General features: G+C 69.6%; 123 protein-coding genes and 2 tRNA genes (2 of these 125 cut by a window edge). 48 read left to right on the top strand and 77 right to left on the bottom strand.

Annotated features, from left to right (window positions below; all coding sequences use genetic code 11):
- Window positions 1-303, bottom strand: the start of a protein-coding gene (locus tag IE173_RS01460) for a DUF58 domain-containing protein (RefSeq protein WP_191281607.1). It extends 1,011 nt beyond the left edge of the window; the window shows 303 of its 1,314 coding nt (coding positions 1-303); its start codon is at window positions 301-303; its stop codon lies off the left edge, out of view.
- A gap of 25 nt (window positions 304-328) precedes the next feature.
- Window positions 329-1,378 (bottom strand): AAA family ATPase, encoded by a 1,050-nt coding sequence (locus IE173_RS01455; RefSeq protein ID WP_191281606.1) that lies wholly within the window; start codon window positions 1,376-1,378, stop codon window positions 329-331.
- A 52-nt stretch (window positions 1,379-1,430) separates the two neighbouring features.
- Here IE173_RS01455 and IE173_RS01450 point away from each other — a divergent pair, with 52 nt between their 5' ends.
- Window positions 1,431-1,823 (top strand): iron chaperone, encoded by a 393-nt coding sequence (locus IE173_RS01450; protein ID WP_191281605.1) that lies wholly within the window; start codon window positions 1,431-1,433, stop codon window positions 1,821-1,823.
- Between the two features lie 88 nt (window positions 1,824-1,911).
- Here the strand turns inward: IE173_RS01450 and IE173_RS15435 are convergent, their stop codons facing one another.
- Both IE173_RS15435 and IE173_RS15430 read right to left on the bottom strand, forming a co-directional pair.
- The gene (locus tag IE173_RS15435; protein ID WP_229841910.1) at window positions 1,912-2,661 is read right to left on the bottom strand and encodes a coenzyme F420-0:L-glutamate ligase; all 750 of its coding nucleotides are present in this window, start codon (window positions 2,659-2,661) and stop codon (window positions 1,912-1,914) included.
- Window positions 2,661-3,674, bottom strand: a complete 1,014-nt coding sequence (locus IE173_RS15430) for a TIGR03557 family F420-dependent LLM class oxidoreductase (RefSeq protein WP_229841805.1) — start codon at window positions 3,672-3,674, stop codon at window positions 2,661-2,663. Before IE173_RS15430 ends, IE173_RS15435 begins: the two co-directional genes overlap by 1 nt.
- Before the next feature lie 50 nt (window positions 3,675-3,724).
- Between IE173_RS15430 and IE173_RS01440 the strand changes: the two genes are divergently transcribed.
- Both IE173_RS01440 and IE173_RS01435 read left to right on the top strand, forming a co-directional pair.
- Window positions 3,725-4,165: a DUF6855 family protein gene (locus IE173_RS01440; protein ID WP_191281604.1), complete on the top strand. Its 441-nt coding sequence runs from the start codon at window positions 3,725-3,727 to the stop codon at window positions 4,163-4,165.
- A gap of 54 nt (window positions 4,166-4,219) precedes the next feature.
- Window positions 4,220-4,606 carry a VOC family protein gene (locus IE173_RS01435; RefSeq protein ID WP_191281603.1) on the top strand — a complete coding sequence of 129 codons (387 nt, stop codon included), beginning with the start codon at window positions 4,220-4,222 and terminating at the stop codon, window positions 4,604-4,606.
- Here the strand turns inward: IE173_RS01435 and IE173_RS01430 are convergent.
- Both IE173_RS01430 and IE173_RS01425 read right to left on the bottom strand, forming a co-directional pair.
- The gene (locus IE173_RS01430) at window positions 4,603-5,259 is read right to left on the bottom strand and encodes a 4a-hydroxytetrahydrobiopterin dehydratase (RefSeq protein ID WP_191281602.1); all 657 of its coding nucleotides are present in this window, start codon (window positions 5,257-5,259) and stop codon (window positions 4,603-4,605) included. The genes IE173_RS01435 and IE173_RS01430 overlap by 4 nt on opposite strands.
- A 9-nt stretch (window positions 5,260-5,268) precedes the next feature.
- Window positions 5,269-5,670, bottom strand: coding sequence for a winged helix-turn-helix transcriptional regulator (locus IE173_RS01425; RefSeq protein ID WP_191281601.1), 402 nt, complete (start codon window positions 5,668-5,670; stop codon window positions 5,269-5,271).
- 141 nt (window positions 5,671-5,811) lie between these two features.
- Here IE173_RS01425 and IE173_RS01420 point away from each other — a divergent pair, with 141 nt between their 5' ends.
- Together IE173_RS01420 and IE173_RS01415 are read left to right on the top strand one after the other, a co-directional pair.
- Window positions 5,812-6,174: a DoxX family protein gene (locus IE173_RS01420; protein WP_191281600.1), complete on the top strand. Its 363-nt coding sequence runs from the start codon at window positions 5,812-5,814 to the stop codon at window positions 6,172-6,174.
- A 128-nt stretch (window positions 6,175-6,302) separates the two neighbouring features.
- The gene (locus IE173_RS01415) at window positions 6,303-6,719 is read left to right on the top strand and encodes a DUF1761 domain-containing protein (RefSeq protein ID WP_191281599.1); all 417 of its coding nucleotides are present in this window, start codon (window positions 6,303-6,305) and stop codon (window positions 6,717-6,719) included.
- Between the two features lie 18 nt (window positions 6,720-6,737).
- Here the strand turns inward: IE173_RS01415 and IE173_RS01410 are convergent, their stop codons facing one another.
- Genes IE173_RS01410 through fgd form a run of 3 tightly spaced genes read right to left on the bottom strand, consistent with a single transcriptional unit; the run spans window position 6,738 to window position 9,025 of the window.
- Complete coding sequence (locus tag IE173_RS01410) at window positions 6,738-7,340, bottom strand: TetR/AcrR family transcriptional regulator (protein ID WP_191281598.1); 603 nt, start codon at window positions 7,338-7,340, stop codon at window positions 6,738-6,740.
- Window positions 7,330-7,965 carry a class I SAM-dependent methyltransferase gene (locus tag IE173_RS01405; protein WP_191281597.1) on the bottom strand — a complete coding sequence of 212 codons (636 nt, stop codon included), beginning with the start codon at window positions 7,963-7,965 and terminating at the stop codon, window positions 7,330-7,332. Before IE173_RS01405 ends, IE173_RS01410 begins: the two co-directional genes overlap by 11 nt.
- A gap of 31 nt (window positions 7,966-7,996) precedes the next feature.
- On the bottom strand, window positions 7,997-9,025 hold the full coding sequence (gene fgd / locus IE173_RS01400; protein ID WP_191281596.1) for a glucose-6-phosphate dehydrogenase (coenzyme-F420): 1,029 nt from the start codon (window positions 9,023-9,025) through the stop codon (window positions 7,997-7,999).
- Between the two features lie 111 nt (window positions 9,026-9,136).
- On the opposite strand from fgd, the gene IE173_RS01395 reads away from it, so the two are divergent.
- Entirely contained in the window at window positions 9,137-10,456 is a 1,320-nt protein-coding gene (locus IE173_RS01395; protein ID WP_191281595.1) for an HNH endonuclease signature motif containing protein, read from the top strand.
- Between the two features lie 95 nt (window positions 10,457-10,551).
- Window positions 10,552-10,920 carry a hypothetical protein gene (locus IE173_RS01390; RefSeq protein ID WP_191281594.1) on the top strand — a complete coding sequence of 123 codons (369 nt, stop codon included), beginning with the start codon at window positions 10,552-10,554 and terminating at the stop codon, window positions 10,918-10,920.
- Between the two features lie 45 nt (window positions 10,921-10,965).
- Here IE173_RS01390 and coaD read toward each other — a convergent pair whose 3' ends face one another.
- The 3 genes from coaD to IE173_RS01375 all read right to left on the bottom strand — a co-directional run bounded on the left by coaD (window position 10,966) and on the right by IE173_RS01375 (window position 14,726).
- Entirely contained in the window at window positions 10,966-11,451 is a 486-nt protein-coding gene (gene coaD / locus IE173_RS01385; protein WP_191281593.1) for a pantetheine-phosphate adenylyltransferase, read from the bottom strand.
- A gap of 73 nt (window positions 11,452-11,524) precedes the next feature.
- Window positions 11,525-13,678: an ATP-dependent DNA helicase RecG gene (locus tag IE173_RS01380; RefSeq protein WP_191281592.1), complete on the bottom strand. Its 2,154-nt coding sequence runs from the start codon at window positions 13,676-13,678 to the stop codon at window positions 11,525-11,527.
- Window positions 13,679-13,691: 13 nt separating this feature from the next.
- Entirely contained in the window at window positions 13,692-14,726 is a 1,035-nt protein-coding gene (locus IE173_RS01375) for a magnesium and cobalt transport protein CorA (protein ID WP_229841804.1), read from the bottom strand.
- An 86-nt stretch (window positions 14,727-14,812) separates the two neighbouring features.
- Here IE173_RS01375 and rsmD point away from each other — a divergent pair, with 86 nt between their 5' ends.
- Both rsmD and IE173_RS01365 read left to right on the top strand, forming a co-directional pair.
- Window positions 14,813-15,382 (top strand): 16S rRNA (guanine(966)-N(2))-methyltransferase RsmD, encoded by a 570-nt coding sequence (gene rsmD / locus IE173_RS01370; RefSeq protein WP_191281591.1) that lies wholly within the window; start codon window positions 14,813-14,815, stop codon window positions 15,380-15,382.
- Between the two features lie 33 nt (window positions 15,383-15,415).
- Window positions 15,416-16,258, top strand: coding sequence for an intradiol ring-cleavage dioxygenase (locus tag IE173_RS01365; protein WP_191281590.1), 843 nt, complete (start codon window positions 15,416-15,418; stop codon window positions 16,256-16,258).
- A 1-nt stretch (window position 16,259) separates the two neighbouring features.
- Here IE173_RS01365 and thiL read toward each other — a convergent pair whose 3' ends face one another.
- Entirely contained in the window at window positions 16,260-17,234 is a 975-nt protein-coding gene (gene thiL / locus IE173_RS01360) for a thiamine-phosphate kinase (protein ID WP_191281589.1), read from the bottom strand.
- A 23-nt stretch (window positions 17,235-17,257) separates the two neighbouring features.
- On the opposite strand from thiL, the gene IE173_RS01355 reads away from it, so the two are divergent.
- On the top strand, window positions 17,258-17,752 hold the full coding sequence (locus IE173_RS01355) for a DUF3515 family protein (RefSeq protein WP_191281588.1): 495 nt from the start codon (window positions 17,258-17,260) through the stop codon (window positions 17,750-17,752).
- Window positions 17,753-17,762: 10 nt separating this feature from the next.
- Here IE173_RS01355 and IE173_RS01350 read toward each other — a convergent pair whose 3' ends face one another.
- Window positions 17,763-18,854, bottom strand: coding sequence for a D-alanine--D-alanine ligase family protein (locus IE173_RS01350; RefSeq protein WP_191281587.1), 1,092 nt, complete (start codon window positions 18,852-18,854; stop codon window positions 17,763-17,765).
- Window positions 18,855-18,856: 2 nt separating this feature from the next.
- Complete coding sequence (locus IE173_RS01345; RefSeq protein ID WP_191281586.1) at window positions 18,857-19,888, bottom strand: NAD(P)H-dependent glycerol-3-phosphate dehydrogenase; 1,032 nt, start codon at window positions 19,886-19,888, stop codon at window positions 18,857-18,859.
- Between the two features lie 50 nt (window positions 19,889-19,938).
- On the opposite strand from IE173_RS01345, the gene IE173_RS01340 reads away from it, so the two are divergent.
- Together IE173_RS01340 and IE173_RS01335 are read left to right on the top strand one after the other, a co-directional pair.
- On the top strand, window positions 19,939-20,751 hold the full coding sequence (locus tag IE173_RS01340) for an EI24 domain-containing protein (protein ID WP_191281585.1): 813 nt from the start codon (window positions 19,939-19,941) through the stop codon (window positions 20,749-20,751).
- Entirely contained in the window at window positions 20,748-21,059 is a 312-nt protein-coding gene (locus IE173_RS01335) for a hypothetical protein (RefSeq protein ID WP_191281584.1), read from the top strand. Before IE173_RS01340 ends, IE173_RS01335 begins: the two co-directional genes overlap by 4 nt.
- A 12-nt stretch (window positions 21,060-21,071) precedes the next feature.
- Here the strand turns inward: IE173_RS01335 and IE173_RS01330 are convergent, their stop codons facing one another.
- The 6 genes from IE173_RS01330 to IE173_RS01305 form a co-directional block, all read right to left on the bottom strand.
- Window positions 21,072-21,815, bottom strand: a complete 744-nt coding sequence (locus IE173_RS01330; RefSeq protein ID WP_229841803.1) for a lysophospholipid acyltransferase family protein — start codon at window positions 21,813-21,815, stop codon at window positions 21,072-21,074.
- A gap of 10 nt (window positions 21,816-21,825) precedes the next feature.
- Window positions 21,826-23,148: a UDP-N-acetylglucosamine 1-carboxyvinyltransferase gene (murA, locus tag IE173_RS01325; protein WP_191282417.1), complete on the bottom strand. Its 1,323-nt coding sequence runs from the start codon at window positions 23,146-23,148 to the stop codon at window positions 21,826-21,828.
- A gap of 124 nt (window positions 23,149-23,272) precedes the next feature.
- The gene (gene leuD / locus IE173_RS01320) at window positions 23,273-23,869 is read right to left on the bottom strand and encodes a 3-isopropylmalate dehydratase small subunit (RefSeq protein ID WP_191281583.1); all 597 of its coding nucleotides are present in this window, start codon (window positions 23,867-23,869) and stop codon (window positions 23,273-23,275) included.
- Entirely contained in the window at window positions 23,869-25,320 is a 1,452-nt protein-coding gene (gene leuC / locus IE173_RS01315; protein ID WP_191281582.1) for a 3-isopropylmalate dehydratase large subunit, read from the bottom strand. The genes leuD and leuC overlap by 1 nt, the downstream gene beginning before the upstream one ends.
- Window positions 25,321-25,488: 168 nt before the next feature.
- The gene (locus IE173_RS01310; protein WP_191281581.1) at window positions 25,489-26,220 is read right to left on the bottom strand and encodes a hypothetical protein; all 732 of its coding nucleotides are present in this window, start codon (window positions 26,218-26,220) and stop codon (window positions 25,489-25,491) included.
- A gap of 96 nt (window positions 26,221-26,316) precedes the next feature.
- On the bottom strand, window positions 26,317-27,345 hold the full coding sequence (locus tag IE173_RS01305; protein WP_191281580.1) for a TerC family protein: 1,029 nt from the start codon (window positions 27,343-27,345) through the stop codon (window positions 26,317-26,319).
- A gap of 178 nt (window positions 27,346-27,523) precedes the next feature.
- Between IE173_RS01305 and IE173_RS01300 the strand changes: the two genes are divergently transcribed.
- Complete coding sequence (locus tag IE173_RS01300) at window positions 27,524-27,841, top strand: 2TM domain-containing protein (protein ID WP_191281579.1); 318 nt, start codon at window positions 27,524-27,526, stop codon at window positions 27,839-27,841.
- Window positions 27,842-27,868: 27 nt separating this feature from the next.
- Here IE173_RS01300 and IE173_RS01295 read toward each other — a convergent pair whose 3' ends face one another.
- Window positions 27,869-28,516 (bottom strand): SOS response-associated peptidase, encoded by a 648-nt coding sequence (locus tag IE173_RS01295; protein WP_191281578.1) that lies wholly within the window; start codon window positions 28,514-28,516, stop codon window positions 27,869-27,871.
- Window positions 28,517-28,599: 83 nt separating this feature from the next.
- On the opposite strand from IE173_RS01295, the gene IE173_RS01290 reads away from it, so the two are divergent.
- Window positions 28,600-29,244, top strand: coding sequence for a hypothetical protein (locus tag IE173_RS01290; RefSeq protein WP_191281577.1), 645 nt, complete (start codon window positions 28,600-28,602; stop codon window positions 29,242-29,244).
- A gap of 38 nt (window positions 29,245-29,282) precedes the next feature.
- On the opposite strand, the gene IE173_RS01285 is transcribed toward IE173_RS01290, so the two are convergent.
- From IE173_RS01285 to IE173_RS01275, 3 genes are all read right to left on the bottom strand, one after another.
- Window positions 29,283-29,358: transfer RNA gene (locus IE173_RS01285), tRNA-Glu, on the bottom strand.
- A 54-nt stretch (window positions 29,359-29,412) separates the two neighbouring features.
- Window positions 29,413-30,351 (bottom strand): diacylglycerol/lipid kinase family protein, encoded by a 939-nt coding sequence (locus IE173_RS01280; RefSeq protein ID WP_191281576.1) that lies wholly within the window; start codon window positions 30,349-30,351, stop codon window positions 29,413-29,415.
- A 21-nt stretch (window positions 30,352-30,372) separates the two neighbouring features.
- Window positions 30,373-32,145: a heavy metal translocating P-type ATPase gene (locus IE173_RS01275; RefSeq protein WP_191281575.1), complete on the bottom strand. Its 1,773-nt coding sequence runs from the start codon at window positions 32,143-32,145 to the stop codon at window positions 30,373-30,375.
- Between the two features lie 55 nt (window positions 32,146-32,200).
- On the opposite strand from IE173_RS01275, the gene IE173_RS01270 reads away from it, so the two are divergent.
- Window positions 32,201-32,833 (top strand): MBL fold metallo-hydrolase, encoded by a 633-nt coding sequence (locus IE173_RS01270; RefSeq protein ID WP_191281574.1) that lies wholly within the window; start codon window positions 32,201-32,203, stop codon window positions 32,831-32,833.
- On the opposite strand, the gene IE173_RS01265 is transcribed toward IE173_RS01270, so the two are convergent.
- Window positions 32,830-33,654 carry a sulfite exporter TauE/SafE family protein gene (locus tag IE173_RS01265; protein ID WP_191281573.1) on the bottom strand — a complete coding sequence of 275 codons (825 nt, stop codon included), beginning with the start codon at window positions 33,652-33,654 and terminating at the stop codon, window positions 32,830-32,832. The two genes, IE173_RS01270 and IE173_RS01265, sit on opposite strands and share 4 nt — an antisense overlap.
- Before the next feature lie 47 nt (window positions 33,655-33,701).
- On the opposite strand from IE173_RS01265, the gene IE173_RS01260 reads away from it, so the two are divergent.
- The 4 genes from IE173_RS01260 (at window position 33,702) to pntB (ending at window position 38,213) form a co-directional block, all read left to right on the top strand.
- Window positions 33,702-34,634, top strand: a complete 933-nt coding sequence (locus tag IE173_RS01260) for a cytochrome b/b6 domain-containing protein (protein WP_229841802.1) — start codon at window positions 33,702-33,704, stop codon at window positions 34,632-34,634.
- Complete coding sequence (locus IE173_RS01255; RefSeq protein ID WP_191281572.1) at window positions 34,631-35,098, top strand: heme-degrading domain-containing protein; 468 nt, start codon at window positions 34,631-34,633, stop codon at window positions 35,096-35,098. Before IE173_RS01260 ends, IE173_RS01255 begins: the two co-directional genes overlap by 4 nt.
- A 155-nt stretch (window positions 35,099-35,253) precedes the next feature.
- A complete protein-coding gene (locus IE173_RS01250) occupies window positions 35,254-36,795 on the top strand; it encodes a Re/Si-specific NAD(P)(+) transhydrogenase subunit alpha (protein ID WP_191281571.1) in 1,542 nt (513 codons plus the stop codon).
- Window positions 36,792-38,213: a Re/Si-specific NAD(P)(+) transhydrogenase subunit beta gene (gene pntB / locus IE173_RS01245; RefSeq protein ID WP_229841801.1), complete on the top strand. Its 1,422-nt coding sequence runs from the start codon at window positions 36,792-36,794 to the stop codon at window positions 38,211-38,213. Before IE173_RS01250 ends, pntB begins: the two co-directional genes overlap by 4 nt.
- 69 nt (window positions 38,214-38,282) lie before the next feature.
- Here the strand turns inward: pntB and IE173_RS01240 are convergent, their stop codons facing one another.
- The 3 genes from IE173_RS01240 to IE173_RS01230 form a co-directional block, all read right to left on the bottom strand.
- Window positions 38,283-38,795: a hypothetical protein gene (locus IE173_RS01240; protein ID WP_191281570.1), complete on the bottom strand. Its 513-nt coding sequence runs from the start codon at window positions 38,793-38,795 to the stop codon at window positions 38,283-38,285.
- A 112-nt stretch (window positions 38,796-38,907) separates the two neighbouring features.
- A complete protein-coding gene (locus IE173_RS01235; protein WP_191281569.1) occupies window positions 38,908-40,494 on the bottom strand; it encodes a sigma-70 family RNA polymerase sigma factor in 1,587 nt (528 codons plus the stop codon).
- Between the two features lie 170 nt (window positions 40,495-40,664).
- Window positions 40,665-41,861, bottom strand: a complete 1,197-nt coding sequence (locus tag IE173_RS01230) for a RimK family alpha-L-glutamate ligase (protein WP_191281568.1) — start codon at window positions 41,859-41,861, stop codon at window positions 40,665-40,667.
- A 32-nt stretch (window positions 41,862-41,893) separates the two neighbouring features.
- Between IE173_RS01230 and IE173_RS01225 the strand changes: the two genes are divergently transcribed.
- Both IE173_RS01225 and IE173_RS01220 read left to right on the top strand, forming a co-directional pair.
- On the top strand, window positions 41,894-42,379 hold the full coding sequence (locus tag IE173_RS01225) for an ATP-dependent zinc protease family protein (RefSeq protein WP_191281567.1): 486 nt from the start codon (window positions 41,894-41,896) through the stop codon (window positions 42,377-42,379).
- A gap of 4 nt (window positions 42,380-42,383) precedes the next feature.
- Complete coding sequence (locus IE173_RS01220) at window positions 42,384-43,277, top strand: rhomboid family intramembrane serine protease (RefSeq protein WP_229841800.1); 894 nt, start codon at window positions 42,384-42,386, stop codon at window positions 43,275-43,277.
- Between the two features lie 26 nt (window positions 43,278-43,303).
- Here the strand turns inward: IE173_RS01220 and IE173_RS01215 are convergent, their stop codons facing one another.
- Window positions 43,304-44,038, bottom strand: coding sequence for a hemerythrin domain-containing protein (locus IE173_RS01215; protein ID WP_191281565.1), 735 nt, complete (start codon window positions 44,036-44,038; stop codon window positions 43,304-43,306).
- A 140-nt stretch (window positions 44,039-44,178) separates the two neighbouring features.
- Here IE173_RS01215 and IE173_RS01210 point away from each other — a divergent pair, with 140 nt between their 5' ends.
- Entirely contained in the window at window positions 44,179-44,685 is a 507-nt protein-coding gene (locus IE173_RS01210) for an SRPBCC family protein (protein WP_191281564.1), read from the top strand.
- Here the strand turns inward: IE173_RS01210 and IE173_RS01205 are convergent.
- From IE173_RS01205 to IE173_RS01190, 4 genes are all read right to left on the bottom strand, one after another.
- Window positions 44,671-45,402 (bottom strand): hypothetical protein, encoded by a 732-nt coding sequence (locus IE173_RS01205; protein WP_191281563.1) that lies wholly within the window; start codon window positions 45,400-45,402, stop codon window positions 44,671-44,673. The two genes, IE173_RS01210 and IE173_RS01205, sit on opposite strands and share 15 nt — an antisense overlap.
- Window positions 45,403-45,413: 11 nt before the next feature.
- Window positions 45,414-45,986, bottom strand: coding sequence for an RNA polymerase sigma factor (locus tag IE173_RS01200; protein WP_191281562.1), 573 nt, complete (start codon window positions 45,984-45,986; stop codon window positions 45,414-45,416).
- A gap of 208 nt (window positions 45,987-46,194) precedes the next feature.
- Window positions 46,195-46,707: a hypothetical protein gene (locus IE173_RS01195; protein WP_191281561.1), complete on the bottom strand. Its 513-nt coding sequence runs from the start codon at window positions 46,705-46,707 to the stop codon at window positions 46,195-46,197.
- Window positions 46,708-46,912: 205 nt separating this feature from the next.
- On the bottom strand, window positions 46,913-47,530 hold the full coding sequence (locus IE173_RS01190; RefSeq protein WP_191281560.1) for an NADPH-dependent FMN reductase: 618 nt from the start codon (window positions 47,528-47,530) through the stop codon (window positions 46,913-46,915).
- A gap of 136 nt (window positions 47,531-47,666) precedes the next feature.
- Between IE173_RS01190 and IE173_RS01185 the strand changes: the two genes are divergently transcribed.
- Genes IE173_RS01185 through IE173_RS15425 form a run of 4 tightly spaced genes read left to right on the top strand, consistent with a single transcriptional unit; the run spans window position 47,667 to window position 51,152 of the window.
- Window positions 47,667-48,605, top strand: coding sequence for a sugar ABC transporter substrate-binding protein (locus IE173_RS01185; protein ID WP_191281559.1), 939 nt, complete (start codon window positions 47,667-47,669; stop codon window positions 48,603-48,605).
- 10 nt (window positions 48,606-48,615) lie between these two features.
- Window positions 48,616-49,653, top strand: coding sequence for an ABC transporter permease (locus tag IE173_RS01180; RefSeq protein ID WP_191281558.1), 1,038 nt, complete (start codon window positions 48,616-48,618; stop codon window positions 49,651-49,653).
- Window positions 49,650-50,456 (top strand): ATP-binding cassette domain-containing protein, encoded by an 807-nt coding sequence (locus tag IE173_RS01175; RefSeq protein ID WP_229841799.1) that lies wholly within the window; start codon window positions 49,650-49,652, stop codon window positions 50,454-50,456. Before IE173_RS01180 ends, IE173_RS01175 begins: the two co-directional genes overlap by 4 nt.
- Window positions 50,457-51,152 carry a TetR/AcrR family transcriptional regulator gene (locus IE173_RS15425; protein ID WP_229841798.1) on the top strand — a complete coding sequence of 232 codons (696 nt, stop codon included), beginning with the start codon at window positions 50,457-50,459 and terminating at the stop codon, window positions 51,150-51,152.
- Between the two features lie 7 nt (window positions 51,153-51,159).
- On the opposite strand, the gene IE173_RS01165 is transcribed toward IE173_RS15425, so the two are convergent.
- The 18 genes from IE173_RS01165 to arfA form a co-directional block, all read right to left on the bottom strand.
- Window positions 51,160-52,380: a flavin reductase gene (locus IE173_RS01165; RefSeq protein WP_191281557.1), complete on the bottom strand. Its 1,221-nt coding sequence runs from the start codon at window positions 52,378-52,380 to the stop codon at window positions 51,160-51,162.
- Between the two features lie 13 nt (window positions 52,381-52,393).
- On the bottom strand, window positions 52,394-52,918 hold the full coding sequence (locus tag IE173_RS01160; protein ID WP_229841797.1) for a flavin reductase family protein: 525 nt from the start codon (window positions 52,916-52,918) through the stop codon (window positions 52,394-52,396).
- A 108-nt stretch (window positions 52,919-53,026) separates the two neighbouring features.
- The gene (locus IE173_RS01155) at window positions 53,027-54,556 is read right to left on the bottom strand and encodes an MFS transporter (protein WP_191281556.1); all 1,530 of its coding nucleotides are present in this window, start codon (window positions 54,554-54,556) and stop codon (window positions 53,027-53,029) included.
- An 86-nt stretch (window positions 54,557-54,642) separates the two neighbouring features.
- A complete protein-coding gene (locus IE173_RS01150) occupies window positions 54,643-56,001 on the bottom strand; it encodes an acyl-CoA dehydrogenase family protein (protein WP_229841796.1) in 1,359 nt (452 codons plus the stop codon).
- A gap of 35 nt (window positions 56,002-56,036) precedes the next feature.
- Window positions 56,037-56,657, bottom strand: a complete 621-nt coding sequence (locus IE173_RS01145; RefSeq protein WP_229841795.1) for an NADPH-dependent FMN reductase — start codon at window positions 56,655-56,657, stop codon at window positions 56,037-56,039.
- A complete protein-coding gene (locus tag IE173_RS01140; protein ID WP_191281555.1) occupies window positions 56,644-57,174 on the bottom strand; it encodes a nuclear transport factor 2 family protein in 531 nt (176 codons plus the stop codon). The genes IE173_RS01145 and IE173_RS01140 overlap by 14 nt, the downstream gene beginning before the upstream one ends.
- Window positions 57,171-58,502: an acyl-CoA dehydrogenase family protein gene (locus IE173_RS01135; protein ID WP_191281554.1), complete on the bottom strand. Its 1,332-nt coding sequence runs from the start codon at window positions 58,500-58,502 to the stop codon at window positions 57,171-57,173. The genes IE173_RS01140 and IE173_RS01135 overlap by 4 nt, the downstream gene beginning before the upstream one ends.
- A 99-nt stretch (window positions 58,503-58,601) precedes the next feature.
- Window positions 58,602-59,216, bottom strand: coding sequence for a TetR/AcrR family transcriptional regulator (locus IE173_RS01130; RefSeq protein ID WP_191281553.1), 615 nt, complete (start codon window positions 59,214-59,216; stop codon window positions 58,602-58,604).
- Between the two features lie 44 nt (window positions 59,217-59,260).
- A complete protein-coding gene (locus IE173_RS01125; RefSeq protein WP_191281552.1) occupies window positions 59,261-59,965 on the bottom strand; it encodes a TetR/AcrR family transcriptional regulator in 705 nt (234 codons plus the stop codon).
- A gap of 170 nt (window positions 59,966-60,135) precedes the next feature.
- Window positions 60,136-61,563: a DUF5605 domain-containing protein gene (locus IE173_RS01120; protein ID WP_229841794.1), complete on the bottom strand. Its 1,428-nt coding sequence runs from the start codon at window positions 61,561-61,563 to the stop codon at window positions 60,136-60,138.
- 41 nt (window positions 61,564-61,604) lie between these two features.
- Window positions 61,605-62,378, bottom strand: a complete 774-nt coding sequence (gene tatC, locus IE173_RS01115) for a twin-arginine translocase subunit TatC (RefSeq protein ID WP_191281551.1) — start codon at window positions 62,376-62,378, stop codon at window positions 61,605-61,607.
- A 3-nt stretch (window positions 62,379-62,381) separates the two neighbouring features.
- Entirely contained in the window at window positions 62,382-62,594 is a 213-nt protein-coding gene (gene tatA / locus IE173_RS01110; protein WP_191281550.1) for a twin-arginine translocase TatA/TatE family subunit, read from the bottom strand.
- A 12-nt stretch (window positions 62,595-62,606) separates the two neighbouring features.
- Entirely contained in the window at window positions 62,607-62,996 is a 390-nt protein-coding gene (locus IE173_RS01105) for a Sec-independent protein translocase family protein (protein ID WP_191281549.1), read from the bottom strand.
- Entirely contained in the window at window positions 62,993-64,825 is a 1,833-nt protein-coding gene (locus IE173_RS01100) for a beta-L-arabinofuranosidase domain-containing protein (protein ID WP_191281548.1), read from the bottom strand. Before IE173_RS01100 ends, IE173_RS01105 begins: the two co-directional genes overlap by 4 nt.
- The gene (locus IE173_RS01095) at window positions 64,822-65,730 is read right to left on the bottom strand and encodes a sugar ABC transporter permease (RefSeq protein WP_191281547.1); all 909 of its coding nucleotides are present in this window, start codon (window positions 65,728-65,730) and stop codon (window positions 64,822-64,824) included. The genes IE173_RS01100 and IE173_RS01095 overlap by 4 nt, the downstream gene beginning before the upstream one ends.
- Before the next feature lie 3 nt (window positions 65,731-65,733).
- On the bottom strand, window positions 65,734-67,482 hold the full coding sequence (locus tag IE173_RS01090; RefSeq protein ID WP_191281546.1) for an ABC transporter permease subunit: 1,749 nt from the start codon (window positions 67,480-67,482) through the stop codon (window positions 65,734-65,736).
- 28 nt (window positions 67,483-67,510) lie between these two features.
- Window positions 67,511-68,749 carry a sugar ABC transporter substrate-binding protein gene (locus IE173_RS01085; protein WP_191281545.1) on the bottom strand — a complete coding sequence of 413 codons (1,239 nt, stop codon included), beginning with the start codon at window positions 68,747-68,749 and terminating at the stop codon, window positions 67,511-67,513.
- A gap of 49 nt (window positions 68,750-68,798) precedes the next feature.
- Entirely contained in the window at window positions 68,799-70,325 is a 1,527-nt protein-coding gene (gene arfA, locus IE173_RS01080) for an arabinosylfuranosidase ArfA (protein ID WP_191281544.1), read from the bottom strand.
- 196 nt (window positions 70,326-70,521) lie between these two features.
- On the opposite strand from arfA, the gene IE173_RS01075 reads away from it, so the two are divergent.
- From IE173_RS01075 to IE173_RS01065, 3 genes are read left to right on the top strand one after another with little or no spacing between them, the layout of a single operon-like run.
- Window positions 70,522-71,565 carry a LacI family DNA-binding transcriptional regulator gene (locus tag IE173_RS01075; protein ID WP_191281543.1) on the top strand — a complete coding sequence of 348 codons (1,044 nt, stop codon included), beginning with the start codon at window positions 70,522-70,524 and terminating at the stop codon, window positions 71,563-71,565.
- Window positions 71,562-72,266, top strand: a complete 705-nt coding sequence (locus IE173_RS01070) for a ThuA domain-containing protein (RefSeq protein WP_191281542.1) — start codon at window positions 71,562-71,564, stop codon at window positions 72,264-72,266. The genes IE173_RS01075 and IE173_RS01070 overlap by 4 nt, the downstream gene beginning before the upstream one ends.
- Window positions 72,239-73,327: a Gfo/Idh/MocA family protein gene (locus IE173_RS01065; RefSeq protein WP_191281541.1), complete on the top strand. Its 1,089-nt coding sequence runs from the start codon at window positions 72,239-72,241 to the stop codon at window positions 73,325-73,327. The genes IE173_RS01070 and IE173_RS01065 overlap by 28 nt, the downstream gene beginning before the upstream one ends.
- A gap of 296 nt (window positions 73,328-73,623) precedes the next feature.
- On the opposite strand, the gene IE173_RS01060 is transcribed toward IE173_RS01065, so the two are convergent.
- The 12 genes from IE173_RS01060 to IE173_RS01005 form a co-directional block, all read right to left on the bottom strand.
- Window positions 73,624-74,253 carry an Ltp family lipoprotein gene (locus IE173_RS01060; RefSeq protein ID WP_229841793.1) on the bottom strand — a complete coding sequence of 210 codons (630 nt, stop codon included), beginning with the start codon at window positions 74,251-74,253 and terminating at the stop codon, window positions 73,624-73,626.
- A 122-nt stretch (window positions 74,254-74,375) separates the two neighbouring features.
- A complete protein-coding gene (locus IE173_RS01055) occupies window positions 74,376-74,687 on the bottom strand; it encodes a hypothetical protein (RefSeq protein ID WP_191282528.1) in 312 nt (103 codons plus the stop codon).
- Window positions 74,688-74,966, bottom strand: coding sequence for an AbrB/MazE/SpoVT family DNA-binding domain-containing protein (locus tag IE173_RS01050; protein WP_229841792.1), 279 nt, complete (start codon window positions 74,964-74,966; stop codon window positions 74,688-74,690).
- 197 nt (window positions 74,967-75,163) lie between these two features.
- Window positions 75,164-75,235: transfer RNA gene (locus tag IE173_RS01045), tRNA-Gln, on the bottom strand.
- 81 nt (window positions 75,236-75,316) lie between these two features.
- Entirely contained in the window at window positions 75,317-75,715 is a 399-nt protein-coding gene (locus tag IE173_RS01040; RefSeq protein ID WP_191281538.1) for a DUF1761 domain-containing protein, read from the bottom strand.
- A 23-nt stretch (window positions 75,716-75,738) separates the two neighbouring features.
- Complete coding sequence (locus tag IE173_RS01035; protein ID WP_308433063.1) at window positions 75,739-76,605, bottom strand: helix-turn-helix domain-containing protein; 867 nt, start codon at window positions 76,603-76,605, stop codon at window positions 75,739-75,741.
- A gap of 3 nt (window positions 76,606-76,608) precedes the next feature.
- Window positions 76,609-76,827 (bottom strand): DUF167 domain-containing protein, encoded by a 219-nt coding sequence (locus IE173_RS01030; RefSeq protein WP_373298440.1) that lies wholly within the window; start codon window positions 76,825-76,827, stop codon window positions 76,609-76,611.
- Window positions 76,828-76,847: 20 nt separating this feature from the next.
- Window positions 76,848-78,344: a glutamate--tRNA ligase gene (gltX, locus tag IE173_RS01025; RefSeq protein WP_191281535.1), complete on the bottom strand. Its 1,497-nt coding sequence runs from the start codon at window positions 78,342-78,344 to the stop codon at window positions 76,848-76,850.
- Between the two features lie 28 nt (window positions 78,345-78,372).
- Complete coding sequence (locus IE173_RS01020) at window positions 78,373-78,753, bottom strand: type II toxin-antitoxin system VapC family toxin (RefSeq protein WP_191281534.1); 381 nt, start codon at window positions 78,751-78,753, stop codon at window positions 78,373-78,375.
- Window positions 78,750-78,980: a type II toxin-antitoxin system Phd/YefM family antitoxin gene (locus IE173_RS01015; RefSeq protein WP_191281533.1), complete on the bottom strand. Its 231-nt coding sequence runs from the start codon at window positions 78,978-78,980 to the stop codon at window positions 78,750-78,752. The genes IE173_RS01020 and IE173_RS01015 overlap by 4 nt, the downstream gene beginning before the upstream one ends.
- A gap of 23 nt (window positions 78,981-79,003) precedes the next feature.
- The gene (locus IE173_RS01010; RefSeq protein ID WP_191281532.1) at window positions 79,004-80,251 is read right to left on the bottom strand and encodes an MFS transporter; all 1,248 of its coding nucleotides are present in this window, start codon (window positions 80,249-80,251) and stop codon (window positions 79,004-79,006) included.
- An 11-nt stretch (window positions 80,252-80,262) separates the two neighbouring features.
- Window positions 80,263-81,045: a fumarylacetoacetate hydrolase family protein gene (locus IE173_RS01005; RefSeq protein ID WP_191281531.1), complete on the bottom strand. Its 783-nt coding sequence runs from the start codon at window positions 81,043-81,045 to the stop codon at window positions 80,263-80,265.
- 57 nt (window positions 81,046-81,102) lie between these two features.
- Between IE173_RS01005 and IE173_RS01000 the strand changes: the two genes are divergently transcribed.
- Window positions 81,103-81,732, top strand: a complete 630-nt coding sequence (locus IE173_RS01000) for an alpha/beta fold hydrolase (protein WP_229841791.1) — start codon at window positions 81,103-81,105, stop codon at window positions 81,730-81,732.
- A gap of 19 nt (window positions 81,733-81,751) precedes the next feature.
- Here the strand turns inward: IE173_RS01000 and IE173_RS00995 are convergent, their stop codons facing one another.
- The gene (locus tag IE173_RS00995; protein ID WP_191281529.1) at window positions 81,752-82,234 is read right to left on the bottom strand and encodes a MarR family winged helix-turn-helix transcriptional regulator; all 483 of its coding nucleotides are present in this window, start codon (window positions 82,232-82,234) and stop codon (window positions 81,752-81,754) included.
- A 166-nt stretch (window positions 82,235-82,400) separates the two neighbouring features.
- Between IE173_RS00995 and IE173_RS00990 the strand changes: the two genes are divergently transcribed.
- Together IE173_RS00990 and IE173_RS00985 are read left to right on the top strand one after the other, a co-directional pair.
- A complete protein-coding gene (locus IE173_RS00990) occupies window positions 82,401-83,009 on the top strand; it encodes a M73 family metallopeptidase (RefSeq protein ID WP_191281528.1) in 609 nt (202 codons plus the stop codon).
- Window positions 83,010-83,153: 144 nt separating this feature from the next.
- Window positions 83,154-84,494: a LamG-like jellyroll fold domain-containing protein gene (locus IE173_RS00985; RefSeq protein WP_191281527.1), complete on the top strand. Its 1,341-nt coding sequence runs from the start codon at window positions 83,154-83,156 to the stop codon at window positions 84,492-84,494.
- Between the two features lie 16 nt (window positions 84,495-84,510).
- Here the strand turns inward: IE173_RS00985 and IE173_RS00980 are convergent, their stop codons facing one another.
- The 5 genes from IE173_RS00980 to IE173_RS00960 all read right to left on the bottom strand — a co-directional run bounded on the left by IE173_RS00980 (window position 84,511) and on the right by IE173_RS00960 (window position 89,217).
- Window positions 84,511-85,623 carry a branched-chain amino acid aminotransferase gene (locus IE173_RS00980; protein WP_191281526.1) on the bottom strand — a complete coding sequence of 371 codons (1,113 nt, stop codon included), beginning with the start codon at window positions 85,621-85,623 and terminating at the stop codon, window positions 84,511-84,513.
- A 22-nt stretch (window positions 85,624-85,645) separates the two neighbouring features.
- Window positions 85,646-86,698 carry a 3-isopropylmalate dehydrogenase gene (locus IE173_RS00975; protein WP_191281525.1) on the bottom strand — a complete coding sequence of 351 codons (1,053 nt, stop codon included), beginning with the start codon at window positions 86,696-86,698 and terminating at the stop codon, window positions 85,646-85,648.
- Between the two features lie 41 nt (window positions 86,699-86,739).
- Window positions 86,740-88,335: a phosphoglycerate dehydrogenase gene (serA, locus tag IE173_RS00970; RefSeq protein WP_191281524.1), complete on the bottom strand. Its 1,596-nt coding sequence runs from the start codon at window positions 88,333-88,335 to the stop codon at window positions 86,740-86,742.
- Window positions 88,336-88,450: 115 nt separating this feature from the next.
- Window positions 88,451-88,756: a hypothetical protein gene (locus tag IE173_RS00965; RefSeq protein ID WP_191281523.1), complete on the bottom strand. Its 306-nt coding sequence runs from the start codon at window positions 88,754-88,756 to the stop codon at window positions 88,451-88,453.
- Window positions 88,753-89,217 (bottom strand): hypothetical protein, encoded by a 465-nt coding sequence (locus IE173_RS00960; RefSeq protein ID WP_191281522.1) that lies wholly within the window; start codon window positions 89,215-89,217, stop codon window positions 88,753-88,755. Before IE173_RS00960 ends, IE173_RS00965 begins: the two co-directional genes overlap by 4 nt.
- 46 nt (window positions 89,218-89,263) lie before the next feature.
- On the opposite strand from IE173_RS00960, the gene IE173_RS00955 reads away from it, so the two are divergent.
- Entirely contained in the window at window positions 89,264-90,085 is an 822-nt protein-coding gene (locus IE173_RS00955; protein WP_191281521.1) for an FAD binding domain-containing protein, read from the top strand.
- Entirely contained in the window at window positions 90,082-92,661 is a 2,580-nt protein-coding gene (locus IE173_RS00950) for a molybdopterin-dependent oxidoreductase (RefSeq protein ID WP_191281520.1), read from the top strand. Before IE173_RS00955 ends, IE173_RS00950 begins: the two co-directional genes overlap by 4 nt.
- Before the next feature lie 96 nt (window positions 92,662-92,757).
- Here the strand turns inward: IE173_RS00950 and IE173_RS00945 are convergent, their stop codons facing one another.
- Complete coding sequence (locus IE173_RS00945) at window positions 92,758-93,684, bottom strand: XdhC family protein (protein ID WP_191281519.1); 927 nt, start codon at window positions 93,682-93,684, stop codon at window positions 92,758-92,760.
- A 192-nt stretch (window positions 93,685-93,876) separates the two neighbouring features.
- Here IE173_RS00945 and IE173_RS00940 point away from each other — a divergent pair, with 192 nt between their 5' ends.
- On the top strand, window positions 93,877-95,127 hold the full coding sequence (locus tag IE173_RS00940) for an amidohydrolase family protein (RefSeq protein WP_191281518.1): 1,251 nt from the start codon (window positions 93,877-93,879) through the stop codon (window positions 95,125-95,127).
- On the opposite strand, the gene IE173_RS00935 is transcribed toward IE173_RS00940, so the two are convergent.
- Both IE173_RS00935 and IE173_RS00930 read right to left on the bottom strand, forming a co-directional pair.
- The gene (locus IE173_RS00935) at window positions 95,124-96,080 is read right to left on the bottom strand and encodes a PDR/VanB family oxidoreductase (RefSeq protein ID WP_191281517.1); all 957 of its coding nucleotides are present in this window, start codon (window positions 96,078-96,080) and stop codon (window positions 95,124-95,126) included. The two genes, IE173_RS00940 and IE173_RS00935, sit on opposite strands and share 4 nt — an antisense overlap.
- 40 nt (window positions 96,081-96,120) lie before the next feature.
- On the bottom strand, window positions 96,121-96,711 hold the full coding sequence (locus IE173_RS00930; RefSeq protein ID WP_229841790.1) for a helix-turn-helix domain-containing protein: 591 nt from the start codon (window positions 96,709-96,711) through the stop codon (window positions 96,121-96,123).
- Between the two features lie 274 nt (window positions 96,712-96,985).
- Here IE173_RS00930 and IE173_RS00925 point away from each other — a divergent pair, with 274 nt between their 5' ends.
- The 12 genes from IE173_RS00925 (at window position 96,986) to IE173_RS00870 (ending at window position 108,281) form a co-directional block, all read left to right on the top strand.
- Window positions 96,986-98,161, top strand: a complete 1,176-nt coding sequence (locus IE173_RS00925) for an amidohydrolase family protein (protein WP_229841789.1) — start codon at window positions 96,986-96,988, stop codon at window positions 98,159-98,161.
- Window positions 98,158-98,916: an ABC transporter ATP-binding protein gene (locus IE173_RS00920; protein ID WP_191281515.1), complete on the top strand. Its 759-nt coding sequence runs from the start codon at window positions 98,158-98,160 to the stop codon at window positions 98,914-98,916. The genes IE173_RS00925 and IE173_RS00920 overlap by 4 nt, the downstream gene beginning before the upstream one ends.
- Complete coding sequence (locus tag IE173_RS00915) at window positions 98,916-99,764, top strand: ABC transporter permease (protein ID WP_191281514.1); 849 nt, start codon at window positions 98,916-98,918, stop codon at window positions 99,762-99,764. The genes IE173_RS00920 and IE173_RS00915 overlap by 1 nt, the downstream gene beginning before the upstream one ends.
- A gap of 83 nt (window positions 99,765-99,847) precedes the next feature.
- Entirely contained in the window at window positions 99,848-101,017 is a 1,170-nt protein-coding gene (locus tag IE173_RS00910; RefSeq protein WP_191281513.1) for a substrate-binding domain-containing protein, read from the top strand.
- Window positions 101,018-101,072: 55 nt separating this feature from the next.
- The gene (locus IE173_RS00905; protein ID WP_229841788.1) at window positions 101,073-101,819 is read left to right on the top strand and encodes an SDR family NAD(P)-dependent oxidoreductase; all 747 of its coding nucleotides are present in this window, start codon (window positions 101,073-101,075) and stop codon (window positions 101,817-101,819) included.
- A complete protein-coding gene (locus IE173_RS00900; protein WP_191281511.1) occupies window positions 101,816-103,144 on the top strand; it encodes an FAD-binding oxidoreductase in 1,329 nt (442 codons plus the stop codon). Before IE173_RS00905 ends, IE173_RS00900 begins: the two co-directional genes overlap by 4 nt.
- A complete protein-coding gene (locus IE173_RS00895) occupies window positions 103,141-103,908 on the top strand; it encodes a creatininase family protein (protein WP_191281510.1) in 768 nt (255 codons plus the stop codon). Before IE173_RS00900 ends, IE173_RS00895 begins: the two co-directional genes overlap by 4 nt.
- On the top strand, window positions 103,905-104,507 hold the full coding sequence (locus tag IE173_RS00890) for a pyridoxine/pyridoxamine 5'-phosphate oxidase (RefSeq protein ID WP_191281509.1): 603 nt from the start codon (window positions 103,905-103,907) through the stop codon (window positions 104,505-104,507). Before IE173_RS00895 ends, IE173_RS00890 begins: the two co-directional genes overlap by 4 nt.
- A complete protein-coding gene (locus IE173_RS00885; protein WP_229841787.1) occupies window positions 104,497-105,546 on the top strand; it encodes a methylenetetrahydrofolate reductase C-terminal domain-containing protein in 1,050 nt (349 codons plus the stop codon). The genes IE173_RS00890 and IE173_RS00885 overlap by 11 nt, the downstream gene beginning before the upstream one ends.
- Window positions 105,543-106,877 carry an allantoinase AllB gene (gene allB / locus IE173_RS00880; RefSeq protein WP_191281508.1) on the top strand — a complete coding sequence of 445 codons (1,335 nt, stop codon included), beginning with the start codon at window positions 105,543-105,545 and terminating at the stop codon, window positions 106,875-106,877. The genes IE173_RS00885 and allB overlap by 4 nt, the downstream gene beginning before the upstream one ends.
- The gene (pucL, locus tag IE173_RS00875; RefSeq protein ID WP_191281507.1) at window positions 106,877-107,770 is read left to right on the top strand and encodes a factor-independent urate hydroxylase; all 894 of its coding nucleotides are present in this window, start codon (window positions 106,877-106,879) and stop codon (window positions 107,768-107,770) included. The genes allB and pucL overlap by 1 nt, the downstream gene beginning before the upstream one ends.
- A 13-nt stretch (window positions 107,771-107,783) precedes the next feature.
- Window positions 107,784-108,281: a nucleoside deaminase gene (locus IE173_RS00870; protein WP_191281506.1), complete on the top strand. Its 498-nt coding sequence runs from the start codon at window positions 107,784-107,786 to the stop codon at window positions 108,279-108,281.
- A 58-nt stretch (window positions 108,282-108,339) separates the two neighbouring features.
- Here IE173_RS00870 and uraH read toward each other — a convergent pair whose 3' ends face one another.
- Together uraH and uraD are read right to left on the bottom strand one after the other, a co-directional pair.
- Window positions 108,340-108,636, bottom strand: a complete 297-nt coding sequence (uraH, locus tag IE173_RS00865) for a hydroxyisourate hydrolase (protein ID WP_191281505.1) — start codon at window positions 108,634-108,636, stop codon at window positions 108,340-108,342.
- Window positions 108,633-109,124, bottom strand: a complete 492-nt coding sequence (uraD, locus tag IE173_RS00860; RefSeq protein WP_229841786.1) for a 2-oxo-4-hydroxy-4-carboxy-5-ureidoimidazoline decarboxylase — start codon at window positions 109,122-109,124, stop codon at window positions 108,633-108,635. Before uraD ends, uraH begins: the two co-directional genes overlap by 4 nt.
- Before the next feature lie 16 nt (window positions 109,125-109,140).
- Between uraD and IE173_RS00855 the strand changes: the two genes are divergently transcribed.
- Window positions 109,141-109,710: a nucleotidyltransferase family protein gene (locus tag IE173_RS00855; RefSeq protein ID WP_191281503.1), complete on the top strand. Its 570-nt coding sequence runs from the start codon at window positions 109,141-109,143 to the stop codon at window positions 109,708-109,710.
- Here the strand turns inward: IE173_RS00855 and IE173_RS00850 are convergent.
- Both IE173_RS00850 and IE173_RS00845 read right to left on the bottom strand, forming a co-directional pair.
- Window positions 109,644-111,044 (bottom strand): MFS transporter, encoded by a 1,401-nt coding sequence (locus IE173_RS00850; RefSeq protein WP_191281502.1) that lies wholly within the window; start codon window positions 111,042-111,044, stop codon window positions 109,644-109,646. The genes IE173_RS00855 and IE173_RS00850 overlap by 67 nt on opposite strands.
- 21 nt (window positions 111,045-111,065) lie before the next feature.
- On the bottom strand, window positions 111,066-111,212 hold the final stretch of the coding sequence (locus tag IE173_RS00845; protein WP_191281501.1) for an ATP-dependent helicase. 3,024 nt of this gene lie beyond the right edge of the window; 147 of the gene's 3,171 nt are visible here — the last part of the coding sequence; the start codon falls outside the window, past its right edge; its stop codon occupies window positions 111,066-111,068.

Genomic DNA, 111,212 nt, shown 5'->3' with positions numbered 1-111,212 from the left:
GACCCGCACCGTCACCTGCACGACGCCGCCGACCGCGACCACCGGCGGCGAGAACAGCCGCGACACCTCGAGCTTCGGGCGGCGCAGGCGCACGAAGGCGACCCCGACGAGCGGCAGCAGCAGGGCGAGGCACGCGGCGACGAAGTACTCGCGGCGGCCGGTGCCGTAGCCGACGAACACCGCGAGCACGCCGAGGGCGATCGAGGTGCCGGCCCGCCAGGTGAGCCGCAGCGAACGGGTGCGACGCAGCGCGCGGGTGCCTTCGCCGGCCACTCCGCCGGCGGTCGGCTTGCGTCGGGCCACGGGTCGCCTCGCCTCTTCTAACCCTCTAGACCGCGCCGGATGCGCCGAGCGGCACCGGCGTCGCCGCGACGATGCGCGACGTGATGTCGGCGAGCGCCTCCCCGCCGAGCGCCCCGCTCGCGCTCGACCGGCTCGGGATGAGGCGGTGGGCGAGCACGGGAACGGCGAGCGCGTCGATGTCGTCGGGAAGCACGAAGTCGCGGCCGTCGAGGGCGGCACGGGCCTTGCTCGCCCGCACGAGTTGCAGGGTCGCGCGCGGGCTCGCGCCGAGCCGCAGTTCGCGGTCGGTGCGGGTGGCCGCGGCGATCGCCACGGCGTACTGCTCCACGGCGGGGCTCACGAACACGGCACGCACGGTGTCGACCATCTTGCGCAGCCGGTCGAGGGTCACGACGGGCGCGAGCCGGTCGAGCGGGCTGCCCGTCTCACGGGTGCGCAGCATCGCCGCCTCCGCCGCCTGGTCGGGGTAACCCATCGAGATGCGCGCCATGAACCGGTCGCGCTGCGCCTCCGGGAGGGCATACGTGCCCTCCATCTCGATCGGGTTCTGCGTCGCGATGACGGTGAACGGCTCCGGGAGGGCGTAGGACGCGCCATCCACCGTCACCTGCCGCTCCTCCATGCTCTCCAGCAGCGCGCTCTGGGTCTTCGGGCTCGCCCGGTTGATCTCGTCGCCGATGACGATGTTGGCGAACACCGGGCCGGGCTTGAACTCGAACTCGCGCTCCGCCTGGTTGTAGATGCTCACGCCGGTGATGTCGGCCGGAAGCAGGTCGGGGGTGAACTGGATGCGGCTGACGCTGCAGTCGACGCTGCGGGCGAGCGCCCGGGCGAGCATCGTCTTGCCGACGCCCGGCACATCCTCCATCAGGAGGTGCCCTTCGGCGAGCAGCACCGTCACCGCGGTCTCGATCACCGAACGCTTGCCGTCGATCACGGTCTCGATCGCGGCGATCACCGCGCGGGCATCCAACAGGAACTCCGCCGTCGAAATGGGCGCGGTCGGCGCCTGCTCGCTGTTGGCGTGGGTCCCGGTCCCTGATCCGCCTGCGTTGGCTACCGAATAGTCACTCATCTTTGGGAGTCTGCCATTGCGCGAGCCCGGCGTCACCTGAGAATCTGCCGTCATGCCTGATTACACGGGAATCCCGTACACCGAATACATCCACTCGCTCGGCGAGGACGACGCCACGATCGTCGGCGGCTGGCGCCTGCGCGCGCAAGAACTCGTCTCGCCGGTCGACGAGGGCGTGAGCTACGGGATGCCGGCGCTGCGCTACCGCGGACGCCCGTTGGTCTCGGTGACGGCGACGAAGACCGGCTACGTCATCTACCCGTTCAGCGCCGACGTGGTGGCCTCGGTGCTTCCGACGCTCGACGGCTACGCCTCGACGAAGGGCGGCATCAAGTTCACCGCCGCGAAACCGCTGCCGGTCGCGGCGTTCGACCGCATCGTGACGGAGCGCAAGGCCGAGATCGACGCCGCACTCGGCTCGTCGGGCGGCGGTCGCGGCCGCTAGTCGCCCGCGCCAACCCGGGCGAAAGCGGACAACCCGGGCCGCCGCGCTCGCCCGACGACGCCGCGCACGCCCGGATACCGGTGGGCCGCTAGTCGCCCTGGTCGGCGGCCTGTAGCCCGGCGCGGTACCCCTCGTCCCAGGCTTCCGTCGACCCGACCCGGAACATGTCGGCATCCGCTTTGCGCACGAGCGGCTGCGCTCCGCCGGAGTCGATCTCGTCGGTGACGTAGTGCCCCAGGCCCCGCACGACAGCGACCGGGGTGCCGTTCGCCTTGCCCTTCACGAGGTCGGCGGCTGCGGCGATCTCGTCGCCGACCGCCGGCTGGGTGACGTGCAGTTCGTGTCCGGCCGCGTCGCGGGTGCCGCGCAGGTCGTCGAGCACGCGCATCCCGGCGGCGCCGAGTGCGACGTCCGTCTGCCCTTCCCGCCAGGGGCGACCGAAGGTGTCGGTGATCACGACGCCGAGGCGGATGCCGAATCGTTCCCGCAGGGCGAGGCACAGGTCGTAGGCCGACCGGTCGGGGTTCTCCGGCAACAGCAGCACGGTGCCGTCGGCGGTGTTGCTCGCGTCGACGCCGGCGGCTGCCATGATCTGGCCCCACGCGTTCTCGACGATGCGGGTGGTGCCGCGCGTCGCGACGACTCGCACCGTCTCGGCCGTGATCGCGGCTTCCCGGTCGGCGGCCTGCACGATGCGACCCTCGGCCTTGCTCACGATCTTCGACGTGATCGCGAGGATGTCGCCATCCTGAAGGTCGCCGACGGCGTCGCCGATGAGCGCCGCGAGGTCGTCACCGGGCTGGATCTCGGGCAGCCCCTCGACCGCCCACAGGGTCATCACCGCTTCAGCCCCGGCAGCACGTCGCGGCCGAACACCTCGAGGAACTCGCGCTGGTTGCGGCCGACGTTGTGCAGGTAGATGCGGTCGACGCCGAGGTCGAGGAAGCCTTGCAGATGCGCGCGATGCGTGTCTGGGTCGGACGAGATGTGCAGCCGCCCCTCGAAGTGCTCGGGGGTCACCATGCGCGCCATCTGCTCGATCTCGTAGGGCGAGCGGATGTCGGCCTTCGGGAAGCGCAGCCCGAGGTTCGGCCACTCCTCGAGTGCGTTGCTCAGCGCCTGCTCGTCGGTCGGCGCCCAGCTCACGTGCACCCGCATGATGCGCCGCCCGCCTTTGCGGCCGGCCTCTTTCGCGCCCTCGTCGAACCGCTGGAAGAGCGTGCTCAGCCGTTCGTGCGGGGCAGCCTCGGTGATGATCCCGTCGGCGACGCGGCCGGCGCGCTTGGCGGTGACCGGTCCGGATGCCGCCACGTAGATCGGGGGCATGGTCGTCGGGGCGGTCCACAGGCGGGTGCTTTCGAGCCGGTAGTAGCGGCCCTCGTGGCGCACGTCTTTGCCCGTGACACCGCTGGTGAACAGCTTGCGGATGATGTCGATCGCCTCGAACATCCGGTCGATGCGTTCCGGAGCGTCGGGCCAGTACTGCCCGACGACGTGCTCGTTGAGCGCCTCGCCGCTGCCGAGTCCCAGCCAGTGCCGCCCCGGGTACATCGCGGCGAGGGTCGCCGACGCCTGCGCGACGACCGCGGGGTGGAAGCGGAACGTCGGCGCGGTGACGCCCGTTCCGAGATCGCCGTCGATGGTCTGGCCGAGCGCACTCAGCACGTTCCACACGAACGAGGCCTGCCCCTGCCGTGGCGTCCACGGCTGGAAGTGGTCGGCCGCCATCACCCCGTCGAACCCGTTGGCCTCGGCGGCGGCCGCCAGCCCGAGCACCTCGGTGGGGTGGAACTGCTCGAGCATCGCGGCATACCCGATGGGGCTCCGAGACGGGGCGAGAACGCGTGCCATCCCCCCATCTTCGTGGTTGACCCGAGTCGCGTGCGACGAGAGGATGCAGCATGGCAGAGCAATGGTCGGGATCCGGCACCGCCGACGACCCCTGGCACCTGAAAACCCCACCGCTGTCTTCGGAGTACACGATCCACCGCGACGACTCCGTCGACCCGCCCCTGCTGATCTGTCAGGTGGGCGGCACGCGGCTCACCTACCTCGCCCGCGCGATCGACGACCTGCACGCGATGCTCGTCGCCCACGGCGACTGGATGCCGCTCGGCGGCGCCGACGAACAGAAGGATGCCGCCCCCGGCACCGTCGAAGCCTGGGGCCGCTCCCCCGACAACCCCGTCGGCGGCTGGTACGGCCAGAAGAAGGGACTGCGCGGTCGCTTCGGCGTCTACCTTCCGCCCCTGCTCGAAGCCCTCGGACTCGCGGAGCTCGAACACAACGCCCGCAACAACCGCATCCGCGCCGTTGCATCGTCGGGCGGGGGCGGCGTCTGAGCGAGCGCACCTCAGGCGCGTGTCGAGACCACACCCGCGGGTAACGTCGCGGGCATGACCACCATCTCCGCCATCACCCTGTTCGTCGACGACCTCGCCGCCGCGCGCGACTGGTACGCCCGCGCCTTCGGCCTCCCCGAGCACTATTCCGACGACGTGTCGGTGGTGTTCCTCTTCGAGGGCACGATGATCAACCTGCTACAGGTCTCGGAGGCGGCCGAGCTCATCGGCCCCGCTTCGGTGGGAAAGGCCGGCGCCGGCGCCGGCGCCCGCGCGCAGTACACGGTCACCGTCGCGGATGTCGACGCCTCCGTCGGCACTCTGCGCGCCAGCGGCATCGACGTGCTCAACGGTCCTCTCGACCGGCCGTGGGGTGTGCGCACCGCGGCGTTCGCCGATCCCGCTGGTCACGTCTGGGAGTTCGCGGCCCCGATCGGTTAGTCGTCGCCCCTACCGCGCCAGGTCGCGATGTCGACGACGTTGCCGTCGGCGTCGATGAGCGACCACCACGCCGGAGCGAACGTGTCGCCGAGCAGGCGACCGCCGGCATCCAGCACCGCCTGCACCCGTGCTTCCGCGATGTCGTGCGGCACCGAGACATCCACATGGATGCGGTTGTGCCCGTCGCGGTGGGGCTTGTCGTTGAACCAGAACAGCGGGCCGCGGCGCTTCGGGTCCTGCAACTCGTGCGGCAGCCGTTCCTTGTAGCCGAGCGCGGCCTTCCAGAACGGCTGCACCTTCTCGAACGAATCGGGGGCGTCGATCGCGAAGAACACCGTCTGCACCGCTGACGGGTCTGCGACGAGGTCGAGCTGACGGGCCGCAGCCTGAATGCGCTGGGCGAGCGCGACATCCATCTCGGTGAGCGAGTTGGTGGAGTGCGTGCGCGTGCGGATCGTCACGCTGCGGGCGCGCACGTCGACGTCGGGATGATGGTCCAGCTCGTCGGCGATCGACGCGATGAGCACGGCGAACCCCACGCCTTCCGAGAACGAGGTGACCCGGTAGACGGCTGAGGCGCCGCCGGAGACGACCCGCCAATCCTCGATGCCGTCGGAGTCGTGGAACTGCTTCGCGGTGATGGGATCGCGCATGCGGCCACGTTACGCGCGGGAACGGTCGAACGCGGCTCGGGAATCCTGGATCTCGGGGTAGTGCTCGACCGCCCAGTTGGCGAGCGCCATCGACGGTTCCAGCAGGGTGCGGCCGACGACGGTGAGGTCGTACTCGACGCGCGGTGGCACCTCGGCGTGGATCGTGCGGGTGACGAGCCCGTCGCGTTCGAGCTGTCGCAACGTGAGCGTCAGCATGCGCTGCGAGACCCCGGGGATGTGGCGCTGCAGCTCGCTGAACCGCAGTCTGGTGCCGGCCAGGGTGACGATCACCAGCAACGACCACTTGTCGCCGACGCGGTTGAGCACATCGCGGATCGCAGCGCCGTCAGCCTCATGGGTTTGGCAGGTTCCTTCGTAGACGCTGCGCGGCGTCGTGTCGGCGGTGGTCATGGTGTCACCCCTGTCTCCCAGGCACATGACTGTGCCTTTTGTACGGCTCTTCGTGATGACACATCATGTGGTCACGCACAAATCGTAACTCGCCCCATGTTCAGTAACGAACCCGGGGCCCGCACAGGGAGAACCACCGTCATGATCGTCGCATTCTGGATCATCACCGGCCTGATCGCGCTCGTCTTTCTCGGCTCCGGCGTGATGAAGATCACGCGACCCCGCGAGGCTCTCGCCACCATGGGACTGAAGTGGACCGAAGACTTCACCGACCTGCAGGTCAAACTCATCGGACTCGCCGAAGCGCTGGGCGCACTCGGCCTTGTACTTCCGGTGCTGTTGGGCATCCTGCCGATCCTGTCGCCGATCGCCGCCATCCTGCTCGCCGCGCTCATGCTCGGCGCCACCGTCGTGCATGTGCGTCGCACGGAGCCCCCGGTGACGCTCGTGCTCGTCGTGCTCAGCATCGCGAGCGCCGTACTCGGCTTCCTCGTCGTCGGGTAGCGCGAGCGGGGAGCCTGAAGCGCCCCCTCACCGCTCGCCGGATCGAGGAACGTGGCTGATGGATGTCGGAAGCTCCCCCTACCTTGCAAATACGGAACCGTTAGTTCCGTATAAACCCAAGGAGACCCATGTTCAACGTCCTCACCGAGATCAACTGGCTTGCCGTGCTCGCCGCCGTCGTCGCATCTGGCGTCATCGGCGGAGTCTGGTTCGGCGTCGTCGTCGCGAAGCCCTACCTCGTCGCCCTCGGGCGGCAGAATGAGCCCGCCGCGAAACCCGGCGCCCTCACCTACACCGGGCCGATGGTCGCCGGAGCCGTCATCATCGTCACGAGCGCCGTGCTGCTGCGGGCCCTCGGCGTCGAGACGCTGAGCGACGGCATCCTCTTCGGACTTCTCGTCGGCGTCGGCTACCTCGTGTCGATGACGTTCACGATCGCGATCAACCCGAACTTCCCGCGTCCGGTGTTCTACACGCTGCTGAACGCCCCGTCGTTCCTGCTGACGAGCGTCGTGACGAGCATCATCCTGACGCTCTGGCGCTGAGCTCTCGAAAAGCGCGGCTCAGTGCTGCTGCCGGCCGTCGACACCGAGGGCCGGCAGCAGCACCGTCTCGACGAGCATTCCGACATACGACGGCGGAATCGGCAACCGCTGAAAGCAGACCCGGTAGGTCACGAGCGTCGGGATGATCCCGGCCATCGTCTCGACGTCGGTCGTCGGCGCGATCTCCCCGCGAGCGACGGCGCGGCGGAGGATCGTGCGGTTCGCGTCGATCCACGGCGCGGTGATCGCCGCCGCGAGCCGCTCGTCGTCGGCGAGCATCGACGCGAGGCCGACCATCACGCGCAGCCTCCGCTCGTCGTCGACATCGTCCTGCAGCGCGAGGATCGCCCGGAGGTCTCCCCGGAGCGACCCGGTGTCGGGGAGCGCATCCGGGTCGATGGTCGCGCCATCGAGCCGCGCCACGGCGTCGAGCGCGAGCTCGGCTTTCGAGGGCCACCTGCGGTACATCGCCGCCTTGCCGACACCCGCCCGGGCCGCCACGGCATCCGTCGTCATCCCCGCGTAACCGGACTCCGCGAGTTCGGCGAGGGCGGCATCCAGGATCACGGCGTCGCGTTCCGGGTCGCGCTTGCGACCCCGCCGGGACGGCTCAGTGACCATGCGACGCCTTCACCGCGCGGATGCGTTCGATCGTGCCGGCCTTCAGCCGCTCGGTCTCCACGACATCCAGCGCCGCCGCGCGCACGACGGGCAGCTGCCTGCGGGTGAGGTGCTCACCCGAGGTGAGGATCGTGACGCGTTCGATGAGCCACTGCGCTGCCCAGACCGGCGGCCAGGAACTGCCGATGTGGTCGAGAAGGAGAAGAGTTCCGCCCGGCTTCAGCACCCGGGCCATCTCGCGCACGGCGGCGTCGGGCCGCGGAATCGAACACAGCCCGAGGGCGCACACCACCGTGTCGAAGGAGCCGTCGTCGTACGGCAGGTGTTCGACGTCGGCCACCTTGAAGGCGGGTTTGAGACCCAGCTCGGTCGCGCGGTGGCGGGCCCGGCGGAGCATCGCGGGGCTGAGGTCGACCCCCGTCAGCTCGACGTCGGAGGGATAGAACTCGAGGCTGCGGCCGGTTCCGATCGCGACCTCGAGGATGCGGCCGTGGGCGCGCTCGGCGATCCACTCGCGGCTGCCGGCGAGAAGCCCGCGCTCGAGCGGTGCCATCGCGCGGTCGTATCGGGCGGCGGCTTTCTGCCAGACGGTGCGCTGGCGTCGGGTCTGCTTGTCGGTGTCCATGAGTGTGTGGTTTCGACACGCCGCTTCGCGGCTACTCGACCACCGAGAGCTGGCGCAACCGGGGAGCGAGGTCGGACTCGAAGAGTTGCAGGAAGCGGCGCTGGTCGTGGCCCGGGGCGTGGAAGACGAGATGGGTGAAGCCGGCATCCACGTACTGCTTCACACCCTCCACCACGAGATCGGGGTCGCTGCCGACGATCCACCGTGAGGCGATCTGCTCGATCGGGAGGGCATCCGCCGCCTTCTCCATCTCGACGGGATCGGTGATGTCGTGCTTCTGCTCCTTGCTCAGGGCGAGCGGCGCCCAGAAGCGGGTGTTCTCGAGAGCTGCCACGGCATCCGTGTCGTAAGAGATCTTGATCTCGATCATCCGGTCGATCCCCGCGTAGTCGCGGCCCGCCTTCTCGGCGCCCTCCTTGACGGCGGGGATGAGTTCGTCGGTGTAGAGCGCCATGCCCTTGCCGGAGGTGCAGATGAAGCCGTCGCCGGCGCGGCCGGCGTAGCGCGCCACCAGCGGGCCGCCGGCGGCGATGTACACCGGGATCGGCAGCTCGGGGCGGTCATAGATGGATGCGTCGTGCGTGGAGTAGTACTCGCCCTCGAAGTTGACGCGGTCGCTGGTCCAGAGCCGGCGCATCAGGTCGACCGACTCGCGGAGGCGGGCGAAGCGCTCCTTGAACTCGGGCCAGACCTGCTCGCCGGCGCCCTGGAATCCGGTGGCGATCTCGTTGAGGGCTTCGCCGCTGCCGACACCCAGGAAGATGCGGTCGGGGTAGAGCACGCCCATCGTCGCGAAGGCCTGCGCCAGCACCGCCGGGTTGTAGCGGAACGTCGGCGTCATCACAGATGTGCCGATGCGGATCTTGCTCGTGCGCTCCCCTACCGCCGCCATCCACGTCAGCGAGAACGGCGCGTGCCCGCCCTCGTGCCGCCACGGCTGGAAGTGGTCGCTGACGGCGACGCTCTCCATGCCGTGCTGCTCCGCCGCGACCGCGATCTCGACCAGCTCGCGCGGGGTGAACTGCTCGGCGGACGCCTTGTATCCGAGGGTGAGTGCCATCTGTTCATTCTGGTGGTGTCGTGTGGAAAGTGCTTGCGGAGTGTACTGGTGTTCGATAGACTTCGTGTGGGCGCAGTACTTGTTTCGTATCTTTCTCTGATCGGATGACTTGTGCCTGCCGTTGCGACCGTGATCGAGCTCCCCGAGCTCTCCGGTCTACCGCGCGCGTCTGACGCCGAGCTGGAGCGACTGCTCGGCAAGGTGGCGGCGGCGAAGCGGCAGGTGGATGCCTGCGCCGCGGTCCTTGCCGGTGAGGTCGAGCGACGGTCGGATCGTGAACTCGGGTACTCGGGGTTGGCGCAACGCAGCGGGGATCGCACCGCCGACGGGTTCGTCGCACGCGTGACCGGGGCTTCGGGTGTCGAGGCGCGTCAGCTCGTCACTGTCGGCAAGCTGCTGGATGCCCCGTCACCCTGGTTCGCGGATGTCGCCGCCGCAGTCACCGCGGGAGACGTCTCGGTCGGTGCCGCAGCCGCGATCACGAGCGGACTCGGCACGCCGTCGGCGTCGGTGTCACCCGATGCGCTGCTCGATGCCGCACAACAACTCGTCACCGAGATGGCCGGGTTACCGCCGGAGAAGGTCGCGCGCCGCGCCCGCGAGGTACGTGACGAACTCGACGCCGCGGGTGTCGCCGACCGGGAGGCGCTGCTGCGGAGTAAGCGATTCCTGCGGCTCACCCCACAAGCCGACGGGATGACCCGAATCTTCGGGATGCTCGACCCCGTCCAGGCGGCACTCGTCACCGACGCGATCGATTGCGTCACCGCACCCCGCCGCGGCGGACCCCGCTTCGTCGACCCCGACGAACTCGCAAGAGTCGATGCGCTGGAGAAGGATCCCCGCACCACCGAACAGATCGCCGTCGACGCGCTCGTCGAGATGATCCGCATCGCCGGCGCCGCCGACCCCGACCGCGTCTTCGGGGTGCGTAAGCCCGCCGTACGAGTCCATGTCGACTCCGGCGACCTCGCATCCGGTGACGGCTACGCCACCATCGAAGGGCAAACCGCCACCATCTCCATCGCGACCGCCGAAGGGCTGGCGTGCGCCGACGGGTACCAGACCATCGTCTTCCACGCCGACGGCACCGTCGACGTCGGCCGCACCCAGAGGCTCTTCACCGAACGCCAACGAATCGCCCTCGCCGCAGTCTGGGGCGGCTGCGCCGTCGAAACCTGCGACCGACCACCCTCCTGGACCGAAGCCCACCACAGCGTTCCCTGGTCACACGGCGGCCGCACCGACATCGCCGACGGCATCCTCCTCTGTCGACACCACCACATGCTCCTCCACAACAACAACTGGCGAATCAACCGACCACCCGGCCGACGTCACACCGGGTGGAGCATGACCTCCCCCGACGGGCGAACACTCCGACTCGTCACCAAGAACGCCCTCCGTACGCGCCAACTCACGCGAACACCCTGAACCGCGAAGCACAGCAGAGCTCTGCCCGCAGGAGATCTCCGCGCGCGGGACCTTCGGCTCATCCCAGGCCTGAAGAAGGCACCTAGTGTCGGCACATGAACCGTCTCGCCGTGGGCCTCGCCGCCGTCGTCGTCGCCATGCTGACGCTCACCGGCTGCGCCCCGCCCATTCTCGATCCGGTTCCGGCACCGGTCACGGTCGAGCTGGATGAACTGGCCGGGCAGACGGTGGATGTTCCGCTCGACAGCCTCCTCAACATCAACGTCGACGGATTCGACGTCACCAGCGTCACGGCCGTCATCGACGACCCCGACATCGCGGAGTTCGTTCCGGGCTCCGACGACGGCAGCGCCCAGTTCAACCCGGGCGTGCGTCCACTCGCGGTCGGGCAGACCTCGGTGACCCTGACGCACGACGAGGACGCCTTCGACCCCGTGGAATTCGTGCTGAACGTCACGAGATAGCGGCACTCGGTGCCGCCGCTGACCTGAGCTCGGTCGACGAAGGCGTCAGTCGGCGGACTGCAGGAACGCCGACACGGCGCGTGGCACATACGGCGACACGTCACCGCCGAGCGACGCCACCTGCCGCACCAGCGAACTGGATACATGGGCGTGCGCCGGGTCGGGCAGCATGAAGATCGTCTCGACGCCCGCGAGGTTGCGGTTCACGATCGCCATCGGCGTCTCGTACGCCACATCCACCTGCGACCGGATGCCCTTGACGAGCACGCTCGCCCCGACATCCGTGCAGTAGTCGACGAGCAGACCGACGCTCCACGACGTCACCGTGATGTTGCCGGGCATCCCGGCCTCGACGATCGCCTCCTGGATGAGCGACACCCGCTGGGCGATCGGCAGCAGCGCCGTCTTGCCCGGGTTGTGCACGACCAGCACGTGCAGTTCATCGAAGAGTCCCGCGGCCCGCTCGATCACGTCGAGGTGCCCCAAGGTCACCGGATCGAACGACCCCGGTACGACAGCGATCCGGCTCACGTCGTCACTGTACCGGCTGGTACCCCGGGGTACGTGATCGTTTCGTTACGTGTCCCCGTGAGTGTGCCGTGGCTCAGCTCTTGCCCAGGAACGCCCGCTCGGTCTCGTCGAGCCGTCGCTCGATCGCCTCGCGCAGGGCGTCGTGCAACCGCAGCCCCGGGTCGCCCGCGAGGATGTCTTCGGCCACCGCCCGCGCATCCTCGATGAGTTTGCCGTCCCGCGACACCCGCAGCAGTTTCAGCGACGAGCGGCCCCCCGACTGCGACTCCCCCAGCACGTCGCCTTCGCGGCGCAACTCGAGGTCGGCCTGCGCCAATTCGAAGCCGTCGAGCGTCGCGGCGACCGCGTCGACCCGCTCCCGCGCGAGCGACCCCGGCTCGGCGTGCGTGACGAACAGGCAGAGCCCGGGCGCGCTGCCCCGGCCGACCCGGCCGCGCAACTGGTGCAACTGGGCGATGCCGAACCGGTCGGCGTCGAGCACGACCATCGTCGACGCGTTCGGCACGTCGACCCCGACCTCGATGACGGTCGTCGCGACGAGCACGTGGATGTCGCCGGCCGCGAACGCGCGCATCGTCGCGTCCTTCTCGTCGGCGCTCATGCGCCCGTGCAGCACCTCGATGCGGCGCTCTCGAAGCAGCGGATGCCGCCGCAGCTCATCGACGACGCTCAGCACCGCAGAGGGCGGCGGGGCGCCCTCCTCGACCTCGGCGGGCGGGTCGTCGGGGTCGTGCTCTTCGACGGTCTTGGCGTCGATCGCCGGGCAGACGACGAATCCCTGGTGGCCCTTGTCGAGCTCCTCGGAGAGCCGTTCCCACACCCGCGCGATCCAGCCGGGGTGCTCGGCGAGACCGACGACGTGCGAGGCGATCGGCGAGCGCCCCTTCGGCAGCTGGGTGATCGTCGAGACGTCGAGGTCACCGAACACCGTCATCGCGACCGTGCGGGGAATCGGCGTCGCGGTCAGAACGAGCACATGCGGGCTCTCCCCCTTGAGCCGCAGCGCCTCCCGCTGGTCGACCCCGAAGCGGTGCTGCTCGTCGACGACGACGAGCCCGAGGTCGGCGAACTGCACCTGCTCGCCGAGCAGCGCGTGGGTTCCGACGACGATCCCGGCACCGCCCGACGCGGCCGCGAGCAGCGCGCGTCGACGGTCGGCAGCCGGCAACTGGCCGGTGATGAGGGTGGGTCGCAGCCGCGCCGCGAGATCCGGGCCGAGCGTCTGCACGATCGAACGCAGGTGCTGACCGGCGAGCACCTCGGTCGGCGCGAGGAACGCCGACTGCCCGCCCGAGTCGGCGACCGCGAGCATCGCCTTCAGGGCGACCAGCGTCTTTCCCGAGCCGACCTCGCCCTGCACGAGACGATTCATCGGGATGCCCGAGGCCAGATCCGCCTCGATCGCCCTGCCGACCTCCACCTGGTCGTCGGTGAGTTCGAACGGCAGCCGCGCGGCGAACTCCGCGGACGCCTTTCCGGGGATGCGCGGGGTGGCCGCGCGCGCCCGATAGGCGGCTCGTTGCCGCAGCAGCGAGGTCTGCAGCACGAGCGCCTCGTGGAATCGCAGCGTGCTCTGCGCCTCCCGCCAATCCGCGTCGACCCGAGGGCGATGGATGAGCCGCAGCGCCTCGCGGAACTCGAGCAACCCACGCGCCTCGCGCACCTCGGCGGGCACCGGATCGTCGAGCGGCGGCAACGCATCCATCTGCTGCTGGATGACGTTACGGATCTTCGTGCCGTCGAGCGCCGACGTCGCCGCGTAGATGGGCATCGGCGCCTCGGCCCAGGCACGGGCCTCCTCGGAGTCGGCCTCGAGGTCGTCGGGGAAGGCCTCGTACACCGGGTGCGTCAACTGCCGGGTGTTGCGGTAGACCCCGACCTTGCCGGCGAAGATCGCCCGCATGCCGGGCTTGAGGCCGAACACCGACTTGCGGTTGAAGAAGGTGAGCTGCAGGTTGCCGGTTCCGTCGGTGATGATCACCTCGAACAGCTCGCCGTGGCGGTTGCGCATCGGCCGCGACTGGATGCTGCGCACCTCCGCCACGACCGCCACCGAGTCGCCGATGCGGAGGGCATCCAGCGGGGTGAGGTCGCCGCGCACCGCGTACCGGCGCGGGTAGTGCGCGAGCAGATCGCCCACGGTCTCGAACCCGAACGCCCGCGCGAACACCGGCGCCACGCGGGCGCCGAGCGCCGTCAGCAGGCGCGTGTCGAGGGGCGAAGGCACCCTTCGAGGCTAGCTACAACCAGCCCTTGCGCTTGAACACGATGTACAGCGAAAGGCTCGACACGGCCATCGCCAGCAGCGCGGCCGGGTACCCCCACCACTGCTGCAGCTCGGGCATGAAGGTGAAGTTCATCCCGTAGATCGAGCCGATCAGCGACGGGGCGAACAGGATGGCCGCCCAGCCCGAGATGCGGCGGGTCTGCTCGGCCTGCGCGTTGCTCGCCTCGGACAGGCGCTGCGCCTCGTCGTTCTGCCGCTGGCCGACGAGCGACGTGTTGACCGCGAGCACGTCGCGCAGCAACGCACGGAACTCGTCGACCTTCTCCGTCGCGTGCGTGACATGGTCGGCGATGTTGCGCAGAACGGGCTTCAGGTCTTCGTCGACGTGTCCGTCGGCGAAGCCCGCGTCGAACTGCTCGAGGATGGCGGTGAGCGGCACCACCGCCCGCTGGAACTCGATCACCTCGCGGTTCAGCTCGTAGATGCGCCGCGACACCATCGGGTCGCCGCTGAACACCTGGGTCTCGATCTCGTCGATGTCGTTCGCGAGCCCCGCGACGACGGGCTTGTAGCCGTCGACGACGGCGTCGATGATCGCGTAGAGCACCGCCTCGGTGCCGCCATGCAGCGCGTCGGGCGTCTCCTCCATGTGCCGGCGCACGATCGACAGGTCGGGACCTTCGCTGTGCCGCACCGTGATGACGAAGCGCGGCCCCGCGAAGACGTGCAGTTCGCCGAAGTCGACGTGTTCGACGTCGTCGTCGTAGTGCGCAGCCCGCAGCACGAGAAAGAGCGTGTCGCCGTAGCGTTCCAGTTTGGGGCGCTGGTGCGCGTGCACGGCATCCTCGACCGCCAGCTCGTGCAACCCGAACTCTTCGGCGAGTTCGGCCAGGAGGAAGCTCTCGGGACGGTAGAGCCCGATCCACGCGAGGGCCTCGGGATGCTTCCCCAGCAGTGCAAACGTCTCCGCGAGCGTCGCGGGCGTCGCGATGCGCTCGCCGTCGACGTAGACGGCGTTGTTGACCACCCCGGGTTCGCGCGTTGCCACGTGCCGATCGTAGAGCCGCAATCCGTGGCAGATGTGACGGATCGCGCGCCACGGGCACGCCGTTGCGACGGATTAGTGTGACGTGGGTGACACGGATCATCGCGGGCTTCGCCGGATCGCTGCGGCTCGCGGTTCCGCCGGTCGGCACGCGGCCGACGAGTGATCGCGTGCGGGAGGCGATCTTCTCGGCGCTCGACGCGCGCGGGGTGCTGCCCGGCGCGCGCGTACTCGACCTCTACGCGGGTTCCGGGGCACTCGGACTCGAAGGCGCATCCCGCGGTGCCGCCCACGTCACCCTCGTCGACAAGGCGACCGCGGCCCACCGCGTCACGAACGAGAACGCCGCCCGCGTCCGCAAAGCCGCCCCGCGCGGTGCCGCCCCCGAGATCGTCGTGTCGTCGCAACCGGTGCAATCGTTCCTCGGCGGCGCGGTGGGGGCGACCTGGGATGTCGTCTTCCTCGACCCGCCGTACGACCTCGGCGGGCTCGAACTCGTGCACAATCTCGAGGCTCTCGTGCCGCGGCTCTCCCCCGACGCCGTCGTCGTCGTCGAGCGTTCGGCTCGCGACCCCGAGCCTGCCTGGCCCGTCGGTCTCGACCTCGAGCGCCGCAAAGACTACGGCGAGACGGCCGTCTACTTCTTGAGCGCCGCATAGCCGAGGCACAGGAATCCTTGCTGGCATGAGCCCATGACGCGCTGGACCGATGCCCAAGGAAACGAGATCGACGAAGAGGATCGGGGTCTCGTCTATGACATGACGACCCTCGTCAACCGGAGGGCCGCGCTCGGCCTGTTCGGCGGGGTATCGGTGCTCACGCCGCTCGCCGCCTGCGGCGCGGCACCCAGCACCACCACGACGAGCCCCACCACCGAGACCAGTACGGATGCCGGCACCGGCGACAGCGCCCTCACCGAGGTGCCCGACGAGACCGGCGGCCCCTACCCCGGCGACGGGTCGAACGGCATCAATGTGCTCGACGATTCCGGCATCGTGCGCAGCGACATCCGCTCATCGTTCGGGGCGTCGACGGTCACCGCCGCCGGCGTGCCGCTCACGATCGTGCTGACCGTGCGGGATGCGGCGACCGGCGACGCCCTGAGCGGCGGTGCCGTCTACCTGTGGCACTGCGACCGCGACGGCGCCTACTCGCTGTACAGCGACGGGCTGGAAGACGTGAACTACCTCCGCGGGGTGCAGCAGATCGGGGCCGACGGGTCGGTGACGTTCACGTCGATCTTCCCGGGCTGCTATTCGGGCCGGTGGCCGCACATCCACTTCGAGGTCTACTCCGACGTCGAGACCGCAGTCGCGTCGGGCCCGATCGTCAAGACATCGCAGATCGCCCTGCCGAAGGAGGCCAGCGAAGCCGTCTACGCGACCACCGGATACGACTCCAGCGTGCGCAACCTCGCCCAGATCTCCCTCGCGAGCGACAACGTCTTCGGCGACGACGGGGGCATCCACCAGATCGCGACGATGACCGGCTCGGCGTCCGCCGGCTACACGGCGGCGCTCACCATCGGCGTCTGAGCTACCGCACGCCGTCGACGTAGGGGTCCCAGCCGCCGCGCGCGTCATACGGGATGCCGTCGACCGACAGCCCCTCCCCCTCGCGCACGTGCCCGATGACCCGGAACCCTCCGGGCAGCGGCACCTCGGGCGGGAACGTCGCGAGCAGCGCGTGCGCCTCGCCGCCGGTGAGGGATGTCGGCGATTCCAGCGCCGTCGAATCGATATCGAGCCGCACTCCCGACGCGGTCGCGATGCGCCGGGCGTCGATGGCGAGACCGTCGCTCACGTCGAGCATCGCCGTCGCCCCGCCGCGCGCCGCCGCGGGACCGTCGAGCAGCGGCGGGCGCGGCGCGAGTTGCGCGTCGAGCTCGGCGGCGAACTCGGCCCGCAGCGCGATCGCGCGGGCGGCATCCGCGGCCCCGCTGTCGTCGACGGCGCGCTCGAACAGCAGCTCGAGTCCGCGGGCGGCGAGGTCGAGGGCACCGGAGACCGCCAGCACGTCACCGGGCCGGGCGCCGGAACGCAGCACGGCATCCCGGCCCTCCAGGTCGCCGAACGCGGTCACCGCGATCGTGAACGTCGCCGACGACGACAGGTCGCCGCCCACCACCCCGCAGCCGGGAGCCAGCGCCTCGCACGCGTCGCGCAGCCCGTCGGCGATGCCCTCGAGCACGGCGATGTCGGTGTCGGCGGGGGCGGCGAGCGCGACGACGAGGGCCGTCGGCTGCGCCCCCATCGCGGCGATGTCGGCGAGGTTCGTCGCGGCGGCCTTCCAGCCGAGGTCGTGCGGGGTCGACCAGGCGAGCCGGAAGTCGGGCCCGTGGATCATCGTGTCGGTCGTCACCACGAAGCGCCCGTCGGGGGCACGCAGCACGGCGGCGTCGTCGCCCGGGCCGAGGATCGTCGCCCCCGACTCGGGCAGCCGCGGGAAGATGCGGGCGAGCACCGCGGCTTCTCCGAGCTCGCCCAGCGTCTGTGGGCCCAGCGTCGACATCCCGCCAGGCTAGCCTGGAACCGATGAGACCCCGCCGCTTCCTGCTCGCGCCGGCCGCGGCATCCGTCGCCCTTGCCGCCGTTCTGACCGGCTGCTCCCCGGTCGTGTCGATGAGCCCGGCGGCGGAGTTCTCGAACGACCCGGAGTGCGCCGACGCGATCGTGCGGATGCCGGACGCGATCAGCAGCTACGCGCTGCGGCAGACCGACGCCCAGGGCACCGCCGCGTGGGGCGACCCGACCGTGGTGCTGCTGTACTGCGGCGTGCCGGTTCCCGAGGTGTCGGAGCTGCCGTGCGTCGAGGTGCCCGCCGGTAGTGGCGTCTTCTGGCTGCGCGAAGAGGTCGACGCCGGCTACGCGTTCACGACCTACGGGCGCGACCCCGCGGTGCGCGTCGTCGTCGACCCCGACGCCGTCGGCCCCGGCGTGGTGCTGGATGACCTCGCGACCCCCGTCTCGTACACCTCCGAGAACGGCCGCGAGTGCGTCGATCTCGAAGACACGGTCACGGGTCGCTGACCCCGGGCGGTCACCTCGCGGTCTGCAGCCCTAAGGTGATGAGTTCGTCGATCAGCTCCGGGTAGGTGACGCCGGAGGCGAGCCAGCAGGCCGGGAACATCGAGATCGGCGTGAAACCGGGCATCGTGTTGATCTCGTTGAGCACGAACGTGTCGCCGGTGAAGAAGAAGTCGACCCGGGCGAGCCCGGCGCCGCCGATCGCGTCGAACGCCCGCGCGGCGATGCGCTGCATCTCGGCGAGCGCCGCGTCGCCGATGTCGGCCGGGCACACCAGTTCCACTCCCGGTGCGTCGTGGTACTTGGCGTCGAAGTCGTAGAACTCGCGGGTCGTCAGCACGATCTCGCCGGCGACGCTCACCCGGGGTGGCGCGTTGTCGCGGCCCTGCAACACGGCGCATTCGACCTCACGGCCGACGATCGCCTGCTCGATGAGCACCGTGTGGTCTTCGGCGAAGGCGGTGTCGAGGGCGGCATCCAGGTCGTCCCAGTTCTTCACCTTGGTGACGCCGACGCTCGAGCCGGCCCGTGCCGGTTTCACGAACACCGGCAACCCGAGGCCGGTGATGCGGCGGCGCCAGAGGTCGTCATCCTGTGCGAGGCGGGCCCGCGTCACGGTCACCCACGGGGCGACCTCGATGCCCGCGCCGGCGAGCACGGTCTTGGTGAAGTGCTTGTCCATGCCGAGCGCCGAGGCGAGCACGCCGTTGCCGACGTAGGGCAGCCCGACCAGCTCGAACATGCCCTGGATGGTGCCGTCTTCGCCGAACGGTCCGTGCAGGATCGGGAACGCGACATCCACCTCGCCCAGCGAGCGCGTCGTGCCGTCGGCATCCCGAACCGTGAATTCGCGGGTCGCCGCCGACTCGGGCAGGAACACTCGGGTGCCGTTCTCGCGCACGACGGGCAGCTCGTCGGCGAGGGTGAGGCCGGTCGCGTCGTCGGGCTGGAGGGTGAGGATGCCGTCCGGCGTGATCCCGACCGGGATGACCTCGTAGCGGCTGCGGTCGATCGCGCCGAGCACCCCGCCCGCCGTCGCGCACGAAATGCCGTGCTCACTCGAACGGCCGCCGAAGAACAGGGCGACACGGATCTTCTCGGCCACGCTTACTCTCCCTGCGGTTCAGTCGTGTCGGTGGTCAGGTGCGGGGCGAGGTCACGGGGAGCGAGGGTGCCGGCGAGCACCTCGGCGACCTGCATGACGATCGGCATCTCGACGCCTTTCGCGGCGGCGAGTTCGAGCACCGGGGCGACCGAGGCGAGCCCCTCCGCGGTCTGGTTCATCTGCGCGACGACCTCGTGATAGTCGTAACCCTGGCCGAGCAGGCGGCCCGCGGTGTTGTTGCGCGACAACGGCGACTCGCACGTCGCGATGAGGTCGCCGAGCCCGGCGAGCCCCGACATCGTCTCGGGCAGCGCCCCGTAGGCGACGGCGAAGTCGGTCATCTCGACCAGGCCGCGGGTGATGATCGACGCCTTCGTGTTCTCGCCGTAGCCGACGCCGTCGACGATGCCGATCGCGACGGCGATGAGGTTCTTGAGCACTCCGCCGAACTCGGTGCCGACGACATCCGTGTTGACGAAGCAGCGGAAGTAGCGGTTGCTCGCCGCGAGCGCGACATCGGATGCCGTGGCCAGGCTGGTCGACGACACGACGGCGGCGGTGGGCTGCTCCTTCGCGATCTCGAGCGCCAGGTTCGGCCCCGAGACGACGGCGATGCGATCGGAGTCGATGCCCAGCTCGGCGAGGATCACCTCGCTCATGCGGGCCAGCGTGCCGCGCTCGACGCCCTTCATGAGCGACACGACCGTCGCGGTCTCGGGGATGAGCTCCTTCACGATGCGCAGGTTCTCGCGCAGCGACTGTGACGGCACCGACAGGTAGACGTGCTCGGCACCCTCGAGCACCTCGGGCAGCCGGGGACTCGCCGCCACGTTGCGCGGCAGGTTGATGCCCGGCAGGTAGTCGGAGTTGCGGCGCGACTGGCTGATCTCGCGCGCCAGCTCCGGGCGACGCGCCCAGACGGCGACACTGCAGCCGGCATCCCCGAGGATCTTCGCGAAGGTCGTGCCCCACGACCCGGCGCCGAGAACGGCGACCCGCCGGCCGGTGTCGGGCAGCACGAGAGGCTGGGTCATCGTCACGGCCTCAGTCTTTCAGCTAACGCCGCCACAGCTAACCTGGGCGCATGACCGCGACCCCGCCCGCCCCGCCGCATCGGCGCCGCGGGCCGAATCCGATCACCGAGTTCTTCATCGGCGTCTCGACGCTGCTGCGCGGTTTCGGGTACTGGCGGCGTAAGCCGGGTGCGATGGCTCTCGGCCTCATCCCCGCGGCGATCGTGTTCGGGATCCTCGTCGTTCTCATCGTGCTGCTGGTGGTGAACCTCGACCCGGTGACGATCTTCCTCACCGGCTTCGCCGACACCTGGGACGAGGGCTGGCGCAACCTGCTGCGCATCGGGTTCGGGCTCGCGCTCATCGTGGGGCTCATCGTGCTCTACGCGTTCTCGTTCACCGCGCTCACCCTGCTCATCGGCGACTGGTTCTACGAGCGCATCTGGAAAGCCGTCGAGACCGACCTCGGCGAGTTCACCCCGGGTCCGGAGCCGGGTTTCTGGCGCTCCGCCGCGGATGGGGCGCGACTCGTCGTGCGGGCGATCCTCACCGGCCTGCTCATCGTGCTGCTCGGACTCGTGCCGCTCATCGGCACGGTGCTGGCGGTCGTCGTCGGCACGTTGCTCTCCGGTCGGCTCGTCGCCCTGGAACTCACCACGCGTCCGCTCGAAGCGCGGGGCATGACCCGCCAGCACCGCCGCGCCGCGCTGCGACCCCACCGAGCGCGGGTCCTGGGCTTCGGCGTCGCCGTGCACCTGAGCTTCCTCATCCCCGGCGGCGCGATCATCGTCATGCCCGCCGCCGTCGCCGGCGCCACGGTGCTCGCCAAGCACGTGCTCGGCGAACCGACCGCCCCGGCTTCCGCCACGGCGGGTCAGTCGTGATCCTCTTCCTCGTCGCGGCGGTGATCCTCTACCTCGTCGTGCCCGCGGGGCTCGTCATCGGCGCCGTCGCGGCCCTCGCCATCGGAATTCCGGCGGCCGTGATCGCGTTGGCCGCCGGCGGCCCGGGGGTCTACTACGGGGCGCGACAGACCGGCGCGGCACAGCGCATCCATCGGCTGTCCGGCTGGGGGCTGCTCGCCTTCTGCTCACTCGCCGCCACCGCGGCCGCAGTGGTCGCGCTCGTGATGATGGCTGTCTTCACGGGCACGACCGTCACGCTGCCGACGTTCCTGCCGTTCGCCGGCTGAAATCCCGCGGGGTCAACGGGTCGGCGGGGTGACCTTGCCGTACTCGGTCTGACCGTGGGCGAGCGGATCCCAGCGCTCGGCCGGCGGGGTCTCGCCGCGCAGTTCGCCCACCAGTCGTGCGATCTCGTTCATCAGGGCCGTCGTCGCCTCGCTCAGCGCCTTGGCATCCGACCGGCCGGCCCACGGCGAGAGGTCGAGCGGCGGGCCGACGAGCATCTCGACGTCTGAGCGGGGGAAGAACCGCAGCCGCCCGCCGTAGCGCGGCAGAATCCGCTGCACCCCCCAGTGCGCCATTGGGATGAGGGGGATGCCGTGCTCGAGCGCGAGCCGCACCGCGCCGGTCTTGCCGCGCATCGGCCACTCGTCGGGGTCACGGGTGAGCGTGCCCTCCGGGTAGACGATCACCGCCAGTTCCTCGGCGATGAGCCGAGTGGCGGCGGCGAGCGGGTCGGGCCCCCCGCCACCCCGTACGACCGGGATCTGCCCGGTGAACCGCAGCAGCCAGCCGAGCGCGGGCACTTTGAACAGGCTCGCCTTCGCCAGGAACCGCGGCACCCGCCCGCCGCGCCACACCAGGTAGGCGGTGGTGAGCGGGTCGAAGTTGGTGATGTGGTTCGGCGAGATCACGAACGCGCCGCGCTTCGGGATGTTGTCGAGCCCGCGCATCCGGTAGCGACCGAAGAACTCGAAGATCGGGATGGCGATACCCGCGACGATCCGCCAACGGATCAGCTTCTCGGGCTTGCGACGCGGCACGCCCGACAGACTAGACCAGGTCGAAGTCGGCGCCGAGGGCGGTGAGCTTGTCGACGAAGTGCTCGTAGCCGCGGCTGATCAGGCCGAGGTTCGACACCGTCGAGGTGCCTTCCGCCGCGAGCGCCGCGATGAGGTAGCTGAACCCGCCGCGCAGGTCGGGCACGCGAACATCCGCCGCATGCAGTTTCGTCGGACCGGTGATGACGGCGGCCTGCTCGAGCTTGCGGCGGGGCACGCGCCGGGTGACCGACTCAAGGCCGTCGGTGTGCACGACGATGTCGGCACCCATCTCGACGAGCGCTTCGGTGAAGCCCAGGCGGTTCTCGTACACCGTCTCGTGCACGACCGAGATGCCTTCGGCCTGGGTGAGGGCGACGATGAGCGGCTGCTGCCAGTCGGTCATGAACCCGGGATGCACGTCGGTCTCGACCTGCACGGGCTTGAGCGGGCCACCCGGATGCCAGAACCGGATGCCGTCTTCCCGCACGTCGAACGCGCCGCCGACCTTGCGGAAGACGTTGAGGAAGGTCATCAGCTCCTGCTGCTTCGCCCCGGCGACGAAGATGTCGCCGTGGGTCGCGAGCGCCGCCGACGCCCAGGATGCGGCCTCGTTGCGGTCGAAGATCGCCCGGTGGCTGTAGCCGTGCAGGGTCTCGACGCCTTCGATGAAGATCGTGCGGTTCGGCTCCATCCAGATGATGGCGCCCATCTTCTGCAGGATCGCGATGAGGTCCATGATCTCGGGCTCGATCGCGGCGTTCTTGAGCTCGGTGACGCCCTTGGCGCGCACGGCGGCGAGCAGCACCTGCTCGGTTGCGCCGACGCTCGGGTAGGGCAGTTCGATGTTGGCGCCGGTGAGGCCATTGGGGGCGGTGATGCGGATGCCCTCGTACGACTTGTCGACGATCGCCCCGAAGGCGCGCAGGGCGTCGAGGTGGAAGTCGATCGGCCGGTCGCCGATGCGGCAGCCGCCGAGGTCGGGGATGAGCGCCTCACCGAGGGCATGCAGCAACGGCCCGCAGAACAGGATCGGGATGCGGCTGGACCCGGCGAGGGCGTCGATCTGCGCGAAGTGGGCGCGCTCGACGTTCTTCGGGTCGAGCACGAGCACGCCGTCTTCGGGGCTCGTCACGGCGACGCCGTAGGCCTCGAGCATCTTGGTGACGATCGAGATCTCGGAGATCTGCGGAACATCCTGAAGGATGCTGGGGGTCTTGCCGAGCAGGGCGGCGACCATCGCCTTCGTCGCGAGGTTCTTCGCCCCGCGCACGTCGACGCGGCCGACGAGCGGCTTGCCGCCCCGGATGACGATGCTGTCGGCCTTCAGGCCCACGCGTTCCGCCGCCTTGGCGGCATCCTTCGCGAGGCCGGCCTCGGCGCGGTCGTTCACGCCGTCGTCCACCACGAGAGTCTCTGCCACTGTGACACCTGCTGCCTAACCAACCGGGCGAACCGGCCTACCGAACGGGAAGAGTCGTCGGCCGCCAGCTCTCGCGGGAGGCCTCGAACTCGGTGATCCGCGCTTCGTCGCGCAGCGTGAGCCCGATGTCATCGAGCCCCTCCAACAACCTCCAGCGAGTGTAATCATCGATCTCGAAAGCCGCCTGGACCTCGCCAACCGTCACCGTTCGTGCTACGAGATCGACCGTCGCGGCGACCCCGGGCTGCGCCTCGATGGCTGCCCAGAACCTCTCGATGTCGGCTTCCGAGACGGTGCCGGTGAGCAGGCCCTGCTTGCCCGAGTTGCCGCGGAAGATGTCGCCGAACCGCGGCGCGATGACGGCCTTGAAACCGTAGTCGCGCAGCGCCCAGACCGCGTGTTCGCGGCTCGAGCCGGTGCCGAAGTCGGATCCCGCGAACAGCACGGTGGCGCCTTGCGTCCACGGCTGGTTGAGCACGAATTCGGGGTCTTTGCGCCATTCGTGGAACAGCGCGTCGTCGTAGCCGGTCTTCACGATGCGCTTGAGGAACACCGCCGGGATGATCTGGTCGGTGTCGACGGCGCTGCGCGGCAGCGGCACGGCGGTGCCGGTGACGGTCTCGAACTTGTCCATTACGCTCGCGCTCCTTCGGAGCGGCGAGAAGCAGCGCCCTCGACGTTCAGGTCGGCCGGGCTCGACAGCGTGCCGCGGATCGCGGTCGCGGCGGCGACGACGGGCGAGACCAGGTGGGTGCGTCCGCCCTTGCCCTGGCGGCCTTCGAAGTTGCGATTGGATGTCGACGCGCAGCGTTCCCCGGGAGCCAGCTGGTCGGGGTTCATGCCGAGGCACATCGAGCAGCCGGCGAACCGCCACTCGCCGCCGAAGTCCTCGACGATCTTGTCGATGCCTTCGGCTTCGGCCTCGAGTCGCACCCGCGCCGAGCCGGGAACGACCATGACCCGCACGTGGTCGGCCTTCTTCTTGCCCTTGATGATGGAGGCGAACGTGCGCAGATCATCCAGCCGGGAGTTGGTGCACGAGCCCATGAACACGGCGTCGACCTTGATGTCTTTCATCGGAGTGCCGGCTTCGAGCGCCATGTACTCCAGCGCCCGCTCGGCGGCGGCTCGCTCGTTCGGGTCGACCATCGTCTTCGGGTCGGGCACGCTCTCGTTGAGCGAGACGCCCTGGCCCGGGTTGGTGCCCCAGGTGACGAACGGTTCCAGTTCGTTCGCGTCGAGGAACACCTCCGCGTCGAACACCGCGTCGTCGTCGGTCGCGAGCGTCTCCCAGTAGGCGACCGCGGCATCCCAGTCGGCACCCTGCGGCGCGTGCGGGCGACCCTTCAGATAGTCGTAGGTCGTCTGATCGGGCGCGATCATCCCGGCTCGCGCACCCGCCTCGATCGACATGTTGCAGATGGTCATGCGGCCATCCATCCCCAGCGCGCGGATCGCCGACCCGCGGTATTCGAGCACGTAGCCCTGCCCGCCGTTGGTGCCGATCTTCGCGATCACCGCCAGGATGATGTCCTTCGCCGTCACCCCCGGACGCAGCGTGCCCTCGACGGTGATCGCCATCGTCTTGAAGGGCTTGAGCGGCAGCGTCTGCGTGGCGAGCACGTGCTCGACCTCGCTCGTGCCGATGCCGAACGCCATCGCGCCGAACGCGCCGTGGGTGCTGGTGTGGCTGTCGCCGCAGACGACCGTGATGCCCGGCTGGGTGAGGCCCAACTGGGGTCCGACGACGTGCACGATGCCCTGCTCGATGTCACCCAGCGGGTGCAGGCGGATGCCGAACTCGGCGCAGTTCGCGCGCAGCGCCTCGATCTGCGTGCGGCTCGTCAGGTCGGCGATCGGCTTGTCGATCTCGAGCGTCGGGGTGTTGTGGTCTTCCGTCGCGATCGTCAGATCGGGACGGCGCACGGGACGCCCGGCCAGGCGGAGACCGTCGAACGCCTGCGGGCTCGTGACCTCGTGGACGAGGTGCAGGTCGATGTAGATCAGATCGGGTTCGCCGTTCTCGCCTTTTGCGACGAGATGCTTCGCCCAGACCTTCTCGGCCAGAGTCTTCGGAGTGCTCATGAAAGTTCAGTTCCTTCGGGATACCAGGGATCGGATCCGGCTCACGACGAGACTCCGCGACGAGGAGGCCGGGGTCTAGGCCTCGTCGCGGCGACGAAGGAGGAGTCGCACGAGCATCCAACGAGATTAGCACCGCAACACGCGGAGCTTCCGGGTGGCCCAAGTGACTCAGGTCGACGACCGCGTTCGCGTGTGTTGCTCGAGCAGCACGAGGTCCGCGCGGGAGACCAGCCGGGTCGTGATGGCGTACTCGACCAGGCGGAGGCGACGGTGGGTCGAGACCCGACCTGCTCCCGCCCGTAGGCCCCGGGCTCCCGCGCGTTCGAGCTTCAGGCAGAGATTGTCGAGGCGGCGAGTGAACGCGGGCACCGTCCAGCCGAGGCGTTTCGCGGCGGCCGTCGAGGTGGGGATGTCGCCCGGGCCGCTGGTGCCCAGCAGCACGCCCTCGGCGAGAACGAGCAACAGCAACCGCTGGGCGTGGTTCAACGACACTCGTCCGGCGGTCGCCTCGCCGACACCGACCTCGGTCTCGTCTGCCGCGCCCACCCCGTGGCTCCGGGTGACGAGCGTCAGGTCGTACACCGTTCGGCCGGCCGTGAAGATGACATCGAGGATGTCGGCGAGCACCGGCATCCGACCACCAGGAGCCAAGGCTGCCTGGAGCGTCCGCTCCCGGTCACATACGGTCGCCGTCAGGTGAGATCCGACATTGTGGATCCACCACATCCCCTGCTCGGCCCGGATCATCAGGAAGCGGCGATGCAGGTGCGGGTTGTCGTCGATCACGAGGTCGCCGGCGCGCCCGATCGAGAACCCCGGGACCGACGGCACGTCGTGCCGCTCACCCGCGTACTCGATGCTGAGCGGAGGCAACGCCCCACCCCACTCGACGTTCCCCATCGCCGAACCTCTCCTCGCCTTCCCAGCAAAAGAGGGTTTCACCCTAGCGGGACTGCAGAGGCAGCGTCACCTTCGTGCCGTGTGAGGGACGCGCTGTTACTCGGCGCCCATCTCCTCGTCGATGCGGTCGTGGTCGATGCCGATGCCGCGCTTGCGGTCGTAGCGGATCTTGACGAGGCTCGCGATCACGGCCACCGCCATCGCGCCGACGATGACGGCGAGCGAGACGAAGGTCGAGATCTCGGGTGCCCAGTCGACGTGCTCGCCGCCGTTGATGAACGGCAGCTCGTTCTCGTGCAGGGCGTGGAAGAACAGCTTCACGCCGATGAAGGCGAGGATGAACGCGATGCCGTACTTGAGGTACACCAGCTTGTCGACGAGGTCGCCGAGCAGGAAGTAGAGCTGCCGCAGACCCATCAGCGCGAACACGTTGGCGGTGAACACCAGGAACGGCTCCTGGGTGATGCCGAAGATCGCCGGGATCGAGTCGAGCGCGAAGACCAGGTCGGTGGTGCCGAGCGCCAGCAGCACGATGATGACGGGCGTGAACACCCGGCGGCCATCGACGAGGGTGCGCAGCTTCGCGCCGTCGAAGCGCTCGGTGATCGCGATGCGCTTGCGCATGAAACCGATGAGCTTGTTCTCGGTCTCTTCCTCGTCGTCGTGGCCGGTGAAAGCCTGGTTCGCGGCGGTGTAGATGAGGAACAGGCCGAACAGGTAGAACACCCACGAGAAGTTTTCGATGAGCGCGGCGCCCAGGATGATGAAGATGCCGCGCAGCACGAGGGCGATGATGATGCCCGCCATGAGCAGCTCTTGCTGGTATTTCCGGGGTACCGAGAACCTCGCCATGATGATGAGGAACACGAACAGGTTGTCGATCGACAGGCTGTACTCGGTGAGCCAGCCCGCGATGAACTGCCCCGAATGTTCGGCACCGGCGAAGACGTACATGAGCGCCGCGAAGACCAGCGCGAGCACGACGTAGAACGAGATCCACAGCGCCGACTCGCGGGTCGAGGGGATGTGCGGCCGGCGGAACGCCAGCACGATGTCGAAGCCGAGGATGAGGGCGAGCGCGACGTAGGTGCCGATCTCGAACCAGAGGGGGATGGAGAATTCCAACAGGAAACCTTTCGGGTGCAGGGCAGGGCCCGAACGTCTCTCCCGCGTCTCGCCGGGAATCGGGCGGGACGATCGCGACCGGGGCTGCAGCGCTGGAACCCGTGATGACGGCCGCGACGAGGTGGGATACTCCCCTTCGCTCCGACGAGTCTAGAGGCCCCGAGCTAGGGTTTTGCGCATGAGTGACACCGACGACATCCGCACCGCCGCCCGCGCCCGCCTCAAGGCGCGCAACGACTTCAAGGTCATGCTCGCCGTCTTCGCCGTCATCACCCTGCTGCTGCTCGCGATCTGGTTCTTCTCAACCGGCCAGCCGTCCGGCTTCACCGCCTACTTCTGGCCGGTGTGGCCGATTCTCGGAATGTCGATCGCCGCGATCTTCGTCGGCCTCGACGCGTACGGCATCACCCGCCGGTACATCTCCGAAGAGGATGTCGACGCCGAGATCGCGCGCATGACGAAGAAGCCGACGCCGCCCACGGATTCCGCCGCGTAGAGGTCGGGGGTCTCGGGCCGCGGGGCCCTAGAGCTCGGAGACCTCGAGCCGCTCGTTCAACGCGCGACTCGCCGCCCGCGCTTCATCGAGCAGCTCCTGATCGCCCACGCGCGTCGGGTCGAGCCAGTCGTCGTAGAGGTCGCGGGGCAGGATCAGCGGCATCCGGTCGTGAATGGATGCGATCCGGGGCGCCGCCGGCTGGGTCACGATCGTGTACGACACCATCCACTCCCCCTCGGGCGTCTTGGTGACGTTCCAGAGCCCCGCGAAGGCGAAGAGCCCCTTCGGCTCGTCGGGAAGCGCGAAGCGGTGACCCTTCTCGTAGTACTCGGTCGCCGGCACCAGACCTCGGCGGCTCTTCAGCGGCCCGCTCCACGCGCCCGACCCGACCAGGCCTTCGACGCGGGCATTGATCGCCGGGAATTTCGCGGGCTCGCCCCGCACCCAGAGCTTCCACCAGGCGAGGTCGACGGTGCGGAGCCGTTCTCCGTCCTTCTCGCACTCGCGCACGATCGGGTTGAGGTTGCGGCGATGCACCCCGGTCGGCTTCACCGGTTCGTCACGGAACTCCTCGAGCCAACCCTCGAGCGCTGTTGTCGACACCAGTTCGTCGATGACCGAGAACCCGTAGTGGATGTCGGCCGCCTCGACCTGAAGCCCATAACTCGCGCACACATTCCTAGTGTGCCCCTAGCCTCCGACGGGGTACGGACGGGGTACGGTAGCGTGCGGATCGGGGCACACGAGCACGAGGCACCTTGACTGAAACCATCGCGCGCAGATCCCGCACTCGCGCCCGCATCATCACCATCGCAGCACTCGTCACCACCGCCGTCGTCATCGGCGGCGGGGGCCTCGCGATCGCGGCTGCCGGCGGACCGCGCAACGGCATCCTCGTCGCCTACGGCTTCGCCGGAATCGCGATGATCACGATGATCGTGGTCTTCGGAGTGATGACCTCGCGGCTGTCGCGAGCCGTGCGCACGCTCGCCGAGCGGCATCCGGATGCCGTGGTCTTCCTCGCACGCCGGCTGCCGCCCGTCGTGTCGGACCTGCCCGCCTACCTGCGCTCCAAGGGCCTTGAGGACATCCGCCTCGGCGACGGCTGGTATCCGGCCTTCGCCGACGACCGCGGAATCGCCGTCTGCGCGCCGGGCGCCGACGCGCGGGAACTGCTGGTCGTCGAATGGGCCGAGATCGGCGACCTCGAGATGGTGCGTACGGCGACGGTCGGCGGCGACTCCCGCTGGAGCGTCACCGTCGACGTGCGCCCCTACGCTGTGCCGCTCACCATCGACCTCGGCGAGGCGTGGGGCATCGTCACCATGGCCCTCGACGCCGGCGACACCGCAGCGGTGATGGCTGCGGTCGTCGGCCGCCGGCCGCGTACGGCGTTGCTCTGAAACGACGAAACCCCCGGAGTGATCCGAGGGTTTCTGGTTGGTGACCCCAGCGGGATTCGAACCCGCGTTACCGCCGTGAGAGGGCGGCGTACTAGGCCACTATACGATGGGGCCGTCACGACAACCGTTCGAGTATACATGCCCCTTCGGGCCGCTCGGACGGCCGGATCAGGGCAGCGGTGAGAGCACCCGAAGCGCCCCGGGAACGACCTCGACGTCGAGCGGCAGCGGCGCGATCCGCTCCCCGTCGCCGTACGCGACGAGGGGAACGTCGGCTTCGATGCGCACCTTCTTCGCGCGCACGATGCGCACCCGCGGGTCGCTCACGTGCGTGCCGGCGAAGACGCGCGGGAAGATGCGCAGGAACGCGATCCGCGACAGCGGCTTCACCATGAGCACGTCGAACAGGCCATCGTCGGGAAGGGCGTCGGGGGTGATCTTCATGCCGCCGCCGAGCGAGACGCCGTTGCCGATCGCGACCAGCACGGCCTTCGTCTCGATCGGCTCGCCGTCGAGCACCAGCCGGTACGAGATCGGCTTCAGCCGGGCGAGCTCGGCGAGCAGCGCGAGGATGTAGCGGCTCGGGCCTTTGGGATGCCGCATCGCGTTGGCGCGTTCGTTGACGATCGCGTCGAATCCGGCGCTCAGCGAGCAGGCGAACCAGCGCTCGCCTTTCTCGCCGGTCGCGGCATCCGTCCAGCTGATGCGGCCGGCGTCGATCGTGCGCGGTCCGGCGGCGAGGGCGGCGTCGAGGGTGCGCATGGCGGCCTCGGTGTCGTCGTGCGGGATTCCGAGGCCGCGCGACATGTCGTTTCCGGTGCCCGAGGGGATGATGCCGAGCGGCACGCGCGTGCCCGCCACCAGGTTGGCGCCGAGGTTGACCATGCCGTCACCGCCGACCATGATCAGCGCGTCGGGGCGCTTCTTCACCGCGGCCCGGGCCGACGCGAGCAGCTGCTCGAAGTCGGGCTCGGTGAGCGACGTGACCTCGTGGCCCATCGCCCGCAGCGTCTGCACGACGGCGGGGCCGACATCCCGGCTGGCCCCGAACGAGGCCGAGGGGTTGATGGCGACCACGAGGTTCTTCGGGCGCGACGTCGCGGGCATGCGCCCGAGTATCCCAGCTTTCTACCGCCGGAAGCGCAGCCTCCGCAGCAGTCGGGCGTTGAGCGCGACCACGATCGTCGACACCGACATCGCGACTGCGCCGACGGCAGGCGGCACGAGGAATCCGACACCGGCGAGCACCCCGGCGGCGAGCGGCAGCCCGACGACGTTGTGGCCGGTCGCCCAGGCGAGGTTCTGCAGCATCGTGCGATACCCGGCGCGGCTGAGGGTGAGGATGTCGACGACCCCGCGCGGATCGTCGGACGCGAGCACGACGCCCGCCGACTCGATCGCCACGTCGGTGCCGGCGCCGATCGCGATGCCGATGTCGGCGCGGGCGAGAGCCGGGGCGTCGTCGACGCCGTCGCCGACCATCGCGACGCGGTGCGCTCCCCCGGCCTGCAGCTTCGCGACCGCGGCCGACTTCTGCGCCGGCAGCACCTCGGCGAACACCTCGGTGATGCCGAGCTTCCCGGCGACGTGGTGCGCCACCTCGTGGGAGTCGCCGGTGAGCATCGCCACGCGCACGCCGCGCTTCTGCAGTGCGGCGACGGCCTCCGCCGACTCGGGCCGGACGACGTCGGCGAGCGCGAATGACGCGAGCACCGTGTCGCCCTCAAGTAGAAGCACGACGGTCGCACCCTCGCGGTTCGCGTCGCGGGCGGCGTGCACGAGTGACGGGTCGAGGTGGATGCCCGCCTCGGTCGCGACCCGGGTGCTGCCGACGCGCAACTCGCGACCCCCGACGGTCGCCGACGCGCCGCGACCGGCGAGCGAGGCGAACTTCGCCGACCGCGGGATCTTGATGCCGCGCTCCCCGGCGGCGGTCACGAGGGCGCGGGCGATCGGATGCTCCGACTTCGCCTCGACGGCGGCGGCGAGCCCGAGCGCCTCCGCCTCGTCGACACCGGGGGCCGGCGTGATGCTCACCAGGCCCTGCCGCCCCGCGGTCAGGGTGCCGGTCAGGTCGAACAGCACGACATCCACGTCTTTCGCCTCTTCCAGCGCCGCACGGTCGCGCACGAGGATGCCGCGGCGGGCGCCGAGCGCCGTCGAGAGCGCGATGACGAGCGGGATGGCGAGCCGGAGCGCGTGCGGGCACGCGATGACGAGCACGGTGACGACCCGTTCGACGACGAATGCCGGATCGTCGGGCTTGAGGAACAGCCAGGCGACGAGCGTGACCGCGGCGGCACCGAGGGCGACGGAGAAGAGGAGCGCGGCGGCACGATCGGCGAGCAACTGGGCGCCCGAGCGGCCGGCCTGGGCCTCGGCGACGAGACGGCCGATCTCGGCGAGCGCGGTGTCGTCGCCGGGCTCGGCGGGGGCATCCCGAGTTCCCGAGATCACGCGCGTCTCGATCCAGTGGCCGAGCAGCAGGATCGTCACGAGAATCGCCAGCTCCCACCAGAAGTCCATGCCCGGGAAGCCGAGCAGCCCGGCGAGCGAGTAGCCGAAGGCGACGACGAGGGCGAGTGAGATGAGCGTCATCATCCCTGGCGTACGGGCGCGCAGTTCGCCGACCGCCCCGGTCAGGAAGACCCGGCCGCCGATGACGAGCACCGCGGTGCCGAACGCCGCCGGGACGAACTCGCTGCCCGGGAACCGGGGGCCGGACAGACCGAGGATGCTCGGCAGCCCGGTCGAGAACACCAGCGTCGGGATGGTGAGGGCGAGGCAGATCACGAACAGGGCGCGGAAGTTCGGGCCGTGGTGGGAATGGTCGTGCGCGTCATCATGCTCGGCCACGTGCGACGCGCCGTCATCGGGCGCATGAACGTGGCTGACCGTCATGTCAACACCGTACCGACGACGGGTTGTTGCGGCGGCGCGTCGGTAAAGTCGCACCGTGCGCATCACCAAGTACGAACACGCGACCCTGCAGCTCGCTCTCGGCGACGAGAGCCTCGTCATCGACCCCGGCGTCTTCCTGTCGCATCCCGACATCACCGGTGTCGTCGCGATCGTGATCACTCATGAGCACACCGACCACTGGACGGCCGAACAGGTGCGCCGCATCCTCGAGAAGAACCCCGACGCGAAGGTCTTCGCACCTCAGGGGGTCGCCGACCAGGCCGATGGTCTCGCGATCGAGGTCGTCGCGCCGGGCGACACCGCGCAGGCCGGGCCCTTCGCCCTGGAGTTCTTCGGCGGAAAGCACGCCGTCATCCATGAGTCCATCCCGGTGATCGACAACGTCGGGGTGCTCGTCAACGACGAGCTGTATTACGCGGGCGACTCGTATGCGGTGCCCGGCGTCGAGGTGGGCACGCTCGCCGCCCCGATCGGGGCGCCCTGGCTCAAGATCGGCGAGGCGATGGACTACGTGCTCGCGGTGAAGCCGAAACGCGCGTTCTATGTGCACGACATGACGCTGTCGGTCGCCGGCAAACAGATGGCGGCGGCGCGACTGGCGTGGGCGACCGAACAGGGCGGCGGCACGTTCACCGAACTCCAGCCGGGCGAGACGCTCGACGTCTAGGTCGGGTCGCCGGATCTCGCGGCGCGATGCTGGTTGATCGCACGGATCGTCAGCTGGATGGCGGTCGCCGCGACGAAGAGGCCGAACAGCAGCGTCGAGAGCCACGCGGGCATGACGAACGCGATCGCGGCGCCGCCGAGTGAGGCCAGCAAGGCCGTTCCGCCGATGACGAACCCGTCGAGGGGGCGCACCAGCTGGTTGCGCACATTCGCGATCGACCCGACGATCGAGATCGGGATCATCGCCAGCAGCGAGGTGCCCTTCGCGATGAGGTCGCTCGCCCCGAAGACGGCGACGAGCAGCGGCACGATGAGCACCCCTCCGCCGATGCCGAACATCCCCGCGAGGATGCCCATGACGATGCCCGACACGACGAGCCCGATCGCGAGGGGGATGCTGAACGCGATGTCGCCGCCGCGGTCGGCAACGACGAGCAGCATGCGCACCGCGATCACCACCAGCAGGGCGATGAAACCCCAGCGCAGGATCGCGATCGGCAGCACCTTGAGCAGCCGCGTTCCGATGAGGGTGCCGACGACGCCCCCCGCCCCGAGCAGCAGGCCGGCCAGCACATCGGTGTGCCCGGCGACCGTGTAGGTGGCCGCGCCCGAGATCGATGACAGCACGATCGCGGCAAGCGAGGTCGCGGCGGCACGGCGCTGATCGAATCGCAGCAGCATGAGCAGCAGCGGCACCATGACGATGCCGCCGCCGACCCCCAGGGCGCCCGAGAAGACCCCGCCGATCGTTCCGACGAGTACGAGCAGCAGGATATGGCGAGCCGTCGGGCGGTCAGGTGCGGGGGCGGTCGGCGAGGTCACAATGCCTTCGATCCTAGGCCCGGGGCGGTGAACGCTACGGTGGAGGCGTGCCCGCCCTCGACCCCGCTCCGGTGTCGCGTGGTCGCATCCGATCGTCGCGCTGGTTCCCGCTCATCTGGCTCGTGCCGATCGGTCTCGTGTTGCTCGTGGTCGCGGTGCTCGCCGCTCGGTGGTTGCGCGAGCTGCCCGACATCCAGTCGTTCATCGCCGACTACCCGGGCGCGACCGAGCTGCCCGCCGGCACCCCGGTCGGGTTCCCCTGGTGGCTGCAGTGGCAGCACGCGCTCAACGCGTTCTTCCTGCTGCTCATCGTGCGCACCGGCTGGCAGATCGGGTCGGGCAAACGGCCCCCGGCCTTCTGGACCCGCCGCAATGACGGCCTGATCCGCTCGAAGAACCCGCCGAAGCGCCACAGCATCCACGTCTGGTTCCACCTCGTGCTCGACGCCCTGTGGGTGGCGAACGGGGTGCTCTACTGGGTGCTGCTGTTCGTCTCGGGCCAGTGGCTGCGGCTCGTGCCGCTGTCGTGGGATGTCGTGCCGCACGCGGTCTCGGCCGGCATCCAGTACCTCTCCCTCGACTGGCCCGTGCACAACGGCTGGATCCACTACAACGGGCTGCAGCTCCTGATGTACGGCTTTACCGTGTTCATCGCCGCACCCCTGGCGCTGTTCACCGGGCTGCGGCTGTCGACGATCTGGCCCGCATCGCTCGGCTGGGTGCCCGAGAAGCCGACCCGCACGCTTCATGTGTGGGTGATGCTCTACTTCATCGGATTCACGATCGTGCACGTCGGCCTGGTGCTCACGACGGGCGCGGTGCGCAACCTCAACCACATGTACGCCGGCCGCGACGACGACTCGTGGATCGGCCTCGGCGTGTTCGCCGTGTCGCTCATCGTGATGATCGTCGGCTGGGTCGTCGCCCGCCCCGCCGTGCTGACCCGCCTCGCCGCCCTCGGCGGTACCGTGAGGAAATGACCGACCTGCCGGAGTACACCGTCGACGACCTCGAGCGGGAGCCGGTGCTCGACCTGACGGAGTTCACGAACGACGACGGCGTCGACCTCGGGCTCGCGGCGGTCGAGGTGATCGACGAGCGAGGCCTCAACCTGGCGGTACGGGTCGTACTGCGTGGCGACATCGTGTTCCAAGCGAAGCTCGGCTCGTCGGGCCCGGGCAACGATCCCTGGCTCGCCGGCAAGCACGCGGTCGTCGAGAAGTACGGCGAGCCGTCGCTGCTCGTGCGCCGTCGGCACGAAGCGGCGGGCACCCCGTTCGAGGAGCTGCCCGACATCGACCACGAGGCGTTCAAGGCGCACGGCGGGTCGATCCCGATCAAGGTGAACGGTGTCGTGGTCGGCTCGATCACCACCTCGGGGGAACCGGATGTCGTCGATCACGCGACCTCGGCCGAAGCCGTGCGGCGCTACCTCTCCCGTTAGGTACGCCGATTTGACGAGGATGCGGCGGTCTGCCAGTGTTCCGCGAGAGGCACCCGTTTCGGCTCGTCGGCCGTGACGGATTCGGCGGGCCGCCACCCATTCCTCCCTAGGGCCGAGAACACGTTCTTCGCTATGCCACCTGGAGTGACCTCTCTATGAGCCGAATCGGCATCGTCGCCGAACGCGCGGGCGAGACCCGCGTCGCCGCGACCCCCGACACCGTCACGAAGATCCGCAGCCTCGGCTACGAGGTCGTCGTCGAACGCGGAGCGGGGGCGGCATCGTCGTTCCCCGACGACTCCTACGCCGCGCAGGGCGCCCAGCTCGTCGACCGGGCGACCGCGTGGGCCGCCGACGTCGTGCTCAAGGTGGTCGCGCCGACCGACGACGAGATCGCCTTGCTCGCGAGGGGGTCGACGCTCGTCGCCCTGCTGAGCCCGGCGCAGCGTCCCGAGCTGCTCGAGGCGCTGCGGTCGCGCGGTGTCACGGCGCTCGCGATGGATGCCGTGCCGCGCATTTCGCGCGCCCAGTCGCTCGACGTGCTCAGTTCGATGGCGAACATCTCCGGATACCGCGCCGTCGTCGAGGCCGCGAACGAGTTCGGGCGCTTCTTCACCGGCCAGATCACCGCGGCCGGCAAGGTGCCGCCGGCGAAGGTGCTCGTCGCGGGCGTCGGAGTCGCCGGACTGTCGGCGATCGGCACGGCGGCCAGCCTCGGCGCGATCGTGCGGGCCACCGATCCGCGACCCGAGGTCGCCGACCAGGTGAAGAGCGTCGGCGGCGAATACCTCCCGGTCGAGGTCGCCGAGCAGATGGTCTCCACCGACGGGTACGCGAAAGCCACCAGCGAGGAGTACGACAAGCGCGCCGCCGAGATCTACTCGGAGCAGGCGCGCGACGTCGACATCATCATCACGACCGCGGCGATCCCCGGCCGCCCGGCACCCCGGCTGCTCACCGCGGCGGATGTCGCAAGCATGAAGCCCGGCAGCGTCATCGTCGACCTCGCGGCGGCGTCCGGCGGCAACGTGGAAGGCACCGTCGCGGGCGAGCGCGTCGTCACCAGCAACGGCGTCGTCATCCTCGGCTACACCGACCTCGCGGGCCGCCTGCCCGGTCAGGCGTCACAGCTCTACTCGACCAACGTGTTCAACCTGCTGAAGCTGGTGACGCCCGCGAAGGACGGCGCGCTGACGCTCGACTTCGAGGATGTCGTGCAGCGGTCGATCACGGTCACCCGCGACGGCGAGACCACCTGGCCGCCTCCCCCGGTGACCGTCTCGGCGGCGCCGCCCACGGCATCCGCGACGCCGGCCGAGCCGATCGCCCCGCGCCCAGGACTCAGCAACCGCAAGAAGACCGCGCTGGTGGTCGCCGGAATCGTCGCACTGTTCGCGGTGTGCGCGTTCGCGCCGCCGCCGCTGCCCCAGCACTTCCTCGTGCTCACCCTGTCGGTCGTCGTCGGCTTCTACGTCATCGGGCATGTCGCGCACGCGCTCCACACCCCGCTGATGAGCGTCACCAACGCGATCTCGGGCATCATCGTGGTCGGAGCGCTCGTGCAGATCGTCGCACCGTCGGTGCTCGTGCAGGTGCTCGCGGCGGTCGCCGTATTGCTGGCCAGCATCAACATCTTCGGTGGCTTCGCCGTCACCCGCCGAATGCTCGGGATGTTCTCGAGAGGCGGCACCAAGTGAGCGGCGACGTGCTCGAGATCGCGAACGGCGTCGCGGTCGCCGCCTACGTCGTCGCCGCGCTGCTGTTCATCCTCAGCCTCGCGGGCCTCAGCAAGCACGAGACCGCCCGCCGCGGCAACACCTTCGGCATCGTCGGCATGGCGATCGCGCTGGCCGCCACCGGATGGCTCGTCGTCGCCGGGCTCTGGGGGCAGCCGCAGTCGACCCTCGGTCTCGCCCTGCTCGGCGGAGCGGTCGTCGTCGGCGCGACCATCGGCCTCTGGCGCGCCCGCGTCGTCGAGATGACCGGGATGCCGCAGCTCATCGCGCTGTTCCACAGCTTCGTCGGCCTCGCCGCGGTGCTCGTCGGCTGGAACGGCGCGCTCGCCGACACCCACCTCGCCCCCGAGCTGGTCGGCATCCATGACGGCGAGGTCGCGATCGGCATCTTCATCGGTGCCGTCACGTTCACCGGCTCGATCGTCGCGTTCCTCAAGCTCTCGGCGCGCATCTCGTCGAAGCCGCTCATGCTGCCGGGCAAGAACGCGCTCAACCTCGGCGCTCTCGTCGTGTTCGCCGGACTGACCGCCTGGTACGTGATCGCGCCGAGCGTCGGCATCCTGGTGGCGATCACGGTGCTCGCCCTCGCGCTCGGCTGGCACCTCGTCGCGTCGATCGGCGGCGGCGACATGCCTGTCGTCGTCTCGATGCTCAACAGCTACTCGGGCTGGGCGGCGGCCGCCGCGGGCTTCCTGCTGAACAACGACCTGCTCATCGTGACCGGTGCCCTCGTCGGGTCGTCGGGTGCGTACCTGTCGTACATCATGTGCAAGGCGATGAACCGGTCGTTCATCTCGGTCATCGCGGGCGGGTTCGGCATCGAAGCGCCGAAGGGTGGCGATGAGGAGACCGGCGAACATCGCGAGATCGACGCCGGTGCCGCGGCCGACATGCTGCTGAATGCGTCGAGCGTCGTCATCACGCCCGGCTACGGGATGGCGGTCGCCCAGGCGCAGTACCCCGTCGCCGACCTGGTGGCGCGCCTGCGCGCCCGCGGCATCGAGGTGCGCTTCGGCATCCATCCCGTCGCCGGTCGCCTGCCGGGGCACATGAACGTGCTGCTCGCCGAGGCGAAGGTGCCCTACGACATCGTGCTCGAGATGGATGAGATCAACGACGACTTCGCGTCGACCTCGGTCGTGCTCGTGATCGGCGCCAACGACACCGTCAACCCCGCCGCGGCCGAAGATCCGGGAAGCCCCATCGCCGGCATGCCGGTGCTGCGGGTGTGGGAGGCCGACAACGTCATCGTGTTCAAGCGCTCGATGGCCTCGGGCTACGCCGGGGTCGCCAACCCGCTGTTCTGGCGCGACAACACGCAGATGCTGTTCGGCGACGCGAAGGAGCGGGTCGAAGACATCGTGCGAGAGCTCACGTAACCTCCGCACAGAGAAACACCCCGGGTGGGCCTGCTGGCCCGTCCCGGGGTGTTTCTCTGTTGTGCGAACTCAGGCGCGTCGATCCCGCCGACGTCGGGCGAACACCACGGCGATGAGAGCGGTCAGCAGGGCGAGGGCGCCGGCGATCAGTCCGGCGACGACCAGAATCGCTGCGGGGTTCGATCCGTTCACCGACGACGCGTCAGCGGTGTCGACTTCATCCGCCTCGGTCTCGTCGGCTTCCGTCTCGTCGGCCTCGGTCTCCTCGACGTCGTCCGTCGTGTCCTCGGCGTCGGTGTCGGGCTCCGGCTCGGGGTCGGGCTGCGGCTCGGGCTGACCTTCGGGCAGCGGGTCGGGCTCCGGCTCGGGCTGCGGGTCCGGGTCCGGGTCGATGTCGTCGTCGTCGTCCTCTTCTTCGGCGAAGTCGCTCGGCCCCGGCGGGACGGGCTGCACGGACGTGGCGACGGTCGGCAGGCCGGTGAGCGTCGGCTGCAGTTCGGCGGCCTGCGCGGCGGCGGCACCCCACGACATCGCCAGGGCGAGCGGGAGGGCGAGGGCGGCGGTGCGGATGGTGCTGTTCATGGTGTCTCCTTGTCACGCATTTCGACTTCGGCGTTTGCCGAGCCGTGATGCAGGTAGGAGTCGCCACCCGGGGAAGGCTTACAACTTTTCGCGGAGCTTTTTCGCCGTGCTCTTACGAGCAGGGTTCCAGCACGGTCGACGTCGTCGGCCCGGTGGTGGCCAGGCCGCGCTGATCGACAGCCCGCACCCACACGTTCAGCGGGACCGGGCCGGAGAACGGGCCGATCGTGGCCTCCCACACGCCGCCCGACGGCGACATGTCCGCCGAGCCGGAGGGACCGGAGTCACTCGACCAGCTGACCACCACCGACGACAGCGGCACCTCCGCGTTCACCGTGACGCGCACCGTCGCGGTGCGCAGCATCCCGATGCAGTCGATGCGCACCACGGTCGGCGCGGCGACCTGGGGTGGCTGCGGTGGTGCGGGCTGAGTGAGCTGCACCGAGAACGACCAGGTGCCGGTCGCGGCGACCAGATCGACGGTGGCGACCGCCGGGCCCGGGGACAGCCCCGACCGCTCGGCGTGCACGACCACCTGGGCCGATTCGCCGGGGTCGAGGTCGAGCGTCGGCTGCTCGACCGTCACCCACGACACCGCCGGGCGCACCTCGACCGTCAACGGGGATTCGCCGACGTTGCGGATCTCGACGGATCCGACGACCCCGTCGACTCCGAGGTCGAGCACCTCGCTCGCCAGCGCGAGCTCCCCGGGTGACGGCGGCGACACGGTGGGGGTGGCGGTCGGCGTGGGTGTGGACGCGGGCCCCGCGCCGAATCCGGATGCCCCCGCGATGCCCAGCAGCACGACCGCCACGACGGTGGCGATGACCGAGACGACGGCGAGGACCTTCACCCCGGTCGGGGCCGAGCCGGCGGCCGCCCCTCCCCCGCTCGCCGCGGCCGCGATCGGCCAGGCCTCCTCGAGGACCCGGTCACGCAGCCCGGCAGGCGCGAGCACGATCGGCACCGTCGCGAGCAGAGCCCACGGGCTGACCATGCGGCGCTTACGGGCCGAGCAGGTCTCGCAGTTCTCCACATGACGGGCGACCCGCTTGCGGATGATCGGGGTGAGCGTGCCATCCCAGTCGACCAGCAGCGCGTCGAGCTCCGGGCACTCCTCGCGGCCGGTGCGGGCCACCAGGAGGGCGCCGAGCGAGCGCTCCACCTGGTTGCGCAGCCGATTCAGCTGCACATAGGCGTGGGCCGCGCTCATGCCCATCGCCTCGCCCAGCTCGGCGCCGTCGAGCCCTTGACGCAGGTGCAGGTCGAGCATCGCGCGGTCGCGGTCGGCGAGACCGGCAGCCGCCGCCCAGACGAGGTCGCGCAGCGCGTCGCGTTCCGCGGAGCTCTCCGGGGTGCCCGAGTCGTCAGCCATCTCGGCCAACCGTTCCTCGCCGTCGAAGAGCATGCGGCTCCGGCCCTTCAGCCGCCGCAGGCACTCGTGCCGGGTGATGGCGTAGAGCCACGGACGCAGCCGATCCGGCTCGCGCAGCTGCCCGAGACGTTCGGCGAAGCGCACGAAGGTGTCGGCCACGGCATCCGCCGCATCCTCGCGGTGCCGGGTGGTGGCGTAGGCGAAGTCGTAGAGTCTGCCGCCGTAGCGGTCGTAGACCGCCGCGAACGCCGCACGATCCCCCGCCCGCACGGCGGCGACCAGCTCGGCGTCCGATGAGGTCGCCGGGTCGACTCCCGCGGTCATCGCCACAGCCTAGCCACCGCCTGCCCAGCGACCGCCGCATCGTCCATTCCCCTCTCCTCACCGTCGGGACCACGCATGGGTCCTCGCAGGTAGGAGTGGGCGGGGGTGCCGAACCTGACAGTTTTCGGCGAGGTGGGTTTCGAGACGCGTGCCGCTGCGCGGCGCGCTCCTCAACCCGCGGGTTCGGGCAGCGGCTGCGCGGGGAGCTTGCGCACCTTCGCCCGACGGCGACGCCGCTCGGGGATCATCGAGCGCATCTCCTCGAGCTTGCCGAAGCACAGCAGCCGGTCGCCGGCTTCGAGCATCGTGGCCTTGCGCGGGTTCGGGATGACGGTCGTTCCGCGGTGCACGGTGAGCACCGTGATGTCGCGTTCGGCGAGCCCGGAATCTCCGAGGCTGCGCCCCACGAAGTCGCCGTTGTTGTGCACGAGCAGTTCGGCGACGCCGTAACCGGTCGACACGCTCAGCCGCTGACGCACATCGATCTCGGGGAACGCCACCTGGTTCGCGAGGTAGTCGATGATCGCGCCCGCGACATCCAGCTGCGTCGCCTTCTCGATGCCCTCGAGCCCCGGCGATGAGTTCACCTCCATGACGAGCGGACCGTCAGCCCCTTCGAGCATGTCGACACCGGCGATGCGCAGCCCCATGATCTGCGCCGATCGCACCGCGACCTCCTCGTATTCGGGGGTCAGTTCGACGGCCTCGACCGCTCCCCCGCGGTGCACGTTCGACCGGAACTCGTCGCCCTGCGCGGTGCGTCGCATCGCCGCGACCACCCGGTCACCGACGACGAGCGCGCGGATGTCGCGTCCGCGGCTCTCGCTCACGAAGTGCTGGATCAGCACGTTCTGCCGGGTCGACTGAAGCGTCTCGATGATGGCCTCGGCGACCTTCACCTCGGGCGCGAGGATGACGCCGATGCCCTGCGTGCCCTCGAGCAGCTTGATGACGACAGGAGCGCCACCGACGCGTTCGATGGCGGGGCGCACGTCGGCGCGGTTGCGCACGAACGCCGTCGGCGGCATCCCGATGTTGTGGCGCGAGAGGATCTGCGTCGCCCGCAACTTGTCGCGCGCGTTGGCGATGCCGTTCGCCGTGTTGGGCGTGTAGACATCCATCTGCTCGAACTGGCGCACGACGGCGGTGCCGAAGTAGGTGATGGAGGCGCCGATGCGGGGCAGGATCGCGTCGTAGTCGCTCAGCGGCCGCCCGCGGTACTGCAGATCGGGCTCGGGGCCTGAGAGGTCGATCGCGAAACGCAGGGTGTTGAGCACCCGCACGACGTGGCCGCGTTGCTCGGCGGCGGCGCGCAGACGTTGGGTCGAGTACGCCTTCGGGGCGCGCGACAGGATCGCGAGTTTCATGGGGAGCCCCTGGGGTACGAGAGGATGGTGGCGTGGCCGAGCCCTCCCATTCAAACACCCTGGCGGGGTGGCGCGAATGGGTGCAGCTTCCCGAAATCGGCGTTCCGTGGATCAAGGCGAAACTCGACACCGGCGCGCGCACGTCGGCGATCCACGCGTACCGAATCGAGCCGTTCGAGCGGGACGGCACCGCCTGGGTGCGATTCCGGGTGCGGCCCTGGCAGGAATCGACCGAGGATGAGGTCGTCGTCGAATGCCCGATTCACGATGTGCGCAGCATCCGCAGCTCGTCGGGGCACGTGCAGGAGCGCTACGTCGTCAAACTGCGCCTCGAACTGCTGGGGCGCCGGGTGAACGCCGAGGTGACGCTGAGCAACCGCGACCAGATGGGCTTCCGGATGCTGATCGGTCGTCAGGCCTTGCGCCGCCGCTTCGTCGTGGATGCCGGCAGCTCGTTCCTCGGGGGACGGGCTCCCCGGCCCATTCGGCGTCGTAACAGGGGACGTGCGGAAGAGTGATCGCGTGACCGACTCGTCAGCCGTCGAGGCCCCACCGACCTGTTACCGGCATCCCGACCGGGCGACCTACATCAGCTGTCAGCGCTGCGGCCGGCCGATCTGCCCGGAGTGCTCGACCCAGGCCGCGGTCGGGGTGCACTGCCCCGAGTGCGTGCGCGAGGGCCGGCCCGCCGGTGGGTCAGGCCTGGCGCGGGCGTTGACGTCCCGCCGTTCCGCGGCGGTGACCTACACGCTGATGGGACTCATCGTCGTCGCCTACGCCGTGCAGTGGCTCAGCGGCGGGGCGCTCACCTCCGCCTGGGTGCTCAACCCGACCGTCGTCGGCGCGGAGCCGTGGCGCCTGTTCACCTCGGCGTTCCTGCATTCGCCGGGCACGATCATCCACATCCTGTTCAACCTCTACGCCCTCTGGGCGTTCGGGCCCGCACTCGAATCCTTCCTCGGCCGGGTGCGCTTCCTCGCGCTCTACCTCACGGCGGCGCTCGGCGGGTCGGTCGGCGTGCTCGCCCTCTACGCCCTCGCGATCGCCACCGACGGCGCGAGCATCGAGGTCACCGGAGGGTTCCTGCAACCGAGCTCCGCCCTCGGAGCATCCGGCGCGATCTTCGGTCTCATGGGCGCCTACCTGCCGCTGCGTCGGGCGATCGGCGTCAACGTGATCCAGCTGCTCATCGTGCTCGGCGTCAACGTGCTGCTCGGTTTCATCGCGAGCGGCATCGCCTGGGAAGCACACCTCGGCGGCCTGCTGGCCGGTGCGGCGATCGGATGGGTGTTCCTGCGCACCCGTCGCACCTCGCAGCGCCGCGCACAGATCCTCGGGGTGGCCGGGATCGCCGTCGGGCTGCTCGTCGTGTTCGTGCTCTTCGTCGTGAGCGCCCCGGCGTACTACGGGTTGTGAGACCGGTCGGATCCTGACCGCGGCGGTCAGACCATCGCGGGAACCGGCCGGTCGGGATAGATCTCCCGCATCGCGCTCTCGTACCTCCGCTTCATCAGCAGCACGTACAGCAGGCGGATGGGCGCCGGCACGTTCGCCCGGAACCACTCCTCCCGCTCGGACTCGGGGACGCTCGCGAGGAGCAGGCCGAGTTGCAGCGACAGCACGTCCTTCGGCAGCTCCTTGCGATGCTTCATCAGCTGGGCGCGGGTGTGGGCCTCGAGTTCGTCCCACTCCCGCTGCGAGAGAACCGCCCCGGCGACCGGCATGATGTCGTCCTCCTCGCGACCGAGGTGCACGATCAGGGTGTCGCGCAGGGACTCGATGTCACCCGCGAGGGCATCGCGGAGTGCCGGGTCCGCGGTCGCGACCCACGGGGCGAGCTGCGGCTCGATGAGGGCGAGCTGCGCCGCGACCGCGACGTGTTGCTCCCGCATCTGGTCGACGTGCAGGGCGCATCCTGGATCGCGCGCGGTCAGCCGGTCCCAGAGCACGGTGTCCTCGGTCTCGTGATGCAGGTGCAGGGCGAAGAAGTCGAGCTTCGCGTAGACACCGACCAGTTCGGCCCGGTCGAGGTCGCCGGCGTCGACTTCGCGGATGAGCACCGGCAGCTCCCGGTACAGCCAGCGGAAGATGCGATGCACGAGGATGAGACCCGACGTGTCGCAGCCGGCCGACTGTCCCTCGGGGAGCGCCCCGGATGACGGCAGTTTGACGGCCATTTCGAATCTCCGATCTCGCGACGGACCTTCGACGGATGACGCCCGGTACGGGCGCTCAGCGGGATGCTACACCTCACTCTTGCCGCCGCGACAGCGACGCCGTTACGCTCTCGACCGTGAACCGCTGGGAGCGTCGAGTCGTGGTTCACGCCACGGTCGGCCACCCGGTCGAGGCTGTCTTCCGCTACCTCGCCGACCCCATGCGGTGGCACAGCTTCGCACCCGCGGTCGCGTTCCGGCGACAGATCGACCCGGGACCGCCTCGCGTCGGCACGCGGTGGATGGCAACCGATCGCATCGGTCCGTTCCGGGCTCACTTCATCGACCAGCTCGAGCATCTCGACGAGAACAGCCGGGTGGTCTGGCTGTCGTCCGCGCCCTGGAACTCGCGCGTCGAATACGCGTGCGAGGCATCCGGTGACCAGACGCTCGTCCGAGCGGACTACGTGGGGGTGCTGAGCGGCGCACTCCGCTGGCAAGCCGGGTGGCTCCCGGGGTGGGCGACGCACTGGATACTCGCCCAGGACTTCCGTCGACTGGATCGGCTCCTCACGATCGAGGCTCGAGCCGCCGAGCGATGGCGGCGGCACGAGACCCCGGCGACCCCTGCCCCCGTGGTGCGGCGGGCCGGGCTATTCCGACTCTGAGTCGTCCGGCTCGGAGTCAGAGTCTGATTCGGACTCGCGCTCCGACCCGGAATCACCCTCCGACTCCGACTCGGACTCGGACTCGGACTCGGACTCGGACTCACCGTCTCCCGACTCCTCGGCCGACTCATCCTGTTCGGACTCGTCGCCGCTCTCGGTCTCGTCATCGATGTCGGCATCGTGCTCGACGGGCGCGTCGACCTCATCCCCGCCCTCGGGCGGAGCTTGATCGTCGGGGGCGTCATCGACGTCCTCGCCGTCGTCGACCTCGGGCTCATCGTCGACGATCAGGTCATCGCCATCCGGCTCGGCGGGGATCACCGTCGACACGAGATCGTCGAACGCATCCTGCAGGCCGCCGGGCAGAGCTCCGGCGGCTCCGGCGACCGAGATCCCGATGAGCACGGCGCCAACGCCCGCCGCGATCCGGGCGGCCAAGCCGAGACCGGAGACGCGTTCCGTCACTCGCCCGAGAACGCCGCTTCCTGGGGTGCGCGCGACGACCGGGGCGGGCGGGAGGGACGTCGATGCATCGACCGCCGTCGGCGACACCCCGAACCGGGCAGACAGTTCACGCGAGGGCGCCGGCGCGGGCTCCCACCCTTGCGACCGCACCGCCCCGATCGCGACGGCGAGTTCGCGGAACTCGGGAAGGCCCTCTGGGGCTCTCCCGGCGAGCAGCTGCTCGGCCTCGTGGTCGGTGATCCGGATGTTCATGTCACTCACTGCTATCGCCCCCGGGTCTCAAAGAGGTACGGGTTCGAGGCCATCTTCTTCCTGAGATTCTCGAGTGCGCGACGCTGGAGCGCCTTGACGGCCCCGACACGTTTGTGCAGCACCTCGGCCACCTGCTCGACGGTGAGGTCGGCGACGATCCGCAGAACCATGACATCGCGCTGGTCGGGAGGGAGTTCATCGAGAAGCGCCCGGGCGCGGGCGTCGCCGACGCGGTCGGTCGCCTCGTCTTCGGCGCTGGACGCGCGGCGCGGGTCGCGCTCCGAGGCCCACTCGGTCGTCTCGCCGCGACGAGACCGCATCCGCAGTTCGTCGACCAGTCGACGGTAGGCGACCGAGAACACGAAAGACCGGAAGGCGGCCCGGTCGCCGGTGAAGTCTCGGAGTCGCTCGAACACGGTGAGGAAGACCTCGCTCGTGAGGTCGTCAGGCTCGCGCGAACCACGAGCTCTCAGGAACGCCGCGACGGCGGGAGCGTGGTCGACCCAGATCTGGGTCGACGCCCAGGGTGCCCCGGCCTGGGCCGCCGACAACAGCGACGCAAAGGCCTCATCGCCGCCGTTCAAACGCGCCCCACGGGTCTCGACGATACGGCACCCGGCGAGCGCAACGGCTCGCCCTCGGCACCGCAAGGAAGGCGGCCCTCCTCGAACCCGAATCGAGAAGGACCGCCCCGACGCGGCCTGCTGGCAACGCGTCGACGTGCGCGCGGAGGTTCAGGGACGACCACCTCGCGCACTACTGCCGAGCATGCGGTTCGCGGAGCAGGAAGGCCTACTCCTCGTCGTCCTCGGCGTCCTCGTCGTCTTCAGCGTCCTCAGCGTCGTCGACGTCCTCATCGTCCTGCGCATCCTCCGCGTCGTCCGCGTCTTCCTCGTCCTCGATGTCTTCGGCGTCCTCGGCGTCCTCGGCGTCCTCGGCATCCTCGGCATCCTCGGCATCCTCGGCATCCTCGGCATCCTCGGCATCCTCGGCATCCTCAGCGTCCTCGGCGTCCTCGATGTCTTCGGCGTCCTCAGCATCTTCGGCATCCTCGACATCCTCGAGGTCGTCGGCGTCCTCGTCGGTCGACTCCTCCTCGGTGTCCGACACGACCGCCGCCACCACCTCGTCGAACACGGTCTGCGCCTCGCCGGGCAGGAGGTCGGCAGCGCCGGCGACCCCGACCCCGGACGCCCCGACAACCACGACTGCTGCGCTCAACGAGAGCTTGGCAAACAGCCCCAGTCCTGCGATCCATGTGAACATCTCGAACCCCCTTGTGCTGAACGGCGACCCCCCGGTCACCGCTGTGATCCCAGGTCTCGGAAACGAGCCGGGTGGAGCACGGTGCGCTCCCTCTCACTGCCGCTATCGTCCGAGACGCATCCGGGGGTACGGGTGCGGGACGGATATCTCAGCGGCCGTGCGAGCGCTCAGCGGTTTCGCCTGGCGGAGCAGGGATCGGAGCGGGCGACGTCACCCGGATTGGGGTCACCGACCCGCGATTCGGTCAGCGCGGCGGCAGGGGCGGTGCGCCCGGCGGGCGTTGCGTGCGCAGCTCGGGAACCTGAGCGCGCAGGGGTGCGAGCGCGTCCGACCAGCGCAGCACCTCATCCAGATGGGCCGACAACATCGCGCCCTGCGGGGGCTGCGGCACGAATTCGCCGTCCTCGATCTGCTTGAAGATGAACGGGATGCCGACGCTGTCGGGCACGGGCATCATCCGCATCGTCGTGACGATGCCCTTGAGCACCTGCACGCCGCGGAAGCCGGCACCGGGACCGCCGTAGCTCACGAAGCCGACCGGCTTGTACGCCCACTCCCAGTACAGGAAGTCGAGCGCGTTCAGCAGGCTCGGCGGGGGGCCGTAGTTGTACTCGGGGGTGACGACGAGGATCGCATCGGCCGCATCCACCGTCTTCGACCAGGCGAAGGTGTGCGGCTTCGTGTACTGACCGGTGCGCGGTTGCGCGGGTTCGTCGAAGAAGGGCAGGTTCACCTCGGCGAGGTCGGCGACCTCCACCTCGAAGCCGCCGTGAGCGCGGGCCGCATCGGCGGCCCAGCGTGCAATCGTGAGGCCCACGCGTTCGGGTCGCGTGCTGGCGATGATGACGAGGAGTCTGGGCATTGAGCGGGGTCCTTGCGGGATCGTCCAGCGGCGGGTGAAGACTTATACTGTTCCGTACAGTACAGTAACAATCCAGTGCGTCACCCGACCCACACAGCAGGACGCCCTCGCGTCCATCACTCAATGAGGAGTTTCAATGAAGAGACTACGGTTGGCACTCGTCGCAGCAGTCGCTGCCGGCGCCCTCGCGCTCACCGGTTGCACCACCGACACGGGGGCCCCGGACGACAGCGGTGCCCCGGCCGAAGGCGGCGAGGTCGGCTTCTTCAGCGTCTCGAGCCAGATCCCGATCATCACGACTCTGGCCGAATCGGTCACCGAGTACCTCGGCACCAAGGGCTACACCGTCACCGTCTACGACGCCGGCTTCGACCCGGTGACCCAGGCCCAGCAGATCCAGCAGGCGATCGACACCGAGGCCATGGTCGCGGCGTGGGTCTTCCCCGTCGCGGCGGAAGCGCTCGCACCGAGCCTCGACGCCCTGAAGGCCGCGGGCATCCCGGTCGTGCTGGAAGCCGACGTGCAGTCGTTCGGCTTCGACGGGCCGCAGCCCGGCATCATCTTCGACGCGGCGTCGTTCGCCGACTTCGGCACGGCCCTCGCCGGTGCGGCGAACGAGTGCGCGACCGCGGAAGGCGGCACCGAGACGATGCTGCTGTCGGCATCCGCCGTGGCCAGTGGGGCGGATGCGTCACACGAGGCGATCCTCGAGCTCTACACGGCGACGCCCATCGTCGCCGACGCTCAGGCGGCCGACCCGGTGACGGCGCAGACGACCGCGGCGCAGCTGCTGGTCGCCAACCCGAACGTCGACGTCGTCATCGCCGCATCCGACGAGACGACCCTCGGAGCGCTGGCGGCCTTCCAGGCAGCCGGCAAGACCCCGAAGTGCCTGATCGCCGGTGGCGGTGGACCCGACACGATGGCGGCCTACGAGGCCGGTGACATCGACGCGGTCGTAGCGTGGGACTACGCGGTCTCACTGCAGGCGGCCGGCGACGACCTCATCGAGCTGATCGCTGACCCGACCCAGCTGGGCAGCATCAACGAGACCGCCATCGTCGTCTCCGACTAAGGCACACACCATGACCGTCACCGGATCCATCCATCAGGTATCACCGGGCAAGAAGCTGCCCACCAACGTTCGCGGGCTGCTGTTCGTTCGCGACCAGGGGCTCCTCGTGCTCTGGCTCGCGATCATCGTCATCTTCGCGTTCTGGGGTGCCCCGCACTTCTTCACCGTTCCCACGGGGGTCTCGATCCTCAACTCGGCGTCGATTGCCGCGATCTACGCGGCCGGCGTCGGGGTCGGGGTGATGACCGGGGTACTGGATCTCTCGGTGCCGGCCACGGCCGCTTTCTCGGGGGTCGTCACCGCGCTGCTGCTCAAAGAAGGAGCACCCGTCGCGGTGGCGATCCTCGCCGGCCTCATCGCGGGCGTCGCGATCGGCGTCATCAACGGGCTCATCGTCATCCGCGGATTCAACGGGCTCATCGTCACCATCGCGATGCTCACCTCGCTCAGCGGCGTCTCGCTCCTGCTGGCGAACAACACCAACATCTCGCAGCTCACCGAGCTGCGCTTCCTCGGCACGCAGACCTACCTCGGCATCCCCGCGCCCGTCTACATCGCGGTCGTGCTCTATGCCGCGCTCACGATCTTCCTGCGGATGACGCGCAACGGCATGCGGTTGCTCGCGGTCGGCGGCAACGCCGAAGCGGCCCGCCGCGTCGGCATCCCGGTCGACCGCTACCGCGTCGCCGGGTTCGCGATCTCCGGCTTCTGCGCCGCCGTCGGCGGAATCGTGACCGCCGCGTACATCACGACCGCCGTGCCGGGGCCGAGCATCGGCATCGTCTTCAGCGCCATGACGGCCGTCGCCCTCGCCGGCATCCCGTTCAGCGGGGGGCGCGGCAGCCTGCCGCGCGTCGCCCTCGGCGCCGTCGTCATCGCGACCATGTCGGCCGGCCTGTTGCTGGCGAAGGTGTCGAGCAACTGGTCGGCGATCATCACCGGCGCCCTGCTCATCGGAGGCCTGGCGCTCAACATGTGGACCACGAACATGACCTCGAAACTGCTGCTCTCCGGGCAGGACGTTCCCGACAAGAAGGTGACGCGATGATCGCCGGCACCCCCGCGCTCGAACTCCGCGACATCAGCGTCCACTACGGCTACGCCCGTGCGCTCGATCGCGTCACCTTCACGGTCGCGCCCGGCGAGGTCGTCGCCCTCCTCGGCGACAACGGAGCCGGCAAGTCGACGCTCCTGAAAGTCATGTCGGGGGTGCACCGCCCGTCGAGCGGCACCGTGCTGGTGCACGGCGAGGAGCACGAGTTCCGCTCCCCGCGCGACGCCGCCGGGGCCGGCATCCAGATGGTCTATCAGGATCTCGCCCTCGTCGACTCCTTCGACATCGCCGCCAACCTCGCACTCGGCCGCGAGAAGCTGCTGAAAGGCCCGCTCGGCTGGTTCGGGTTCCTCGATCGCGCCGCCATCCGGCGGGAGTCGCAGGCCGAACTCGACGCGCTCGCGGTGCGCACCGCACCGGTCACCCGACCGGTCGAGATGCTCTCCGGCGGGCAGCGCCAGGTGGTGGCGATCGCCCGCGCGGCCGCCAGACTTCCGGAGCACGGCATCCTGCTCCTGGACGAGCCGACCGCCGCGCTGGGACACGAACAGGCGGAACTCGTCGAAGCCCTCATCCGGTCGCTCGCCGACCGCGGCACCTCGATCGTGCTCGTCACCCACAACCTGCCGCTCGCCTTCGCCGTCTGCGATCGCACCGTGGTGCTCAACCGCGGGCACAAGGTCGCCGATGTGCCGACCGCCGAGCACGACAAAGACCTCGTCGTGAGCTGGATCACCGGCGCGAGCGTGCAGGAGGGGCTCGAGATCCCTCGGGCCGGCGACCCGCCCGCGGCGTAGATGGTGCAGCCACGGCCGCACGGCGCGCGCACGAAGCGGGACGCGATCCTCGACGCCGCCGTGGACCTGCTGCTGGCCCACGGGTACGACGGCACCTCGATGGATGCCGTCGCCGCCAGGGCCGGGGTGTCGAAGACGACCGTGTACGCGCACTTCGACCACAAGGATGCGCTGTTCCGTGCGGTCATGGAGCACGCGACGGCGGTGCTGGTTCCGAACATCAACGACGCCATCGCGGCCGCCGAACACGACCCGATCGAACGGCTGAAACTCGCCATGATCGCGGTCGTCCAGTCGGCGATCGCACCCGAGCTCATCGCGTTCTTCCGGGTGCTGATCTCTGAGCACGGGCGCCGTGAGCAGTTCGCGGGGGTCATCGAGCAGGCCCGACGGGATGCCGGTGCGCCGGATGTCGTCAGCATCCTGGCCCCGCTTCTGCACGCGGCCGGGGTGAGCCGTGGCGTCGAGGTGGTCGATCCCGAACAGTGGGTGATCGTGCTGCTGCGGCTCTCGGCGCCGACGATCCAGTTCGACATCCTCACCTCGGCGTTCACGCCGAGTCCGCAACTCATCGAGACCCACGTGCGGCTGGTCGTCGGGGTCTTCCTCGACGGGGCGCTTCCCGCGGGCGCCCGGCGGGCCGTTCTGCCCGAGGGGTATGCGACCTACCCGTGGGGCCCGGCCTTCGAGCGCTGATCGCGCGTTACGGGCGTCGCCCCGGGTCGAGGGCCTGCGAGATGAGCGCGGCCGCCTCGATCAGCTGGGCGGCGAAGGCATCCAGGTCGGCGATCTCATCGAACGGGCCGACGGCGCTCACCGTGAGTCCGAGTACGACTTCTCCGTGCGCGTCGAATACCGGCACCTGAATCGCGGCGATGTCGCTCAACGGCAGTTCGGAGCTGACGCTCTCGACGACCCGCGACGCGTACTCGCTCCACACCCGGGCGTACGACTCGTGGGCGACCGTGGGATCGGTGACGAGGCTCATGAACCGGAAGGTGAGATCCTGGTCGACCGAGACGGCGTAGCCGCGCTCCCGGATCGCGGCGAGTTGCCCCTCGACCCGGCGGCGATCGACGGCTCCGACCAGATGACGCGCCCGTTCGATCCAGAACGAGCGCACCCGATCGGGAGCCCACGCGGCGAACAGCGGTTCGACGGGAGCCGCGAACGGCAGCGAGAGGCCGATCGCGCGCACCGGCCCCGCCCCCGGCATCCGCGGCGGCGGGAGGGCGCTGCGCAGCTCCGACTGCGACGCCGCCACCATCGACAGCACGACGACCGACTCGCCCGCGAGGGTCGTGATCGCGATGTCGCGACCGATGCGGTCGGCGACCGTCTGAAGGATCTCGGATGCCGACTGGGCCGCCGCCAGTCGCTCGCCGATCAGGCGCGCATCGACGCCGTCGGAGGGGACGGTGAAGGCCCCGAAGCCGCCTCGCCGGTACAGCAGCGGCGATCCCGCGTCGGCCGACCCGACGCCGAAGTCGCCGACGGCACCGACCACGAGCTGGTGGTCACCGTAGCGCTGGATGGATTCGGTGCGCGCCTCGAACCAGGCCACGGCATCCCCGAGCCGGAGCAGGCCGCCCGGGGTCGTGACGAGCTCGGGCCGTTGGTAGCGATCGGGGTCTTTGCGGATGAAGGCCCGCAGCAGGTCGTCGTGCGCATGACTGAGCACGCTCACGGCGAAGCGGTCGGCCTCGAGGAACGCGGGGAAGGTCGTCGAGACGTCGTCGCCGAAGTAGCCGATCAGCGGCGGCTCTTCGCTGACCGCGACGAAGCTTCCGACGATCATGCCCACCGGGTCGCCGTTCGCGCGTCGCGCCGTGACGAGCGAGACTCCCGTCGGGTATTCGTTGAGAACCGCCCGCCACCACTCGGTGCGGGTGGCTTCGGGTGGCGCCGCGGTGCCGTCGCTCACGACCGTGGTCCGCTCAGGGGGCGGGTTCGGTGGGGGTGAAGTGCCCGAAGCGGCGGTGCTGGTAGACCAGGCCGGCGATGTCGACGTCGAACGCCGACTCGACGAGGCCCGTCACGATGACGTGGTCGCCGGCGGTGACGAAGTCGGCCACCCGGCACGCGGTCCACGAGGCCACGCCGGCGAGCCGGGGTGACCCGTGATCCATCTGCCAGTCGACCTGTGCGAACCGGTCGATGCCGCGCTGGGCGAACGTCGCGGCGATGTCACCCTGGTTGTAGGCGAGCACGTTGAGCCCGAACCGCTTGGTCTGGCGGATCATCTCGAGCAGGTCGGAGTTGTCCTGCAGCGACACGAGCACCATCGGGGGGTCGAGTGAGAGCGAGGCGAAGGCGCTGACGGTGGTGCCGTGCGGGGCACCGAGCGCCGTGGTCACGATCGACACCGGCGTGGGGATGGCTCCCATGGCGCCGCGGAAGGCCTCCTGGCTCACGAGCTGCTGCTGATGCACCGGGGCCACCATCTCGTCGTTGAGTGTCATATCTGTACTGTACGGTATAGTTCAGAATCCTGCAAGTCGGCACTGCCTGAGAGCTGCCGCGCCGGTCGACGGGCCCACCTTTTCCCCTCGACCGGCGCGACTCCTCGGTCAGTCAGTCGTCGTCTGACCGACCGTGGCTTTCGGCTGTTCCGGAAGCTCCAGCACCCACGGCTTCGGGTACCGCGGGAGCAGGATGGCGAACACGACCCCGATCGCGGTGAGTGCAGCGACCACCAGGAACGGAATGGTGAAGGTGCCGGTGCTGACCTGGATCGCGCTCACGACGTAGGGAGCCAGCGCCAGAGCCGTGCCCGAGATCGCGAGGGTGAGGCCCTGCAGTGCACCGAACGACTTCAGGCCGAAGTACCTGGCCAGCAGTGCCGGGCCGAGCGCGGACTCCGCGCCGGTCGCGAAACCGAGCAGCGCCATCGAGACGAACAGCAGGGGCACCGAACCCGTGTTGAGCAGTGCGATCGCGAGCGCGACCGGCACCGTCGCGACGAGCACGGCGACAACCCACGGGTGCCGCGCCCGGTCGAGCACGGTTCCCCCGACGAGCAGACCGATCACCGAGGCGGTGAAGAGCACGGAGAGGGCGAGCGATACCGTTGCGGCGTCGATCCCGAGGCCGCCGTAGAAGTCGACGGCGTTCTGGCGCATCGCGATCGGCCCGACGCCGACCAGCGTGAGCAGCAGCACGACGAAGATCCAGGCACGACTGCGGAGAGCCTTCCAGAACGGCACACCGGGCAGGTTGGCGTCGAGCATCTTCGGCAGCGCACCGGCAGCGGTGATCTTGGGCTCGGAGATGAGCCAGATGGCGGCCGGGATGCCGATGACGGCGATCGCGATCGCGACCACGTAGTACACGCCGTCCCAGCCGAAGCCGAGGAAGACGTTCGGGTCGACCGCGAGGGCGTCACCGCCTCCGGCGGGAGGAAGGGCACCCTCGGGCGGAAGAGCACCCTCGGGAGGAACGGCGCCCTCCGGGGGAACAGCACCTTCGGGTGGCACGGCACCCTCGGGCGGGGCGGCACCCTCCGGGATGTCGACACCCGCGGGCGGGCCGGTGGGCGTCGGGGCGTTGCCGTTGATGAGCCACTGGAACAGCGGCGACAGCGCGGCGCTGGCGAGGCTCGACACGACGCCGATCAGACCGAACCCGATCCCCCGGTGCTCGGGGAACCAGCCCGAGATGACCTTGAACACGATGCCCAGGCTGGCGGCGAATCCGAAGATCGACGCCAGAACGAGCAGCAGCCCGAGCAGCCAGGTCGTCCCGGCCGCGAGCGGGATGGCCGCCATGCTGAGCGCGTACAGGATGACCGCCGGGAGGGCGACGGTGCGTGCGCCGTACCGGTCGACCCAGCGCCCCGCGAACGGCAGGATGAGCGCGCCGGCGATGATCGGCACGGTGACGAACAGCAGGATGCCGTCCGGCGGCGGCGTGCCGGTGTCCATCGCGTAGGCGGGCACGACGAACGGGGTCATCGCGGCCAGGGCCGACGGGCTGATGGCGACGAGCAGCAGGCTGCCGATGAGGGCCGCCTTCGCCTTGACGGGCGCCTTGACGAAGTCGGCGACGTACTGCCGCCAGCTCAGCTTCGGTGGGGCGTCGGGGGGATTCGCTTGAGACATCGAGACTCCTTTGAACTCGGTCGATACGAACGTCTACTTTGACGTCCGCCGTGGTGCGGTGGTGCGGTGGTGCGGGTGAACAAGAGTTACGGGCGAGGCGGCGCGCCGGGAGGCGGCGCGCCGGGAGGCGGCGAGCTGAGCGCGACCATCATCGGGAACGGCTCGAGACCGAAGAGCGCGCGGCCGTTGATCTCGGCCATCGGGTCGATGCGGAACGCCCCGTGCGTTGCGACGACGTGGATGTCGCGCACCGCCCGCTGAAGCGGGTTGCTGAGGGCGACGGCCGACGAGCCGAGCGCCAGCAGCAGTCCGTCGACGACGCGCAGGCACTCGTGGATCTGGTGCACCAGGTCCATCGTGATCTCGGGCTCATCCCACGGGAAGAACTCCTCGCCGGCGAGCGCGCGACGGTCGATCTCATCCGCGTGACGCCAGAGCACCGCCTCGGCGGCGTTGATCGTGGCACGCGCCTTGCCGGCGACGACCTGGATCGAGGCCATCTCGGCCATTGTCGAGTACGGGAGGTTGAACGGCGGACGCTTCGCCGCCTGCTGCAGGAACGACTCGAGGGCGCCCTGGGCGATCCCCACCGCCAAGGCGGCGAACGCACAGGTCGTGGCCACCATCCCGCCGATCGTGCTGTGCTTGAAGGCCAGGCCCGAGTACTGGCCGCGCAGCGCCTCGGTGATTCTGGGCAGGTCGCTGGTGTGCACGACGCGGTAGTCGGGAACGAAGACCTCTTCGTCGGCCCGCACGCTGTTGGAGTTCGTCGCCTGAAGGCCCATGACGTGCCAGTCGTCGACGATCTCGTACTGATCCCGGGACAGGATGCCCATCGCCCGGCGCCGCTCCCCCGTGGCCTCGTCGTCGTACTCGAACCCGACGGTGCCCCAGGCGGCGTGCTTGCTGCCGCTGCCGAACGACCACTTGCCCTTCACCAGATAGCCGCCGTCGACCTTCCGGCCGTCGCCGACCTTCGGGGCGAACACCGTCGCGCCGAACATGATCGGCCCGACCCAGTCGGCGACTCCGGCGAAGACCTCGTCGCGCGCCTTCGGGTCGAAGCCCAAGGTGTTGCGGGCCGCGCTCGAGACGATCACGAGCCACCCGGCCGAGGCATCCCCCTGCCCGAGCGCCTTCACGACCTCGGCCGTGTCGCGCGCCCCGAGGGCGGAGCCGCCGAGTTCCAGCGGGATGGTCACCTTGAAGGCGCCGACCCGGTGAACCGCTTCCAGCGTGGCGGGCGCGAGTTCGCCGAGTGCCTCGCCTTCGGCCGCGTGCTCCCGCAGCAGCGGCAGCATCTCGATGATCTCGTCGCGCATCCGGCGCCCGACCTCGCTGAGGTACGGCGACTCGGGAAACTTCGGGCCGGCGACCGGGGGTGCCCCCATGGGCGGCATTCCCGGCGGCGGGCCGCCGACGGGCGGCGTTGCTACGGAGGTCATCTGGTGCTCCACGTCATCGTGTTCGAGGGGTGAGGTCAGGGTCGAGGCCCGGGCGGCGGGCCGGGGGGAAGCATCGGCTTCGGCGGGCCTTCGGCGCGGAGCGCGGTGAGTGCCTCGGCCCAGCGCAGCAGCTCGGTGAGCATCGGCGCGAACGCCGGCTCGGCGGACGCCGGCGGCACGAACTCCCCGGTCTGCAGGTGCTGCAGCACGAGGGGCAGCACGACGCCGTCGGGAATCGGAACCATCCGCACGGTCGTGACGATCTGCTTCATCACCTGCACGCCGCGCAGCCCGCCGGCGATTCCGCCGTAGCTGACGAACGCGACCGGCGCGTACGTCCACTCGCGACCGAGGTAGTCGAACGCGTTGAGGAGCGCGACCGGCGGCCCGTAGTTGTACTCCGGCATGACGAAGATGAAGGCATCCGCCTCGCGGATCTTCGCGGCCCAGCGCAACGTGTGCGGGTTTTCGTACTTGCCGAGCACCGGGTGGTGCGGTTCATCGAGCACCGGCAGGTCGTAGTCGGCGATGTCGACGAGCTCGACCTCGAAGCGCCCGTCGGCGGTCGTGCGATCGACGACCCAGTCGGCGATCGGCTTCGCGACGCGACCCGGACGGGTGCTGCCGACGACGATGTGCAGCTTAGGCAAGGTCATCGCCCATCGGGTTCTGGCCCGGAACGACCTTGCGGAAGGTGCTCCAGTGTTCGGCGAGCTTGCCGTCGGTGACCCGGAAGACGGTGAGGATGTTCCACTCGTAGGTGGCTCCGGGGATGACCGGGTCGGGCGCGAGTTCGCGCATCATGACGCAGGCGACTTCGCCGTCGAGGATCACGCCCACGACGGGCGGCGGGGTCGCTCCGACGATCGGCACGTGACGGAAGTGCTCGATGAGGTTGTCGCGGCCGTTGCCGGGGGTGTTCGGGTCGCGCTGGATGTAGTCCTCGGCGACGTACTTCGTCATCACCTCGACGACATCCTCTTGCACCCGGTTGTCACGCACCATGCGCGACAGGTCGGCTTCGAACTCGACGAGCAGCCGCTTGACGGCGGTGCGCTCCGGCGAGGGGTCGGCGGCGACGGCCGCTTTGAACTCCTCGTTGTCGAGCCAGTTCTGGTAGATCGCGGGATCGGTGATCTCCGCCAGTCCGTTGACGATCGTGAATCCGCTCATGGGCGGGGTCCTTCCTTCTTGGTCTCTGCCTGACGCAGCGGAACGGCGCCACCGAACATGGGGAACGGGTCGAAGCCCAGAACGCGTCGGCCGTTCTGCTCCGCCTGCGGGTCGACCCGGATCGCTCCGTGCGACGTCAGCACCCGCACGTCGCGCACGAAGCGCTGGATCGGGTTGCTGAGCGAGACCGTCGACGATCCGATGGTCTTCTGCAGCAGGTTGATGGCGTCTTCGCAGAGGTTCGCCGCGTAGGCGAGGTTGAGCGCGATCTCGCTCTCCTCCTCGTGCGAGAAGTCGAGACCGACGGCCGTGCGGGCGTCGACCTGATCGGCGATGCCCTCGATCGTCGCGGCCGAGATGTTGATCATCGCGAGGGCCTTGCCGGCCGCCACCTGGGCGCTCGGCATGTCGGCGATCGTGGGGTACGGCAGGCTGAACGGCTGGCGCTTCCTGGCCTGTTCGGCGAAGCACGACAGGGCGCCGCGCGCCATGCCCAGGGCGATCGCGACGTCGGCGACCGACACGGTGATCAACAGGGCGGTTCCCCGCTGCTGATAGCCCGGGCCGCTGTACCGCTGATGCATCTCCATGAAGCGCATCGGGTACTCCGCGAGGTCGAGGAAGCGGTGCTCGGGAACGAAGGTCTCCTGCGCCACCCGGATCGAGTTGCTCGCGGTTCCCGAGAGGCCCATGACGTGCCAGTCGTCGACGATCTCGTAGTCGGGCAGCGGCAGCACGACGACACCGCGGCCGGTGCCCGGGTGGGTCGCGGGGTCGTACTCGACACCCACCATCGCCCAGCGGGCGTGCTTGCTTCCACTGCCGAACGCCCAGCGGCCCTCGATCATCCAGCCGTCGTCGACGCGGCGAGCGCGACCGACGTTCGTGGCGAACACCGAGGCGCCGACCACGGCGGGTCCGACCCATCCTTCGGCGTCGGCGCGCACCTCTTCGACCATCTGGGGGTTGAGGGCGAGCAGGTTCTTGATGCCGATGCCGACGAAGGCGGCCCAGCCGGCCGAGCCGTCGGCCTCCCCGAGAACGCTGATGATCTCGAGCAGGTCGCGGGTGCCGAGGCCGTATCCGCCCCACTCCTCGGGCATCGTCATCTTGTAGACACCGGCGGCGTCGAGAGCTTCGAGGACCCGAGGGGTCAGTGCCCCGATGCGTTCGCCCTCCTGAGCGTCCTCACGGATGAGCGGCAGAAGTGCTCGCACCTCGTCGCGGATCGCACGGCCCTTGTCGGTGAACCACGGGGATTCGACCGGTCCGGTCGGCACAGGCGGAGGCGGCGGGGGGAACGGCGCGATGCCGGCCGGCTGGGTCATCGTTGAACTCCTGGTTTGCTTTATCGAAACGACAGCGTTTCGTTCTCTTCGGAGAATAGCGCTCCGCCGCGCATCCGACAAGTCAGACGCGGAAGACGGTCAGGAGGCGTCGGAGGCCGGTGCCTGAAGAACGGGAAGCAGCACGCAGTCGACGAACCGGGTGAGGTACTCCAGATCGGGGCGCTGTCCCTCGATGAGATGACGCGCCATCGCGATCGACAACAGGATGTGGTGCGCGTACCGGCGCACCTCGTCGGTGGGATTGATGTCGCCACGGGCGACGGCCCGGTCGATCGCGTGATCGAGGGGAGACTTCGCGGCGCCGGAGAGCTCGATGCGCATCGCCTCGGCGAGGCTCTCGTCCCGGAGCGATGCATGCGCGAGGGCCGCCATCAGCGCCAGCTCCGACTCGGCGATGTTCGGCACGTCGCTGATCATCGCGACCAGGTCACCCCGCAGCGTCCCGGTGTCGGGCCCGGGGGGCGGACCGGAACGATGCGCCTCCAAAGCGGCGATGACCAACCCCGACTTGCCCTGCCACTGCCGGTAGATCGTCGCGGTGCTGCACCGCGCACGACTCGCGACCGCCGGCATGGTCAGCCCCTGGTAGCCGACCTCCTCGAGCAGCTCGAGGGTCGCCTTGAGGATCTCGCTCTCCCGTGCCGTCGTCAGACGGGTGCGGCGCGCAGCCGTGGCGTCGGGCTTCGCAGGCATCGATTACCTCCTCTCGGTCGTCGCTGAAGTCATCGGGTCCGGCCTCAGCTGAGCGCCGGGCCCCAGGGGTAGTCATAGCCCTTCCAGAGGGTCGGCGCCGGCTCCCCTGCGATCGGGCGCAGACCCCGCACGAACACCCGCACGATGTAGCCGACGTGGGCCTCGAGCAGCTCCGGCGAGATGTCGAAGTCGGAGATCAGCCGGTCGAGCTGGATGCCCGACGACGTCATCTTGAGCAGCATCGACGCGTGCGCCTCGGGCCGGTCGATCGTGAAGCCGTGCTCCGTCGCGTAGTCGACGAGCAGATCGCCGATGATGCTGATGATCTCGGGAACGTCGGGAACATCGACCTGGCTCTGCTCGAACGCGTCCCGGATCTCGCGGCGGCGATGGATCTCGGCGATCATCACCCGGAAGTAGGCGATCGCCTCCACCCCCGCCCCGGCCCGACTCGCCGCCGTCAGCACGCCGACCAGGCGATCTTCGGCCGAACCACCGGCGGGCCCTTCGCCGTGGCGAAGCGGGTGCAGCTGCTCACTGAGCGACTCGCCCCCCTGACGGATGACGGCCTTGAACAGTTCGAGCTTGTCGGCGAAGTGCGCGTACACCGTCGTCTTCGACACCCCGGCGTGAGCCGCGACCGCGTCCATCGATGCGCCGTCGTAGCCGTTGAGCAGCAGCAACTCGACGGCTGCGTCGAGAATGGCGTCCCGCTTGCCGCGTCCTCTGCGGGGTCGTTCTGGTGACAACGGACTCTCCTCGGCTGTACTGGGCACGACGGTGCCGCCACGATGGTGCTGTGGGCTCCCCCACGATATGTCCTGCACAGGTCAGTGCGGAATCGGCTCGCGCGGAACCGAGAACCACGACGCCCCCTCGGCCTCGGTTCCACGACGCGATCACCGCTCGTCGACGTCGACTACGTCCCAGCGCGCCTGAGCCGGGCAGCCATGAACTCGCGGCCCGGCAGTTCGAGCAGCACGCGGCCCCGGTGCCGCCCGGGCACGGGGGTGACCGTCATGTTCCAGGTGTCGATCACGTCGACCTCGAACTCGCCCTCGGGCAACACGAGCGTGCGGAAACTCGGTCGGTTGAAGCCGTAGTAGACGATCGCGTACTCGCCCGCGACCCCTCCCCAGGGTGCGTCCCACTCGCCCGGCAGCGGATCGATCGCGCCGGTGGGCGAGGCCGCGATGATCGATCGCAAGAAGGCGATGCGCGGCGGGCTGGAGCCCCGCAGGGTTCCGCCCTTCGACCAGAAGATCACGTCATCGTCGGACAGGTAGGTCTCCCCGTGCGTGAGATACCCGCCTCGCACCGTGCCCTCCCAGAACCGTCTGGTGAGTTCCTGGCCCGAGATGTTGCCCCAGCCCTGGTCGAGGTCTCCCTCATAGGCCACCTCGTCGACAACGACCGGCTTTCCCCACTCGTCGCGCCAGGCATCCGTGTTCTCCGCGGTCTTGTAGATGTCGATGCGCTGCAGGCTCACGTGGGTGATCCAGTCACGCGCGTAGTCGTAGAAGCGCAGGCAGTTGTGGATCGACAGCAGATGTCCCGCCGGATCCTCGGCGACGACGATCGCGGCAAGCCGCTCCCAGTCCTCCTCAGTCTTCTCGAGCATCAGATCGAACTCGTTGGCCATCGACCACCAGACGTTCGGAAAGGCAGCGAGCCGACGCACGACATAACGCAGGTAGCGGTCGTCGGCCTCTGGCCCGAGGTCGGCGAAGCCCCACCGGTCGTACGGATGGAACAGGATGAGGTCGGCCTGGATGCCGAGCGCGTCGAGATCGCGGATCCTGCGCTCCAGCACCGCGAAAAAGCCCGGCGAGAATCGGCTGACGTCCCACCCGCCGCCGTCGGCGCTCTCGAACGGGTAAAGCTCGGGGTCCTCCTCGTTGTACAGGTAGGACTTGGGGAAGATGCCCATCCGCACCTTGGTGAACGGTGCGGCGGCGAGCGTCGCGAGGGTCTCCTGCTGCAGCGCCTCGGGCTGGTGGGTCCAGGCGTAGAGCGTGGTGCCCACCGGCGTGAATCGCGTACCGTCGGCGTGCGCGAAGTGGAACCGATCGGCGACGCCAACGACCCCGTGTCGGCCGTCCCGGGCTCGGGCGACGGAAACCCGGCCGCGAAGCCCGTCGAGCGACCCCTCCGTCGACGAGATCTCGATGTCCCACTCCCCCGCCTCCGTAGGCAGGAACCGCACGACGTAGCGGCCGTCGCCGTCGTAGAAGCCGCCGGCGCGGATGACGGTCGCACCCCGCGTGAAGGTCGCCGAGAGATCGACGTCGACGAACGGGTTGCCGTGACGCGGACCGTCGATGCGGACCTCGGCACGGTCTCCCACACTCGCCCCGTCGACGACTCGGAGAGTCGAGGACCTCACGATCAGGCCGGCCCGAGACGCCTCGCGAGACGCCGATCGTGGATCCCGGCGACGGCCAGCGCCACCAGGTAGAGCAGGATCATCGGGATCGCCAACACGAACATCGAGGCCACGTCTGCGGCCGGCGTCGCGAGCGCTGTGAAGATGCAGATCGCGAGGATCGCGATCCTCCAGCCCTTCGCGATCGCCCGCGCACTGAGGACTCCGACGAAGTTGAGCAGGACGAGGAACACGGGGAAGACGAACCCGATCCCGACGGCGAGCACGAGTTTCACGACGAAGTCGTAATAGACGCGCGCGTCGAGGTAGGTCGCCTCCTCGTCCGACGAGAACGACGTCATCAGCTCGACCATGTGCGGGAAGACGAACCAGCCTGCCAGACAGCCCAGCAGGAACAGCGGGACCGCGGAGAAGAAGAAGCCGAACGTGTAGCCGCGCTCGCGCGAGGTGAGCCCCGGCACGAGAAAGGCGAACAGTTGGTAGAGCCAGACCGGACTCGACGCGACGATCCCGATGGTGATCGCGATGACCATGCGCAAGTCGAACGCTCCCGACACCGTCGTGTAGACGATCTCCGCGTCTCGATGCGCGGCGATCTCCTGGATCGGGGTACGCAGCGCGCCGACGACGAGTGGCGCGACGAAGAATCCCGTCACCGCCGCGACGAGCAGGGCCGCCGCCGAGATCAGCAAGCGCTTGCGCAGTTCACGCAGGTGACCTGCCAGAGTCGTGCGGCGATCCCTCGTCCGCGGCTCGCGAGCGGTCGGGGCCGACATCGACTACCTCCTCGACACCGGCGTGTCGGTGGCGGCAGGCGCCGGCTCGGCGGAATCCGAGCCGTCGGGTGCGTCGCCTGCCTTCATCTCGGAGCGGAAGATGCGCAGCGACTGCCCGACACCCTTGGCGAGGTTGGGGAGGCGGGTCGCACCGAACAACAGGAGGACGACGGCGAGCACGATCAGCAGGTGCCAACCGGAGAGGTTTCCGAGCATGATGTTTCTCCTTCAGATAGTGGGTGGTGCGTCTGAACCGGGGGATGACGAGGAGGCCGAGTCGCCGTGCGTACTCGAGGGCGCCAGCTTTGACCCGGGGCCGTACTTCGTGGGGGCCGGTCGTGCGCGCACCGGGGCGGCGGGGGCGTCATCCTGAAGCGCATCTCGCACGATGCGCCGAGGGTCATAGCGTCGGGGGTCGAGCTTCGCCCAGTCGACCTCGTCGAACTCCGGCCCGACCTCGTCGCGAACCCGCTCCTTGGCGGTGTCGGTGAAGGACCGCACCGCGCGCACGAAACGCGCGAGCTGGGCTGCGGCGAGCGGAAGGCGATCCGGGCCGATCAGGAACACGGCGATCACACCGATGATCAGGACCTTGTCCATCGTGAGCCCGAAGTTCATTGCTCGCCCTCGGCATCCGCGATCGGGAAGTACATCGTGAACGCCTCGTCGGTGATCTCGTATACCGGCCGGAACCGGATCGACCGCTGCTGACGCCGGGTGCGGTAGCCACGAAGCCACTCGCCCCATTGGCGCTCGTTGTCGGGCACCAGGAGCTCCGAAGCCCGCTCCGGGAGGGTTCCGGTCAGCGCGACCTCATGATCGACCAGCCCCGCGAGCACAACCGGACCGTCGAGGAACGCCACCGTCGAGGGCTCGTCGGGAATGGGAACCACGGCGAGTCGCGACGGCAGAGTGAGCTCGATCACGGTCGTCCCTGCATCGACGTCGATCTCGAGGAATCCCGGTGCGACCTCCTGCCGACCGTCGCCGACCTGCGCGATCGCCGGCCCATCGACCCACTCGGGGATGCGGACCCGGAGCCGACGGGCTTCGGTCGCCTCCGTGGTGATGACGACGCCCCAGGAGTCCGGCCGGTGACGACTCCCTGCTCGGGCGGCGTTCGCGTCGGGCCCGACCCGCACGGCCGTCTCGCGCAGCTCCACCGTCACGGCGAAGCCCTCCAGCTCCAGACGGCTCGCGATCAGCTGCGCCACGACGACGGCCCCATCGGGCTGGTCGTAGTAGATCAGGCCCGAGTGCCGGCTGTGCGCCTGCACGAGGGTGCCGTGACAGCACCAGAAGTCGTCGGTCGGCGTCCCCCAGTGCTTGTGAGCACCCCCCTCGAGCGGGAGGAAGTACGCGACCATTCCGGTGCGAGGGTTCTGCTGGGCGAGGATCCCGTTGTAGAGATTCCGTTCGATGTAGTCGAGGTAGCCGATCTCGCCCGTCCACCGGAACAGCACGTCCGCCAGGCGGATCATGTTGTAGACGGTGCAGTGCTCCTGAGTCTTCTCCCCACGCCGTGCCGCGAACTCGAACGGCGGCGTCCAGATCTCGCCCGACGTCTGGCCTCCGGTGCAGAACGTGCCGCGCTCGATGACGGCGAGCCGCCAGTAGTTCTCGACCACGCGGCGCCACCGCTCGTCGCCGGTCACCTCGAACGCCCGCGCCGCCCCGAGCACCTCCGGGATCGTGGTGTTCGCGTGCATGTTCGTCAGCACGTCGACCCCGTCGAGCAGCGGGTCGAACAGGCGGGACCGCCAGTAGCGGTCGAGCAGCCGGCGGTACCGATCATCACCCGTGATCTCGAGGAGGTCGGCCCAGACCTCGAGCATCCCGCCCGTCTCGGCGTCGAGGATGTCGGCGAACTGCTCGGGCGTGAACCCCTCCGACCACCGGTCGAACCAGGCGGCTGCCGCGTCAGCGATCGCGAGCGCCCGGCGGTCGCCGAGATCACGGTAGACATCGACGAGCCCCATGAAGGTCTTGTGCAACGCGTATTGCGGGGCCCAGGTCGGCAGCCCCGCGGCCACCCGCTCGAGGAACCGAGGCGGGATCGCGAAGACCCACTCCCCGCCGTTCTCCCGCTGACAGCGCTGGAGCCCGGCGAGCACGGCATCCAGCGCGGGGGCGAGCGCGGGATTCGCCCCCGTGGCGACCTCACGGGCGGCGGCCGACATCCAGTGCCCCAGGAAGTGCCCGCGGAGAAGCCCGCCCGGCGTCTCCCAGCCCCAGTGGCGATCGCGTCCGTCGTGGGGTCCGGGCCCCTCGGCGACGCGCAGATGCCAGGACTGATCACCGATCCCGGCCTCGACGTAGAAGTTCTGCAGCAGATTGGGCACGGTCAGGCTGCCGAGGTAGCCGGTGTTGAGGAGCCGGCGGTTCTCGAAGAGTCCCGGCGAGAGGCGGACGGCACCGAGCGGAACGTGGGCGGAGGGTACGGTCAACTCTTCACTGCTCCCTGGGTCAGGCCCGAAATGAGCCACTTCTGCGAGATGTAGAACAGGATCAGCGGCGGGAGTGCGGCGACGAAAGCGCCCGCGGAGAACACCCCGAAGTCGGTGAGGAACTCCGACTGCGACATCGTATAAAGCCCGAGTGGAAGGGTGAACGCCTCCCGGTCGCGGACGAGCACCTGCATCACCAGGATCTCCGAGTACGCGCCGCTGAAGGTGAGCACCGCGACCACGGCGAGCATCGGGCGCACGAGCGGGAAGATCAGCCTGCTGAAGATGATCCAATGCGAGGCGCCGTCGATCGTCGCCGACTCGTCGATCTCGCGGGGGACGGAATCCATGTAGCCCTTGAGCAACCAGATGTTGCCGCCAAGCGCCCCCCCGACGTAGATGAAGATGATCGTCAGGTGGCTGTTCAGGCCGAGCGCGGGGGTCAGGCTCCCCATCTGCGACACCAGCAGGAAGATCGCCACCATCGCCAGGATGTTGGGGAAGACCTGCAGCAGAACGATCGTCATCAGGACGCCTTCGCGCCCGCGGAAGCGCATCCGCGAGAACGCGTAGGCGCTCATGAAGACGACCAGCGTCACGATCGCCGTCACGATCAACGAGATCTTGAGCGAGTTGAGGAACCACAGCCCGAACGGGACGTTCGGGTTGATGAACAGCTGGGCGAAGTTGTCCAGCGTGAACGTGCGGGGCAGCAGGTTCGAGGTGGTCAGCGATCCGGTCGGGTTGACCGCCGCGATCACCACGAAGTAGATCGGCACGAGCGTCGCGATGATCGCGAGGGCGATGAGGACGACGACGACGAGGCGCATCCAGCGATCGTTGCGGCGTCGGCGTTGCGCGGCCGGGCTGTTCCGGCGCACCTCGTGCACGGTGGTAGCGGTCATCGGTCAGTCCTCTCCGCGCCAGGAGTTGTAGTACCGCAGCTGACTCACGACGATCGGCGTCAGCGCGAGGAAGATCAGGACGGTCACGGCAGCGGCAAGCGCGTAGTCGGAGTTGCCGAAGTCGAACGAGAGCTTGTAGGTGAAGCTGATGAGGAGGTCCGTCTCGCCGGCGGGCACCTGGGCCCCCAGTTTCGGTGGGTTGCCGCCGAACAGCAGATAGGCGAGCAGGAAGTTGTTGAAGTTGAAGGCGGCCGCCAGCACGATGAGCGGCGCGATCGACCGCAGCAGGAGCGGGAGCACGACCCGCTGGAAGCGTACGAACACGCCGGCACCGTCGACTTCCGCGGCCTCCAGCAGTTCTCCCGGGACCGCCTGGAGGGCGCCGGTGTTGATGAGCAAGAAGTAGGGGAACCCCAGCCAGAGCCCGACGACCAGCATCGCGAGACGCGCTCCGTTGCCGTCGTTGATCCACGACGGATCGAGACCGAACAAGGTGTCGAGGACCGCGGTGATGAGGCCGGTCTGCTGATTGAACAGCGCCGCCCAGACCAGGATCATGAGATAGGCCGGGATGACGTACGGCAGGAGGAGCACGGCGCGCACCACCCGGGCGGCCACGGGATTCACGAACCTGCTGTTGATGACGACGGCGTAGAGCAGCCCGAGCGCGAACTGCAGCACGACGACCACCACCGCGAAGATCAGGGTCCAGAGCAGGATCTCGAGGAACGGCCCACGGATCTTCTCGTTGCCGAACAGCTGGACGAAGTTGTCGATGCCGATCACCGTCTGGTAGGCGGGCGTCAGCCGGTCGCCGTTCGGGGCGATGAAGTAGCCCGTCGGATCCGCGCTGTAGACGGTCCCGTCCCGGCGGTCGGTGATCGTCCCGGCGTCGCGGTCGATGTCGTAGACGTTCTCGATCGCGGCGGCGCGCGAGCCCGAGATGACGCGGTAGACGGTCGGCTCGGCGCCGAACGACGTGGCGGAGAGCTCGCTGATGCGGGTCACCGCCTGCACGACATCGAGCCGCGTGTAGCCGTCGATCGTCGCCGGGAATCCGTTGGCGTCGGGAGCACCGAAGATGTCCGTGCCGGCCGTGGCTTCCCGCACCTCGCCGCCGGCCGTCGCGAAGACGTCGCTGAGGTCGCCGGTCGCCGGCTCATCAGCCTCGGGGTCGGTCGGGGTCGGTTCCGCGGGCTCGGTCTCCGTCGCGGTGGGCGACGGCGTCGCCTCCGGGTCAGGCTGCGCGGATTCCCCGTCCGTCGGCTCCTCGCCGAGCAGGTCGTCCGGTACGACCGCTTCCTCTCCCAATTGCGGGATGAGATAGAGCGCCAGCCCCCCGCCCTCGGCCTCGTAGGCGGCCCAGGCGTACGCGGGGGTCCCGTCGGGAACGTGGGTCTGCCGTTCGAACGACGAGTACGCCTGCTGCTGCGTCAGCAGGTGGTTGCCGTTGTAGTTCGTCAGGGCGATGAAGCCGGTGTAGACGATCGGCGCGAGGGTGAAGACGAGCATGAAGACGAGGGTCGGCAGCATCCACCGGAAGGCCGTCGCGCCCTTGGCGATCACCGCGACGTTGATGCCCGCGAGCACCAGGATCAGGAGGGAACCGACGAGCCAGAGGCCTTGACCGAACGTCGACCACACCCAGATGGCACCGACGACGTCGAACGCCAGCAGGGCCGGAAGCAGCACGAAGCGCAACCAGGGTTTTGTGGATGTCGTCCGCGCCGTCGCGGTCGAAAGTCGAGGCATGACTCGTCGGTTCCCGTGTCCGGATCTGCTAGTTCTGCGCGGCGGCGACCGAGTCGCGCAGCTTCTGGGCCATCGACTGCGCGGCTTCCTCGGCCGTCGCCCGACCCTGGATCAGCAGCAGCAGGGCGTCGGTGGAAGGCGACCAGATGCCCGCGAGCTCCTTGTTCTGCGGGATCGGCTGACCGTTGGCTCCCGCCTCGATGAACGCGAGGGTCGCGTCGCTCGCCGCCGCGTCCTTGACGGGAGTCCAGGCCGATTCCTTCGCGGTCTCGCTGGCGTACACCTTCATCGGGTCATCGGCCGCGAGGTACTCGGTGAGGAACGACTGCGCGAGTGCGACGTTCTCCGACAACGGGTTGACCACGAGGCCGCGGGCCGACACCCACGGGCTCGCCTCCCCGGCCGGGCCGCTCGGGATCTTGTCGATCGAGTAGGGCGCGCCACTGTCGGCGTACCCGGAGAGCAGCCACGGGCCGGACAGCTGCAGGCCGATCTGGCCGTCGGCCCAGGCGTCGGCGTACGCGTCGGCTTCGAGGCCGGCGACGACCCACCCTTCGGCGACGCCCTGCTCGATGATCTTGAGCGCAGCGATCGAACCGGCGTTGTCGAGCCCGACATCGTTGGGGTCGTAACTGCCGTCGGGGTTCTGCTTGAAGACGTAGCCGCCGAACGCGGTCAGCAGACCGATGACGGTGTACGCGCCGTCGGGGGCGAGGAACGGGTACTTGACCTTCCCGACGAGGTCCCGCGCGACGCCCACCAGGTCATCCCAGGTTGCCACGGGGTCGGCGACCACGTTCGGGTTGCGCCACATGTTGGTGCTCTCCATGACGAGCGGCAGGCCGCGCATCGTGCCGTCGACCGTGTAGCCGGCGACGGCACGCGGGTCGATGCTGGAGAGCTTGGAGCCGAAGTCAACCGGAGCCACCAGGTCGGCCGCGGCGAGCGGGCCGAGGTGGTCGATGTTCACGTCGACGAGGTCGGGGCCCGACCCGCCGGGCGCGCCCTGCGTGTAGTTGCCGATGATGTCGCCGTAGGCGAGCGGCTGGATGTCGAGCTTGACGCCGAAGTCCTTCTCGAAGCCGGATGCGGCTTTCGCGAGGGTGTCGGAGACCGTCTGGTCCATCCAGATACTGAGGGTCTGGGTCGACGTACCGCCTCCCCCGCCGGCGGGAGTGCAGGCGGCGAGGACGCCGGCCGCCGTGAGGCCGCCGAAACCGACGAGGGCGGTGCGACGTGTGAACGTGGCGCTGGGCAGGGTGACCATGATGCTCCTTTGCTATCTCATGAACGGGGTTGCTGGTGAAACGGAATTGCTACCGAGACGGGGACTGCCGGAACGACAGCGCGGTCCAGCTGACGCTGGGCAGCCTCACCGTGAGGACGCCGTCGACCACCTCCGCGGTCTCGTTGGTGGTGAGGCCGACGCGCTCGGGGTTGCCGAGGTCGTTGACCGCATAGAGGTCGCCGTCGTACAGCGACACGCACTCCGCGACGGTGACGTCGCCGAATCCCGAGACGTCGATCGAGACCGTCATCTCACCGCTCTGATCGCGGTTGACGAGAAAAACGCTGGTCGCGCCGGTTTCGGGGTCGTGGGTCGAAACCGCGTCCAAGAGTGCCGCCTCGCCGTGCCGCGCGGTGTCGTAGGTACCCGACTCCACGAGCGTCGTGAGGACCACGCCGTGCGCGAGTCGCGCGGTGGTGGCGAAGGGGAAGAACGTGGTCTGCCTCCAGGCCGGGCCACCGGGCTCGGTCATGATGGGGGCGATGACGTTGACCAGCTGGGCGAGGCTCGCGCTGGTCACGCGGTCGGCGTGCTTGAGCAACGAGATCATCAGATTGCCGAACACCACCGCATCGAGTACGGAGTAGACGTCCTCGAGCAAGCGCGGTGCGTAGGGCCACCGGTCGCGCTCGGTGATCCGGTCCACTTCGACGAAGCGCGTGCCGTACCAGATGTTCCATTCGTCGAACGAGATCTGGATCGACTTCTCGTGGCGCTTCTCGGCCTTGATCGCATCCGCGGTCGCGATGACCGACTCGATGAAGAAGTCCATGTCGACCGCTGAGGCGAGGAAGCTCCCGGTGTCGCCGTCGTGCTCCTGGTAGTACGCGTGGCACGAGATGTGGCTGACGTCGTCATAGGTCTCGCGGAGCACCGTCTGCTCCCAGACTCCGAATGTGGGCATCTTGGACATCGAGGATCCGCAGACGACGAGCTCGAGATCCGGGTCGAGCTGCAGCATCCCCCGCGCGGTCTGTGCGGCCTTGCGCGCGTACTCCTCGGCCGTCGAGTGACCGAGCTGCCAGGGCCCGTCCATCTCGTTCCCGAGACACCAGATGCGGATGTCGTGAGGCTCGGGGTGACCGTTCGCGACCCGCGCGTCGGCGAGGGTCGAGCCGGAGGCGATGTTCGAGTACTCGAGCACGTCGATGGCCTCCATCACCCCCCGCGTGCCGAGGTTGACCGCGTACATCACCTCGACATCCGCCTTCCGCGACCAGCTGACGAACTCGTCGAGTCCGACCTCGTTGGTCTCGACCGAGTGCCAGGCCAGGTCGAGGCGCCGGGGACGCTCTTCGCGCGGTCCGACCCCGTCTTCCCAGCGGTACCCCGAGACGAAGTTGCCGCCCGGATACCGCACGGTCGAGACCCCGAGCTCGCGCACGAGCTCGAGGACGTCGGCACGGAAGCCCTCGGCGTCCGCGGTCGGGTGACCGGGTTCGTAGAGGCCGTCATAGACGCCGCGACCGAGGTGCTCGACGAACGACCCGAAGAGCCGACGGTTGATCGGCCCCACGCGATAGCGCGGATCGATGACGACGCGGGCGGTGCTCATGACGCGAATGCCTCCGGATCTCCAGGCGATGTGAGTCGGGCCCGAGGAGATTCGGATCGACGTCGACCGCGAGAGCCATGTTGATACAACGTTGGAACTTTTGCAAGCTTGGGTTAGCGTTTTGCTGGGTAAACGGTAGATTCGTGGAAACGCACGAACACAACGTCGGGCAAGCGCGAAGAAGCGGAGGAATGCAGTGGCGGTCACCATCCACGATGTCGCACTTCTCTCGGGCTTCTCGATCAAGACGGTGTCGAAGGTGATGAACGGCGTCACGACCGTCAAGCCGGATACCCGCGAACGGGTGCAGCGGGCGATCGCGCAACTCGGCTACCGGCCGAACGCCTCGGCACGAGGACTGAGGTCAGGGAAGAGCGGCCTGATCGGTCTGGCGGTGCCGACCATCAAACTCGCCTTCTTCGCCGAGTTGTCGGCGCTGATCATCGCCGAAGCGCACAGCCGCGGCCTTGGCGTCGTCGTCGAGCAGACGACGCGACAGGACGTCCCGCACCTCGCCGTCGCGAGCTCGAGCGGCCGGATCGCCGATGGCGTCATCTTCTCGCCGGTTCTCGCGGATTCGCTCGACGTGCAGACCTATGACGCGGGGACGCCTCTCGTGTCACTCGATGAGACGTCGGGGCCCTTGTACGACACCGTCTCGATCGACAACACGGGAGCCACCCGGGCGGCCACGGAGCACCTCCTCGCCATGGGATGCCGTCGCATCGCCCTCGCAGGGGCGGATGCGGGTCCCGTGCACTCGCCGCTCGCGCGCCTCCGCATGCGCGGATACGTCGAAGCCCTCGACGCGGCCGGAATCCCGTTCCGGCCCGAGCTTCTCGCCGGCTCAGAGAATCACTGGGAGCGCGAGGGTGGCGCGGACGCCTTCGAACGCCTCCTCGACGCGCGGGTCCCGTTCGATGGACTCGTCTGCCTGACCGACGGGCTCGCGCTCGGCGCGATCCGGGCCGCCGCCTCACGAGGAGTGCGCGTGCCGGACGACGTCGCGATCGTCGGGTTCGACGATATCGAGGACTCCCGCTACGCAGTGCCCGCCCTCTCGACCGTGGAGCCGGGCAAGCGCGAGATGGCGAGGCTGAGCGTCGAGCTCCTCATCCAGCGGATCGCAGATCCCCTTCACCCGCCCGTCACGCTCTTCACGCGATTCAAGGTGATCGCGCGCGAGTCCAGCGCGCGGAATCCTGGGCCGCCCGCGCTCGGAATCGAGGGCGCGCGATGACCCGCCGCGCGCTCATTGTGCGGGGCGGCTGGGACGGGCACCACCCGGTCGAGACCACCGAACTCTTCGTCCCGTTCCTCAACACGTCCGGCTTCGACGTGGAGATCCGGGAGAGCAACGAGGTCTACGCCGACCCGGACACGATGGCCAGGGTCGACCTCATCGTGCAGTCGGTGACGATGTCCGAGATCAGCGCCGACGCGCTGCGCGGCCTCCGGGATGCGGTCGAGCGGGGCACCGGGCTCGTCGGCTGGCACGGCGGGATCGCCGACTCGTATCGGAACAGCTCCGACTACCTCCAGCTCATCGGCGGTCAGTTCGCAACCCACCCCGGGAAGGCGCCCGAGGATCGTGTCGGCGATCAGTCGGACAACTACCTGAGGTACTCCGTCCGATTCACCGATGCCGGGCGCTCGCACGAGATCACCGCCGGTCTTGATGACTTCGAGCTGGAGACCGAGCAGTACTGGGTGCTTCACGACGACCTGATCGACACACTCGCCGTCACCGAGCACCCGACGCAGCCGTACCAGCCATGGCATCGACCGATCGTGTCGCCGGTCTTCTGGACGCGATCCTGGGGCGCCGGCCGGGTCTTCGTCTCGACTCCCGGCCACACGGTCGACGTCCTCCGCCACCCGACGATCAGAACCATCATGGAAAGAGGAATGCTGTGGGCGAGCCGCACCGCATCGGAGTGATCGGACTGGGCGTCATCTCCGGCGCCTACCTCGAGACGATCGCGGACCACCCTCGGATCCGGATCAGTCGCGTGGCCGATCTCGACGCGACCCGGGCCGAGAACCTCGCGGGTCGCCTTGACGGCAGCCGCGCGGTGAGCGTTCCCGAGCTCCTCGCCGACCCGGAAGTCGACACGGTGCTCAATCTGACGATTCCAGCGGCGCACGCGGAGATCGCCCTCGCCTGCATCGAGAACGGCAAAGACGTATTCGGGGAGAAGCCGCTGGCGCCAACGACCGAGGAGGGTCGTGCGATCCTCGCAGCGGCGAGCGCTGCCGGGGTCGCCGTCGGGTCGGCGCCCGACACGGTTCTGGGGACCGGCATCCAGACCGCACGTCATGCGGTCGAGGCCGGGCGCATCGGCCGGCCGGTCTCGGCGTTCGCGACTTGGCTCTCGTCCGGACACGAGGCCTGGCATCCGAACCCCGACTTCTACTATCTGCCCGGCGGTGGGCCCGTTCTGGACATGGGCCCGTACTACGTGACATCCCTGGTGCATCTGCTCGGACCCGTCGTCGCGGTGAGCGGCGTCGCGACCCGGACGAGGAACACGCGCACGATCGGCTCCGGACCGCGCGCCGGGGAGGTCATTCCCGTCGAAGTCGCGACTCATGTCTCGGGGCTCCTCGAGCACGCGAACGGCGCCGTGTCGACGGTCGCCTTCGGGTTCGACACCATCCGGTCGTCTGCTCACCCCATCGAAGTCCACGGCGAGGAGGGATCGCTGCTCGTCCCCGATCCCAACCGCTTCGATGGCGACGTCCGGCTCGCCGTCCGGGGCGGTGACGACTGGCAGACATGCACCCCCTCCGCCGGCTACGTCGACGGCGCTCGAGGCGTCGGCCTCCTCGACTTCATCGCCGGGCATCGACGGGCCAGCGGGGCGATGGCACTCCACGTCCTAGAGGTTCTGAACGGGATCCTCGAGGCGGCCGAACTCGGTCGACGCGTCGACGTCAGTTCGGCGGTCGACATCCCGACGCTCGTGCCGCTCACCCCTGCAGAGGCCTGGCAGCGGTAGCGAGCCCGCGGCCGGACCACCTCGAGAACCCCCAAGCAGCGGTTCAGACCGATTCACGCTCAGAATGCCGGGGTCGAGCCGCTGCACCTCGGTCGATGGCCTTCTCTGGCCGACAATGACGTGTTCAGGGAGATGAGCCCCTCGGCGAGCGGGACGATCCAGGTTCGCCTTGCCGACGACCGCTCGCTGACGGTTGTTGTTGGCCCCGGGGTCCCGATCGCTATCGAGGAGCGGAAGCCCGAGGGCACCATCATCTACTAGCCCCAATTGCGGTAGCCGAAGGGCCCAACCGGGTTCTAGTAGCCGACTGCGGTGACGCCGTACTCGGCTTGCTCGGGTGTGAAGCCCTCGTATAGCAGCTGGTCGATCAGTCCCGACCGGGAGAACGCCATCATCTCGAGGTAGGACTCGGCGGATGCGGCTGCTTGAGCGTTCCAGTCGACGGTGATGTTGTCGACCGCGAAGGTGGCATCCTCCGTGCTGAAGCCCTCGTACTCGAGCTGTCCGATCAGACCGGTTCGAGAGAACGCGGTGAACCTGAGGTACGACTCAGCCTGTGCGATCGCTTGCTGCTGGCTGACGGTGAGAGCGGGACCAGCCGGCTCGGGTTCGTCCGGCTCGTTCGTTTCCGGTCGCTCCGAATTGGCTGACGTTTGGTCTCTCAGATCCGCCTTTTCCTCTTCGAGCTCCTCGACCTGACTCTCAAGCGATGCGATCCGACTGCTATCACCACGACCGCCGACGCTCAGTCCGATGACGAGCGCGACAACTGCTGCCGTGATCGTCACCCAGAGTGGGGTTCTGATCTTCTTCTTGGGCTGCTGATAGTCGTCGGTCCACTCGAGACCGTTCCACCATCGCTTACGTCCGTCGCCAGAGTCATACCAGCCGGCAGGGGTGCTTGGGGTCGTGGGCGTTTCTGACAAGGCGGCTCCTGATCCGTTCGAGTTGCCCGATCTTGGCACCCGCCGCGACACCGTGACAAGCAAACTCACCCGCATAGCTCGGGCATCGGGCCGCTCTAACTCGGGCGTTCAGGCGAAATCGATCAAGGCTTCTTGTAGATCGAGTGTCGCCCAACCCTGCGCCACACGATGAACATTTCGCCGTCAACGGTCTCAAAGTGAAACGTCGCACGCCCGTCCGGACCGCTGAACGACCAGGTGATCGCGCACACTCGTTTAGTGCTGGACAGCCGCTCGAACCGTAGCGCGGCTGGCCACACATATGACGAGGGGTTGGCTTCATACTCCCGACAGGCGTCGATGAACGTCCGCAACGCTTCCTTGAACTTGGCGCGTTCGGGCGACGACAGGCGGCTATAGTCCGCATCGAACTGCGGAAGCCGCTTGTACTTCACTCAGTCGTCCAACGCGTCCAGGAATTCCTCGCCCGATTCGTGAATCTCACCAAGGCGCGCATCCGCCTCTGCTTCGGCCTGTCGCTCTCCCGCTTGCCAATTCGCGTCCCAGAACCATGCCTGCGAAGCGTCAACTGGCAGCTTTGGGCGAAGAACGATCTCGCCCTCACGCTCGATGATCTCAACCTGCGCACCTGGCTCGTCTAGGTGATAGCGCTTGCGGGCAGCGGCCGGCAACGCGATCGTGCCGCGTCCCTGGATGCTGACGTAGGTCGTCATAGTTGGAACCATAGCACCATAGGCGCATAGGTGTATAGGTGCACAGCTGCTTTGCAGCTACTTCCGAACAGGAGGAGCTTGACTCTCGAATCGCCCGGCGATGCTGGGGAGTCGTCCACTTCGCGTGTCGCACGGCAGCATCCACGCTTGCGGGTGAAGAACAAGAAGACCCCCGCTTACCGGGGGTTTTCTTACTGCTGGGGTGCCTGGACTCGAACCAAGAACAACTGAACCAGAATCAGCCGTGTTGCCAATTACACCACACCCCATCGGAGCCACCCGGAGGCGGACCGACTGATCACTCTACCGCACCTGCGGAGGTGCTTCGGCGCACCGGCGGCGGCGCGAGGTCAGGCCTGGAAGGCTCCGATGATCGCCCCCATCGCGGTGTACGACACGATCGCGTAGCCCGCGTTCACCGCCCAGTGGGCGAACGGCCGACGTTCGAAGAGACAGATCATCCCGAGCGACGTGGCGACCCAGCCGAGCCCGACGGCGAGTCCGGCGAAGGTGCCGAAGACCGCCCCGCCGTGCGCGATGAACGGCGCGAGCACGAGCGCCATGATGAAAGCGAGCAACAGCGAGCCGAGGTAGGTGAGCGGCGCGTTCTGCGTCAGCTGCTCGTCGGTCACGCCGGCCGCGCGTTGCCAGGGCTTGGCGAACAGCAGCGAATACCAGAGGCCGCCGATCACCATCGCGGTGACGCCGGCGACGGCGACGCCGAGCCAGCTGATGAGAGAGAAGTCCATGTCGAGTGTTCCTTTCTGAAAGGTCACCCGACGGTAGTGGCCCCCGGTGGCGTCGCGATTGTCGGAAATTCATCCATCGGCTGGAACGACGGGAACTCGGCGCCGTACTCACGCACACCGGCGAGATACCGGCTCGGGGTGTAGCCGGTGTAGCGCTTGAAGCAGCGGATGAAGTGCGGTTGATCGTGGTAGCCGGTGGCCGCGACCAGCTCGCTCCAGGTGGGCACGGCGTCGAACGGGATGGCGTTCAGAAAGTGTGAGAACCGCGTCAAGTCGGCGTAGGTCTTCGGGGCGACGCCGATGGCGGCGCGGAACCGACGGATGAGGTGTGCGTGCGTCAGGCCGAGATCGGATGCGAGGCGTGCGATGGGCAGGTCGGGGTCGGCCTCGAGGCGCGCGAGTCCCTCCCGCACGTCCGCATCGATCGTGACGTCGGGCCGGAGGGCGGCCTCCAGCAACTCGGTCAACACGTCGAGGGTGCGTTCGGGGTCGTGGTCGGCGGCGCGGAGGGCATCGCGCCACCCGGCGCTTCCGGTGATGATGTCGTCGGCATCCCGAACCCGCGCCGTCAGCTCGGAAGGCGGCATCGACACGAGCGCCGCGAGGCCTGCCGGCTCCAGCTCGGCACCGCACTGCCACAACCACTCGGGATTCTCGATGACGAGGTACTCCGGCTGGAGTCCCGACACGAACGCTGCGCGGAAGGGCTCGCCCACCCACTCCCCTCCGCGGGTCAGCAGCCGGTACGGGTCGGAGAGGTTGATGATGACGTGGGCCACCGGTTGCGGAAGGATGCGCTCGTATCGGCGGCGGGGCGGGTCCTCGTTGAACCAGAGCGAGCGCACCACCGACCGCAGAGCGGGTGGCGCTGGACGATAGGCGTACCCCACGGCTCAGACCACGACCTCGAGGGTCTTGCGCTTCGAGGTGTGACCGCGGCGGATCGAGACCCGCGACGGGGCGACGCCGAAGTGTGCGGCGACGAGTCGCACGACGGCGTCGTTGGCCGCCCCCTCGATGGCGCGCTCACGCACGTAGACCACGAGACCGCCGTCGGCATCCGCTTCGACCAGCGGACCCTTCGACGAGCCGGCCTTCACCTGCACAGTCACCCGCTCCGCCACGGTGCGCCTCAGCCGAGGTGCTGCCGGAAGCGTTCGAGCCGCACCAGGGTCGAGTCTTTGCCGAGGATCTCCATCGACTCGAACAGCGGCGGGCTGATGCGTCGGCCCGAGATCGCGGTCCGCAACGGGCCGAAGGCATCCCGGGGCTTGAGGCCGGCGCCGTCGATGAGCTCGGCGCGGAGGGCCTCCTCGATCGCGGCGGTCGAGAAGTCGTCGAGACGCTCCAGCGCCCCCGCCGCGGCTTCGAGGATGCGCGCGGCCTGGTCGGCATCCTTCGGCAGCGCGTCAGCGTCGAACTCGAGCGCGGAGTCGGCGGTGAAGAGGAAGCCGAGCAACCCCGACGCCTCCGACAGCACCATCATGCGCTCCTGCACGAGCGGCGCGGCCTCCCGCAGGATCGCCGCCTGCGCGGGCGTCGGCGGGTCGGCGACGTACTCGGCGAGGTAGGGCACGATGCGTCCGGCGAAGTCGTCGGCGGCAAGCATCCGGATGTGGTCGCCGTTGATCGCGTCGGCCTTCTTCTGGTCGAAGCGCGCCGGGTTGGGGTTGACGTCGACGATGTCGAAGGCTTCGACGAGGTCGGGCACCGTGAACACGTCGCGGTCGGCGGCGATCGACCAGCCGAGCAGGGCGAGGTAGTTGATGAGCCCCTCGGGGATGAACCCGCGGTCGCGGTGGTGGAACAGGTTCGACTCGGGGTCGCGCTTGGAGAGCTTCTTCGCGCCTTCGCCGTAGACGAGCGGCATGTGCGCGAATCGCGGGATGAAGGTGGTGACGCCAGCCTCGATCAGGGCGAGATAGAGGGCGATCTGCCGCGGGGTCGAGGAGAGGATGTCTTCGCCCCGGAACACGTGCGTCACGCCCATGAGCGCGTCGTCGACCGGGTTCACGAAGGTGTAGAGCGGGGCGCCGTTCGGGCGCACCACGACGAAGTCGGTGAACGACCCCGCCGGGAAGGTGATCTCGCCGCGGATCAGGTCGTCGAAACTCAGGTCGGTGTCGGGCACCCGCAACCGGAGGCTGGGGGCACGACCCTCGGCACGGAACGCCGCCCGCTGGTCGTCGGTGAGGTCGCGCTCGAAGTTGTCGTACCCCTGCCGCGGGTCGCGGCCGTTGGCGACGTTGCGCGCCTCCATCTCCTCGGGGGTCACGAACGACTCGTAGAGGTGGCCTGACGCCTTGAGCTTCTCGACGACCTCGAGGTAGATCGACGTGCGCTGCGACTGCCGGTACGGCCCGTGCGGGCCGCCGATCTCGACCCCCTCATCCCAGTCGATGCCGAGCCAGGTGAGCGCGTCGATCAGCTGCAGGTAGCTCTCCTCGCTGTCGCGGGCGGCATCCGTGTCTTCGATGCGGAAGACCATCTTTCCGCCGGTGTGCCGCGCGTACGCCCAGTTGAACAGGGCGGTGCGCACCATCCCGACGTGGGGGGTGCCGGTGGGCGAAGGGCAGAATCGCACGCGCACATCGGCGCCGGTCGCGGTACTGAAGGGGAGGGCAGACATCGCCACTGAGCTTAGGTGTCGAGCGAGCTTAGGCGTGCTCGAAGAGCCGGATGTCGTACTGGCGACAGCGCGGATCGACCGTCGCGAATGCCACGTCCTCAAGAGCTGCCTGGGCGATCAACATGCGGTCGAACGGGTCGCGATGATGAAAGGGCAGATCGAGCATCCGCCTCGCGTGCGACGACGTGAATGACATCCCGATGATGCCGTTCTCGGCAAGCAGTTCGTCGGGAATCCAGGGCGCGTCAAGCTTCCCGAGCGAGCGTTTGATCGCAATCTCAGCGTGAGTGACGGCTGACACGAAGACATCGTTGTCGGCATCCGCGATCGCGGCTCGGAAGGCCCTGGGCAGGTGCGGATCCTCCATGAGCCACCAGAGCAGTACGTGAGTGTCGAGGAGGATCCTCACTCGCCGTACCAGTCGCTGAGGGTTTCCTCATCCAGCTCATCGAAGTCGTCGTGGATGACGATCTGCCCCTTCAGGGCACCCGGAACCCGTGGCGCGGTGCGCCGGCCGATCGGCACGAGTCGCGCAGCGGGGCGACCGTTGCGCGAGATCGTGATCTCTTCGCCCTCCTCGACGCGAGCGATCAGCTTCGAGAGCTGGGTCTTGGCCTCGTAGATGTTGATCGACATGGAGCCAGCGTACCGCCCCTTGGTCAGACTTGACCAGACTCGACGCGGATGCGTGGGCGGCGCGCGCGACGGATCACGAGGGCGCCCACCACGACCGCGACGAGCACGATCGCGACGAGCGACAGGCCCGAGTAGCCGATCGCGGCGAGCACGACCCCGGCGCTCGCCGCGCCGATGCCCCCGGCGAGGCTCATCGACAGGTCGGCACGGCCCTGCACGACGGTGCGTCGCATCGGGTCGGCGCTGTCGGTGAGCAGGCCGGATGCGGCGACGGTCGCCGCGCTCCAGCCGAGCCCCAAGAAGATCAAGCCCGCCACCACCCAGCCGGAATGCTCGGCGCCGAACGACGTCATCAGGAGGGCGGCCAGCAGCATCCCCTGTCCCACCACGATGACGGGTGAGCGCCCGAACCGGTCGGAGAGCACGCCCCACACCGGCGAGAGCGCGTACATGCCGGCGACGTGCAGGCTGATCGTCAGCCCCACGATCTGCAGCGTCGCCCCGTGATCGACGAGATGCACCGGCGTCATCGCCATCACCGACGCCATCGTCGCGTGGCTGAGGGCGAGGGTCAGGATGGCGGTGATCACGCCGCCGCGATCCTCGGCGCGCGCCTCCACCTCGGTCGTGCCGCGCTCGACGCCGAGACGCAGCGCGGTGAGCAACGGGTCGGGGCGCAGCACCACGAGGTAGACGGTGACGGCGACCAGCTGTGCGGCGAGGGCGAAGATGAACACACCCGTGAGCGGCGGCAACCCGATCGAGCGCCCGAGCACGTCACCCGGACCGATGAGGTTCGGGCCGAGCACGGCGCCGAGCGTCGTCGACCAGACGACGACCGACAGGTCGCGCCCGCTGCGGGCCGGTTCCGACAGGTCGGTCGCGGCGAAGCGGGACTGCAGGTTCACCGCGGTGCCCACCCCGAGCAGGCCCATCGCGACGAGGAACAGCGGAAACAGGCCGGCAGCGGTCGCGACGATGCCGACGATCGCTCCGAGGGCCGCGAAGGCGGAGCCCGTGGCGAGCGCCGGCGACCGACCCGACGCTTGCGCGAGTCGGGCGAGCGGGATGGCCGCGGCCGCCGCGCCGAGGGTCGACAGGGTGACCGAGGTTCCCGACCAGGCGGGTGAACCGGAGAGCTGGGTTGCGAGCAGGGCTCCAGCCGAGAACGTCGCGCCCATGCCGACCCCGGCGAGCGCCTGCCCGCTGATGATCGCCACATGGCTGCGACGCCGGATGCGGACGACGTCCGCGTCGGTGAGTGCGGTCATCCCGCCCTCGCTCATGCCGAGTCGCGGTTACGCGCCGGGTTGCTCAGGGTGCCGATCCCCTCGATCGTGATGTCGACCGTCTGACCGGCGACGAACCCGCCGAGCCCCGACGGCGTGCCGGTCATGATGATGTCGCCGGGCAGAAGAGTCCAGACATCCGAGATGTACTCGAAGAGCGTCGGCAGGTCGTAGATGAGGTCTTTCGTGTTGCCGTGCCGCCGTGGCTCCCCGTCGACGTGGCTCTGGATCTCGAGGTTCGACGGGTCGAGTTCCGTCTCGATCCACGGGCCGATCGGGGCGAACGTGTCGTAGCCCTTCGCCCGTGCCCACTGCCCGTCGGCGAACATCTGGTCGCGCGCCGACACGTCGTTGCCGATCGTGAACCCGAAGACGTAGTCGCGCCAGTCCGCGGCCTTCACCTGCTTCGCGATGCGACCGACGACGACGACGAGTTCGCTCTCGTGGGTGATGCGCCCCTCGACGGGCGGGATCTGGATCGCCTCGCCGGGGCCGATGACGGCCGTGTTCGGCTTGAGGAAGATCAGCGGGTTCTCGGGAGCCTCGATGTTGGACATGTCGGCGCGGTGGTCGGCGTAGTTCAGGCCGACACAGACCACCTTCGAGCGCGGGATGACCGGGGCGAGCAGCCGCACGTCGGCGAGCGGCAGGCGCTCCCCCGTGGGCTGGAATCCGGAGAAGATCGGATCACCGGCCAGCACGACGATCTCGTCGTCGTTGTCGACGATGCCGTACCGGGGGTCGGCGTCCGCGATGGCGAAGCGGGCGACTCTCACGAGTCTCAACCCTAGACCTGGGCGGGCGCTCCGCCGGGCTGCGACAGGATGGGTGGTATGGACCTCCTCGTCGACGGGCCCGATGACGCGCCCACCCTGGTGCTCGCCCACGGTGCGGGTGCCGCGATGGATTCCCGCGGCATGACGGATGTCGCCTCCCGCATCGCCGCTCGGGGCGTGCGGGTGGTGCGGTTCGAGTTCGCCTACATGGCATCCCGGCGTTCCGGCGGGAGGCGGCCGCCACCGCGCGCCGAGACCTTGCTCGACGAGTACCGGGCGGTGCTCGCGGAGGTGGGCGGGCGACCGGTGATCGGGGGGCGCTCGATGGGCGGCCGGGTGGCGAGCATGATCGCCGGCTCGGAGTTCGAGGCCGGGTCGATCGCCGGGCTGGCCTGTCTGTCCTACCCGTTCCACCCGCCGGCCGCCGCCGATCGTCCGCGCACCGCGCACCTGGTCGATCTGCGCGTGCCGACCCTCATCGTGCAGGGCACCCGCGATCCGTTCGGCTCACCCGACGAAGTCGCGGGCTACGGGCTCGGAGAGTCGATCGAGGTGCTCTGGCTCGACGACGGCGACCACGATCTTCGACCCCGCAAGGCGGTGAGCGGCCACACGCACGCCCAGCATCTCGACACCGCGGCGGATGCCGTGGCCGCGTTCGTCATGCGGGTCACGGGTCGCCGCTGACGGCCACGAGGCCCGGAGCTCAGGTGCGCGCTGACGCGTGGTCCCCGACGGCGACATCCGCGACGGCATCCGCGATGCGCTTGAACGTCGCAGCGACCTCGTCGCGCCGCTCGACAGGCACCGCAGCTTCGAAGGCCGCGACGTATAGCTTCCGAGCGTCTTCGACCGCATCGGCCCCAACCGGGGTGATCTCGAGATAGACGCTGCGCCCGTCCTCGGGATTCGGGGTGCGCAGCACGTACCCCGCGGCGACCAGGCGATCGATCATCGCCGTCGTCGCACTCAACGACAGAGCCAGGTAGTCGGCCAGGCTCCGAGGGGTGACGTCCGGCGTCATCTGCACGAATGCCACCGCACGGAAGTCGGAGGCGTGAAGGCCGTGGTCTCGTGCGATCGCAGTGAGCAGCAGGTCATTCTCACGACGCATCCGGCTGAACGCGATCAGCACATCGCTCAGCGCGGTCTCGGTCGACTCGTCGACCTCAACAACTTCACGAAACATCGCCAGTCCCCCTTGGCTCTGCACTTCCCCAGACCCGGAGTGTACCCCTCGTGACCCCCCTGGACGAGGGCGACCCGCCTTGGGGGCTTCGTGAAACCGCTCCCACCGTTAGTTTGATCGTCGAACTTGCTACTTCGATCATCGAACCAACCCGAGGAGTATTCAGATGACCACCACCCTGCGCCGACGCCGTGCCGGCCGCATCGCGAACTGGCTCGCCCTGCCGGTCGCGATCCTGCTGAGCGGCGCCACGATCGGCACCGCGTCCTACGCCGCGTTCTCGGCCACCACGTCGACGCCGACGAACAACTGGGCCACCGGCACCGTCGCGCTGTCCGACGACGACTCGGCCACGGCCCTCTTCACCGCCACCAACCTGGCACCCGGATCGACCGGAACCCGCTGCATCGCGGTCACCTCGACCGGCTCGCTGGCATCCGCCGTGCGCCTCTACGGCACCGGCGCCACCACGACCAACGCGCTCAGCAGCCACATCACGCTGACGATCACCCAAGGCACCGGCGGCAGCTTCGCCGGCGGCTGCGTCGGGTTCACCCCGCTCGTCTCCGGGGCGGCCGTCTACACCGGTTCGCTCGCAAACTTCGGCACGACCGCCACGAACTACGCCACCGGCCTCGGCTCCTGGGCGCCTACGGGCACCGCCGCCGAGACGCGGGTGTTCCAGTTCGTGTACACGGTCGATGCCGGGGCACCGAACACCACCCAGGGCGGCACCGCTGCGCTCGGATTCACCTGGGAGGCGCAGAACAGCTGATCGGTCGGGCCGTCCGGCACCTGATTCGGGGGTGCCGGACGGACTCCGTTCGCGTCGATCCGCTCCCCGATCGCCTTCCCCGCCGCATCCCGCTCAGTCTCCCGTCCCCCTTCGTCTCGCACGCCTACCCGAGGAGGTGCAGAAGTGCACGTCACGCTTGTCATCACGACGTTGGCGCGCATCATCCTGTTCGCCGTCGCGAGTTGCCTGTTCTGGTCGGCCATCCCGACACTCTGGGGGTGGAAAGCCACCACCGTGATGAGCGACTCGATGGCACCCGCCGTCCGCGCCGGCGACATCGTCGTCGCGATGCCGGTCGCCGACCCCGCCGCCTCACCGGGTCGTGTGCTGCTGTTCGAGGATCCCGACCATCCCGGGCAGTTGCGCCTGCACCGCCTCGTCGGTCCGACCGCCGAGGGCCTGCTGATCACCCGCGGCGATGCCAACGCGACCACCGACTCCACCCCGGTGACACCCGACGACGTGCACGGCGTCGCCGTGTTGCGTGCTCCCGCGATCGGGCTGCCCTTCCTCTGGGCCCGGGAAGGCCGGTGGGAGCTCATCCTCGGTGCCGTCGTCGCGACCCTCGGACTCGGGGTCGTCGCGTTCGGCCGCCGCAACGCGCATCGGGCCGATTCCGACCCCGCGGTCGCGCGCGCCATCCCGTCCGCACTCGCCGTGATCGCCGCCGTCACCGTCGTCACCGTCATCGGATCGAGCGGCACCGCCCACGCCGCGTACGCCAGCCAGAGTCCGAACCCGTCGACCGCTCTCGCGGCCGCCCCGACCTTCGGCTGTCTCGTCGAGACGCCGCTCGATTCGCCCTCCCTGCTCTACGCCGTGAACGAGGGAACGGGCACCACCGCGACCGACGCGTCGGGCAACGGCCGAACGGGCACGATCCTGGCGGGCGCCACGCGGGAGGTCGGCGACTGCGTCGGCACCAGCCCGTCGCTCGCCCTCGCCGCCGCCGTCACGAGCGGCATCACGGTGCCCGGGGCCGCCATCGCGCCGCCGAACACCTTCAGCATCGAGATCTGGTTCCGCACGACGTCGACGGGCGGTGGGCAACTCATCGGATTCGGGGAGAGCGCCACCGGCACCTCGGCCGTCGCCGATCGGCGCATCTGGATGACCACGGGGGGAGGACTACGCTTCAGCATCCGTCAGAACAACACGGTGCGCACCCTGAACGCGCCCGGGACCTACCACGACGGCGGATGGCATCACGCGGTCGCGACCCTCTCGTCGGCCGGGATGCGACTCTACGTCGACGGGGTTCTGGAAGCCTCCAACACCCGGACCACCGCCTACCACTACAACCCGTACGGCTCAGACGGCTTCTGGCGGGTCGGCGGCGACACGACGACCGGGATGTCGGGGGTGCTCGACGCGACCCTGGTCTCGAGCATCGACAACGCCGCCGTCTACACGACGGCTCTCAGCGCCTCACGCGTCGCCGCGCACTACGCCGCCGGTCGCTGACCCCGGATCCACCGGCTCAGGCGTCGAGACGCATCAACCAGTTGTGGCGATCGGGCACCCGTCCGTACTGGATGTCGGTCAGCTCCTGCCGCAGCGACATCGAGACGCGCTCGCCCGACGGCTCGGGCATGACGATCGAGACGTGCTCGCCCTTCAGCTCCGAGATCGGCGTCAAGACCGCTGCCGTGCCGCACGCGAAGGCTTCGACGATCTCACCCGACGCGACGCCGTCGACCCACTCCTGCAACGGCACCGGCCGCTGTTCGACCTTCAGGCCGCGGTCGCGCCCGAGCTGCAGCACCGAGTCGAGGGTGATGCCTTCGAGGATGCTGTCGCTCTCCGGCGTGATCAGCCGGCCGTCTTTCGTGACGAGCACGACGTTCATGCCGCCGAGCTCTTCGAGATAGGTGCCCGAGCCGTCGAGGAACAGCACCTGCGCACATCCGTGGTCGTAGGCCTCGGCCTGGGCGACGAGGCTCGACGCGTAGTTGCCGCCCGTCTTCGCTGCTCCGGTGCCGCCCTTCCCGGCGCGCGCGTACTGGGTCGACAGCCAGATCGCCACCGGGGTGACGCCGCCCGTGAAGTAGGCGCCGGCGGGACTGGCGATGAGGTAGTAGTTCACCTTGGCGGCCGGACGAACGCCGAGGAAGGCCTCCTTCGCGAACATGAACGGTCGCAGGTAGAGGCTCGTCTCCGGGGCGGTCGGCACCCAGTCGCCGTCGACGGCGATGAGCTGCTTCAGCGACTCGAGGAAGTACTCGACCGGCAGCTCGGGCAGGGCGAGGCGCTTGGCGGAGCGCTGCATCCGGGCGGCGTTCGCTTCGGGCCGGAACGTCCAGATCGACCCGTCGGCGTGCCGGTATGCCTTGAGGCCCTCGAAGACCTCCTGGGCGTAGTGCAGCACCGCCGCAGCCGGGTCGAGCGAGATCGGGCCGTAGGGCTGCACGCGCGGGCGGTGCCATCCACCCTTCTCCGACCAGCAGATGTCGACCATGTGGTCGGTGAAGTGCTTGCCGAATCCGGGGTCGGCGAGGATCGCCGCGCGCGCCTCGGCCGACTTCGCGGCGTCGTTGCGGGTGACCTGCCAGAGCAGGTCGGGGGTCGCCATCGGCAGGAGGTTGATCGTCATGAGAACTCCGTTGAGTAGGTGTCTAGTCTGCGCCCAAGCGGCGCGAGATGGCAGAGCCGATCTCGTCCGTCGAGCGGGCGGTGGGTCCTCGTTCGGCGAGATCCGCCGTCACCGCGGCCTCGATCCGTCGCGCGGCGTCCGCGAGCCCGAGGTGGTCGAGCAGCAGAACCGTCGAGAGGATCGCCGCGGTGGGGTCGGCTTTCCGCTGCCCCGCGATGTCGGGAGCCGAACCGTGTACCGGCTCGAACATCGAGGGGAACGCGCCGTCGGGGTTGATGTTGCCCGACGCGGCCAGTCCGATGCCGCCGCTGATAGCGCCGGCCAGATCGGTGAGGATGTCGCCGAAGAGGTTGTCTGTGACGATCACGTCGAACCTAGCAGGGTCGGTCACCAGAAAGATCGTCGCGGCATCCACATGGAGGTAGTCCCACGCCACGGATGGATGATTGGCCGCCTCCCGCTCCACGGCCCGCGCCCACAGGCTGCCGGCGTAGACGAGCACGTTGGTCTTGTGCACGAGCGTGAGCTTCTTGCGGCGCTTCTCGGCGAGGTCGAAGGCGTACTTCACGACCCGCTCGACGCCGTAGGCGGTGTTGACGCTCACCTCGTTGGCGACCTCCGCGGGGGTGCCGACGCGGATGCTGCCGCCGTTGCCGACGTACGGACCCTCGGTGCCTTCCCGCACGACGACGAAGTCGACATCCCCCGGGTTCGCCAGCGGACTCGTGACGTTCGGGAACAGCTTGGTCGGCCGCAGGTTGACGTAGTGGTCGAAGGCGAACCGCAGCTTCAGCAGCAGACCGCGCTCGATGATCCCGCCCGCCAGCTTCGGGTCGCGGGGGTCGCCGCCGACGGCGCCGAGCAGCATCACCTCGTGCTTCGCGAGAGCGGCGAGATCGTCGTCGCCGAGGATGACCCCGGTCTCGAGGTAGTGCCGGGCACTGTACGGGTATTCGGTCGTGCGGAGGTCGGCGTCGGCACCGAGGGCGGCACGAAGAACGGCCACCGCCTGCTCGGTCACTTCGGGGCCGATCCCGTCGCCGGGGATGAGGGCGAGGTCGATCGTGCGAGTCACGCCCGCCAGCCTATTCGGGGTGCGGGACGTGGGGATCCGACCTACGCCTCGACGATCTCGATCGCGCGCAGCGACGTCGCCGAGATCTGAGCCGCGATGCGCTCGAGCACCTCGTCGGGCACCGGCGAGTCGACCGTCAGCACGCTGAGCGCCTGCCCGCCGGCGCTCTGGCGGGCGATCTGCATGCCGGCGATGTTGACCTTCGCGTCGCCGAGCTCCTTGCCGTAGGTGGCGACGATGCCGGGGCGGTCTTCGTAGGTCATGAGGATGAGGTGGTCGGCGAGCGGCACCTCGATGTCGTAACCGTTCAGGCCGATGATCTTCTGTGCGAGTTTGGTGCCGGCGAGCGTGCCCGCCACCTCGACGACCGAGCCGTCGCCGAGCACCCCGCGCAGGGTCGTCGTGTTGCGGTAGTCGACGCTGTCTTCCGAGACCGCGAGTGTCGAGGTGATGCCGCGCTGCTCGGCGAGGAGCGGGGCGTTGACGTACGACACGTTCTCGGTGACCAGGTTGGTGAAGTAGCCCTTGAGCGCCGCAAGGCGGTAGACGCTCACGTCGTAGGCGGCGAGCTCGCCGCGCACATCCACCTCGAGGCTGGTGAGGGCACCGTGCCCGGCGACGCCGGCGAGCACCTGGCCGAGCTTCTCGACGAGGGCGATGCCCGGCCGCACGAACGGGTCGATGACGCCGCCCGCGACGTTGACGGCATCCGGAACCAGTTCGCCTTCGAGCGCGAGCCGCACGCTGCGGGCGACCGAGACGCCCGCCTTCTCCTGTGCCTCGTCGGTCGAGGCGCCGAGGTGCGGGGTGACGACGATGTTCGGCAGGCCCAGCAGCTTCTTCTCGACGGGAGGCTCGGACACGAAGACATCCAGCCCCGCCCCGGCGATCTCGCCGGCGACGAGCGCGTCGTACAGGGCGTCTTCGTCGATGAGGCCGCCGCGGGCGACGTTGATCACGAAGGCGGTCTTCTTCATCGCCTTGAGTTGCGCGGCGCCGATCATGCCGGTCGTCTCGGGCGTCTTCGGCATGTGGATGGTCACGAAGTCGCTCTGCGCGAGCAACTCGTCGAGGGTCATCAGGGTCGCGCCGAGCTGCTGGGCGCGGGTCGCCGTGACGTAGGGGTCGTAGGCGACGATCTCGACGCCGAAGGCCTGCAGTCGCGCGGCGATGAGCGCGCCGATGCGACCGAGGCCGATGATGCCGACGGTCTTATCGTACAGTTCGACGCCGGTGTACTTCGAGCGCTTCCACTCCCCCGCCGCCAGGCTCGCGTGTGCGGCCGGGATGTGCCGGGCGAGCGAGAGGATGTGGCCGATCGTCAGCTCGGCGGCACTGATGATGTTGGAGGTCGGCGCGTTGACGACCATGACGCCGGCCTCGGTCGCGGCCTTGATGTCGACGTTGTCGAGCCCGACGCCCGCGCGGGCCACCACCTTGAGCGCCGGTGCGGCGGCGAGCGCCTCGGCGTCGATCTGCGTCGCCGAGCGGATGAGCACCGCCTGCGCCTCGGCGAGCGCCGCGAGCAGTGCCGGGCGGTCGGTGCCGTCGACATCGCGGATGTCGAAGTCGGTGCCGAGTGCTTCGACGGTGGCGGGAGAGAGTTCTTCGGCGATCAGGACGATCGGCTTGGCCACTGAGATTCCTTCGTCAGGGGTCGGGCGCCGGGTGGAGGCGGGGCGCAACTTCCCGATTGTAGCGAGCGGCGGCGGGGCCCCGACGCCCGGGCTTCACGCGGCGCAATGTGACGCGCTACAGCGTGAGGGGCGGCTGGATGGCGCCGACGAGGGTGACGATGCCGAAGTAGAGGGCGAAAGAGGTCGCGAGGGCGACGGTGAGGATGAGGGCGCGGGCGAACGGCGGACGACCGCGGCCGAGCAGCAGCCCGGCGACGTAGAGCACCGGCGGGAGCACCACCGCGAGGATCAGCAGCGGCCAGGGCACGGCGTCGCCGATGCCGTAGGCCTCATAGACGGCGGGCAGCGCGCCGAGGTTGGAGATCGGTCCGAACAGCGCGAGCGCGAACAGCACCGCGAATACCAGCGGGATGACGATCATGAGAGGCTCCCCGCGTACTGGAGTGCCGCGACGAACTGCAGCACGAGCGGCCAGGGCAACAGCACGGGGAGGCCGAGGGCGAGCCAGCCGACCCGCACGAGCGGCCGGTGCTGCGCCGTGAGGGTGACGGTCGCCGCGAACCACAGCGGGGCGGCGAGCATCGCGAGGAACTCCCCGAACTGCCAGAGGATCTCGCCGAACAGCGACGCCGACCCGGAGGAGAGCTGCTGCACCGCGAAGATCCAGCCGACCGCGATCGCCAGGTAGGGCACGACGAACGCGACGGTCGCGATCGACCGGCCACGCGATCCGGGGGCCTCGTCGGGCTCGGCCTCGGCACCGGCGACGGCCGGCTCGGGTTCGCGCAGTCGAGGGGCCGCGCGTCCCTGTTCTTCGTCGCCGACCCAGGTCAGCGCTTCGTCGTCGTCGTCGAATTCGTCGACGTCTGCTGCCCGGGCCACCCGATCACGTTACCCGCCTGACACATGGGTGGAGTTGACTCACCGCATGGATCTGATCGAGGTCGAGGGGATGCGCGTGGCCGGTTCGCGCGCCGACCTCGTGCTCGGCCCCGGCGAGGCGGTGCTCGGCGGCGGCACCTGGCTGTTCTCGGAGCCGCAGCCCGGACTGCGCGGGCTCGTCGACCTCACGGGACTCGGCTGGGATCCGGTCGTGGCCCGGGAGGACGGCGGGCTCTCGATCGCCGCGACCTGCACGCTCGCGCAGGCACGGGATGCCGCGGGCCGGTTCGGCACCGCGGCTGCGGTGGTCGAGGCCTGCGTCGACGCGTTGCTCGGCTCGTGGAAGATCCACAACATCGCGACCGTCGGCGGCAACATCTGCCTTGCCCTTCCGGCTGGGCCGATGACGTCGCTCGCCGGCGGCCTCGGGGCGACCGCGGTCGTCTGGACTCCGGCTGCTGAGGGCACCGACGGCGGGGAGCGTCGCATCCCGGTCGCCGACTTCGTCACCGGGGTGCGCTCGACGGTGCTGCGACCCGGCGAGGTGCTGCGGGCCGTCGAGTTCCCGGCGCCGCCCGCCTGGGTGTCGCATCGGCGCGCGTCGCTCGCCCCGCTCGGCCGGTCGGCGGCGCTCGTGCTCGCCCGCCGTGACGGCGACGGTTTCACCCTCACCGTCACGGCATCCACCGCCTCCCCAAGGGTGTTCGCCTTCGCGCACGTGCCCGAGGCCGCCGAGCTCGCGGCGGCGATCGCCGGCTGCGACTGGTACGACGACGCGCACGGTGCCGCCGACTGGCGGCGGGCGATGACGCTGCGCTTCGCCGAGGAGCTGCGGGCGGAGGCACGCGCCGTGGAGGCACAGCCGTGAGACTCGAGGTCGACGGACAGCCGCTCGACGCGGAAGCGCGCCCCGGGCAGGTGCTGCGCACGCTGCTGCGCGAGAACGGGGTGTTCGCCGTCAAGAAGGGCTGTGACGCGGGCGACTGCGGCGCGTGCTCGGTACTGCTCGACGGCACGCCGGTGCATTCCTGCCTCGTTCCGGCGCACCGCGCCGAGGGCCGCACGGTGACGACCGCCGCGGGACTCGGCACCCCCGAGCACCCGCATCCGGTGCAGCGGGCCTTCGCCGACGCCGGCGCGTTCCAGTGCGGGTTCTGCACCGCGGGCTTCGTGGTCACCGCGTCGGCGCTCGACCGAGCACCGCACCAGGATCTCGATCACGCCCTCAAGGGCAACCTGTGCCGGTGCACCGGGTACCGGTCGATTCGGGATGCCGTCGCCGGCACGGTGAACGTCGACGGCGATGCGCTGGGTGCCTCGGTCGCTCCCCCCGCGGCGATGCGGGTCGTCACCGGACACGAGGAGTACACCCTCGACACGACGACCACCGGGCTGTTGCACCTCGCCGTGCTCGGCAGCCCGCATCCGTCGGCGCGCATCCGCTCGATCGACACGACCGCCGCCGCCGCGCTTCCGGGAGTCGTCGCGGTGCTCACCCACGCCGACTCCCCCGCGACGCTGTTCTCGACCGGCCGGCACCAGAACCGTGCCGACGACCCCGACGACACCCTCGTGCTCGACCCGGTGATCCGGTTCCACGGGCAGCGGGTCGCCGCCGTCGTCGCCGAGAGCGTCGCCGCCGCCGAACGCGCACTCTCCTCGATCGTCGTCGACTACGAGGTGCTGCCGGCCGTGTTCGACCCGCTCGTCGCGCGTGAGCCCGGCGCGCACCTCGTGCACGGCGACAAGCATCCCGAGACCTCCCGCATCGACGCCCCCGAACGCAACACCGTCGCCGAACTGCACGCCGAGCGCGGCGACACTGCGGCGGCGATCGAGAAGGCGGATGCGGTGGTCACCGGCACCTGGACGACGGCGCGCGTCACGCACGCGGCGCTCGAAACTCACGCCACCCGCGGCTGGCTCGACGCCGACGGGCGGCTCGTGCTGCGCACCTCCAGTCAGGTGCCCTACCTGGTGCGCGACGAGATCGCCCACATCTTCGGTCGTTCCCGTGACACGGCGCGGGTGTTCACCAAACGCGTCGGCGGCGGGTTCGGCGGCAAGCAGGAGCTGCTCACCGAAGACATCGTCGCCCTCGCCGTGCTCGCCACGGGCCGACCGGTGCAGTACGAGTTCACGCGGGCGGACGAGTTCCAGCGGGCGCCGCTGCGGCATCCGATGCGGGTCTCGGTCACCGCCGCCGGTACCGCCGACGGCATCCTCACCGCCCTGCACGTCGACCAGCTGATGGACACCGGTGCCTACGGCAACCACGGGCGCGGCGTCATGTTCCACAGCGTGCACGAGTCGGTCGCCGTCTACCGCTGCGCCAACGTGCGCATCGACGCGCAGTCGGTGTACACCAACAACCCGCCGTCGGGGGCGTTCCGCGGTTACGGCCTGGGGCAGGTGATCTTCGCCGTCGAGTCGGCGATCGACGAACTGGCGCGGAAACTCGGCATCGACCCGATCGAGTTCCGCCGCCGCAACGTCGTGCGCCCCGGCGACCCGATCCGCACCATCGAGGAGGAGCCCCCGACCGACATCGCCTACGACGGCGACCACGGCGCCGGCCAGGTGCTCGACCTCGTCGCATCCGCCCTCGCAGCCACGAGCGACACCGTCGAAGAAGGCTGGCTGCTCGGCGAGGGCACGGCACTCGCGATGATCGCGACCATCCCCCCGCGGGGGCACTTCGCGGATGCCGTGGTGCGACGGCTGGCGGACGGCTTCTTCGAGGTCGAGGTCGGCACCGCGGAGTTCGGCAACGGGTCCACCACGGTGCACGCCCAACTCGCGGCCGACGCGCTCGGCACGACGCCCGACCGCATCCGCATCCGGCAGTCCGACACCGACGTCGCCGGACACGACACCGGCGCGTACGGCTCCACCGGCGTCGTCGTCGCCGGCCGGGCCGTGCACCAGGCGGCGACGGCGCTCGCCGCCGACCCGACGCTCACCGAGGCCCGCGGCCACAGCGACGGTGCCTCGCGATCGGTCGCGTTCAACGCCCACGGGTTCCGGGTGGCGGTCCACCCCGCGACCGGCGAGGTGCGCATCCTGAAATCGGTGCAGGCGGCGGATGCCGGGACGGTGCTCAACCCCGAACAGCTCCGCGGGCAGATCGAAGGCGGAACGGCTCAGGCGATCGGGTCGGCGCTCTACGAGGAGGTGCTCGTCGAGGAGGGCGTGGTCACCACGTCGACGTTCCGCAACTACCGGGTGCCGAAGATCGGCGACATCCCGCCGACCGAGGTGCTGTTCGCCGAAACGCACGACCCGCTCGGCCCGCTCGGCGCCAAGTCGATGTCGGAAGCCCCGTACAACCCGGTCGCCCCGGCGCTCGCGAACGCCATCCGGGACGCCTTGGGGGTCCGGCCGTACTCGCTCCCCATCTCGCGTGATCGCGTGTGGAGGCTCGCGCTCGGGGGGTCGGACTGATCCGCCGTTCGCGAGTCAAGAGCGGGGACCCCTACCCCGATTGACTCGCGAACGGCGGATCAGTCCTCCTCAGTTGCTCGATCGCCACCGCCGCGGCTACTGGGGGCGGATGCGGCGTTGGGTTGCTCGGAGGGGTTCGGGGAGGCGGCCCGATGTGGTGGCGAGGATCTCGGCCAGGATCGACACCGCCGTCTGCTCGGGGGTCGTGGCGCCGAGGTCGAGGCCGATCGGGGCGTGCAACCGGGAATGGTCGACCCCGCGGGCGTCGAGTTCGACGCGGCGCGCGTCGGTGGTGCGGCGGGAGCCCATCGCCCCGACGTAGGCGGCGGGTGAGGCGAGAGCGATCGCGAGCAGGTCGGCGTCGTACCGGTCGTCGTGGCCGAGGTGGCAGATCACGGTGCGGTCATCGATCGGGGTGCGGGCGAGGAAGTCCGGGGGCCACTCGACCACCAGGTCGGCGCCGGGGAACCGCTCGGGAGTCGTGAACACCTCGCGCGGGTCGACGACGGTGACGGCGTAGCCGAGCACCTGGGCAGCCGCGGACAGGGCCGCCGAGAACTCCATCGCGCCGACGATGATCATGCGGGCCGGCGGTTCGACGGCGTCGACGAAGAGCGGGTCAGATGCCGCAACGGCGAAGCCGTGGTCGGTCAACGCAACCGATGTCGGGGCGCCGGCCGCGGCATCCCGCAGCAGTTGAACGACCGCGTCGGTCGGGCGCACGACGCCGAGGTGCAGCCGGATCTCGCCGCCGCAGGCGAGACCGACGCCGAACGCGGCCTCGTCGGAGACCCCGAACGACACGACGCGGGTGCGGCCGTCGTCGAGCACCCGCTCGGCGACCTCGACGATCGCCCCCTCGATGCAGCCGCCCGCGATCGATCCGATGGCGGCGGAGCCGTCCCACGACATCGACGTGCCGAGGGTGCGCGGCATGCTGCCGTCGACCCCGATGGCGGTCACGACGACGAGGGATGCGCCGGCATCCAGCCGGGGCAGCAGTCGCGCGGCGATCTCGAGCATGCCGTGAGGCTACGCCGCGCGGATGTCGACGGTGTTTCGGCTCACTGCGTGCGGATGCGGTCGAGACTTGGCGGATCGCCCGCTTCGAGATGACCCCGCAGTGGACCGAGGGGACGCGCCCAGTCGACGGGCGGCTGGCTCCGGCCTGACCAGCGACACACGCCCGACACATCCGGCTGGCAGGATCGCGGCGTGATCATCCACGATGCCACCGCGATCCTGATCGAGCCGGGTGTCGAGACTTCGGGCGACCTGGAGGTTGCCGGCGAAGGGAGCCTCGACGCGTCGGGATGCGTCGTCACCCCCGGCCTGGTGAACGCGCACCACCACCTGTTGCAGTCGGCGTTCCGCACCCTGCCGGACACCCGCGGGGTGCCGATGAGCGACTGGCTGCCCGCGATGGCGGCGGCCTACTCCGCGGCAGGAGTCGACCCGGAACTCGCGGGGCTCGCCGCGAGCGTCGGCGTCGCCGAGGGGCTGCTCTGCGGGGTCACGACGGTCGCCGACCATCACCTCACCTGGCCCGCCGGCCTCTCCACGGACGACACCGTGGGGATCGCCACCGCCGTCGCCGACGCCGCCCTCGCCCTGGGGGGCCGCCTGGTCTTCGTGCGCGGCAGTGCGCGTGACGACCCGCAGGAGGCGGGGGCGAGCGCCGACGCGATCGCGACCGCGCTGGCTCCCCGCACGACAGACGGGATGCTACAGCTCGCGGTCGGGCCGGCGGGCGTGCACTCCGACTCCCGCGAGACCTTCGAGGTGTTCGCCGAAGTCGCCGCCCGGCACGGCCTGCGCCGTCGCACCCAGTCGAACGAGCAGGTCGACGTGCGCGTCGCCGCCGAGAAATACGGCAAGCGGCCCCTCGACCTGCTCGAGGAGTGGGGCTGGCTCGCCCCCGACGTGACCCTCGCCCACCTGTGCGACGTGACGCCCGCCGAGATCGCGCGGCTGGCATCCGCGGGCGTGACGGCGACGCACGCGCCGGGCTGCGACGTGCCGATGGGCTGGGGCGTCGCCCCCGTCGCGGCACTCCGGGATGCGGGGGTGACGGTGGGCCTGGGCACGAGCGGCGGCGGGTCGAACGATGCCGGGCATCTGCTCGCCGACGCGCGGCTCGCGATGCAGGTCTCCGCACTCGTCGGCCCGCAACTCCCGGCGCGCGACGTGCTGACGATGGCGACCCGGGGATCCGCGGCGGGCCTCGGGCGCGACGACCTGGGTCACCTCGGCGCGGGAGCGGCGGGCGACCTCTGCGTCTGGGATGTCTCCGGAGTCGCCGACGCGGGCGTCGCCGATCCTCTCGCCGGGCTGCTCTGGGCCGCCCCCGGCCGCCGCCCCCGGCACGTGATCGTCGACGGCAGGGTCGTCGTGCGCGACTATTCCCTGGTCGATGCCGACGAGCGCGAGCTGGTGGCGCGGCTGCGCGAACGGGTGGGGCGCTAGAGCTCGAGCACCAGCCGCGGGCAGGCCGCGCGCGAGACGCAGATGAACATCGTGTCCATCCGCGCGCGCTCCTGCGCGGTGAGGATCGAGTCGCGGTGGTCGATCTCGCCCTCGGCGACCGGCGTCTCGCAGGTGCCGCAGGTGCCTTCGCTGCAGCTCCACGGCACGAGCACCCCGTGCTCTTCGACGACCTCGAGGATGCTCTTCTCGGGCGGCACCTCGAGGGTGAGCCCCGAGAACTGCAGCTCGACCTCGAACGGCTCCGGCCACACCGGCGCGCGCAGCGGCACGGCGACGAACCGCTCGGCGTGGAACTCGAGTCCCGCACGAGACGCCTCCGCCTCGGCTTCGTCCAGCAGACGTGCCGGGCCGCAGGCGTACACCGCGGTGCCGGGGGCGGCCGCGCCGAGCACGCCGGGAAGGTCGAGCCGGACGCCGTCGCGGTAGAGGTGCAGGCGCTCCCCGTGGAGTGCCCGGAGGTCGTCGACGAGCGCCATGTTGCCCGCGCGGCCCGCGTAGTGCACCGCGTAGTCGCGCCCGGTCGCTGCGGCGGCGTGCGCCATCGCCGAGATCGGGGTGATCCCGACGCCCCCGGCGAGGAACAGCACGGGCGCCGGCCCCGCCCGGAACTCGAAGTGGTTGTGCGGCCCGCCGACCTGCAGCGTGTCGCCCTCACGCACGCCGTGCAGCCAGGTGGAGCCCCCGCCACTCTCGGCTTCGCGCAGCACCGCGATGCGCCAGGTCGGCGCCGCCGGGTCGCCGATCAGCGAATACTGCCGGGTCAACCCGCCGGGTACGGCAGAGGGAGGGATGACGACATCCAGATGCGCACCCGGCCGCCAGCCCGGCAGGCGCCGGCCTTCGAGCGGCGCCAGTTCGAGCACGACGACATCGCCGACCGCCTCGCGGGAGACGACGACGGGGGTGAAGGCGGCGCCGCGCAGCCGGCTCATCGTGACCCGCTCACAAGTGACCTGCGCACAATTGACCTGCTCATAGGCGGGCGGGGTGCTCCTTCACGACGAACAACCGGTAGCCCGCGTCGAGCGACCGCCACCGGTGCGGGGTGCCGCCGACGTAGTAGAGGGAGTCGCCGGGCCCGAGGGTGAACCGACCGCGGTCGCCGAGGTCGACCTCGATGGTGCCCTCCACGACGTGCAGGAACTCGTCTTCGGCATGGCTGAACGCATCGCCGAACTCGCGGTTCTCGCCGGCGAGCGCCATCGGATGGAACCGGCGCTGATCACCGTGCACCAGCATCCGGCCCTCGCCCTCGGCGTAGTGGCCGCGCGATCCCTCGTCGGCCCGCACCAACCCCACCGGGGCGTCGCTGCCTTCCGCGTCGTCGTCGGCACCGGAGAGCAGCTCGAGCTGGCTTGAGCCGAGGGCACGCGCGATCTTCTCGAGCGACCCGATGCTCGGCCGCGCCAGCCCGCGCTCGAGCTGGCTGAGGAACGGGTGCGAGAGCAGCGACGCCTCCGCGAGCTGCACGAGCGTCATGCCGCGCGCATGCCGGAGCCGCCGGATGTGGGAGCCGATGCGCTCGGCCTGCACGTCCGGCTCGACGTCGACACTGTCGGGCACGCCACCGAGTATCACCCGTCCCGGGGCGGGCGACGACCAGGGGCGAAGGAATTAACACGCGGAAACGGTCGCGATACACGCCGGAAACGCAACCTCCGTAGCGTCGCCAGTGTTGAGCGCATCAACATTCCCCTGGCTGCCCGGCGCTGCGTAGCTGCACTCATGAACGCTGCCGGAGTCCACGTTGAGCTCATTGCCTCTCCCCCTGAGGGTCCTGAGGAATGCCACGCTCGCTGACGGCTCCCTCGTCGATGTCGAACTCGGGGGCGGGCGCGTGGTCTCGACCCGTCCCGCTGCGCCAGACTCCGCGCCCACCGAAGGGGGCGAGGATGGCGCCGACGTTCTCGACCTCACCGGGTACGTGTTGCTGCCCGCTCCCGCCGAACCGCACGCGCACCTCGACAAGGCGCGGTCGTGGGACCTGATCGCCCCGCCGATGGGCGACCTGGTGAAGGCGATCGAGTCGTGGCACGCGTTCTCGGACGCGATGACGGTCTCCTCGATCGCCGACCGGGCACGCACCCAAGCCCTCGCGATGCTGCGCAACGGCACCACCGCCATCCGTTGTCACGTCGACCTGCTGCCCGGACCCGACCCGCTGCGCGGCGCCCGGGCGCTGCTGCGGGTGCGCGACGAGCTGCGCGACCTGCTCGACCTCGAACTCGTCACCCTGTGCACCGACCTGGTGCCCGACGCGGTGATCGAGGAGGCCCTCGACCTCGGCCTCGACCTGGTCGGCGGCGCGCCGCATCTCGCGGCGGATCCGCTCGGCGAGGTGCGTCGCCTGCTCGCGATCGCGGAGAACCGCGGGGTGGGCGCCGACCTGCACACCGACGAAGCCCTCGACGGCGAGCCGACGATCCTCGAGTTCGCCCGGATCGTGCGCGACTGGCAGGTTCCGGTGTCGGCCGGCCACTGCGTACGACTCGGCACGCTCGACGAGGCCGACCTCGCCGAGGTCGTGGATGCCGTGCTCGCCAGCGACATCGGCATCATCACCTTGCCGATCACCAACCTCTACCTGCAGGGCTGGGAACACCCAGTCGCCACCCCGCGCGGCCTCACCGCGGTGCGCACCCTGCTGGATGCCGGGGTGCGGCTGGGTGCGGGCGCCGACAACGTGCGCGACCCGTTCAACCCGGTCGGGCGCAGCGACGCCCTCGAGACCGCGTCGCTGCTGGTCACCGCCGCCCACCTGACCCTCGACGAGGCGTACGCCGCCGTCAGCACCGGGGCGCGCAGCGTGATGTCGCTTCCCGAGGCGGGCCCGACCCCGGGCGCGGCCGCCGAGCTGCTCGCCGTGCGCGCCGACTCCCTCGCCGAGGTGATCGCCGAGGCGAGCCCGGAACGCCTGGTGATCCACGCCGGATCGCTCGTCGCGCGCAGCACCCTCAGCGTCGAACTCGCCGCGCCGAACCTCACGAATCCCCGAATCGGAGTCGCCGTATGAGCACCACCGCCCCGGTCGCCACCGACACCCTGCTCGATTTCCGCAACGTCGAGATGACCTTCCCGAACGGCACCGTCGCCCTGCGCGGCGTGGACCTCACCGTGAACCGCGGCGAGTTCGTCACGGTCGTCGGCCCGTCCGGCTGCGGCAAGAGCACACTGTTGCGCATCGCCTCGGGGTTGGAGACGGCGAGCGACGGCACCGCGCACCTCGGCACCGACCGCATCGGCTACGTCTTCCAGGACGCGACCCTGCTGCCCTGGCGCTCGGTGCTGGCGAACGTCGAACTGCTCGCCGAACTGCAGTGGCAGACGATCGCCGTGCGCCGCAAGAAGGCGCTCGAGGCGATCGAGCTGGTCGGGCTGACCGGCTTCGAGAAGCACCTGCCCAAGCAGCTCTCCGGCGGGATGCGGATGCGCACCTCGCTCGCGCGGTCGCTCACCCTCGAGCCCGAACTGTTCCTCTTCGATGAACCGTTCGGGGCACTCGACGAGATCACCCGGGAGCGCCTCAACGACGAACTGCTGAAGCTCTTCGTCGAGAAGCAGTTCGCGGGTCTCTTCATCACCCACTCCGTGTCGGAGGCGGTCTACCTCTCCACCAAGGTCGTCGTCATGTCGGGTCGCCCCGGCGGGATCGTGAAGACGTTCGACGTGCCGTTCCCGATGCCCCGCGACCCCGACATCCGCTTCACCCCCGAATTCGCCGAACTCGTCGGCGAGGTCTCCCACGCGCTTCGAGAGGGGCACAGCTGATGAGCGACGACAACCCCGTCATCGTGGTGATCAACACCATCACCTCGCCGGCCCGGCGGCAGCGTTCGGGCGGTTACGGTCCGGCCAAGGTCTGGCTCTGGCTCCCCCCGATACTCGTGCTGGGTGCCGTCATCGGACTCTGGTACGCGATCTCGGCGTCCCTCGGTGCTCGCAGCTTCATCCTGCCGACCCCCGACCGCATCCTCGAGGTGTACCTCACCGAGCAGACCCGCGGCGAGATCTTCGCGGGCCTGGGCGTGACCGTGCAGACGATGATCGCGGGCCTCATCGCCGCATCCGTCATCGGCATCGGCTGGGCGATCGCGATGAGCCAGGCGAAGTGGATCGAACGCTCCACCTACCCCTACGCCGTCGTGCTGCAGTCGATCCCGATCCTCGCGATCACCCCGATCATCGCGTTCTGGGCGCCCGACGGGTTCACCGCCCGCACGATCGTCTGCGTCCTGATCGCCCTGTTCCCGATGGTGTCGAACACCTACTTCGGCCTGCAGTCGGTCGACCGCAGCCACCGCGAGCTGTTCCAGTTGCAGAAGGCCACGCGCTGGATCGTGCTCACCAAGCTGCAGCTGCCCGCCGCCCAGCCGGCGATCTTCGCGGGCCTGCGCATCTCGGCCGGACTCGCCGTCGTCGGGGCCGTCGTCGGCGACTTCTTCTTCCAGCAGGGCGTCATCGGCATCGGCGCCCTCATGCGCAAGTACCAGGCGCGCCTGCAGATGGAGGAGCTGTTCGCCTCGGTGATCCTCGCGTCGCTGTTCGGCGTCGCCGTGTTCCTGATCTTCGGCCTGATCGCTCGCCTCGCGGTCGGCAAATGGTACGACTTCGGCTGATCGCCGACGGTCGCCCGCACCACCCCGCACCATCCACAACCCCGCACCATCCACCCCTGATGCACCCAAGAAACGGAGAACCCATGCGAATCACTCGCACCCGTGGGCTCGTCGCGGTCGGCCTCGCCTCCGCGCTCGCCCTGACGGCCTGTGCCGCACCGGCCGAAGAGACCGATGGCGGCACCGACCTCGAGATCGGCGCCATCGACCTCGCCGCGGCCGGCTGCCCCGCGAACGTCAAGATCGCCACCGACTGGTTCCCCGAGGCGGAGCACGGCCACCTCTACGAGCTCGTCGGACCCGACCCGACCTTCGAGGCGACCAGCGAGTACTCGGTCACCGGCCCGCTCATGGCGTCGGGCGAATACACCGGCGTCGACGTGACGATCGTCTCGGGCGGCTCGGCTCGCCCCGACTTCCTCCAGCCCGACGGCATGCTCTACGCGGAGGAAGACATCCTGCTCGGCTACGTCGGCAACGACGAAGCCGTGGTGCACTCGAACACGTACCCGACGATCGGCATCTTCGCGCCGCTCGAGAAGGACCCGCAGATGATCATGTGGGACCCCGCGACGCTGACCGATGTCGAGACCATCGCCGACCTCGGTGAGGCGGGTACGTCGATTCGCGTCTTCCCCGGCGGCTACTACATCGACTACTTCACGTCGTCGGGTGTGCTGTCGACCGAGCAGATCGACTCGACGTATGACGGCGCTCCCGACGTGTTCGTCGCGTCGGGCGGCACGATCGCCCAGCAGGGCTTCGCGTCGGCCGAGCCGTACATCTACGAGAACGAGATCTCGGCGTGGGGCAAGCCCGTCGCGTTCGAGCTGATCAACGACGCCGGCTACCCGAAGTACGCGGCCGTCGTCTCGACCAAGCCCGAGAACGTCACCGAATACGCCGACTGCTTCGCCGCCCTGGTGCCGGTGCTGCAGCAGGCCGAGGTCGACTACTACGCCGACCCGGCGGAGACCAACGAGCTGATCCTGGCCGCGGTCGAGGCCTACGCCACCTTCTGGGTGTACAGCGCCGCGGTCGCCGACTACTCGGTGGAGACCCAGCTCGAGATCGGCCTGGTCAGCAACGGCCACGACGACATCATCGGCAACGTCGACCCGGAGCGCGTGCAGGCGCTCATCGACATCGCCACCGGCATGTACGCGGACGACGCGGAGAAGGACATCCGCACCGACCTGACGGTGGAGGACCTCTTCACCGACCAGTTCATCGACCCGTCGATCGGTCTGTAACTCACCACCTGAATCACCGAAACAGAAACACAGCACAGCCATGAACGCTCCTCCGGTGACGACCACCCCCCGCCTCGCGGGAAAGCGGGTCGTCGTCACCGGAGGGGCGCGTGGCATCGGCGGTGAGATCGCGGCACGCGTCGCGTCCGAAGGAGCGCGGGTCGCGATCCTCGACCGTCTCGTCGCCGAAGGCACCGCGCACGCGGCCGCCGTCGGCGGCAGCTTCCACGAGGTCGACCTGATCGACCCCGACGCCACCGCGGCCGCCACGACGGCGGCGATCGACGCGCTCGGCGGCGTCGACGTGCTCGTCAATTCGGCGGGCATCTTCACACTCGTCCCGCTGCTCGAGATCACCGTGCAGGACTGGAACACGATGTTCGCGATCAACGCGCGCGCGATGCTGACGACGATGCAGGTCGCGGTGCGCCGGATGATTGCCGACGGCACGCCCGGCAAGATCATCAACCTCGCGAGCATGGCCGCCAAGAAGGGCGGCCAGAACGAGGCCCACTACGCGGCGTCGAAGGCGGCCGTCGTCGCGCTGACCCGGGTCGCCGCGCTCGAGTGGGGCTGCCACGGCATCACCGCGAACGCCCTGTGCCCCGGCTACATCCTCACCGACATGGGCGCGACGACGCGCAGTGACCACGACATCGCGACCTGGTCGTCGTACTCACCGCTCGGCCGGCTCGGCCAGGCGGCGGATGTTGCGGGCGTGGCGGCTTTCCTGGCCTCCGCCGACGCCGACTACCTCACCGGCCAGGCGATCAACGTGACCGGCGGAATGGTGATGCATTGAACCCCAATCTCGAAAGCCTCAAGGCCGAACTGGTCGACCTGCTCGGTGACCTCGCGGTCTCCGACGAGGCGGCGACGCTCGACCGGGCCTCGGCCGACGGCTCCTACCTCTCACCCGTCATCTCCGAGCAGCTGCCGCTCGGCCGGGCCGACCTGGTCGCCTACCCGCCGACGGCGGAACTCATCGCGGCGACCGTCGCGGCTGCGGTGCGCCATGGCATCCCGGTCACCCCCCGCGGCAAGGGCACCGGCAACTACGGTCAGGCGATCCCGATGGCGGGCGGGCTCGTCGTCGACACCTCGAAGGCCCGCACGCTGCACGAGGTCGGTGACGGCTACCTGGTGGCGGATGCCGGGGCCACGATGATCACGCTCGAGCAGGCCGCGAACAAGGCCGGGCAGCAACTGCTGATGTACCCCTCGACCGCGCAGTCCACCCTCGGCGGGTTCGTCTCGGGCGGCTCGGGCGGCACCGGTTCGATCAAGAACGGGATGCTGCACACCGGCTTCGTGCAGGAGCTGTGGGTCGTGCACGGCACGGGCGACGGTGAGTTGGTGCACGTCACGGGCGCGGACGCCGACCCGTACATCCACAACTACGGCACGGCGGGCATCATCGCGCGGCTCAAGGTCAGCCTCGAGCCGCTGCAGGATTGGCGGGCCTTCTACGCCTCGTTCCCGGCGTTCCTCGGTGCGCTGTCGGTGATCCGCGAGTTCGCCGACCTCGACCCGACCCCGCGTCTGGTCTCCGCCGACCTGCCCACCCTCGCCGAAGCGCTGCCGGCCGACCCCGCCATCCCGGCCGGCCGTGCGAGCCTGCGCGCCATCCTCGACGCCCAGACCCTCGACGCCGCACAAAAGCTCGTGGAGGATGCCGGAGGGAGGGTCGAGGACGTGCGCGAGGGCGCGCCCGCGTCGATGAAACTCAGCATGATCTCGTACAACCATCCGATCGAGTGGCTGCAGAAGGCCTACCCCGGCACCTACTTCCACGTCGAAGTCTCCGGCGACGCCCTGGTCGACCGCATCGACGAGGTGCACGCCGTCTACGACGGCGGGATGCTGCACATCGAAGCCCAACGCGGCCGCCCGATCGGGATGCTCGCCGGGCGGTACACCTCGGCCGACGACGTCTACGCGGGGTTCGCGAAACTCGAAGCGCTCGGCGTCGGCTACCACAACCCGCACCAGTGGTTCGTGGATTTCGAGCCGGAGCGCACCGCCGCCCTCGCTGCGACGACCGACCCGCACGGGCTGCTCAACCCCGGCAAACTGGTCGGCGCCGCGCTCGACACCGGCAGCCAGACCGCGGACCTCCCCGCATGAGCTCCCGTCGCCTCGTCGAGCTGGCGGGGCCGGCGCTCGCGTCGACGCTCACCGCCGAGTCGATCGTCGTGCTGCCGACCGGGGCGATCGAGCACCACGGGCCGCATCTGCCGCTCGCGACCGATCTGCTGATGGCCGACATCCTCGCCGGGCTCGTCGTCGACGGCGCCGCTGCGGCCGGGCTCGACGCCTGGGTTCTGCCCGCTCTGAGCTACACGAAGTCCGACGAGCACGCCTGGGCACCCGGCACGATCTGGGTCGGCGCGTCGACGCTGCTCGACACCCTCGTCGCGATCGGCCGGGGCATCGCCGCCACCCCCGCACGCACCCTCGTCTTCTACAACGGGCACGGCGGCAACGTCGCGCTGCTGCAGGTGGCGCTGCGCGAGCTGCGGGTGCAGTTCGGGCTCCGCACGTTCCTGATGAACGTCGCGATCCCGGCGGGTGACACCGAGCAGGGCTTCGGCATTCACGGCGGACACGGCGAGACCTCGCTCGCGATGCACCTGCGCCCCGACCTCGTCGACCTGACCGGTGCGGTGGATGCGACTCCCCGGCACCTCTCCCGGTTCCGCCAGATCGGCTTCGCGGGCGCTCCCGTGCAGTTCGGCTGGACCTCCGACGACTTCGGCACCGCGGGGGTCATCGGCGATCCGACGGGTGCGACCGCGGAACACGGCGCGCACATCGCGGCCCAGCTGGTGGCCGACGGGATCGCCGCGCTCGCCGAGATCGCCGCGTTCGACCCCGGGCCGCCGTCATGACCCTCCCGGGCGACGCCGAGATCCGCGACAACTGGCCCGCCGACCCCTGGCTCCTGCTCGACGAGTGGCTGCCCCCGAACGACGACCCGGTGCGGCCCGTGATGACGCTCGCGACGGCGGCCGACGGCATCCCGGATGCCCGCACCCTGCTGCTCTCGGAATGGGATGAGCACGGCTTCTACTTCCACACCGATTCGCGCTCGCGCAAGGTGCGGCAGCTCGCGACGCATCCCGCGGTGGCGCTGATGCTGCACTTCCCCGACCGCGCCCGGCAACTCACGGTGCAGGGGGTTGCCGAGCCGGCGCCCGCCGACGAACTGCGACGTGCGTTCCGCTCCCGCTCGCCCTATCTGCAGCAGCTCGCCTGGCAGAACACGGTCGAGTTCGCCGGACTTCCGCTCGTCGACCGGATCCGCGCGTGGACGGCGTTCCGCGACGATCACGCCGACGGATTCGGGCAGCCGCCCACCTGGACGGGCTATCTCGTGCGCCCGACCCGGTTGACCTTCTGGATCGGCAACCCCGATACCGCCAGCCGCCGCACCGAATACACCGCCACCGGCGACGGCGCCTGGACGGTGAGACTCCTTGCCGGGTGAGTCCCTCCTCGATCGGGCCGCCTGCCCCAAGCACATGGAGTACGGGCCCTGCGGCGGGGTCGAGCTCGACGGCACGTGCGAGGTCGCCGCCGATCAGGGCGGACCGGGTCGGTGCGTCTTCCTCGAGGTCCCGACCGTGCGCTGGCACGGTGCGGCCCCGGCGGAGGCGCGAGCGGCATCCGGAGCCGAGCGGATGCGCGCGCTGCTCGCGACGAAGCAGATCGTCGTCGCCGACTTCCCCGCCCGCGCCCTCGACGCGGCGTCGCTGGCGGAGTGCGCGGCCGCGTTGCGAGGAGCTGCGGATGCCGTGCTCGCCGGAGACTCGGGGCGCGAGCGGGTGCAGTTCCCGCCCGCCTACCGGACGGCGCTCATCCGCGCCGAGGGCGTCGAGGTGTGGAGCGGGTTCACCTGCCGCGACCGCAACCGGGTGGCGATGGAGGGCGAACTCGCCGCCCTGGCCCACGCCGGCGTCGTGGGCGTGCACTGCGTCACGGGCGACCACACCCGCACCGGATCGCGGCGGGACGCCGCCCCGGTCTTCGATCTGGACTCGACGCAGGCCGCGTCCCTTGCGCGGGCCGCAGGGCATCTCGTCTCGGTCGCCGAGGCCCCGGCGACGCCCCCCGTCGAGCGACGCCCCGCGCGGCTGCTCGAGAAGGAGCGGGCCGGGGCGGAGATCTGCTTCGTCAACCACGCGGGCGGCGTCGAACCGGTCGCGGCGTTCATCGGCGCGGCACGGCAACTCGGCTCGAACCTCGGCTTCATCCCGTGCATCCCGGTCGTGCTCGACCGCGCCTCCGCCGAGCTGCTGAAGAGTTTCACGACGCTCGTGCTGCCCCCCGGGTATCTCGACCGCATCCTCGCCGCCCCCGATCCGCGAGCCGAAGGGGTCGCCGCGGCGGTCGAACTCGGCCGCGGCTTCCTGGCACTCGATAGCGTCGTCGGTGTGAACCTCTCCGGCGGCACCGGCCACGGCGGCGAGCTGGAGTTCGCGCGGGCGCTCGCCGAGATCGCCGGCGCGCTCGGGGGCGGGTCATGAGCCACGACCTGGTGATCGCCGGGCGTGCCCTGGTCGCCCTCGAAGGCGCGGCGCCGACCTTCGCCGACGTCGAGATCGCGGTGAGCGACGGGCGCATCGCCGCCATCGCGCCGGAAGGCGCCGCCCTCGACGCCGCGCACCGCATCCAGCTGCACAGCGACGAGGTGCTGCTGCCCGGACTCGTCGACACCCACGTGCACGTGAACGAACCCGGCCGCACCGAGTGGGAGGGTTTCGCGTCGGCGACCCGGGCCGCCGCTGCCGGCGGCGTCACGACGATCATCGACATGCCGCTCAACTCGATCCCGCCCACCGTCACCCCGGAGGCGCTGGAACTCAAGCGCACCGCGGCACGGCACCAGGCCGCCGTCGATGTCGGATTCTGGGGCGGGGCCGTTCCCGCAAACCTCGGGTCGCTGCGCGCTCTCCACGACGCCGGGGTGTTCGGATTCAAGGCGTTTCTCGCCCCGTCCGGCGTCGACGAGTTCCCACATCTCGACGCCGCCGGGCTCGATGCCGCGCTCGACGAACTCGCCGCCTTCGACGGCCTGCTGCTGGTGCACGCCGAAGATCCCGGGGTGCTCGACGCGGCGGCCAACGCGGGCGGCACGGCGTACGACACCTATGTGGAATCCCGCCCGGACGAGGCCGAGGTCGTGGCGATCTCCCGGGTCATCGCGGGCGTGCGCCGCACGGGAACCCGCGCGCACATCCTGCACCTGTCGTCGGCCGCCGCCCTGCCCGAACTGCGGGCCGCCCGCGCCGAAGGCCTGCCGATCACGGTCGAGACCTGCCCGCACTACCTGACGCTGGCATCCGAGACCATTCCCGACGGCGGCACCCAGTTCAAGTGCGCCCCGCCGATCCGCGGCGAAGCGAACCGGGACGCCCTCTGGCAGGCGCTGCGCGACGGCGACATCGATCTCGTGGTGAGCGACCACTCCCCCGCGACGGCCGACCTGAAGTTCGCCGGCCACGGCGACTTCGCGCAGGCCTGGGGCGGCATCGCCGGGGTGCAGCTCGGGCTCGCCGCGGTGTGGACGGCCGCCGTGGAACGGGAGGTGCCGCTCACCGACGTGGTGCGCTGGATGTCGACATCCCCCGCCGCCTTCGCCGGCCTTCCGCACAAGGGCCTCATCGCCGTCGGCCGCGACGCCGACCTCGTCGTGTTCGCCCCCGACGAGCGGTTCACGGTGCACGCCCAGGAGTTGCTGCACAAGAACCCGGTGAGCGCCTACGACGGCGCCGAACTGCGCGGAGTCGTACGCCGCACCCTGCTCCGTGGCGCCACACCGGGTGCGGGAGAGCTACCGTCACGCGAGGAGACCTGATGACATACCTGCTCACCGACCACCAGTACGGCAAGGCCGAGACGCGGCTGGTGCGGGTCATCCGCGACGCCGCGCGGCACGAGCTGCGCGACCTCAACGTCACCACGGCGATGCGCGGGGCGTTCGACGACGCCTACCTCACCGGTGACCAGTCGGCGGTGCTGCCGACCGACACGCAGAAGAACACCGTCTACGCGTTCGCCAAGAAGCACGGCGTCGCGAGCCCCGAAGCGTTCGGACTCGCCCTCGCCCGGCACTTCGTGCACGACGTCGCGCCGATCGACGGGGCACGCATCGAACTCGAGGAGTACGCCTGGGACCGCGCCATCGCGGGGGGCCGCGAGCACGACCACACCTGGGTGCGCCGCGGACCGGAGGTGCGCACCGCCGCCGTCACCGTGGACGCCACCGGCGAGTACGTCATCGGCGGGGTGAAGGATCTCGTGCTGCTGAAGTCGACCGGGTCGGAGTTCGCCGGGTTCCTCAGCGACGAATACACGACCCTTCCCGAGACCCACGACCGGGTCATGGCGACGGCCGTCATCGCGAAATGGCGGTTCTCGACGGTGGATGTGGACTGGGATGCGGTCTTCCCGGTGATCCGCGCCCACCTCATCGAACAGTTCGCGACGCTCCAGTCCCTCGCCCTGCAGCAGACGTTGTGGCACATGGGAACGGCGGTGCTGGATGCCGTGCCCGAGATCTGCGAGATCCGGCTGAAGGCGCCCAACAAGCACCACTTCGTCGTCGACCTCGCGCCGTTCTCGATGGAGAACCCGAACGAGGTGTTCTACGCCGCCGACCGGCCCTACGGGCTCATCGAGGCGACGATCGCCCGCGACGACGCCCCTCCGGCGGGCGACGCCTGGAAGTTCTCGGCAGGGCTCGCATGACCGGGGCGCCGGCATGACCAGTGCGGGCGGCTTCGCGACGGATGCCGACCGGGCCTTTCTGGAACGCGCCGTCGAGCTGGCGACCGCGAACGTCGCCGCCGGAGGAGGGCCGTTCGCCGCCCTCGTCGTCTCCGCCGACGGCGAGATCATCGGTGAGGGCACCAACCGGGTCACCCGCGACCTCGACCCCTCCGCACACGCCGAAGTCGTCGCCATCCGCGCCGCCTGCCAGACCGTCGGCGACTTCGCCCTCCACGGCGCCACCCTCTACACCTCGTGCGAACCCTGCCCGATGTGCATGGCCACCACCCTCTGGGCCCGCATCGACCGCGTGTTCTACGCCGCCGACCGCGACGACGCCGCCCGCGGCGGCTTCGACGACCGCGAGTTCTACGACCTCTTCACCCGCGACCGCTCCACCTGGGACGTGCGCGTCCACACCTTGCGAGTGCCGACGGCCGAGCAGCCTTTTCAAGCTTGGCTGAGCAACGAGACCCGGACGGACTACTGAGCCCCTTTCGGTGGTCGAGTAGCGCCGAAGGCGCGTGTCGAGACCACACCCGCGAGGGTCAGGAACCGCGGTATGTGGTGTAGCCGTACGGGGAGAGCAGTACAGGGACGTGGTAGTGCGACGCGTCGGTGATCTGGAAGTCGATCGTGATGCGGGGGAAGAAGGGGGTGGCGACGTCGAACTCGAGGCGGTACTCGCCGCGGTCGAGGAGGTCGGGCCCGAGGTTCGCGACTCGCCCGTCGGCATCCGTCACGCCGGCGGCGATCAGGTGACCGGCGGCGAGCAGACGCACCGGGATGCCGGCGGCGGGGCGGCCGGCGGCCGTGTCGAGAACGTGGGTGGTGACCTGGCTCACCCGAACATCCCCGTGAGTCGAAGGATCGCGATCTCGCGCAGCTGGTCGCCGACGATGGTGAGTTCTTCGGCGTCGTCGAGGGTGAGGCGACGGTGGAGTTCGGCGAGGATCTCGCGGCGCGAGCGGCCGAGCGCCCTGATGAGGAAGATCCGGCCGAACCGCCGCTCGTACGCGGCGTTGCCGGCGGCGAGACGTTCGGCGAGGGTCGGATCGTCGGCGTCGGGCGAGGCCTGCTCGCGGCGGCTGTGGTCGGCACCGCTGGCCCCCTCGGCGGGTTTCTCGCCGATGCGCGGGTGGTGGGCGAGCGCCTCCTCGATCTCCGCGGGCGCGAGCGGCGAGGCGGCGGCCGATGCGGCATCCAGCAGCGCGTCGAGGTCGGCGAACGGACCCGCGGCGTGGACCTCGGCGACCCAGCGCTCGACGCCGAGGGCCGTGCGCAGCTGATCCGTCGAGGGTTCGAGACTCCGCTGGATGCTGGGCGCGCTCACATGCTCAACTGTAGCCATGACCACCTCCGTGCCCCGGGTCGCGGGGATCGTGCTGGCGGGCGGAGCCGGCACCCGCGCGGGTGGGCCGAAGGCGCTGCGCCGCGACGCCGACGGGATGCCGTGGCTGCATCGCGCGGTGGCGGCGTTGCGCGGCGGGGGCTGCGGCTCGGTGTGGGTCGTGCTCGGCGCCGACGCGGCACTGGCCCGGGCCCTGGTTCCCGCCGAAGCGACCGTCGTCGTGGCCGAGGACTGGGCCGAGGGGCTGTCGGCATCGTTGCGGGCGGGTCTCGGCGCCGCGCCACCCGATGCCTCCGCCGTCGTCGTGACGCTCGTCGACCTGCCCGGACTTCCGGCCGCCGCCGTCGCACGACTTCTCTCGGCTCCCCTCGACGCGGCCACCCTCCGGCGGGCCACCTACGAAGGCCGGCCCGGGCATCCCGTCGTCATCGGCCGCGACCACTGGGCGGCCGTCGCCGCGTCGGTGGACGGTGACCGCGGCGCCGGTCGGTACCTGGCCGCTCAGGGCGCCGAGCTGGTCGAACTGTCGGGGCTCTGGGACGGCGCCGACGCCGACGGCCCGGCCTGACCCGGCGGCTTCGAGCGCCGCACGATCCGCACCACCCGGCGGAAGTCGCGCAGGTTGACGGCGATCGTCAGCTGGTGCCGGTGCGCCAGCACGATCGCGACGGCGATCGCGGCGAGCAGCGGCATCCCGCCGGCGACGACGAACGCCACCGTCATGCCGAACAGTTCGGCGATCCAGCCGATGATCACGCCGCCCGCCGCCTGGCCGCCCACGAGCAGCACCAGGTAGATCGCCATCACCCGACCGCGCACCCCCGGGTTGGTCGAGAGTTGCACCATCGACTCCGCACCGATCGCGAACAGCAGGCGGAAGACGCCGAGCGCGACGATTCCGGCGAGGAACACCCCGTAGACCGGCACCACGCCGGCCAGCACGATCGAGAGGCCGTACGCACCCGTCAGCAGCGCGATCGTCCGCAGTCGCACCGACTTCCTTCGCGCCGACGCGACCGCCCCGACGACCGCACCGACCGCGGCGAGTGAGGTGTAGAGGCCGTAGCCGGCCGAACCGGTGTCGAACCCGCGATCCCCCGCCGCGGCCGTGAAGAGCACCGGAAGCGTCATCCCGAACGTCGCCACGAACGCGACGAGCACCATCGGCCAGAGAATGGTCGGCTTGCGCACCGCGTAGCGCGCGGCGAACCGCACGCCCCCGGACCCTTCGGCGGGGCGGGCGACCGCCGACAACTCACGCGAGCGGAACAGTGCAAAGGCCAGGATGCTGACCACGGTGGCGAGCGCGGCGACCGCGATCGACCAGCCCGACCCGACGACGACGATGAGGATCCCGCTGATCGCCGGCCCGATGAGCCCTCCGCCATGGAACACCGCCGCGTTGACGCTCACCGCCGTGCGCAGCCGCGTCGGCTCGACGATCTGCCCGACGAGCGCGCTCCGCGCCGGATTCTCGAGAGCGCCCGCGACGCCCGTCACCGCGGCCACCAGGTAGACGTGCCACACCTCCGCCGCACCGAGGATCGCCAACAGCGCGAGGGTCGCGGTGCCCAGGAACGCCACGGTCTGCGTGATGAGCACGATGCGGCGCCGCGAGAAGCGATCGGCGATCACCCCTGCGAACGCACCGAGCACCAGGGTCGGCCCGAACTGCAGCGTGACGGCGAGCCCGACGAGGGCCAGGTTGCCGGTGAGCTCGAGCAGCAGCCAGTCGACGGCGACGCGGGTCATCCACATCGCGATGCTCGTGAAGAAGATCGAGGTGACCAGCAGTCGGAAGTTGCGCACCCGGAAGATCGTGAGAACGTCGCGGCCGGTGGGGCGGTGGGTCTGGATCGGGATCGGTGCGGTGAAAGCCGGGTCACTGCCGCCGAGACTCACCGAAACACCCCTTCCGTCCGTCTAGCCTACGGCGGCGCGCCAGCGGGCGAGCAGCTGCTCTTCGGAGTCGATGCGGTCGGGTTCGAGCACCCGGTCGTCGGCGACGAAGTAGAACGCGGCGTCGATGCGGTCTTCGGGGATGCCCGCCCAGCGGGAGTAGGCGAGCCG

This window comes from Pseudolysinimonas yzui (genome assembly GCF_014653215.1).
Classification (GTDB): Bacteria; Actinomycetota; Actinomycetes; order Actinomycetales; family Microbacteriaceae; genus Pseudolysinimonas_A; species Pseudolysinimonas_A yzui.
This window is presented reverse-complemented; position numbering and strand designations above follow the sequence as displayed.

Coding starts and splice junctions, on each gene's coding strand:
- IE173_RS01455 (WP_191281606.1), bottom strand. CDS start 1,378: ATGAGTGACTATTCGGTAGCCAACGCAGGCGGATCAGGGACCGGGACC.
- IE173_RS01450 (WP_191281605.1), top strand. CDS start 1,431: ATGCCTGATTACACGGGAATCCCGTACACCGAATACATCCACTCGCTC.
- IE173_RS15435 (WP_229841910.1), bottom strand. CDS start 2,661: ATGACCCTGTGGGCGGTCGAGGGGCTGCCCGAGATCCAGCCCGGTGAC.
- IE173_RS15430 (WP_229841805.1), bottom strand. CDS start 3,674: ATGGCACGCGTTCTCGCCCCGTCTCGGAGCCCCATCGGGTATGCCGCG.
- IE173_RS01440 (WP_191281604.1), top strand. CDS start 3,725: ATGGCAGAGCAATGGTCGGGATCCGGCACCGCCGACGACCCCTGGCAC.
- IE173_RS01435 (WP_191281603.1), top strand. CDS start 4,220: ATGACCACCATCTCCGCCATCACCCTGTTCGTCGACGACCTCGCCGCC.
- IE173_RS01430 (WP_191281602.1), bottom strand. CDS start 5,259: ATGCGCGATCCCATCACCGCGAAGCAGTTCCACGACTCCGACGGCATC.
- IE173_RS01425 (WP_191281601.1), bottom strand. CDS start 5,670: ATGACCACCGCCGACACGACGCCGCGCAGCGTCTACGAAGGAACCTGC.
- IE173_RS01420 (WP_191281600.1), top strand. CDS start 5,812: ATGATCGTCGCATTCTGGATCATCACCGGCCTGATCGCGCTCGTCTTT.
- IE173_RS01415 (WP_191281599.1), top strand. CDS start 6,303: ATGTTCAACGTCCTCACCGAGATCAACTGGCTTGCCGTGCTCGCCGCC.
- IE173_RS01410 (WP_191281598.1), bottom strand. CDS start 7,340: ATGGTCACTGAGCCGTCCCGGCGGGGTCGCAAGCGCGACCCGGAACGC.
- IE173_RS01405 (WP_191281597.1), bottom strand. CDS start 7,965: ATGGACACCGACAAGCAGACCCGACGCCAGCGCACCGTCTGGCAGAAA.
- fgd (WP_191281596.1), bottom strand. CDS start 9,025: ATGGCACTCACCCTCGGATACAAGGCGTCCGCCGAGCAGTTCACCCCG.
- IE173_RS01390 (WP_191281594.1), top strand. CDS start 10,552: ATGAACCGTCTCGCCGTGGGCCTCGCCGCCGTCGTCGTCGCCATGCTG.
- IE173_RS01365 (WP_191281590.1), top strand. CDS start 15,416: ATGACGCGCTGGACCGATGCCCAAGGAAACGAGATCGACGAAGAGGAT.
- thiL (WP_191281589.1), bottom strand. CDS start 17,234: ATGTCGACGCTGGGCCCACAGACGCTGGGCGAGCTCGGAGAAGCCGCG.
- IE173_RS01355 (WP_191281588.1), top strand. CDS start 17,258: ATGAGACCCCGCCGCTTCCTGCTCGCGCCGGCCGCGGCATCCGTCGCC.
- IE173_RS01345 (WP_191281586.1), bottom strand. CDS start 19,888: ATGACCCAGCCTCTCGTGCTGCCCGACACCGGCCGGCGGGTCGCCGTT.
- IE173_RS01340 (WP_191281585.1), top strand. CDS start 19,939: ATGACCGCGACCCCGCCCGCCCCGCCGCATCGGCGCCGCGGGCCGAAT.
- leuD (WP_191281583.1), bottom strand. CDS start 23,869: ATGGACAAGTTCGAGACCGTCACCGGCACCGCCGTGCCGCTGCCGCGC.
- leuC (WP_191281582.1), bottom strand. CDS start 25,320: ATGAGCACTCCGAAGACTCTGGCCGAGAAGGTCTGGGCGAAGCATCTC.
- IE173_RS01310 (WP_191281581.1), bottom strand. CDS start 26,220: ATGGGGAACGTCGAGTGGGGTGGGGCGTTGCCTCCGCTCAGCATCGAG.
- IE173_RS01300 (WP_191281579.1), top strand. CDS start 27,524: ATGAGTGACACCGACGACATCCGCACCGCCGCCCGCGCCCGCCTCAAG.
- IE173_RS01280 (WP_191281576.1), bottom strand. CDS start 30,351: ATGCCCGCGACGTCGCGCCCGAAGAACCTCGTGGTCGCCATCAACCCC.
- IE173_RS01275 (WP_191281575.1), bottom strand. CDS start 32,145: ATGACGGTCAGCCACGTTCATGCGCCCGATGACGGCGCGTCGCACGTG.
- IE173_RS01255 (WP_191281572.1), top strand. CDS start 34,631: ATGACCGACCTGCCGGAGTACACCGTCGACGACCTCGAGCGGGAGCCG.
- IE173_RS01250 (WP_191281571.1), top strand. CDS start 35,254: ATGAGCCGAATCGGCATCGTCGCCGAACGCGCGGGCGAGACCCGCGTC.
- IE173_RS01240 (WP_191281570.1), bottom strand. CDS start 38,795: ATGAACAGCACCATCCGCACCGCCGCCCTCGCCCTCCCGCTCGCCCTG.
- IE173_RS01235 (WP_191281569.1), bottom strand. CDS start 40,494: ATGACCGCGGGAGTCGACCCGGCGACCTCATCGGACGCCGAGCTGGTC.
- IE173_RS01230 (WP_191281568.1), bottom strand. CDS start 41,861: ATGAAACTCGCGATCCTGTCGCGCGCCCCGAAGGCGTACTCGACCCAA.
- IE173_RS01215 (WP_191281565.1), bottom strand. CDS start 44,038: ATGGCCGTCAAACTGCCGTCATCCGGGGCGCTCCCCGAGGGACAGTCG.
- IE173_RS01205 (WP_191281563.1), bottom strand. CDS start 45,402: ATGAACATCCGGATCACCGACCACGAGGCCGAGCAGCTGCTCGCCGGG.
- IE173_RS01190 (WP_191281560.1), bottom strand. CDS start 47,530: ATGCCCAGACTCCTCGTCATCATCGCCAGCACGCGACCCGAACGCGTG.
- IE173_RS01185 (WP_191281559.1), top strand. CDS start 47,667: ATGAAGAGACTACGGTTGGCACTCGTCGCAGCAGTCGCTGCCGGCGCC.
- IE173_RS01180 (WP_191281558.1), top strand. CDS start 48,616: ATGACCGTCACCGGATCCATCCATCAGGTATCACCGGGCAAGAAGCTG.
- IE173_RS01175 (WP_229841799.1), top strand. CDS start 49,650: ATGATCGCCGGCACCCCCGCGCTCGAACTCCGCGACATCAGCGTCCAC.
- IE173_RS15425 (WP_229841798.1), top strand. CDS start 50,457: ATGGTGCAGCCACGGCCGCACGGCGCGCGCACGAAGCGGGACGCGATC.
- IE173_RS01160 (WP_229841797.1), bottom strand. CDS start 52,918: ATGACACTCAACGACGAGATGGTGGCCCCGGTGCATCAGCAGCAGCTC.
- IE173_RS01155 (WP_191281556.1), bottom strand. CDS start 54,556: ATGTCTCAAGCGAATCCCCCCGACGCCCCACCGAAGCTGAGCTGGCGG.
- IE173_RS01150 (WP_229841796.1), bottom strand. CDS start 56,001: ATGACCTCCGTAGCAACGCCGCCCGTCGGCGGCCCGCCGCCGGGAATG.
- IE173_RS01145 (WP_229841795.1), bottom strand. CDS start 56,657: ATGACCTTGCCTAAGCTGCACATCGTCGTCGGCAGCACCCGTCCGGGT.
- IE173_RS01140 (WP_191281555.1), bottom strand. CDS start 57,174: ATGAGCGGATTCACGATCGTCAACGGACTGGCGGAGATCACCGATCCC.
- IE173_RS01135 (WP_191281554.1), bottom strand. CDS start 58,502: ATGACCCAGCCGGCCGGCATCGCGCCGTTCCCCCCGCCGCCTCCGCCT.
- IE173_RS01130 (WP_191281553.1), bottom strand. CDS start 59,216: ATGCCTGCGAAGCCCGACGCCACGGCTGCGCGCCGCACCCGTCTGACG.
- tatC (WP_191281551.1), bottom strand. CDS start 62,378: ATGTCGGCCCCGACCGCTCGCGAGCCGCGGACGAGGGATCGCCGCACG.
- tatA (WP_191281550.1), bottom strand. CDS start 62,594: ATGCTCGGAAACCTCTCCGGTTGGCACCTGCTGATCGTGCTCGCCGTC.
- IE173_RS01105 (WP_191281549.1), bottom strand. CDS start 62,996: ATGAACTTCGGGCTCACGATGGACAAGGTCCTGATCATCGGTGTGATC.
- IE173_RS01095 (WP_191281547.1), bottom strand. CDS start 65,730: ATGACCGCTACCACCGTGCACGAGGTGCGCCGGAACAGCCCGGCCGCG.
- IE173_RS01090 (WP_191281546.1), bottom strand. CDS start 67,482: ATGCCTCGACTTTCGACCGCGACGGCGCGGACGACATCCACAAAACCC.
- IE173_RS01085 (WP_191281545.1), bottom strand. CDS start 68,749: ATGGTCACCCTGCCCAGCGCCACGTTCACACGTCGCACCGCCCTCGTC.
- arfA (WP_191281544.1), bottom strand. CDS start 70,325: ATGAGCACCGCCCGCGTCGTCATCGATCCGCGCTATCGCGTGGGGCCG.
- IE173_RS01070 (WP_191281542.1), top strand. CDS start 71,562: ATGACCCGCCGCGCGCTCATTGTGCGGGGCGGCTGGGACGGGCACCAC.
- IE173_RS01050 (WP_229841792.1), bottom strand. CDS start 74,966: ATGACGACCTACGTCAGCATCCAGGGACGCGGCACGATCGCGTTGCCG.
- IE173_RS01040 (WP_191281538.1), bottom strand. CDS start 75,715: ATGGACTTCTCTCTCATCAGCTGGCTCGGCGTCGCCGTCGCCGGCGTC.
- gltX (WP_191281535.1), bottom strand. CDS start 78,344: ATGTCTGCCCTCCCCTTCAGTACCGCGACCGGCGCCGATGTGCGCGTG.
- IE173_RS01015 (WP_191281533.1), bottom strand. CDS start 78,980: ATGTCGATCAACATCTACGAGGCCAAGACCCAGCTCTCGAAGCTGATC.
- IE173_RS01010 (WP_191281532.1), bottom strand. CDS start 80,251: ATGACCGCACTCACCGACGCGGACGTCGTCCGCATCCGGCGTCGCAGC.
- IE173_RS01000 (WP_229841791.1), top strand. CDS start 81,103: ATGGACCTCCTCGTCGACGGGCCCGATGACGCGCCCACCCTGGTGCTC.
- IE173_RS00995 (WP_191281529.1), bottom strand. CDS start 82,234: ATGTTTCGTGAAGTTGTTGAGGTCGACGAGTCGACCGAGACCGCGCTG.
- IE173_RS00990 (WP_191281528.1), top strand. CDS start 82,401: ATGACCACCACCCTGCGCCGACGCCGTGCCGGCCGCATCGCGAACTGG.
- IE173_RS00980 (WP_191281526.1), bottom strand. CDS start 85,623: ATGACGATCAACCTCCTGCCGATGGCGACCCCCGACCTGCTCTGGCAG.
- IE173_RS00965 (WP_191281523.1), bottom strand. CDS start 88,756: ATGATCGTCATCCCGCTGGTATTCGCGGTGCTGTTCGCGCTCGCGCTG.
- IE173_RS00955 (WP_191281521.1), top strand. CDS start 89,264: ATGGATCTGATCGAGGTCGAGGGGATGCGCGTGGCCGGTTCGCGCGCC.
- IE173_RS00945 (WP_191281519.1), bottom strand. CDS start 93,684: ATGCTCGAGATCGCCGCGCGACTGCTGCCCCGGCTGGATGCCGGCGCA.
- IE173_RS00935 (WP_191281517.1), bottom strand. CDS start 96,080: ATGAGCCGGCTGCGCGGCGCCGCCTTCACCCCCGTCGTCGTCTCCCGC.
- IE173_RS00920 (WP_191281515.1), top strand. CDS start 98,158: ATGAGCACCACCGCCCCGGTCGCCACCGACACCCTGCTCGATTTCCGC.
- IE173_RS00915 (WP_191281514.1), top strand. CDS start 98,916: ATGAGCGACGACAACCCCGTCATCGTGGTGATCAACACCATCACCTCG.
- IE173_RS00910 (WP_191281513.1), top strand. CDS start 99,848: ATGCGAATCACTCGCACCCGTGGGCTCGTCGCGGTCGGCCTCGCCTCC.
- IE173_RS00895 (WP_191281510.1), top strand. CDS start 103,141: ATGAGCTCCCGTCGCCTCGTCGAGCTGGCGGGGCCGGCGCTCGCGTCG.
- IE173_RS00890 (WP_191281509.1), top strand. CDS start 103,905: ATGACCCTCCCGGGCGACGCCGAGATCCGCGACAACTGGCCCGCCGAC.
- allB (WP_191281508.1), top strand. CDS start 105,543: ATGAGCCACGACCTGGTGATCGCCGGGCGTGCCCTGGTCGCCCTCGAA.
- pucL (WP_191281507.1), top strand. CDS start 106,877: ATGACATACCTGCTCACCGACCACCAGTACGGCAAGGCCGAGACGCGG.
- IE173_RS00870 (WP_191281506.1), top strand. CDS start 107,784: ATGACCAGTGCGGGCGGCTTCGCGACGGATGCCGACCGGGCCTTTCTG.
- IE173_RS00855 (WP_191281503.1), top strand. CDS start 109,141: ATGACCACCTCCGTGCCCCGGGTCGCGGGGATCGTGCTGGCGGGCGGA.